Here is a 115343-nt window from a genome sequence, read left to right as displayed (position 1 = left end):
TTGAGCGACAAGATCAACGCCTATCCGCGTCAGCTCTCCGGCGGACAGCAGCAGCGCGTCGCGATTGCCCGTGCGCTGGCGCTACGCCCGAAGGTGCTGCTCTTCGATGAGCCGACGTCGGCTCTCGATCCGGAGCTCGTCGGCGAAGTGCTCGACGTCATCAAGGAATTGGCCCGCACCGGCACGACGCTTGTCATCGTCACCCACGAAGTCGGCTTTGCCCGCGAGGTCGCCGACACCGTGATCTTCATGGAGGCGGGGCGCGTGCTCGAGGCCGGACCGCCGGCGCAGATCTTCGCCGAAGCAAGCCATCCGCGCACCCGCGAATTCCTCGCGCGCGTTCTCTGAAAAAGCTGTCCGCCTTTCCCGATGGGGAAGCTTTGCCATCATCAACAATCAATGATTGAAAAGGAGAGCACTATGACAATATTCGACACTGCAAAGTTGCTTCTCGCCGGTGCCGTCACAGCCGTGACCCTCGGCTTGGGTCCCGTCCAGGCCGAGGAGAAATTCGATCTCAGCCCCGACACCTCCAACCGCATCCGCGCGGAAAAGAACGAAGCGGCGATCAAGGCGATCGCTGCTGACTTCAAGTTCGTCAATCCGGGCAAGTTTACCGTTGCCGTCAACCCGTGGGACCCGCCGATTGCCACTTACGCATCGGACTCCAAGACCGTTGTCGGCGCCGATCCGGATATCGCTTCGCTGCTCGCCGACAGCTTCGGCCTTGAGCTTGAACTCGTGCCCGTCGCCTGGGCGGATTGGCCGCTCGGCGTCAGCTCCGGCAAGTACGACGCCGTGATCAGCAACGTGACGGTGACCGAGGAGCGTAAGGAGAAGTTCGATTTCTCCACCTATCGCAAGGATGTGCTCGGCTTCTTCGTCAAGTCCGACAGCAAGATCAATGAGATCAAGGAACCGAAGGACGTCGCCGGATTGAAGGTGATCACCGGTGCCGGCACCAACCAGGAGAAGATCATTCTGGAATGGGACCGGCAGAACGTCGCCGCCGGGCTAAAGCCAATCGAGGTGCAATATTACGACGACCGCGCCGCCGGCGATCTCGCGCTGCAGTCGGGCCGCGCCGACGTCGAGTTCAACCCGAATGCCACCAGAGCCTATGCCGCGTCGATCAAGAATGACACCAAGGTGGTCGGCATCGCCAGCGGCGGCTGGCCGCTGACGGCCGAGATCGCCGTCACGACGCGCAAGGGCGGCGGTCTCGCCGATGCCGTCACTGTCGCGCTCAACGATCTGATCAAGAGCGGCAAATATGGCGAGGTGCTGAAGCGCTGGAGCCTGGGTGCCGAGGCGGTCGACAAGGCCCAGACCAACCCGCCCGGCCTGCCTAAGAGTGGTTCCTGATCTGGCCTCGCTGGATCGGCGGCGGCGCCGCCGGTTCAGCTCCTGCATTTCACCCGGAGACTAACAGCATGAACGGCACGACCCGATTTCGCACTCTTCTTGCCGCCGCGGCGGCCCTTCTTCATGTCGGCTCGGCGCAGGCCGACACTGCCTTTGATCTCAGCCCCGAACAGCCCGGCCGCGTCCAAGCCGTTCGCAACGAAACCGCAATTGCGGCCATCCCAGCGGACTTCAAATTCGTCACGCCAGGCAAGTTCACGGTCGCCGTCAGTCCGGGCGGGCCGCCGCTTGCCACCTACGCTACCGACGCGCGTACGGTCATTGGGGCCGATCCGGAATATGCCGGTGCGATCGCCAACAGCTTGGGGCTCGAGCTTGAGCTCGTGCCCACTGCTTGGATCGACTGGCCACTGGGGCTGACGTCCGGCAAGTACGATGCCGTGATCTCCAATGTCGGGGTCACCGAGCAGCGCAAGGAGAAGTTCGACTTCTCGACCTATCGGCAGGGGCTGCACGGCTTCTTCGTCAAATCCGATAGCGGCATAACTTCGATCAAGGAACCGAAGGATGCGGCGGGCTTGAGGATCATCGTCGGCGCCGGCACCAACCAGGAGCGCATCCTCCTGAAATGGAGCGACGAGGATGTCGCCGCCGGCCTGAAGCCGCTGGAGCTGCAATATTACGACGACGAGGCGACGAGCCTCGTGGCGCTCGCTTCCGGGCGGGCCGACGTCATCGTACAGCCGCATGCGCAGCTCGTCTTCATTGCCGCCCGAGACAACAACATCACGCGTGTCGGTACGCTGAGCGCCGGCTGGCCGGAGCGTTCGGACGTGGCGATCACAACGCGCAAGGGCAGTGGGCTCGCCAACGCTCTGACGATCGCCACCAACGGTCTGATTGCGGATGGCACCTATGGCAAGGTTCTGGAACGCTGGCACCTCCGGGAGGAGGCGTTACCGAAGTCCGAGACCAACCCACCCGGTCTTCCGAAATTCTAAGGAGCCTTGGCGTGACGCGGAACAAGATATCGATCAGCCATATCGGCTTCCTGAGCCCAGGCAACTACCCGGCGGACGACCCGTTGGATGGGCTGGAGAAGACCTTGGCGTTGCTGCAATATGGCGAGGCGCTCGGTTTTGCCAGCGCCTGGGTTCGCCAGCGACACCTCGAACCCGGGATATCGTCGGCCGCCGCCTTTCTTGCGGCGGCGACCCAAAGGACAAGCCGCATCGAACTCGGCACTGCGGTTATTCCAATTGGCTACGAAAGCCCGTACCGGCTAGCAGAGGATCTCTCGACCGTCGATGTACTCTCGCGGGGTCGTCTGAACATCGGCCTCAGCGCCGGACGTCCACTGCATGCCGATCTGATCGGCCGGCTTGTCTTCGACGATGGCTGGGAAGGTTTCGACTTCACGCACGCACGTGTGCTGCGCTTTGTCGAAAATCTACGCAGTCGCCCGATCGGCGATGAAAACACCTTCATCAAGACGCCGTTTGGCCCGCAGCGCCCCCGGCTCCAGCCCCATGCCAAGGGACTGACAGACCGGATCTGGTACGGCGGCGGCTCGTTGAAATCTGCCGGATGGGCAGGGCGCAGTGATCTCAATCTCCTGATCGGCAATGTTACGACCGGGGAAGGCACCGACGATTTCTTCCTCGCGCAGCAGCGCCAGCTCGAGACCTATCGCGCGGCGGGCGGTACGGAGAGGAGGGTCGCGCTTGGCCGGGTCATTGTTCCGCTGGATGGTGCGGACGCAAGAACGCGCAAGCGCTATCTCGACTACGCGGCCGGACGCACCGAGCGAACGCTGGCGCCGCAGGGCGATCGGCGCACGCTTTACGCCCGCGACCTCGTCGGTAGTTCGGATGAAATCCTTGAACGGTTGTTTGCAGACCCGATCCTGCCGCATGTCCGCGAACTCAGGCTCGAGCTCCCTTACGAATTCGAGGACGAGGACTACCGCCAGATCGTCCATGACTTTGTTGCTCGCATTGCTCCGCAGCTCGGGTGGCAGCCCGCCGACCAGAAAGCGGCCTAGAAACGAGGGTCCTCCGAGATGAGGCCTCGCAAACAGGAACATATGAGTGCCAAAGACGATCGACTACTTCTTCTCCAATGGCTCGTTGTGGTCGTATATCGGATTCGACACCTCGTCGGCCACGCAAGGACTATAGCCGCGAAATCGTAATGGCGCGAAATACAAAGGCCTCAGTCACGATAACCTCCGGGCGCTTGCCGCGCTCTTCGACGTTCCTGCGGTCGTTATTCTCGTTGCGGAGGATAAGGCGGCTTTCTTCGAGAGCGTTGGGGACATTTCGCTGTAAGAGGCAGAGTTCGACGCGGCGCTGTCGTCAGCGGCTCCGGGAACCGTTCAACTTGCCGAGGTCCATCCGGAGTCGCGTTTTGACTTTTGGCCTGTTGCAACGGCGTCCGGGCAGCGCGCCGTGATTGGGCTCGCGTTCGATCCCGACCGGCGCCCGACATACCGGAGACATTGATCGATCAGTAGCATCTTGGCGTTGGCACTCGATCGCCAACAGACTTCCTAAAGCCAGCCAGACCTTTTGAAACGCCAGTACAGGATGGCGCAAAGCGTGACGATAACGCCGAGGACGGCAAAGTAGCCGTAGCGCGTCGCAAGCTCGGGCATGTTTTCGAAGTTCATCCCGTAGATGCCGGCGATGGCTGTCGGCACGGCGAGGATTGCCGCCCAGGCCGCAAGCTGCCGAGTAATGGTGCCCTGGCGCTGCTGCTCCAAGAGATTGGAGGCCTCGAACACGGACGTCATCACCTCGCGAAGGCCGCCGACCGACCCCTCAACGCGCCTCACATGGTCATACACATCTTTGAAGAAGGGTTTCGCATTGTCGTCGATGCAGGGGAGTTCGAGGTGGCTGAGCTTTCCCGCCACTTCCCCCATGGGTCCGAGAACTCGCTGAAAGCGGATCACTTGGCGACGCATGCGGAAGATGCGCCGGATTTGCTCGGGCTGCAGCAGCGACACGAGCACGTGTTTCTCGAGCTCCAAAACTTTGTCCTCGAGTGTCTCGACCACCGGCAAGTAGCCGTCGACAACGAAGTCAATGATGCCGTGAAGGACGTAGTCGGGACCGTGTTCAAGTAGCCGTGGGGACTGCTCGAGTTGCAGGCGCAGTTCCTTGTGGGAGCGGGCTGAACCATGGCGAACGGAAATCAGGTGGTGCTTCCCGACAAAGATGCAGGTTTCGCCGTAGGCAATCTTGTCACCCTCCAGATGCGCCGTCTTGGCGACGACGAACAACTGGTCTCCGTAGACGTCCACCTTCGGCACTTGATTGCCATTGAGGGCGTCCTCAACCGCCAAAGGATGAAGGCCGAACATTGCCTGAAGGCTCGCCATTTCGTCTATGGAGGGATCCGTCAGCCCAATCCACGCAAATTCGCCGTCTGGCGCTTCGAATGGCTGGGCAGCAAGGGGCACTTCTTCGGCGCGCTTGCCCAAACGATACAGATAGGAGGCGACGACTGTCATTTAAGCTTTCCGAAATTGCGTTGGTCGCGCGTTCAGCGTCTGAGCGGAGACGACTAAATCGTGACCTGCTCGCCGATCTCGACGACGCGATTGGCGGGCAGCTTGAAGTATGACGACGGATCAATGCCGAGCCCCGCGAGCGCGATGTAGAGCTTGTCCTGCCAGCCCGGCAGACCGGAGTTTGGATCACTGATAAGGGTCCTGCGCCCCAGATAGAACGACGTCTGCATGATCTCGAACTTGAACCCTGCCTTCTTGCAGAGCGAGAGCGATTTCGAGACGTTCGGCTCGTCCATGAAGCCAAAGCAAAGTTCGAGCCTTGCAAACCGGTCCGAAAGTTCCGTCAACGTAACGCGCTCTTTCTCCGCGACATACGGGTGCTCGGACGTCCGAACGGTCAGAATGACGTTTTGCTCATGAAGGACGTGATTGTGCTTGATGTTGTGAAGGAGGACGGCGGGAGTCTTGTCGCCCACGCTTGTCAGAAAGACGGCGGTTCCTCGAACCGTCTGGGGCGCATGGGTCGATTTCTCGATGGAACGGATAAATGTCTCCAGTGGGATGTCGTTTCGCGCGGTCTTCTCGCGCAGCATTTGTGACCCGCGCGTCCAGGTCCACATCACGATCATGATGGACAATGCCAGCGCCACCGGTACCCAGCCACCATCATGGATCTTCAGCAAGTTGGCAAGCAGGAAGACGGTCTCGATGACAAGCAAGGGCGCAAGCAGCAATGCTGCGACAACCGTGGAGTAGCCCCAGACGGAGCGAAGGAACTGGAATGCCATCAGCGTGGTGACGACCATCGCGCCGGTGACCGAGATCCCGTAGGCGGTGGCAAGGGACTCCGAGTCGCCGAACGAGAAGATGAGCACGATGACGCCAACAAATAGGAGCACGTTTACGGCAGGCACATAAATCTGCCCGGTGTTGGTCTCGGAGGTGAACTTGATCAGCAGCCGAGGGAGGAAGCCCAAATGAACCGCCTGCCGTGCGAGCGAGAACGCCCCCGTGATGACCGCCTGGCTGGCAATGATTGTGGCCATGGTGGCGAGGATGACCATCGGCAGCAGAGCCCAGTCCGGATAGAGAAGGTAAAAAGGATTGTGCACCGCCTCGGGGTGACTGAGCACGAGCGCGCCCTGTCCGAGGTAGTTCACCGCCAATGCGGGGAACACAAGCGCAAACCATGCGGTGCTGATCGGCTTGCGCCCGAAGTGACCGAGATCCGCGTATAGGGCTTCTGCTCCCGTGACCGTCAGGAAGACGGCGCCGAGCACGATCAGGCCTGCCCAGCCCGCGTGGGTGATGAACCAAAAGGCATTGATCGGGTTGAGAGCCTGCAGGATCGTCCAGTCATCGCCGATGTGGATGAGACCGCCCCAGGCCATCGCGAGGAACCATACCACCGTGATCGGCCCGAAGAACTTTGCGACCGCTTGAGTACCCTTTGACTGGACCGCGAAGAGCGCGACCATGACGGCCGCGGCCAGAGGGAGTACGTAGTCGTCAAAGGTGGGCGTGACGAGCTTCATACCCTCAAGCGCCGACATGACCGAAAGGGCAGGGGTAATCATGGCGTCGCCGATGAACAGTGCGGCCCCGATCAAGCCGGCGAAGAACAAAACCGGCATGAAGCTGCCCGTCTTCTTCATCAGAAGCGCGAGAAGCGACAAGGTTCCGCCTTCCCCGTCGTTGTCGGCGCGAAGCAGGAAGAGCACGTATTTGAATGTGACGATAATTGTCAGCGTCCAGACCATCAGTGAAATGAGGCCGATAACCTTGTCTGCTTGCACGCCTTCATTCAAAAAGGGACGAAGTGCCTCCCGAAAGGCGTAGAGCGGGCTCGTACCGATGTCGCCATAGACCACGCCAACGCAGCCAATAAGGAGAACAAGAAAGCTTCGCATCTCCGTTTGAGGTTCGAAAGCTTCGCTATGCGAGGTGGGCATGAGGTCTCCTGGATCGAACCGCTAAAAAACGGCCCCAGTATATGGTGCATTGCGAAAGGTGAGGCAAATACGGATTTGCGGGTTTCCCGCCTGATACGCCTCAGGTCGTCACCCAGATCCGTCTCATGCGCGGGAATTTGCGTCTCGGGAAGACGAGCGCCGCTACTCGCGGTGTGGAACGAGTGGAGTGGTCCGATGCTTCCGGGTGCCATAGCGACATGCCGAGAGCGGCGATCGCAAGATCCCGGACCCCGTTCGGCAAACGCAACAGCACGGCCAATCCGGCGACTATCGCTTCCTCCGGCCGCAGGGATTTCAGCAAGGCTTCGCGTTGGCCGGCGTAGACCCGCTTCGTCCGCCTGGTAATTGCCGATCTTGCTGGAAACCGGATGGCTCATGCCAAGGGCGTAGGACTTGTTTTGGTCATAAGGCGTTCGCGTCTGAAACGCTGGACGTGGTCGACCAGGGCGCGCAACTTGGGCGCCATATTGTGCCGGCTGGGGAAATAGAGAAAGAAGCCGGGGAAGGGCGGCAGATAGTCTTCCAGGAATGAAACCAACTCGCCTCGTTCGAGATAGGGGCGAAAGGTCTCCTCTAGCGCGAATGTAATGCCGCCGCCGGCCAGCGCCGTCCGTATCATAAGGCGCAGGTCATTCGTGGTGATCTGGGGTTCGACTGAAACGTCGAAGGCTTCCCCTTCCTGGGCGAATTCCCACCGGTAGGGTGCCGTGTCCGGTGACGGACGCCATCCGATGCAGCGGTGATGGATCAGGTCCCTCGGATGTGTCGGAAACCCGTGGGCTTCGAAATAGGCGGGGCTCGCCACGACGACTTCCTTTTGTTCGCCCGACAGCGGAACGGCCACCATATCCTGCTCGATGACATCCCCCAGCCGCACCCCTGCATCGAAGCCTCCGGCGACGATATCGAACGTATCGTCCGTCACCGTCACGTCGACGATGATATTGGGGTAGGCCTCGGCAAAGGAGGCGACAAGCGGCCCGGAGAGAAAATCTTCGGCAATCGAGGTCACCGCGATGCGAAGCACACCGTGGGGGTTGGCGTTGCCGCCGACATCTTCGAGCGCAGACAGTACGTCGGCCATTGGACGCGAAAGCGTGTCGCGCAGGCGCTCACCCGCTTCGGTGAGTCGGACGCTGCGCGTGGTGCGGGTGACGAGCGCTATCCCGCAGCCGTCTTCCAGCCGCCGGATGCCCTGGCTGACGGCCGAGCGCGTGACGCCGAGGCGGGCGGCGGCGGCCGCGAAATTCGCCTCCTCGGCCACCGCGAGGAAAAGCGGCAGCAGGTTCAGATCCAGATTCATTGTCGCACCATGCTAACCAATCTGATTAGTTATAGCGGAGTACCGACGACAATCAACCGCATCTATTCTTCCTTCATCCCACGGCTCAGACGGCGAATGGGGATCGAAACGGCACCCGCGATGAAAGGAAGTACGATGACCTCTTTGAAGATCATGTTTGCCACCGGGGCAATCGTCGGCGCACTTGCCGGCCAGGTTGCCGCTCAGGATGCCGCTTGCCCGCAGGATGGCCACAAAGCGTCCCTTGGGGCTTCCCGGAAAGAAATCGTCGAAACGCTTTTCAACGTCATTCGCCATGCCGGTTATCCGCTGGAGGAAAAGCTCTGCTGGTCGCGCAGGAGCGCATGTCGCTGTTCGTTGCCAGACAGGCGCCTGCGGCATAGCCAGAGAATCGCCTTGCGCAAGATCCCGACGGCTCGCGCAAGCCGGCAAGAGAGTTCTGCCGGTGACGGGCCTAGGTTCAGTCGACCCATCCGGATTGGATGAGGCCGGAGCAAACAGGGCCACCCATGTCAGCCTACCTCGTTGTCGATCTCCACATTCAAGACCATGACGCGATTGCCGATTACCGTTCCAAGGCCCTGCCGCTCGTCGCCGAAGCCGGCGGCCGGCTCATTGCCCTTGATGATGCCCCGCTCCAGCTCGAAGGCTGGGAGGCGAGCAACATGCTGATCATCGAATTCCCCGACATGCAGGCGATCCGCGATCTTTTCGCGTCGCCGGCCTATGCGCCTCTCGCAAGACAAAGACAGTCTGCGGCGGGCTCGCGGATCATCGCCCTGCGCGGCTTCGAGCCGGCGTGACGATCGTTGGTGCGAAGCCGCAACATGACCATCACACCTCAAGAAAGGACATTCCTATGAGCAACATCACAAACAAGATCGTTCTCGTCACCGGTGCCAGCAGCGGCATCGGCGAGGCGACGGCGCGTGCCCTTGCCAAGGCCGGCGCCGTGGTCGTGCTTGGGGCACGACGCATCGATCGCCTCGAAACCCTGGCCGCCGAGATCACTGCCACAGGCGGCAAGGCACTCTACCGGAGCCTCGATGTCACATCCCGCGCGGATGTCCAGGCCTTCGCCGATACCGCGCTCGATGCCTTTGGGCGCATCGACGTGATCGTCAACAATGCCGGCGTCATGCCGCTTTCGCCGATGGCTTCGCTGAAAGTGGATGAATGGGACCGGATGGTCGACGTCAACATCAAGGGCGTGCTTTACGGCATCGCCTCCGTGCTGCCCGCCATGAACCGGCAGGGCGCCGGGCAGGTGATCAACGTCTCGTCCGTCGGAGGCCTTTCGGTATCGCCGACGGCCGCCGTCTACTGCGCCACCAAATATGCCGTGCGGGCCATTTCCGACGGGTTGCGGCAGGAGAACGATCGGATCCGCGTGACCTGCGTCTATCCGGGCGTCGTGGAATCGGAACTCGCCGATAGCATCACTGATCCGACTGCCGCCGAAGCGATGGTCGCCTATCGCCAGATAGCCCTGAAGCCGGAGGCCATCGCTGACGCGATCGTGCATGTGATCGGCCAACCCGCGGACGTCGATACCAGCGACATCGTCATTCGGCCCACTGCAAGCATGTGATCGGAGGACGGGATGTCGAACCGATCTGGACTTGCAACGGCGGGCCTTGCCGCGATGCTGTTCTGCATGGCCTCCGCCCAGGAAGGATATTCCCAGATGAAAATGATCCGGAACCCAACTCCACCAGACCAGACGCATCCCTATGTCGGTATGTGGATCACCGCGGATGGCCGTATTCGTCACAACCTGATGCCGAGTGGCCGCTACGACGAGGCGCGCGGCCGTCGGGAGAGCGCCTATCAGGGACGATACGAAGTCCGCGGCAATCACATCGACTACTGGGACGATACCGGATTTACCGCCGATGGCGACTTCATCGACGGAATGCTGCACCATGCCGGCATGATCCTCTATCGCGACGGAAAGAAACCGGACTAAGCGGCGAAGTCTTCGTTCTTCCCTTTTCCCTGGCGCCGGATATCCTTGATCCCGGCGCCACATTTGCTTGAGCGATCCATGGGGAGGGAGACGATCATGGCTTTGGACGAACCATCCGCGTGTCTGCCCATCCCTGAGCGAACCTCCCCGGTCGGTCTTGAAAGTTACATCAGCGGAAACACGCTGGTCAGCGGCGACGGTCCGGCGTGGAGAGATGTCTTCGTGCAGGTGCTTTCGCGCCATCGCGCTCAACATCCCTTCCTGGTGCCCGCCGTCGCCGAGCCTCTTATCGTCTGGATCATGTCTGGGAGTGCCGTTGTCGAGGAGCGGGATCTCGGCGGAAAATGGATGGCAAACCGCGTCGAGGTCGGCGATTTTTTCCTGACCTGTTCGCCGGTGCCCTATGAAATGCGCTGGCAGGCCGAGGGCAACCAGCCCTTCCGCGTCATGCACCTTTACGTTTCCGTGCCCCTGTTCGAGCGGGTGGTCGAGGCGATGTTCGGCAAGGACGGCGGAAACGTGACGCTGAAGGACGTCTCCGGCGGCCGCGACGCGACGCTCTCGCATATCCTCACTCTCCTTAACGAGGAACTGGCAGCGGATGGCGGTGGCAGCCCGCTTTATGTCGAAGGGTTGGCGCAAAGCCTTGCCGTCCATCTCGTGCGCCGCTATGCGGTCGCCAATGCCGAGATGCGTGCGCAGAACGCCTTGCCCGGCGCAAAGCTCAGGAGAGCGATCGCCTTCATGGAGAAACATCTCGAGGAACCGTTCGATCTCGGCCGCCTGGCACAGGAGGTCGGCATCAGCGAATTCCATTTCAGCCGGCTGTTCAAGAAGGCGACGGGTCTTCCTCCCTCGCATTATTTCATCCGGCAGCGGGTGGCCAAGGCCCAGCAGCTGCTGCAGGAAACCGACACCAGCATCATCGAGATCGGCCTCATGGTCGGCTATTCCAGTCCCAGCCACTTCGCCCAGATTTTCCGCCGTGAAACGGGGCTTACGCCGAGCGACTATCGCAGGGGCTAGGCTCATTCGGCACACAGTATGGAGCAAAATCCCAATAGCCTAGGCAAGCCACCGGGAGAGGAAAAATCCCGGATTTCATAGGGTTCTCCTTGCCGAAAGCAAACACCTCTCCGCTTCCGGAGCGGGTTTGCAAGCAACAAGGAGATATCATCATGACGAATATCAACGGCAAAGTCGCACTGGTCACCGGTGCTTCTAGCGGCATTGGTGCAGCAACGGCGCTTGCGCTTGCCGGAGCCGGCGTAAAGGTTGGCATCGCGGCACGGCGCACCGATCGTCTGGAAGAGCTGAAGGCCGAAATCACTGAGAAGGGTGGTGAAGCCCTGGTCATCGAGATGGACGTGGTCGATCCGGCTTCCGTCGAAGCCGGTGTGAAGAAGCTGATCGATGCCTATGGTGCGATCGACATTCTCTTCAACAATGCCGGCCTGATGCCGCTTTCCGACATCGACCAGTTCAAGACGGCCGAATGGCTTCGCATGGTCGACGTCAACGTGAAGGGCCTCTTGAACACGACGGCGACCGTGCTGCCGCAGATGATCAAGCAGCATTCCGGCCATATCTTCAACACCTCCTCGATCGCCGGCCGCAAGGTCTTCAAGGGACTGTCGGTCTATTGCGCCACGAAGCATGCCGTGACCGCCTTCTCCGACGGTCTGCGCATGGAGGTCGGCCAGAAGCACAACATCCGCGTCACCTGTATTCAGCCCGGCGCGGTCGCGACCGAACTTTATGACCAGATCACGGATCCGGGCTACCGCCAGCAGATGGACGATCTCGCCAAGCAGATGACCTTCCTGCAAAGCGCCGACGTGGCCGACACGATCGTGTTTGCGGCCCAGGCACCCGCGCACGTCAATGTGGCCGAGCTCTTCGTCCTGCCGGTTGAACAGGGCTGGTAGTCGTGAACCATCAGCCTTCCCGTCCGGGATGGGGAGGCCGACGATCAAGGAGTTTTCCTATGAAGGAAGTACCGGCCTCTGGGGCCTTTCGTCAGCTCGAACCGGGTCCGATCGTGCTGGTGACGACCAGCTATGAAGGAACGCCCAACGTCATGACGATGGGTTTCCACATGATGATCCAGCATGCGCCGCCGCTGATCGGCTGTGTCATCGGTCCCTGGGATCATAGCTACCGCGCTCTGAGGGGGACCGGCGAATGCGTCATCGCCATCCCGACCATCGATCTTACAAGGGCGGTCGTCGATATCGGCAATTGCTCGGGCGACACCGTCGACAAGTTCAAGCGTTTCGGCCTGACGCCGCAGCCGGCACGCAGTGTCGCGGCGCCACTGATCGGCGAGTGCCTTGCCAACATCGAATGCAGGGTGGTCGATACCGTCGAGGCCTATAGCCTCTTCATCCTGCAGGCCGAACGGCTGTGGATCGACTCGGACCGCAAGGAGCGGCGGACCCTGCATCATCGCGGCGACGGTCATTTTGCCGCCGATGGCGATGTGCTCGATCTCAGCGAGCATATGGTGAAATGGCGTCACCTTCCAAGGTGACGCCATCGCCGTCTTAGCAGTCGCCGGGCTGGAAAGCCCCTCGGCAAGGGTCGAGTTCCGGCCCGGTCTCGTCGAAAGCGGCTAGCGCCGAGGGCGCTAGTGCATTGGCATTGCCCGTCCACCGATCGAAGTTGACCGCAAACACGAGCAGCAGGACGACCGCTGCGGCGCGAGCCCGGACATGACGGTTTCCTTCCAAGCCGATCAGGGGACGAGCACCATGGGGCCGTCGCCGCGGCGTTCGAGAATGTCGGCATGCGCGCGCTGCGCTTCCGGCAGAGGATATTTCCGGGCGCTGACCGTGCCGAACACTCCGCTCCGCCAGGCATCGAACACTTCGTCTGCGGCGGCCTGAACGTTGTCCTTCGTCACATGCTGGCCGGTGCTGCCACGCACCAGGCGGATGCCGCGGCGGCTGAGTCCCGTCTCATCGATGGCGGCGCCACCCGATGCCGCGCCGATCACAGCAATCGTTCCGCCATCGCGGATCACGCCGAGCGTCGTGGCGAAGGTCGTTGCGCCGACCAGTTCATAGACGATATCGACGCCATTGGGGGCGAGGGTGCGGATGTGCTCGTCGAGCGCGACGGTCTCATATGCAAATGCGTGGTCGACCGCCTGTTCCAGCTCGGCGAGCTTACGTTGCGACCCGGTTCCGATCACCGTGATCCCGCGCGCCCGCAGCCAGCGGGCAAGCAGGTTTCCGACGCCGCCGGTCGCACCCTGAACGAGCGCGTGGTCGCCTTCGCCGGGTTTCGCCATGGCGTTGATCGCCATCCAGGCGGTCAGGCCCTTGGTGAGGATGGTCGCTGCCGTTTCGACCGAGACGTCGTCGGGCAGTTTCACGAGTAGGTCCTGGCTGACAACGCGCTCTGCGGCGTAGCTGCCGGGTGCGAAGAAATAGGCGACCCGGTCGCCGGCGGCAAAGCGGGTGACGCCCGGACCGACAGTTTCGACTATGCCGGCGCCTTCCACTCCCGCCACCGCAGGCAGGCCGGCCTTGAACGTGCCGTCGCGAAACATGGTGTCAACGAAGTTCACGCCGATTGCTTCCTGCCTGATCAGCACTTCGCCGGCGCCGGGTGCGCGGGCATTTTCCTGTTCGACGCGCAGGACGGATGGACCGCCCCACTGGCTGTATTTGACGACGTAGGTCATGGCTTTCTCCATGGGCAGGCGGGGCCTGCCGACCTGTTGATCGGACTTCGGGGTGAGTGCGGTCGCAAAAATGCGTTTGCTGGTATTTCGGCTTACAGCGTCAGCGCTTGAACGCACCGAGCTGGGTGAGACCGGACATCCAATCCTCGGTGTGCCAGGTCTTTTGGATCCTGCCGTCTTCGACAAGGTGAATATCGACGGCCTGGATGAGCAGTTTCCGCCCGGATGCCGGGAGCCCGGCAAATGATCCCTTGTGGGTACCCGAGATTGTCGATCGGACGACGACCTTGTTTCCGTCGGAGATGATGTCCTCGACCGTGATCTGAAAGTCCGGGAAGGCGGTGTGAAGCATTTTCAGGACAGCCTTCGCGGCTTGCGCTCCCCGAGGGGCGTCGGGTGCATCGGGAATGTCACGCCAACCGTCGGCGAGAATGGCTTCAAGGATCTCCGGCTTGCTCTTGTCGAAGGCTTCGTACCATTTGACGGCGATTGCCGTTTCATCGTTCTGCGGTGCCGCCATTGCCCAGCCGCCGGCAAGCAGCGAAGCGACCAACGGAAGGATCTTCAGGACGCGCATGGGATCTGCCTTTCTTGCTTGGAGTGGAAGCTGCCAAAGGAGCGCCGGCTCGAAAGCCGGCGCGGTCCTTCCGCCTAGCGGCGCCAGCCATCGATGCTGAACTTGCCGCCGCCGAAAGCGACGACATGCAGGAGCCCGCCGGCCATGGCGACGTTCTTGAAGAAGTGAACGAACTGGTTCAGGTCTGCGAGATCGTTGTGGAAGCTGACTGCTGTGGCGACGGAGAACACGGCAAGACCCGCTGCGACGAGGCGCGTCTGGTAGCCAAGGACAAGGGCGGCGCCGCCGATGAGTTCCACGGCGAGTGCTGCGCCATAGGCCAGCGTCGGGAACGGCAGGCCGACAGATTCGATATAGCCGATCGTCATCGCCGGGGCGGTGAGCTTGCTGAAGCCTGACAGCAGAAAGATCAGGCTGATGAGGACGCGGCCGACGGCCGGCAGAACGGCCTGAACGGCGGCGGAGGACGTCAGGTCTTCGTTCTGACGAGCGGTTGCGATATGCGACATACTGGTTTCCTTTGAAATCGGCAGCCACCATGGCCGCTCTGTGGAAACAACTATGCCGCGATCGAACTCATCGTAAAAGCCGAATAAAATAGACGATAACGCTCTACAATTTCGAACGTTTTGGGCTGCGTTCCAGCCACGGATTCCCATGCGAAAACCCCCATCGCTGGCGCGATGAGGGCGTTGACGCTGAGTATGGGCGGGCCGTGAAAGGGCTCCGTCAGCCCTTCTTGATCAGATTGACCGCCACCAGCGGACCGCCGAACTGTTGCATGGGCGCGGCGGCCTTGAGGCCACCGAGATCGAGCGCTGCAAAGCCCAGGTTCTCAATAAGACCTGCGACGCTGGCATTGGCGCCCTCATCGTTGCCGGACAGCAGCACCACCCTGCGCCCCGACGCCTCGGCGGGATTTGCGGCCAGCACGGCGGCCGGAAGCGTATTGAAGGCTTTGACCACTTTTGCGCCTGGAAGCGTCTCCGCGACGATCTCGCTCGATAGCCTGCCGCCGAGGTCGGCGGGGCGGAATTCGGGGAAGGTGATCGCATTGGTGGCGTCGATGACGATCGTCCCCGTCCAGTCCTTGCGAACCTTTGCCAGGTCGGGCACCGCCGTGAACGGCAGGGCGAGGATGACGATATCCTGCGCCACGGCTTCGTCGATCTCGACGGGGATTGTCGTGTCGCCGGACTTCCTGGCGGCGGCAAGCGATGCGGGTCCTCGGCTGTTGGCCACTTTGACAGGTATGCCCTTTGACGCGAAATGTGCGATGAGCGCCGAGCCGATGGCACCGGATCCGATGATTGCGTAGGTCATTTCGATTTCCTTCAGTTTCCTTGTTTGGGATGGGGCTAGGTGATGTTTCTGGGCCCATCGGGCAGCGGCGTAAACTCCGTTTCTCCCGGCACACCTGGGAACACCCGGTCTTGCCAGTCGAGGGCCGCCTGCTCGATGCGGTCGCGGCGGCTCGACACGAAGTTCCAGAAAATGTGCCGTTTCTCGGCGAGCGGTTCGCCGCCGAGCACCATGAGCCGCGCTGGGCCAATCGCCTTGAGGACGATTTCGGAGCCGGGTTTGAAGACAACCAGTTGATCCTGCATGAACCGCTCTTGCTGTCCGGTGACTTCGATCGTTCCACTGATGACGAAGACGGCCCGCTCGATGTGCTCGCCGTCGAGACGGAAGCGCGCCCCGGCCGCAAGGGCCACGTCGGCATTGAACATGTCGGAGAACATTCTTGCCGGCGCGCGCCCGCCATGAAGCGAGCCTGCGATCAGGCGCATGTCGACGCCTTCCCCCTCGATGCGCGGAAGCGCATCCGCCGCAATATGCTGGAAGCCAGGGTCCGTTTCCTCGTGCGTGGTCGGCAGCGCCACCCAGCTTTGGAAGCCGAACAGACGTCCTCCTGTCTGGCGTAGCGTGTCGCTGCTGCGCTCGGAATGGACAATCCCCCTACCTGCGGTCATCACATTGACTTCACCCGGCCTTATCTTCTGGACATAGTTCTCGCTGTCGCGATGGATGATTTCTCCGTTGATCAGATAGCTGATCGTCGACAGTCCGATATGCGGGTGCGGTCGCGAGTCGATCCCGGCGCCGGGACCGAACGTCACGGGTCCGAAGCTGTCCAGAAATATGAAGGGACCAACCGTGCGTCGCAGCGGTGACGGAAGCGCACGCTTGACCGAGAACCCGCCAAGGTCGCGCGTCGCCGGGAGGATGATCTGTTCTATTCGTGTATTCGAGGCATAAGTCATTTTCGCTCCTTCAACGATCCAGTCTCAGCCGGGAGGCGAGGGGGACGTTGCTGTCGAGTTCGAAATTACCGCTGGTCGCTTGTGGAAAAAACTGACATAAAATCAAGGCAAACGTTCGAGGAAATAGATATGCAGAATCCGGGCATGCCGACCCTTGATCAACTCAAGGTGTTTCTCACCGTGGTGGATGTCGGCAGTTTCGCGGGGGCCGCGCGCAAGCTGGGCAGGGCCACATCGGTCATCAGCTACTCGATCGCGAACCTTGAGGCACAGCTCGGAATTTCCCTGTTCGATCGCGACACGACGAAGAAGCCGCAGCTGACGACCGAAGGACGCACGGTGCTCGCCGAGGCGAGGATCGTGTCGAACGGCGTCAGCGGTCTGCGGGCGAAGGTAAGGGCAATGCTCGAGGGCGTTGAGCCCGAGATTCATGTGGCGCTGGACGTCATGCTGCCCGCTGCACGCGTTACCGATGCATTGAAGGCGTTCAGCGAAGAGTTTCCGTCTGTCACGCTCCATCTCTATGTGGAAGCGTTGGGCGCGGTCGCGCAGATGGTGCTGGATCGCAAGGCGGTGATCGGCGTCAGCGGGCCGCTCGATATCGAGATTGATGGCATTGAGCGGATCGGCGCCGGCTTCGTCCAGCTTATTCCCGTGGCAGCACCATCCCATCCGTTGGCAAAGGCGGGCAGGAACCTTCCGGGCGCCGGGCGCGAGCACGTCCAGCTCGTTCTCACCGATCGTTCGAAATTGACAGAAGGGTTTGAGCTGGGCGTTGTCGGCGCCAGAACATGGCGTCTGGCCGATCTCGGCTCCAAGCATATGCTCTTGAAAGAGGGGATGGGTTGGGGAAACATGCCCGAGCCGATGGTCAGAGAAGACATTCGAACCGGCCGCCTGGTTCATCTCGACCTACCGGACTGCAAGGGCGGTCCCTATCGGCTCCAGGCGGTCCACCGCACGGATGTCCCTCCCGGTCCCGCCGGCCGCTTCCTGATATCTCATTTCGAAGGCCAAGCCGAAGGCGACGACATGGTCTATTCCAACCGTTGGTAGCCGTCGCACTTCGAGCGTTCTTCACGCAGAGCTGAGCCTGGCAGTCAACCGGGCGGGTCAGGGCATCGGTCGACGAGAAGTGAACCGACTACCGCTGAGCGCACCGGCCACCACGGTCAATTCATGATGAGGACATTCTTGGCTGCGGCTTCACCCGAAGCGGTGCTGCGATAGGCATCGACCGCCTGGTCGAATGCCCATTGCCGCAAGGCTGGTTTCTTGAAGGAACCATCGTCGAACGCGGCCCTTAGCCGGTCGAGGATGCCTGCGATCTCTTCACCCGACAGCTTTGCGGTGTCGACCCCCAAGAGCGCCGAACGGTTGTGGTAGAAATCGGCGAGATCGAACTCGACGCGCTTCTGGCCGACGCTGGTGATGGCAAGATGGCGGCCGCCCACAGCCAGTGATTTGAGCGACGGCTCGAACATGGCGCCGCCCACCGCATCCAGAACCAGATCGGTTCCCTTGCCCCAGGTCGCTTTGCGGACGGCGTCTGGCAGGTTCGCTTTCGATAGGTCGATGAGATCATCGGCGTCGTTTGCAGCTTCGCTTCTGGCGGCCACGATGACGCGGGCGCCAAGATGACGAGCGACCTGTGTGGCGGCCCGACCGACGGCTCCGAGACCTCCGGTAATCAGAAGCGTCTCGCGCTTCTTCAGCGAGCCGACATCGACGAGTGCATGCCAGGCCGTGACGAAGGGGGCTCCGACCGCGGCCGCCTCGGCCATCGACAGGCTCGCGGGCTTCTCCGACAACCAGCTTGCCGGCAGGACGACATAGTCGGCATGCGCACCGTCCCGCCGAAACCCGAAGCCGGCGCCGCTGCCCCAGACATGTTTGCCGACAAGTGCGTTGCCTTCGACGACCACGCCGGCGAAATCCCGCCCAGGTGTGCGCGGAACCGCGCCGCCAAACAATCCGCTGACGATCTTGACGTCGCTCGGATTGATCGCCGCAGCGTGGATCTTGACGAGAACCTCGCCGGCATTGAGGGCGGGGGTGGGGATATCCCGGTGAACAAGCACATCCGGCGTGCCGCATTGTTCGAAACGAAGGGCTTTCATTGTCGAGTTCCTTTAGGGGTCAGAGGACTGCCAGCAGGCCGCCGTCCACGAGAAGCGCGATGCCCGAGACGTAGCTGGAGAGATCCGAGCCGAGATAGGCGACCGCGTCGCCCACCTCGGAGGGCTGGCCGAGGCGGCGTAACGGCGTGCGCTTGCGAAACCCTTCCGATGCCTCGGCAATGCCGGGGCTGGTGCGCAAAAGCTCAGTGTCGATGGTGCCCGGTGCGACCGCGTTGACGCGGATGCCGTCGGGGCCGAGCGCGTCGGCAAGCGATTTCGCCATGAGAACGACGCCGCCCTTGCTGGTGGAATAGGCAACCGTGATGCCGGCACCCGATATCCCGCCCATGCTGGCCATCAGCACGATGCTGCCGCCCTTGCCGTTCGCCTTCATCTGGCGGGCGGCGGCCTGCGCGCCGAACAGCGGGCCATCGAGATTGATCGACAGCAACCGGTGGTAATCTTCCTCCGGTACGTCCGCGCCGTCGGTGCGCAGCGTGATGCCGGCATTGGCGACCATGACATCGACGCCGCCGAATTCGGCCGACGCTTCGATGAGGGCGTCATTGTCGGCGCGTTTGCTGACGTCGGTTTTGACGAAGCGGGCGGCCGATCCGATCGCCTCGATTTCCGCGACCGTCGGTCGGCCGCCTTCGCGCGGCGCCTCGGTGATATCGGCGACGATCACGGCTTTCGCCCCATGTTCGGCGGCGCGGATGGCGATGGCGCGGCCGATGCCGCTCGAAGCGCCGGTCACGACGACCACCTTGTTCTTCAGAATGTCACTCATGGCACGTTTCCTTCGGCAAGATGGGATGGCTCAGCTCTTCGGCTGAAGCTGGAGGCCGAGTTGGCCGACGAGCGAATAGAGGTTGGCGACGCCCCAGTGTTCGGTGATCTTGCCGTCGACGACGCGCATGGCATCGACCGTCTCGAACTGGATCGTCTTGCCGGTGGGCTCGATGCCGAGGAAGGCTCCCTTGTGCGTGCCGTAATAGGTCTTGAAGGTCGTCACGAGGTTGCCGTCGGCCGTCTGCCAGTGGATGACCGCATGGAAATCCGGGAAAGCCTTGCGCAGGCCGGCATAAAGGCCGCGCACACCCTCCTTGTCTGGCACCATGTTCGGTTGCGGCGTGTGGTCGAGAAAATCTTCGGAAAACACTTCGTCGAAGACGGCGAAATTGCCCTTTCCCTGTACTTCCTCGGTGTTCCGGCGAACCACTGCGATCGCGGCTTCGCTTTCTGCACTTCTGGTCATGATCGTATCCTTCGATGTCAGGGGTTAAAGTTCGAAACCGCCGATGGTCATGCCGCCATCGACGACGATCATCTGGCCGAAGACGTAGCTTGCGGCCGGAGAACTGAGCCACACGGCCACTTCGGCGAGTTCGCGCGGCTGGCCGCCCCGCTTGGCGGGGATGGCTTTTCGGGCAAGGTCGGCAAAAGCCGGGTTCTGGGCGCTGTTGGCCACCACCATCGGTGTTTCGGTCCAGCCGGGGGCAAGCGCGTTGACGCGGATGTTGCGGCTGGCGTTCTCCATCGCCGCGACGCGGGTCAGGCCATGGATGCCGTGTTTGGAGGCGGCATAGGCGCTCATGCCGCCCGGCCCGGTCAGCGCCGCGACGGAAGCCGTGTTGGTGATCGCGCCCGCACCTGTTTTTGCGATCAGCGGGATCTCGTATTTCATGCCGAGGAACACGCTGCGCAGGTTGACGGTCAGCACCCGGTCGAAATCGTCGGTCGGGTAGTCCTCGATCCGGTGGGTGCCGCCGGTGATGCCGGCATTGTTGAACGCCGCATCCAGCCGACCGGCATCCTTTTCGATGCGCACGAGGAGGGCTTTCACCTGCTCTTCGCTCGAAACGTCAACACGGGTGGCCTCGATCTTTCCTGCCGGCGCGAGGTCCTTCGTTTCCTCAAGGCCGCTCTGATTGAGGTCGGCCGCGAAAACACGGGCACCGCGCTCGGCAAACAGCCTTGCCGCCTCCCGGCCGATCCCCGAGCCTGCACCGGTGACCAGGACCACTTTGCCGTCGAAATCCGCTGACATGGCTTCGCTCCTCGCCCGCGCGCGGGACGATGTTTCCTTGGAATTGTCGGGGTTGATCCGAAGTCGAAGGCACCAGCCTCCGACGGATCGGCCTAGCCGAAGACCTTGACGGCAGCAACGGCTACCAGTTCGCCCTGGTGGCGGGCACCGGCGAGGTCGATTTCGGTCGGCCGGCGCGATCCGTCGCCGCCGGCCACCGTGGTTGCGCCGTACGGAGCGCCGCCGACGATTTCGTCGACGCTCATCTGGCCCTGGTGGCTGTAAGGAAGCCCGACGATCATCATGCCGAAATGTAGGAGGTTGGTGATGATGGAGAACAGGGTGGTTTCCTGTCCGCCATGCTGGGTTGCACTGGAAGAAAAGGCCGCACCAATCTTTCCATGCAAGGCCCCCTTGACCCACAGGCCGCCCGCCTGATCGAGAAACGCAGCCATCTGCGAGGACATACGGCCAAAGCGCGTGCCGGTCCCAACCACGATTGCATCATAGCCCGCAAGCTCGGCAATGGTGGCGACCGGAGCTACCTGATCGAGCTTGAAATGATTGTTGCGCGCGATCTCTTCCGGAACGGTCTCCGGAACGCGCTTGACGTCGACTTGGGCTCCCGACTTTCGGGCTCCCTCCGCAACGGCATAGGCCATCGTCTCGATGTGTCCGTAGGCTGAATAATACAGGACCAGTACTTTCGCCATTGTTGTTCTCCGTTGGTTTGAAGCAGTCGCCCTTGCGGCTTGGGAAAAGGCTCGCATCAAATAGCTTGAGGGAATAGTCGAATAAAATGATTGGTTACGGTCGAGAAAATCGAACGATATAGCGCAAGATGCGTTGGCCAGACCGTTCGATTTCTTCGACCGTAATCCTCGAATCTTTGCCGCTTTTGCCGAAATTTCAGACGTGTAGCGTTCTGCGGGAAGCAAGCGAGTGTGCTTGGGAAGGGAAGGCGGACATGGATTTGCGCAGACTTCGCTATTTCGTTGCCGTGGCCGAGGAGCTTCATTTCGGCCGGGCCGCCGAGCGGGTGCATGTCGTGCAATCGGCCGTCAGCCAGCAACTGAAACTTCTGGAAGACGAACTCGGCTTCACCCTGATCCGGCGCTCGCGCCAGGATGTCAGCCTCACTTTGCTCGGCGAGGTCTTTCTTCCCGAGGCGCGCGAGATCCTGCAGCGCACGGAAGAGGCCGTGCGCCGGCTGAAGGCATCGGCCAGCGGCATTGTCGGGCGCCTGTCCATCGGCTTCGTCGACAACGTGCTGTGGACGCTGCTGTCGCCGATCATCCGCGACTTTCGCGAGCGTTGGCCGCATGTCGATCTCAAGCTGATCCCAATGGACCGGGACGTTCAGGTGGAGGCCATCGCCGCCGGCACGGTCGATATCGGCATTATCCCGGCGCCCTCCCATCTTGCCGCGGCCGTCAGGACCGAGGTTCTAATCTCCGCGCCGCTGATGGTCGCCCTTCCATCCGCGAACGTGCTGGCGTTGAAGGCGAAAGTCGAGATGGCCGAGCTCGCCGCCGAGCCCTTCGTGACCTTTCCCCTGCAGATGAACAGCCGCATTCTCGACCTGCTCAAGACGGCTTGCGCGGGGGCGGGTTTTGCTCCGCGCATCGCTCAAGAAGGGGGACAGTTGCACACGCTGCTCTCCCTCGTCAGCGCCGGGCTCGGCGTGACGCTGGTGCCAAAATGGGTGGCGCAGCTTCCCCAGCCCGGAGTCGTCTTCCGCGACCTCGCCGATTTTTCCACGCCCTACGAACTGCTGCTTGCCTGGAAGGACGACGAATCGAACCCGTCCGCCGTCACTTTCCGTGAGGTGGCGCGTGATGTCGTGCAGATGATCCTCAGCGGTACGTCGCGAACTGGCAGGCCCTGATCTCAAATCCTGATCACGAGGTCATTAATCCTCGTTGGACGGCGATCGCAATACCAAGAAGACTTCAAGCAACGCAAAATTGAGATGGGAGGATTCCAATGATAGACGGTCTGAACGTGATAGACGCGGTCATCCATGCCTACAATATGGATGAGAAAAATTTTGCCAATCGCTTCGCAAAACCTTTGTGCGATCTTGTCTATGACTCGGTCATAGCATCCGCGCTTCCCGGTTATGCGCCGACGAAGAAGCAATTCTACCGGGACTGGAGTATCGAGGAGACGGTCGACCAGGTTTTCGTCGAAAGCGACACCGATCTGGCAGTTTACCACGCCCTGCCGATCTACTCCTTCCACGATGGCCTCTGTAGTTTCGAAAAGGCCGTCGAGGCGAAGGAGCGGTGGCCGAACCGGATGATTACCTACTGTGGCGTTGATCCGCTGATGGGTGCCGCCGCGCTCGACGAACTCGAACGCCAGGTTGAGATCCTGAAGCCCGTCGGCCTGAAGCTCTACCCAAATAGCTGGGTCGGACAGGAAATCCAGGGCTGGAAGATGGACGATCCGGAGGTGGCATTCCCGCTGTTCGAGCGTGCCCAGGAACTCGGCATCAAGGTGGTGGCGATCCACAAGGCGCTGCCGCTCGGCCCGGTCGCCATCGACCATTATCGTGTCAGTGACATCGACCGCGCCTGCATGGCCTTCCCGGACCTCAATTTCGAGATCATCCACGGCGGCATGGCTTTTGCGGAAGAAACCGCCTGGCAGCTCGCGCGCTTCCCCAATGTCTACGTAAATCTTGAAATCACCTGCGCGCTCGCCGCGACCCGGCCCGCCGCCTTCCAGCACATCATGGCGTCGCTCGTCGGCCCCGGCGGACCAAATGCGATCGACCGAATTTTATGGGGAACGGGCGCGATGGCCTTCCATCCGCAGCCTCTTCTGGAAGCCTTCGTGCACAAGTTCGCCTTCCCGGACGAACTCGTCTCCGGCGCGGGCCTGCCGCAGATCGACCGGGCGGCGAAGAAAAAGATCCTCTTCGACAACTACGCCCGCATGACCGGCCTCGACCTGGAATCGCGCATTGCCGCGACGAAGGACGACGAATTCGCCAAGCGCCGGCGTGCCGGCGTCGCAGCACCCTTCTCGACCATGAAGGAGCCGACCCATGCTTGACGAGGCAGCAATCTATGGCGCCCTCGAAAGGGTCGTCGACCCGTGCTCGATCGCGACCGGCGCGCCGATCACCCTTCGGGAAATGGGCATGATCGAGGCAATCGACATCGATGGCGGCGCGGTGCGGGTGACGCTCCGGCTGACAAGCCCCGTCTGCTGGCAGGCGGCCAACATCATCGCCATCGTCGAGAAGGCGGTCGGTGCGCTGCCGGAGGTCGACAGCGTGGTCTGCGCGCTGAACGGCCGGGCGCAGTGGATGCCCGACATGATGCACCCGGACGCGACGGCCCGCCTGCGCCGCCTGCGCCCCTTGCCGGAGGCTCGGCCGTGAACGCCGCCGAAAAAGTTCCGCCAGTCGAAAAGGCCTATCGAAGCCGTTTCGTCGATGTCGACGGGATCCGCACACATTACCTGGAGGCCGGCGAGGGACCCATCGTCGTCCTACTGCACAGCGGCGAATTCGGCGGCTGCGCGGAGCTGAGCTGGGAGTATCTGATCCCGAGGCTTGCGGAACGCTACCGGGTGATCGCCCCGGATTGGATGGGTTTCGGAAAGACGGCGAAGCTCCATGATTTCGAGGGCAAGCGGGCGCGCATGATCGCGCATATAGCGCGCTTCCTGGCGGTGCTGGCGATCGGCCGGGCCTCATTCGTCGGCAATTCCATGGGCGCGACCTTCCTGTTGCAGATCGCGGCGGAACGGCATCCCGGCTTTGCCATCGACCGGCTTGTTGCAATCAGCGGCGGCGGCTGGATGCCGGAGAATGCGGCACGCAAACGTCTCACGGATTACGACGGCAGCCTGGACGGTATGGTCGGCATCCTACAGTCTCTGTTCGAGGGCAGTGTCTGGCACGCCGACGAGGATTATGTGCGCCGCCGCCATGCCCTGAGCATCGCGCCGGGTGCCTGGGAGGCGGTGGCCGCCGCCCGATTCCGGTCGCCAAATGCGCCGGAGCGCAAGGAGTTTGGCCAGGCGGACGCGACCAACTACGAAGCGATCGGCGTCCCGACGCTGCTGATCGCCGGCGCCGAAGATAAGCTGCGTCTGCCCGGGTACGCCACTGACGTTGCAAAGCGCATTGCCGACAGCAAGGTTGCCGTCATTCCGGGTTGCGGCCATTGCGCTAACATCGAACGGCCGGACATCGTGGGCGATCTTCTCCTCGATTTCCTGACGGATAAGGCCGGACAGCCCGTCGCGGCCTGACCGCCACAGGCGAATACCGAACGATCTTCAAGACATCGATCCCGCCGCGAAAGCGGCGGCGGCGAATGCCTGCGCCCGAAAACGGGGGCAGGGACCCCATCACCAACCATTCAGGGAGCAGGACATGCCCAATCGTCTCAAGGGAAAAGTCGCAATTGTCACGGGTGCCGCCAGCGGCATCGGCCAGGGAACCGCGCTGCTGTTCGCCAGGGAAGGCGCGACCGTCATCGGCGTCGATGTCAATCAGGAGGCGCTGGCCGGCACCGTCGCCACCGCTAAGGCCGACGGTTTCGAGATCGACGACGTCTCCTATGACCTCACCAGCGAAGAGGGCGCGGCGGCCCTCATGGACTATGTCGCGCAAAAATACGGCGGCATCGACACGCTGGTGACGGCGGCGGGGTTCGTCGAGTTCGCATCCGTGCCCGAGATGACGCTGGCGCAGTGGCACAAGACGCTGAAGGGCGAACTCGACATCGTGTTTCTGCCCGTGCGTGCTGCCTGGCCGCACATGATCAAGCGCGGCGGCGGCAGCATCGTCAACTTCGCTTCGATCTCCGCCTGGGGCGCGACCCGCAACATGGGCGCCATTGCCCATTCCACCGGCAAGGGCGGCGTGCTCTCGATGACGCGCCAGATGGCCTATGAGGGCGCGCCGCACGGCATCCGCGCCAACTCTGTCTCGCCCGGCATCATCCACACGCCCGCCGCCCAGTTCGCCTTCGACAACCTTCCGGGCTTCGAGGACTCGATGAAAGCCAACACGATGATCGGCCGCCACGGCAAGCCCGAGGATGTTGCCTGGGCCATCGTCTACCTCGTCTCCGACGAAGCGAGCTGGGTCACCGGCACGGACATCAAGGTGGATGGCGGCCTCACGGCCTGGTGAGACCCCGATCTCGACGGAGCGCGTCATGACAAACAGCCATGTCTTCCAGCCCCCGGCCGTTCCGGCAGTCCCGATCGTCGGCGGGGGCACCTTTCCGGTCCGGCGCATCTATTGCGTCGGCCGGAACTACGAGGCCCATGCGCGGGAAATGGGTTTTGCGGTCGACCGCGAGGAGCCGTTCTTCTTCCTGAAGCCTGCCGACACGGTGGAGCTCGACGGTGCGCGCATTCCCTATCCGCGCATGACCGGCAACTATCACTACGAGGTCGAGCTTGTCGTCGCCATCGGCAAGGCAGGCGCTGACATTCCGATCGAGGACGCCGCGTCGCATATCTTCGGCTATGCCGTCGGCCTCGACATGACGCGCCGCGACGTGCAGATCGCCGCCCGTGAAAAAGGCCGGCCCTGGGACATGGGCAAGGCGTTCGACCGCTCCGCACCGATCGGCGAAATCGTTCCCGTCGCAAGATGGGATGCGGTTGCGGAGGCGATGGTGACGCTCGACGTCAACGGCGAGCGCCGGCAGGAAAGCCGGCTCTCCAAGCTGATCTGGTCGGTCGACGAGATCATCCACTGGCTGTCGCGCTACATGGACCTCGCCCCCGGCGACCTCATCTATTCCGGCACGCCCGAGGGCGTCGGTGCCGTGGTGAGCGGCGACAGGCTCGAGGCCCGCATCAACGGCCTGCCTCCGCTTCGGGTGTCGATCACATGAGCGCGCCCGTCACCCTCCACGGCTATTACCGCTCTTCGGCTTCGTTCCGGGTCCGCATCGCTTTCAATCTCAAGGGGGTGGCCTACCGGACCGTGCCCCATCACCTGAGGCGCGGTGAACAGAATCTACCGGACTACCGCCACATCAATCCGCAAGGGCTGGTTCCGGCAGCGGAGATCGACGGCCAGATCTTCACGCAGTCGCTGGCGATCATCGAGTATCTGGACGAGACGCGGCGCGATCCGCCGCTGCTGCCCGAAGATGCCGCTGGCCGTGCTCGCGTGCGCGCGCTCTCGCAGATCATCGCCAGTGATGTGCATCCGATCGACAATCTGCGGGTGCTTAACTACTTGCGCGGGCCACTCGGTCAGCCGGACGAGGCCGTCGCCCGTTGGTACAACCATTGGATCGGCGAAGGATTTCAAGCGCTCGAGGCCCTGCTTTCGAAGAGCCGCCATACCGGACGGTTCTGCCATGGCGACACAGTCTCGATCGCCGATGTCTGCCTCGTGCCGCAGATCATCAACGCGAAGACCTACGCCTTGGACCTCTCTCCCTTTCCCACAGTCAAACGCATCGCGGATGCGGCGCTCTTGCTGCCCGCTTTCGAACGCGCTTTGCCAGCCAACCAGGAGGACGTAGAATGATACCCGTCGTAACGAATGCAACCGATACGGTCGACCGATCCGGGCGGCCGAAGGGCTACGAGTGGAAGGCGGTGACGCTGTTGTCGCTCGGCCTCGGTCTCGTCGGTGTCGACCGTTTCATCATCGTGCCGATGATGCCGGTTCTCGCCCGCGATCTCGGCCTCGATTACCAGGACCTCGGCATTATCACCGGGGCGCTCGCGGTGGCCTGGGGTCTGTCCTCGCTCTTCACCGGTAACCTCTCCGATCGCTTCGGTTTCAAGAAGATCATCGTGCCGGCCCTCTTCATCTTCTCGCTGATCGCAGGCTTCAGCGGCCTTGCGACGGGCCTCGCATCGCTGGTGCTTGCCCGCGTCTTGATGGGTCTGGCAGAAGGCGCGTTCACGCCGGCCAGCATCATCGCGACGATGGATGCCTCGCCTCCCAAGCGGCACGGACTGAACGTGGGCATTCAGCAGACCATGCCGGCACTGCTCGGCCTCGGCCTCGCGCCGCTCGCGGTGACGCAGTTGCTCAAGGTCGTCGATTGGCCGTGGATCTTCCTGATGGTCGCTATTCCGGGGCTGGTCGTCGCCTACCTCCTGCACCGGACCCTGGAGCAGCCGGCGCCTTCGGAAATCGCAACCCATAGTACGACGCATGATGCCGGAACGCACCGCTGGTACGAGGTGTTCTCCTACCGCAACGTGCCGCTCGCGATTCTCTGCCAGCTGTTCTGGCTGACCTGCATCATCGTCGTCGCCGCCCTGTTCCCGAGCTACCTTGTCGACCATCTGCACCTCAACATGGACCAGATGGGCTTCATCCTCTCCTCCATGGGTTTTGGCGGGGCAATCGGCGCGTTGCTGCTGCCAGCGCTGTCCGACCGGGTCGGTCGCAAGCCCGTCATGCTCCTGTCGGCCGTGCTGGCCTTCGGCGCCTTCTGGATTTTCGGCGGAGCAGGCGCGAACGTCACCGTGCTCTTCCTCTGCATGATGGTGACGATGGGCAGCCTCTATGCGCTCCTCACGCTGACGGTCGGTCCGATCACGGCCGAATCCGTGCCCGCTCGACTGATGGCCACGGGCTCCGGGATGGTCATCGGCATCGGTGAAATCTTCGGCGGCGGTTTTGCGCCCGCCATCGCCGGCACCATCGCAAAACACTACGGCATCGAGCATGCCGCGGCGGTCCCACTCTATGCCCTCGGCCTTGGCATCGTCGTCATCCTGCTTCTCAAGGAAACCGCTCCCGTCCGTCTTCGCGCCAAGGCTGTGGTCGAATCCATCGCGACAGGAGGCGTCAATGTCAGCTGATCATCGAGCGACCGCCTCGACGGAGGCCTTGCGCCAGGACTTCTACGACCGGATTGGCCGGAGCAACATGACGCCGCTGTGGACATCACTGGCCGATCTCGTCACACCAACGCCACGCAGCCATTGCCGTCCGGCGCACTGGAGCTTTCCGACGATCCGCGAGGCGATCCTCGAAGCCGGCGGCCTGATCACCGCCAAGGAAGCCGAGCGGCGCGTCCTCGTGCTCGAAAATCCCGGCCTGCGCGGGCAATCGAAAATCACCACCGATCTTTACGCCGGGGTGCAGCTCGTACTGCCCGGCGAGGTGGCGCCGGCCCACCGCCATACGCAAAGCGCGCTCCGCTTCGTGCTGGAAGGCAGCGGTGCCCATACGACGGTCAACGGCGAAAAGACTATCATGCACGAGGGCGATTTCATCATCACCCCGCCGATGGCCTGGCACGATCACGGCAACCAGAGTTCCGAGCCGATCTTCTGGCTCGACGGGCTCGACATCCCCATCGTGCAGTTCCTCGACGCCTCGTTCGCGGAACATCTAGACCAGGACGAGCAGCCGCTGGACCGCCCGATCGGCGACAGCGACGCCCGCTACGGCGCAAACCTCCTGCCAGTCGACCATGGTGTTGGCGGAGGCACGTCCCCCGTCTTCAACTACCCTTACGAGCGCACACGCGGCGCACTGGAACGCATGCGCCGCCACGATGCCTGGGATCCGTGTCACGGACTGAAGATGCGCTACACCAATCCGATCACCGGAAACCACGCCATGGCGACCATCGGCACCTTCATCCAGCTCTTGCCAAAGGGGTTTACAACCGCCCGTTACCGCTCGACCGATGCCACCGTTTTCGTACCGATCGAAGGGCGCGGGCGATCACATATCGGCGATACCGTGGTCGAATGGGGCAAGCGCGACATCTTCGTCGTGCCCTCGTGGCACGACGTACGCCATGAGAGCGACGAGGACAGTGTGCTCTTCTCCTTCTCGGATCGGCCCGTTCAACAGGCGCTGTATCTGTTTCGGGAGGACCGCTATGCCTGAGGATGTATCAGGCATAGCGGTCCATCATTTCGGGATTACGGTCTCGTCCCTAAAAACGTCGCTGAATTTCTGGATCAACGTTCTCGGCTTCGAGCTCATTGGAAGGGATGTTTTGGAGGACCGTGATTTCGTTCGCGACGTGACGGGAGTTCGTGACGGGTCCATTGAGCTTGCCATGCTAGCAAAGGGGCCGCATATCGTCGAACTTCTGGAGTACAAGACGGCTTTAGGGCGAAAGGCGCTTGCCTTCCAGGCATGCGACAGCGGGGCATCGCACATCGGACTCATGGTGCGGGACGTTGATGCTACTCTGCGCATGGCAGCGCCCTACGGGTGGAGCGCCTTCGGCGCGCCGCAGGTCGTGGCAAACGGGCACTGGGCGGGGCGGCGGGTTGTCTATCTAAAGGGCCCGGACAACGTGCTGATCGAACTCGTCGAACCAGGTCCGGAGGGCGAGCGGCGTGATATCATGCTTCGAGCGACAGAACGGCGGGACTAAGGGGCGGCCACCTTGAGCACCGCTTAGGCCAACTAGCTTGCGCACGCGAAGGTTTTGAGAGGTGCGAGCTGGCGATCGGGGAACAGCCCATCCGGTAGTCAGACTTGTTTGGGCGGCGCCGCGCATGACCCGGCTATGCGGCCCTCTCGATTTCCGGATCCGTTACAACTCATCCGTGAACAGCGGATGAACCGGGCGATGGAACTTCTGCGCAAAGAGGGACATTGCATAACGGAGACTGCTTTCGAAGCCGGTTTCTCTTCGAGCTCCGCATTTTCAAGTGCGTTCTTTGGTTATGTCGGAAAGACACCCTCAGTTTACGCAAAGGCCTTTAGCCGGCGTCAGAGATCGAGTGCTGAATGAAGGCCAGGGAGTCGCGGCCGCCTCTCGGGGAGGCTTGAGCGGGCGCAGCCCACCCGGGTTTTCCAACTTCGATCGTCAACGGGTGGAGAGGGGCGGGGGAGGCGGTGGCGTCGTCGCGCCGGTGCCGAGCGAGCGTTGGACCATGACGCTGTCCGCCCAGCGCCCGTAGCGATAGGCTACCCCCTGCAGGAGGCCAACGCGAACGAAGTTGAACCGTTCGTGCAGCGACAGCGAGGCAACATTCTCGGCATCGATATAGCCGATCATCTGCCGGAAGCCGGCTGCAGCACAAGCGTCGATCAGGCCGCGCATGAGCAGACCTCCGATGCCCTGGCCGAGATGTTCATGATGAACATAGATCGAGTGCTTGACGGTATAGCGGTAGGCAGGTCGCTTGCGAAACAGTACGACATAGGCGTAGCCGACCACTGCGCCCTCCTTGATCGCGACAAGGTGCGGGAAGCGGCGGCTCTTCAAGTTCTTCCGCCGCTCGCGCAGATCGTCCGGCTGCGGCGTGTCGCCCTCGTCCACACCCTCCTCGATGCCGCGGCGAATGTGGCGGCGATAGATCGCCAGCATCGCGTCCACGTCGCCGTCCCGCGACGGGCGAATGACGATTGACTTGTCCTGCTGCATGAGGGATCCGAAATTCCTAAATCCTATTCGGCGACGACGTAGGTATGAAGTCGTACGCGGCCCGATGCGTCCGTTTCACGGTAGAGACCTTGGATCTCGACGTCAAAGCCGGGAAACGCGTTGAAACAGGCTTCGAACATCTTGAGATAGTCGATCATCGGCTGCGCTCGCTCGGTCAACCGCTCGCCCGGCACGATGGTGGCGATCCCCGGCGGATAGACGACGAAAGGCGTCGTTGCGATCCGCCCGGCGATGGCGTCGATCGGAAGATAGTCCACATCGTTGCGCACGAGGCAGCGCGCCGCGTCGTGGGGCGAAAGGGCGATATCAGGCAGGTGCGCTTCGGAAAATTGCTTCGCCTGCAGCGCGCTGACATTGGCGTCGCGGAAGAAGCGATGCATATCGCCGCACAGGTCGCGCAACCGCACGCCAGCGTAACGACCGGGTCGGCGGCGATAAAATTCCGGGATTGCCTCTTCCAGAGGCGCATTGTCATCATGAAGCCGCTTGAATGCTACGAGACCACTGATCAACGTGCCCGCTTTGCTTGCCTCGACGCCGGGTGTGAGCAGGAACAGCAGGGAATTCAGGTCGTTCTTTTCCGCGACGATCCGGTTCTCACGCAGATATTGCGCGACAATCGGCGCCGGAATGCCGTGCTCGGCATATGCGCCGGTCGCCCTGTCGAATCCGGGCGTGAGCAGCGTGAGTTTGTTGGGATCGGTCATTGCGAAGCCCGGCGCCATATCGGAAAAGCCGTGCCACGCAGCACCTGGGGCTAGGTGCCAGAAGGCCGGGTTGGTGGCGAGTTGATCGGTGGCAACACTCTCCCAGGGCACGTCGTGCACCGCTCCAGGGCTTGCCACATCCGGCATCGCCACACGGTCCGGCACGAAGGGCTCGAAAAACCAGCGGCGCTCGGGCCGACGCTCCTTCTCCTCGAACTCCCGGCGCACAGCCCGTATCTTCTTGCGCAGTTCGATGCCGAGGCGGATCGTATCGTCCCACAGCACTTCGCCAGAGCGGCCCTTCATCATCTGCGCGCCGACGTCCAGGGAGGCGAAGAGGGGATAGAAGGGTGAGGTCGAAGCGTGCTGCATGAAACTCTCGTTGAAGCGCCGGTGCTCGACCCGGCGCTTCTGGCCGGTGATGTGCCGATCCCTCATGTGGATCTGCGAAGCCTGTGAAAAGCTCGCAAGCTGCTTGTGAGTGGATTGCGTGGCGATGATGCCCGGCGCATCGGGTCCGAGTTCGGCAAGGCCCATGGCAAAACGTCCGGCATAGAGCGGATGAAACTTCATGAAGCCCGCCCAGGCCTCGTCGAACAGGATGTAGTCGCACAGATGCCCGATGGCCTTCAGGATCATCTCCGCATTGTGGATCGTGCCGTCATAGGTGCACTGTTCCACCACCGCCACCCGAAACGGGCGCGGTTTCTGCCAGGCGTTAGGGTCTTTGACCAATGGGTGGGTGCGGATGCGTTCCCGCAGCGCCTCCTCGTTCAGGGAGCCAAAATCCATGGGGCCTATCAGACCATGGGCGTTTCGCGCGGTCGGCACATAGACCGGGATACCGCCGGAGATCATCAGCGCGCCGTGATGCGCCGCTTTGTGATTGTTGCGGTCGAACAGAACCAGGTCGCCATCGGTGACGAGGGCGGAGAGCGCGACCTTGTTGGAGGTCGAGGTGCCGTTGAGGACGAAATAGGTCTTCTCCGCGCCAAAAATCTTGGCGGCTTCCTTCTGCGCCGCGAGCGCCGGGCCCTCATGGGTCAGGAGATCGCCAAGGTCGAGCACCGAATTGTCGAGATCGTCGCGGAACACCGCTTCGCCCAGATGCTCCATAAACACGCGGCCGACCGGGCTGCGGCTATAGAACACGCCGCCATTATGGCCGGGACATGTCCAGAGCTGGTTGCCTTCCTCGGCGTAATCCACCAGCGCGCCGAAGAAAGGTGTCTTCATCGTCTCGGCATACTGCTTGAGGCGGCTGATGAGGTTCTTTGCGATGAAGGCGGGGGTCTCCTCGGACAGGAAGACATAACCGTCGATGAAGTCGAGCACTTCTACCGGCACATCCTCGAAGCGCTTGCGGCGGATCAAGAGAATGATGGGGAATTCGAGGCCGCGACGGCGCATCAGATTGATAAGGGAGGCTGTCTTGCCCTCCATGCCCTTCTTGCCCCAATCGACCATCATGCAACCGATGGCCGCGTCCGTCTGGACGGCGATTTCGGCGTCTTCAAGATTGCGCGCGCGCACCACCTCGAAACCGGATCGTTCGATCTCCTCGACGATTTGGTTATAGCGGGCCCCCTCCAGGTCCTCGCTGTTGAAGGCGGGTGTCGCGAATAAAAAGGTGAAGCGCCTGAAGTAGTCCATCTGAGCCTCCGCCATCAATACGCAGCGAGTTGTTCGTGTGTTTCGTGACGATGTTGTGACAGCGGCCCGGATTATCTGTGATGTTCGAGACCAACTCGTGCCGGCCATTCGTCCAAGAGTCCTCGTGGAGCAGCGGGAGAGGGGGCGGTGGTTCTCTCTATTCAAAGTTTGTCTGCCCCCATCAAACGGGATGCTGTGTAAGATTTCCCCAACTGCACCGGACGGATCAAGGCTCTCAGGGCCGCACCCCGGTGATCTTCGTTCCGTGGGGAAAACAATGGATCTGCAAAAGATCAAGACGCTTCTCGACTTTGTCGGGCGTTCGCGTGTCTCGGAGCTGACAGTCAGCGATGCGGACACGACTGTCGTCATTCGCAATCCGGCTCGTGTAGCCAACCTGGAAATCCCAACCACAGTGCAGGCAACGCCATCGACGGTCGAGCCGCCAAGGTTGGACGACCAGCCGCAAACGCAGCTTGTTCGTGCTTCGACCTCAGGCATCGTACATCAGTCAAACAGCCCGGGATCCGCTCCAATCGTGGCGGAAGGCGATCCGGTAGAGGTGGGTCAGGCTCTCTGCATCGTGGAGGCGATGAAGGTCTTCACGACTATATCGGCTCCGTTCGGCGGCATCGTCAAGCGCATCTTCTTTGCGGACGGCCAGGAGGTCGCCTTCGGCGACCTGCTCGTGGAGATCGGGTGATGGATGCGTCTTTCGAGCCCGGCCGGAAAACCGGTCATCCATTTCACTCCGTCCTCATCGCCAATCGAGGAGAAATCGCCGTCCGGATCGAACGGGCCTGCAAGGAACTCGGCCTTCGCGCGATCCGTGTTGCATCCGAGGCGGATAGGGCCGGCGCGGCAGCACCGGGCGAAGGTGGTCCACTCTCGATCGGGCCGTCGACACCAACAAGGAGTTACCTCAACCAGGCGGCGATCCTGCTTGCAGCGCGTGTGACCGGCGCGGAGGCGATCCATCCGGGTTATGGGTTTCTCTCGGAGAATGCGGAATTCGCCGAAGCGGTCGAAAGGGCCGGACTGGTTTTCGTTGGCCCGCCGGCCTCGGCAATCCGCATCATGGGCGACAAGATCGCTGCCAAGCGCGCGATGATGGCGGCCGGCGTCCCTTGCGTGCCGGGACCGGGCGAGCCGCTACCTGATAACATAGATGCCGTGCGCGCCACCGCTGAGGCCATTGGTTACCCGGTCATCGTCAAGGCGGCCGGCGGCGGCGGCGGGCGGGGCATGCGCGTTGTGCGCGATGGCGCCGATATAGCCGATGCGGTCGTGATCACGCGCGAGGAGGCGCGCCGCGCTTTCGGCAAGCCTGAGCTCTACGTGGAAAAGTTTCTGGAGCACCCCCGCCATGTCGAATTCCAGGTGCTCTGCGACAATCACGGCAATGCAGTCTGGGTTGGTCATCGCGATTGCTCCGTTCAGCGACGGCACCAGAAGGTCGTCGAGGAGGCGCCGGCACCCGGTATCGCACCGGAACTCGCAGAGAGGATCGGCGCGCGCTGCGCAGAGGCCTGCCGGCAGATCGGCTATCGTGGGGTTGGGACCTTCGAGTTCCTTTACGAGCACGGCGAGTTCTACTTCATCGAAATGAACACCCGGCTGCAGGTCGAACATCCCGTGACGGAGGCGACAGCGGGCGTCGATCTCGTGCACGAGCAGCTGCGTTCGGCCCAGGGCGACGTGCTCGACACGCGCCGTTTCCACGGAGAGGCGCAAGGACACGCCTTCGAATGCCGTATCAATGCAGAGGACCCGACCACTTTCGTGGCCGCTCCCGGCCGCATTTCAGCGGTTCGTTTTCCAAGCGGACCGGGCATTCGCGTCGATACCCACATCTCGGCCGGATACCGGGTTTCCCCATACTATGATTCCCTGATTGCCAAGCTGATCGTCCACGCCCCGACCCGCGACGAGGCGATCCGGCGCATGCAGGTCGCGCTTTCGGAAACCAGGATCGAAGGCATCTCCACCAACCTCCCGCTGCACGAAAGGATCTTTGCAGATCCGGATTTCATGCAGGGCTGCGTCGATATCCATCATCTTGAAAAAAGTTTGAGGGAGGAAGCCGGTGTCAAGGCGTGACCGCTCGTCAGGCAGATCCGGGATCGGTGACTTCTCCGATCCGGCCCTCATCTCCACTCTAACCACCTGGCTTGGCGCTTCCGGCGCGAGCGAGTTGGAGATCAGCACGAAGGACGGTCACGCCTTGAAGATCGTGCTGGCCCCCGACGCCAGCCCGGTCGAGCGTCGTCAAGAGGCTCAGGATGTGACCTCGTTGGTGCCCGAAGGCCGGGCCGTCAAGGCGCCGCTTGCCGGGGTTTTTCGCGACCGGCATCCCGCTGGATCGGACGCTTCACCGCTTGCCGGTGAGGGCCGAGCGCTCGAAGCCGGCGATATCGCCGGTTTTGTCGAGGTCGGGCCCATCCTCGTCCCGGTGGTCGCGCCGGCAACCGCGATCGTCGCAGGCGTTCATGCCCGTGCCGGAGAGTTGATCGGCTACGGAGATCCCGTTTTGACCATGGAACACGCCCAATGAGCCTCCTGCAACAGGCCCCGTTCCCGTCGCCTGCCTCAATCGTCCCGAATACCGAGGCGCTGGCGAAGATTTCCTTCATCGGCACGCGTGCCTTTCTGCTCGAAGCACCCGGGGCCTTCGACCTGCCGAACCAGAGGCGCATCTGGGCGCTCTCCCGCGCGCTCGAGACGCACGAAGACGTCGCCGAAATCGTTCCTGGCATGACCAACCTGTTGGTCCTCTTGAAGGAGACCCCGGACGATCCGCAAGCTGTCGTCCGGCACCTGCAGGACGAATGGCAGCGTTCGCAGGGCATCGAACTTGCCGGTCGGCAAATTGAAATCTCCGTCACCTATGGCGGCGAACATGCCACCGACCTGCCGGCGCTCTGTGACCTCAGCGGTCTCTGCGACCGGGAAGTCGTGCGCATTCACCACGAAGGCATCTATCGCGTCTTCGCCCTCGGCAGTGCGCCGGGCTTCGGGTACCTGCACGGGCTTGATCCACGCATCCACATGCCGCGAAAGACCGTGCCCTCGCTCAAGATGGCGCGGGGCTGCGTCACGATCGGCGGCATGCAAACCGGTGTTGCCGTGCTGACCGGCCCGAACGGATGGAATTCGATCGGCTTTGCCGAACTTCAGATGTTCGATCCGCTGGCTGCAGTGCCCGCCTTGATGGCGCCTGGCGATACCGTGCGCTTCCGCCCTGAAAGGATCGACTTGTGATCGAAATCCTCGAAACCGGCCCGCTGAACACTGTCCAGGATCGGGGGCGTCCGGGCTATCGAAATATCGGGGTCACGGCCTCAGGAGCAATGGATCCCGTGGCACTGGAGATCGGCAACATTCTCCTTGGCAATCCGCAGGGTGCCGCCGTCATCGAGGTCCAGACTTTCCCCTTCCGGCTATGTTTTGCCAAGGGTGGCGCATACGCGCTCACGGGTGCCGATTGCAGGGCGAAGCTCGATGGTGTCGCCCTGCCGCCCTGGTGGGCTGCGGAAGCTGAGGCCGGTCAGGTGCTGGAGCTCTTCCCGCCGCTTCGCGATGCGCGGGCCTATGTAAGCCTGGCTGGCGGGGTCGACGTGGCGCAGGTGATGGGATCGCGCAGCACGTCGTTGCGTGGAAGCTTCGGCGGGCTTGCGGGCAGGACCCTCGCCGCCGGCGACGGCATCGCGACCGGTCTGGTTGAACCCGCTGTCCTGCCGAAAGGTGGTTTCGGCGTTGTGCCGCCAGCGGTTGCTTTGAAGGATGTGTTTCCTGTCGACGAACATGGTGCGCTTCTCATTCGCGCACTCCCGGCCGGCGAACACGACCTCTTCGGAGCCGACGCGGACCGGTTCTGGCGCCAGCCGTGGAAGATCTCGTCGCGCAGCGACCGCACCGGCTACCGTCTCAGCGGAGATCCGATCCATCCGGTAGAGGTGGTGGAGATGCGTTCGCACGGCGTCGTGCCCGGTGTCATCCAGGTGCCGCCTGCAGGCGAACCGATCGTCCAGATGAGCGATGCCAACACGGCCGGAGGCTATCCGAAGATCGCCGGCGTCATCGAGGCGGATCTCTGGCGGATGGGGCAGGCTCGCATCGGTTCGACGCTGCGTTTCGTGCCGGCCACGCACGCTGAGGCTCGGGCCATTGAGAAGGCGCTCGCCGCCTATGTCGAAGACATCAGAAATACCGCGCGCCTCGTCCGCAAGGCGCTCGCCGCCATGGCTTAGGAGACATTCATGAAGGTGGATCTCAATTCCGATATGGGCGAGGGCTTCGGACCCTATTCGCTTTGCGACGATGAGGCGATGATGGATGTCGTGACCTCCGCCAACGTCGCCTGCGGTTTTCATGCCGGCGACCCCGAGACGATGGCCCGGATGGTGCGTCTCGCACGGGCGAGGGGAGTTGATGTCGGTGCGCATCCGGGCTTGCCGGACCGGCAAGGTTTCGGTCGCCGCGAACTGCCCTTCGGACCTGATGAGCTGCGCCAGCAGATGCTCTACCAGCTGGGCGCACTGATTGCGATCGCCCGCGCGGAAGATGTGCGCGTCTCCCATGTCAGTTTTCATGCTGCAATGGGCAACATGGTCAATCGCGACCCGACCCTGGCGGCTGCGGTGATGGCGGCGATCCGTGCGGTCGATCCCGAATTGATTGTCTTTGGCACGTCCGGCAGCACCATTGAACGCGCGGCGCTCGATGCCGGGCTCAAGACGCTGACCCTCTTCCTTGCGGACCGCGCCTATGACGCCGAAGGCAAACTCGTGCCGCGTGGCAAGCCCGGTGCCCTCGTCAAGGAGGAGGCCCTGGTGCGCGCAAGGGTGCGGAAGTTTCTGATCGAGGGGACCGTGACCGCCATCGACGGGACCGTGATCCCCATGCTGGCTCGTTCCATCCTCGTGCACAGCGATACGCCGGGTTCGCTCGAACTTGCCCGTACCGTCCGCAGCGAAATCGAGGCGGCTGGCGGCGTGGTCACGCCCGTCTCCAAGCTTCTGGGTTGAGCCCTCGCACACTGCAAAACCTTATCCGTCCCTATCGAAAGCAACGATCATGCCCGCTATTGCCGACCGCTTGAAGAACGTTTCCGTTTCCGCTTCTGCCGCCATGAGCCAGCGCGCCCGCGACCTTGCAGCAAACGGCATCAAGGTTATCAGCCTCTCCTCAGGCGAGCCGGATTTTCCGACGCCCGCCAACGCCGTCGAGGCGGCCCATGCAGCAGCTCTTGCAGGCGACACGAAGTATCCACCACTCGACGGAACGCCGCCACTTCGGCAGGCCATCGCCCGCAAGTTCAAGCGGGACAACAACCTCGACTACGATCCCTCCGAGATCGTTGTGGCCGGCGGCGGCAAGCAGATCATCTTCAACGCCGTCCTTGCCACCTGCAATCCCGGCGACGAGGTCGTCATCCCTTCGCCCTCATGGATCAGCTATGCGGATATCGTGAAATTCGCCGGCGCGGTACCGGTTCCGGTCGATTGCCCGCAACAGAACGGCTTCAAACTCAGGGCCGAAGACCTCGAAGCCGCGATCACGCCGCGCACTAAGTGGCTGTTTCTGAACTTCCCAAACAACCCGACCGGTGCTGCCTGCTCACGCGCCGAGATGAAAGCGATTACCGAGGTGATGCTCAGGCACCCGGATGTCTGGATCATGACCGACGACATGTACGAGCACCTGATCTACGACGACTTCGAATTCTGCACGATTGCCGAGGTCGAACCGCGCCTTAAGGATCGCGTGCTGACGGTCAACGGTGCATCGAAGGCCTATGCGATGACCGGCTGGCGCCTCGGCTTCTGCGGCGGCCCGAAGGACCTGATCAAGGCGATCAGCAACGTCAACGGCCAGAACAGCGGCGGCACGTCGACGATCACGCAGGCCGCTGTTGCCGCAGTGCTCGACGGTCCGCAGGACATCCTTAGGGAGCGGGCGGCCATCTACCGGAAGCGGCGCGACTTCGTGGTTGAGCGACTGAGTGCAATCGAAGGGATCCGCTGCCATAAGCCGGAAGGTGCATTCTACGTTTTCCCGAACATTTCCGAGCTCATCGGCCGGACCAGCAAGAAGGGTCGCAGGATCGAGAACGACACGGATTTCGTATTGGCGCTGCTCGACGAACAACACGTGACGACCGTGCAGGGGGCTGCCTACGGCATGAGCCCGTTCCTCCGCATTTCCTATGCCACCAGCATGGAACAGCTGAGCGAGGCCTGCGACCGCATCGCTGATTTCTGCGCCGGTTTGAAGTAAACGCTCAGCAGTTAAACCTTGAGGCGGGCGGTGAGCTCCATGAGGATAGATCTCACCGCCAGTGCCGGCTCCGACAGTTCGCTCTGATCGGAAACACAGAGCGAAAGGGTCTCTTCGATCTTCGGCGTGACCATGCGCGAGACGAGAGGTTCTGGCGACTCTGCAATGATCCGTTCAGCTATGGCGCGTGGCATGATGGTCGCCCCGACCCCGCCGCTGACGGCGCGCGCGAGTGTGCGGACGATCTCGACCTCGGCCACGACATTCAGCGAGAAGCGGGCGCGCGTGAAGGCAAGGTCGATCGCCCGGCGCACGAAATTGTAGGGCGGCGGCAGGAGCAGCGGAACGTCGTTGAGAGCACTCAACGGCAGCGGCGCGTCACCCGGTTCGATGCCGAAATCGCGGTGCGCCACAAGGTGAAATTCTTCCACGAACACAGGCTCGAACCGAACACCCTTGATGGGTCCGGTACCATGGATCAGTGCCATTTCCAGCCGGCCATTCATGATCATCTGGCTGTAGGTCTGACCCACACTTTCGGTCAGATGCAGTAAGATGCCGGGATGGCGCTTACGCGTTTCTGTCAACAGCTCGACGGAGAGCGTGGCCGCACTCGAAAAGGGCACGAGACCAACCGAGACGCGCCCGACAAGCGTATCGCCGGCTGCCTTTACGTCCGCCTGTGCCTGGTCCATTTGCCGCAGGATGATTTGGGCGTGACGGTAAACGGCCTTGCCGGCCTCGGTCATCGAGACCCCCTGCTGGCTGCGGATCAGAAGCTTCTGGCGGAAATGGTCTTCCAGCGCGGCAAGCTGCTGGCTGAGGGCCGGTTGGGCGATGTGGAGAACGTCGGCTGCCCGCGTGATGCTACCGGTGTCGACGATGACGATGAAGGATTTGAGACGCCTGATATCCATATGCCCTGCCTGCCTGTTCGCCCCAGATGTTACAGAGCAACGGGCTCGCCGCAAGTCCATAAGCCATCCTTATCCATCCAGATTCAAACGGTCTTATTCAGAGCCGGAAAGCTTCGCTACTCTCTCTTTCAACAACAGGGGAACCAAAATGTCCTTTTCCGATTACAGAACCGCACTCGTGACGGGCGCATCCTCCGGGATCGGTGCTGCGGTCGTCGAGCGGCTCCGCCGCGAGGGCCTCGAAGTGCATGCGGTTGCCCGTAGCGCCGATGCGCTGAAGGCACTTGCCGAGCGCACCGGCTGCATTTCTCACGCAATCGACGTAACCGACCGTGCCGCACTGGCGAAGCTTGCCGGTGAAGTTGAGTTCGACATTCTGGTGAACAATGCCGGCGTCGACCGGCCGAAGAAATTTCTCGAAGCAGAGGATGGCGACATCGATCTCCTCGTCGATGTCAACCTGCGCGCCGTCCTCCATCTCTGCCGGCTGATCGTGCCTGGCATGGCTGAACGCGACCGCGGCCATGTCATCAACATTTCTTCGATTGCCGGCAACTACAACTTCAATGGCAACTCCACCTATCACGCAACCAAGGCCGGCGTCAGCATGCTGTCCAACCAGCTGCGCATCGACACCTTCGGCAAGCGCGTGCGCGTAACCGAGATCTGCCCGGGTCGGGTCGCAACCGACATCTTCAACCATGTTCACGGCAACGATCCTTCCATCCGCGAGCGCTTCATCGACGGTTTCGAACTGCCGCAGGCGAGCGACATCGCCGATGCGATCGCCTTTGCGATCGCCGCACCCGTCGCTGTCAACATCGGGCACATGGAAATCACCCCGACGCTTCAGGTGATGGGTGGACTGCAGACGGCCAAACCGCAGCGGAAGGAACCACGGTCGTGAAGGGCTTCGAACTCGCCGCGATCCTCGGGAACCCGGAATACGTGGCCATGCTGCTGCATGGCATCGAGATGACCTTCATCATCGCCGTGTGCTCGTGGACCCTGGCGATGACACTTGCGGTCATCCTGCTCGCCGTCCGTTTTTCTCCCGGCCGCATCGGCAATGCGGTGGTCGCAGCTTACGTCTCCTATCACCGAAATGTGCCGACGCTCGTGCAGCTCATGCTCTGGTACTTCGGCATCTACACCATCCTGCCCTCCGGGCTGGCTGACTGGCTCTCTGCGCATTCGGCCGAAATGATCTTCGCCGTCGTCGGCCTTGGCCTCTGCCAGGCGGCTTACTTCAGCGAGGATCTGCGCTCCGGCCTGCGCTCCGTCAATCCCGGCCAGATGGAGGCGGCACGTGCCCTGGGTCATGGCTATCTCTCTGCGATGCGCTTCGTGCTGATCCCGCAGGGTGTTCGCAATGCCTTGCCGGCGCTTGTCAATCACAGCGTTTCGCTCTTCAAGAACAGCAGCCTTGCCATCGTGATCGGCGCGCCGGAGCTCACCCATGCCGTCAAGGAGATCGAGAACCTCTCCTTCCGAACCTTCGAAATCTACCTGGTCGGTACGGTCCTCTATCTCTTCTTCACCCTGATAATCATGGCCGCTGGTGCCTACCTCACCTGGCGAGCTGATCCGGCGAATGGAGCGAGACGATGATCCATGACCTGATCGCCATCGTCGACCAATACTGGTTGCTGCTCCTTATCGGGCAGTACCCGAACGGACCGCTCGGCGGCCTTGCCAATACGCTGATCCTTTCGGCGCTTAGCATCGCGATTGCCTTTCCGTTCGCGATCCTTCTCGCTTTCGCCAGGCTCTCTAAATACCGGGTCCTGCGCTGGCCGGTGACCGTACTCGTCTACGTGACGCGCGGCGTGCCGCTCCTGATGCTCGTGCTCTGGAGCTACTTCCTCGTGCCGCTGCTCACGGGCGCCGATGTGCCGAGCTTCCTCACCATGCTGACGACCCTGGTTGTCTACCAGGGCGCGTTCCTGAGCGAGATCATCCGGGCAGGCATCGTTGCCTTGGGGCAGGGCCAGATGGATGCAGCTCGTGCGCTCGGTCACAGCTATTTCAGCGCGATGCGCTACGTCATCCTGCCGCAGGCGCTCTACAACATGATCCCGAGCATGCTGTCGACCTTCGTCGCAACCATCAAGGACACGACGCTCGGCTACGTCATCAACGTGCCGGATCTCACCTTCGCTGCCAGCCAGGTCAACAACCAGCTCCTCACGCAACCCTTCCAGGTCTTCCTCATCCTGGCGCTGACCTACTACGTGATCTGCTGGTCGCTCACCTGGCTCACCAATGTCGTCGAGCGGCGCATTACACGCCGTCGCGCTGGCCTTATCGCCCCGAAACGCCGTGGGCAGTTGCCGATTTCCCTGACACCGAACGCCACGGAGCAGCCATGACCGCGTCAACCTCCACTATTGCAAAGGATCAGGCAATCCGGCTCGCCGATGTCCGCAAGAGCTATGGCGACTATGACGTCTTGAAAGGCATCGACGCGACAGTCGCGCGGGGCGAAGTGGTCGTCATCTGCGGTCCCTCCGGCTCGGGGAAGTCGACCTTGATCCGCACGGTGAACCGGCTCGAGGAGATCAACAGTGGTTCGATCTTCTTCGAAGGGCAGGACGTTCATGCACAGATGAGCGGGCGAGACCTCAACCGCCTGCGCAGCCGCATCGGCTTCGTCTTCCAGAGCTTCAATCTTTTCCCGCACCTCTCCGCGGTCGACAATGTCGCAATGTCCCCGATCCGGGTGAAGGGCGTGGCCCCGGCAGAGGCACACGAGAAGGCGTTAAAGCTGCTCGACCGTGTCGGCCTTCGCGAAAAGGCAAACTCCTATCCGGGCCAATTGTCCGGCGGGCAGCAGCAGCGCGTGGCGATAGCTCGCGCGCTCGCAATGGAGCCACCCGTGATGCTGTTCGATGAGCCGACCAGCGCGCTCGACCCGGAAATGGTCGGAGAAGTGCTGAACGTCATGAAGTCGCTCGCCGCCGAAGGCATGACCATGATGTGCGTCACGCACGAAATGGGCTTCGCCCGCGATGTCGCTGACCGCATCTGGTTCATCGACGCAGGCCAGATCATCGAGACCGCGACGCCTGAGGAATTCTTCAAGAACCCCAGGCATCCGCGTGCGCAGCGGTTTCTCGCCGACCTGCGCCACTAGAACAAGCAAGACCAACAACGAAGGAGAACAGCAATGAAGTGCAGCCATCTATTTCTTGGAATGACCGCCGCGGCGGCAGCGCTCGCAGGTCCGGCGAAGGCCGATCAACTCGAAGACATCCTCGCCAACAAGACACTGCGGTGCGCGACTTTCGCAGACGTGCCGCCCTTCGCCGCTCCGGACGCAAAGACGCGTGAAATGGTCGGCTTCGACGTCGATCTCTGCGGCGCAATCGCCCGTGAACTCGGCGTGAAGGCCGAGGTCAAACCGGTTTCCGTTGAAGCACGCGTACCGGAGGTGAAACTCGGCCGGGTCGATATCACCGTCGCCAATCTTGCCTATACGCAGAGCCGTGCCGAACAGATCCAGTTCAGCGATCCCTATTACCTCGCCAAGGAAATGCTGATCGTGCCGGCGGACGATGCAGGCAAGGCAAAGACCGATTATGCCGGCCAGCGCCTTGCCTCCACCAAGGGTTCGACCTCCGAAATGTCGATCAAGCTCAACAAGTCCGAGCCGCTCACCTTCCAGGACACGGCGTCGGCTTATCTCGCCGTGCAGCAGGGCAAGGCCCGCGGCATGGTCGCCAACACGATGACGACCACCAAGCTGGTCAACGAATCGAAGACCCGCGGCAAGGAAATGCGTATGATCCCTGAGCCCATGCTGTTCCAGCCGATCGGCGTCGGCATGGCAAAGGATCAACCGGCACTGACGGCCAAGATCAACGAAGTGCTGCACAAGCTCGATGATAGCGGCGAGATCAACCAGATTTGGGACAAGTGGCTCGGCCCGAACACCGAATACAAGATGGCTCGCACCGACAAGGTTGCACCGCTCTCCGAACTGAAATTCGACCCGATCCCCTGATGGGGCCGGGTCGCGCGTAAGCGACCCCCGTTTTTCCAAATGTCTTGAACAACGCAAACGGCGGGCGTCGCGCCCGCCGCGACCACCCATGGGAAAAATCATGACGCATATCAAGAAAATGCCCGTTCGTCCGAGTGCCGCCGAAGTGGAAGCGGTGGCCAAATTCTCGCCGGCAACGATCCATGAGGCGCAGGGACGCCGGGGGGCATTGTCCTCCCGCATCAAGCCCGTCGACTACCGCATGAAGCTCTGCGGTCCGGCCTTCACGGTCCGTTGCGCACCGCGCGACAACATCATGCTGCAGCTTGCAATCAACTACGCTCAGCCAGGCGACATCATCGTCGTTTCGGCGGGCGAATACGAAGAGGCCGGATCGTTTGGCGACGTGCTAGCCAACGCCTGCCTCGCCAAGGGAATTGGCGGTCTTGTGACCGACAGCGGCGTGCGCGACACGCTGCAACTGCGCGAACTCGGTTTCCCGGTGTTTTCGCTCAGCGTCTGCATCAAGGGCACGGTCAAGGAAACCCTGACCTCGACCAACGACCCGATCATCATCGGTGGAGAGGTTGTCCATCCCGGCGACATCATCGTCGGCGACGCTGATGGCCTGGTGGTGGTGCAGCGGGAAGAAGCATTTGAGGTCGCGAAGCTGTCTCAGGCGCGCGAGGATGCCGAAGCCGAGTACATTGCCGCATACAAGGCAGGAAAATCGGTCATCGAAGTCAGCAAGCTCGAGCCGGTGCTGAAGGCAAAAGGGCTCGTGGTTGAAGGCTGACCAAGGGCCGGGACGTCTCGTGCGAGCGCCCGGCGGTAAAGGAGAGTAGGTTTGTCATTTCCACTTTTTGACCTCAAAGGGCGGCGCGCCTTGGTGACGGGCTCGTCGCAAGGGATAGGCTTGGCGTTGGCGCGTGGTCTTGCCGAACACGGCGCAGCACTTGTCCTCAACGGTCGCGACCGTTCAAAGCTGGAGGCGGCCGCTGCCGCATTGAAGGATGCCGGCTACACTGTCGATGTCGCGGATTTCGACGTCACGGACGCGGACGCGGTAAAGCGCGGCGTCGATCAGATCGAGCAGGATATCGGCGCCATCGACATCCTCGTCAACAATGCCGGCATGCAGTTTCGCGCGCCGCTTGAAGACTTTCCCGCCGAGCGCTGGGAGCAATTGCTGAAGACGAATGTCTCCAGCGTCTTCTATGTCGGCCAGGCGGTCGCACGACACATGATCGGTCGCGGCGCCGGCAAGATCATCAACATCGCTTCGGTACAGAGCGAACTCGCGCGCCCATCGATCGCGCCCTACACGGCGACCAAGGGTGCAGTCAGGAACCTGACGCGCGGCATGTGCACCGACTGGGCAAAGTATGGATTGCAGGTGAATGCTATCGCGCCCGGCTACTTCAAGACGCCCTTGAACCAGGCGCTGGTCGACAGCGCCGAGTTTTCTTCCTGGCTGGAAAAGCGCACGCCGGCGGCCCGCTGGGGCGATGTCGAAGAACTGGTGGGTGCAGCGATCTTCCTGGCGAGCAACGCCTCCTCCTTTGTCAACGGACACACGCTCTATGTCGATGGCGGCATCACGACCAGTCTCTGAACTCCGTCGCGGCCTTGGTCCGGTCGTCGTCATGGGCGTATCCGGCTGCGGCAAGTCCGCGGTCGGCGAACGGCTCGCCAGCTATCTCGGCGCGCGCTTCATTGAGGGCGACAGCCTGCATTCGGCCGCCAATGTCGAGAAGATGCGCAGCGGCACCCCGCTGACCGATGCTGACCGCTGGCCCTGGCTCGACGAGATCGGCGGCCGGCTGGCCAGTCCGGCCGCAACCGTCGTGTCGTGCTCGGCGTTGAAGCGAGCCTATCGCGAACGGCTGAGGGAAGTCGCCTGGCAGCCGATCACCTTCGTCTTTCTGCAGGGCACCCGGGCACTGCTCGCGGCGCGGCTCGGAGAGCGAAAGGGCCATTACATGCCGCTGTCGCTGCTCGATAGCCAGCTTGCCACCCTCGAACTGCCCTCGGGGGAGGCGGACGTCGTTACCATCGAAATCGATCAGTCGCTGGAGCGCATCGTTGCGTTGGCGATGAACACGCTGGCGATCCGCGCCGATCGCGCGGCCAGTGAACAAACCACGGGAGGAAACTGATGACGAAACCGGACATCCTGCTGATGGGTCCCTATCCGGATTGGGACCTGGTGGAACTCGAAGCGCGCTACGCGGTCCACAAGATCTACGAGGCCGAGGATCGGGACGCCTTCCTTGCAACGCATGGGCCGAAGATCCAGGCGATCGCCACCCGAGGCGAACTCGGTGCATCGGCGGATTTGATCGGCAAGCTGCCGCAGGTCGAAATCGTCTCCGTCTATGGTGTCGGCTATGATGCCGTTGATCTCGCGGCCTGCCGGGAGCGCGGGATCCACGTCACCAACACCCCTGACGTGCTGACCAACGACGTTGCCGATCTCGGCGTCGCCATGATGCTTTGCCAGTCGCGGGGCATGATCGGCGCGGAAAGCTGGGTGAAGGACGGCAGCTGGGCAGCCAAGGGTCTCTATCCGCTGAAGCGGCGGGTCTGGGGGCAGCGCGCCGGTGTGCTCGGCCTTGGCCGTATAGGCTTTGAGGTGGCCAAGCGCCTCAAGGGCTTCGATATGGACATCGCCTATAGCGACGTCTCCGAAAAACCCTATGCGGATGGCATGACCTTCGTCGCCGATCCGGTTGCTCTTGCCGCCCGATCCGATGTCCTGTTCGTGACGCTCGCGGCCTCTGCCGCGACCCGCCACATCGTCTCGAGGCAGGTGATCGAGGCGCTCGGCCCCGAGGGCATGCTGATCAACATCTCGCGGGCCTCCAACATCGATGAGGATGCGCTGCTTGATGCGCTCGAGAGCGGTGCGCTGGGCTCGGCGGCTCTCGATGTCTTTGAGGGTGAACCGATGCTCAATCCCCGCTTCCTGAAGCTCGACAATGTCCTACTGCAGCCCCACCACGCCTCCGGCACAATCGAGACCCGCAAGGCGATGGGCAAGCTGGTACGCGACAATCTCGCCGCGCATTTTGCCGGCGAGCCACTGCCCACCCCTGTCGCTTGAGGTCCTGAAATGAAAGCCGTTGTCATTCACGCCGCCAAGGATTTGCGGATCGAGGATCGGGAGACGCAGGCGCCTGGAAAGGGCCAGGTCGAGGTTCAGATCGAGGCCGGCGGCATCTGCGGGTCGGATCTCCACTACTACAACCATGGCGGCTTCGGCACGGTGCGGCTGCGCGAACCGATGATCCTCGGCCACGAGGTCGCCGGCACCGTCAAGGCGCTCGGCGACGGTGTCTCGACGTTGGCCGTCGGCGACCGGGTGGCGGTGTCACCGAGCCGCCCCTGCGGGTCCTGCGACTATTGCCAGCGCGGTCAGCAGAACCATTGCCTGAACATGCGCTTCTACGGCAGCGCCATGCCGATGCCGCACATCCAGGGGGCGTTCCGGCAGCGGCTGGTTGCCGAGGCGTGGCAGTGCTACAAGATTTCTAACGGTGTCTCGAGCAACGAAGCGGCAATGGCCGAGCCCTTTGCCGTGACGCTTCACGCCGTGGCGCGTGCAGGCTCGCTACTCGGCAAGCGGGTCCTGGTCACCGGCTGCGGGCCGATCGGAGCGCTGGCGATCATCGCCGCCCGAGCGCACGGCGCGCGTGAGATCGTCGCGACCGACGTCATGGACGGTGTGCTCGACAAGGCGCTATCGATCGGCGCGGACCGAGTGATCAACGTTGCCAGCAATCCCAATCAGCTTGCCGCCTACGGCGCCAACAAGGGTACCTTTGACGTTCAGTTCGAGGCCTCGGGCAATGCGCAGGCGGTGCGCTCCGGTCTCGACGTCCTCAAACCCCGATCGGTGCTCGTCCAGCTCGGGCTTGGCGGCGACGTCGCCATCCCGCAAAACCTCGTGGTGGCAAAGGAGATCGAGATGCGCGGCACGTTCCGGTTCCACGAGGAGTTCGGGCTGGCCGTCGATCTCATCAACGCCGGCCGGGTGGACCTAACCCCACTGTTGACCGGGATCTTCCCCCTGGAAGACGCGGTGCGCGCCTTCGAGACTGCTGGCGACCGCAGTCGTTCGATGAAGGTGCAACTCGCCTTCTAGTCGCCATTGCTTCATCGGTCGACCGGTCCCCCGATCGATGGAGCCTCCACGTCGAGCGCGCGAAAACGTCAGCTCGCGTTCAATCTCCTGAGGAGCAATCACGTGTCACAGGCGGAAATCGGCCTAATCGGTCTCGGCGTCATGGGCTCGAACCTGGCGCTCAACATCGCTGAAAAGGGCAACAAGATCGCGGTGTTCAACCGCACCGTCGAGGCGACGCACAAATTCTACGCGGAAGCCGGTGAACTGAAGGGCCAGATCGTGCCCTGCGACACCATTGAAGCGTTCGTCGCCGCCATCCGTCCGCCGCGCCCGATCATCATCATGATCAAGGCCGGCGAGCCGGTCGATCAGCAGATGAAGATCCTCGAGCCCTACCTTTCCAAGGGCGACATCATGATCGATGCCGGCAACGCCAACTTCCGCGACACCATGCGCCGCTTCGAGGCGCTGAAGGACAGTGGCCTCACCTTCATCGGCATGGGCGTTTCCGGCGGTGAGGAAGGCGCGCGCCACGGCCCGTCGATCATGGTCGGCGGCAAGGAAGAATCCTGGAAGCGCGTCGAGAGCGTTTTGACCTCGATCGCCGCGAAATACGACAACGACCCTTGCGTTGCCTGGCTCGGCGAAAACGGTGCCGGCCATTTCGTCAAGACCATCCACAACGGCATCGAATATGCCGACATGCAGATGATTGCCGAAATCTACGGCATCCTGCGTGACGGCCTGAAGATGTCGGCGACCGAAATCGGCGACGTCTTCGGCACCTGGAACAAGGGTCGCCTCAACTCCTACCTGATCGAGATCACCGAGAAGGTGCTGAAGGCCGCTGATCCTTTGACCGGCAAACCGATCGTCGATTTGATCCTCGACAAGGCCGGCCAGAAGGGCACCGGCAAGTGGTCGGTGATCGAGGCGCAGAACATGGGCGTGCCGGCAACCGGCATCGAGGCGGCGGTGGCCGCACGCAGCATCTCCTCGATGAAGGACGAGCGCGAGGCGGCCGAAAAGATCCTCGGGCTGCCTGAGGTCGGCGAGTTCAAGGTGGCCGACAGGGGCGCCTTCATCAAGGATCTCGAAAGCGCGCTGCTGGCCGCCAAGATCGGCGCCTACGCGCAAGGCTTCGCCGTGATGTCGGCCGCATCGAAGGAGTTCAACTGGAACCTGCCGATGCCGACGATCGCCAAGATCTGGCGTGCCGGCTGCATCATCCGCTCGCAGTTCCTCGACGAGATCACCACCGCGTTTACCAAGGCGCCGGATGCCGCCAATCTGATCGTCACCCCGGCCTTTGCCGCCATGGTCAAGGAAACCGACGCAGCCCTGCGTCGCGTCGTCTCGGCAGCGGCTCTCGGCGGCCTGCCGGTGCCGGCACTTGCCTCAGCGCTCGGCTATTTCGACAGCTACCGCCGCGGTCGCGGCACGGCCAACGTCATCCAGGCGCAGCGCGACTTCTTCGGCGCCCACGGCTTCGACCGCATCGATGGCGCCGACAGCCATCACGGACCTTGGGGCAGTGGCTTTTAGCCGGCACCCAGAAATTGCGACCGTTCGATCCCTTCAGGAGCCAAGAGGCGAGCAATCAATTGACAAAGCGAGGACTAACATTGGTAAGCAAACTCACGACTTTGTCTTCGATCGCCTGACAGTCGTTCTCGTATCGGGCGGTCAGAGGTTCGCCTGAGATCGCGTGTTCTCGGAGTTCATCCCGGGTGATCACCGCGATGCCATAAGCCTCTAACAGGGTACTCAGGGAAAGGAACCTTAGCTCCGCAAGCTGTTGCCGATGCCTCGGCAACCGCATCATCAGGCGTGCCCGTCCGATCTTCTCAAAATCCATCGTTTCCGCCTTCAGGTAACGCCTGAAGGCCAGTGTCCTCCACAATCCGAGGGGTAGCAACATGAATATGACCGTGCAGGCTCTGTAGCGGCAATTGAGCGCGGCAGGACCGCGAGATGGAAATCCTCAATCCGACCAGTGAGATCAGTAGCGTCAAGAGTGATGTTGCCGAGGTCACTCGCTCGACAGCCGCGTCTCGGCCCTCCAATGACCAAACGCGTTTGTGCCGGAACGAGGAGTGGGGGGATCCCAGAGCGCTTAGTCGAATGGGACTGGGGCGAGCGCTCTGGGATCACTAGCGCCAATGACGGAGGGCAGTCCTTGGCTCTTTGGCGCTTAAACAGCATGGCGAGCGGATTCGGAATGAGCAACGCCGCTAGGACCTTTGCCAGAGCGTACCAGACCTAGGTCTGATAAGATCTCAAAGAAATGCCCCCCCGAAAATCTGCCACTGCGCCAATCAAGTGCACCCGTTGGGCTCCCCATCGGAATAAGGGACAGACCTCTGAGCTCGGTCGGTCGAACACGAACGTTTCGTAGGGCTATGCGGGAGAATTGAGGTCGGAACGACTATCGGGCAACGACGCGCGTGGCGTGGGCTTTCTTGGCAGATGGTGGACCGTGATGTCGGGCGTCGCATTGCATTTGAGGAGCAAATCTATCCGCGCATCATCCGCTCGGTTGAAACGACCAGAGGCTCATCACGTCCCTTCTTGCTCGCCCAAAGCCAAACGAACCCGTTCGTCGCTCTTCTACCGCAACCGGGCTGGCTCCCTATTTTTCCCGTAGCGCCCGGCGGAAGTTCTGCGTGATTGGTTCTGCAAGGTAGGCAAGCACGGTACGGACACCCGTCCGGATCATTGCCTCGCTCGACATGCCGGGCAACAGTTTGCGACCCTCGAGCTTGGCGAGTTCGTGTCTGTCAATCAACACGGTTGCGGTGAAGTATGGCACCCCGCTGCGTTCCTCTACCATGCGGTCAGCCGATACGATCTCCACGACGCCGTCGAGTGGCGGCAGGTTGTAGCGTGCGAAGGCTGGAAAGCTGACACGCGCCGCCTGTCCGGGGGCGATCGTCTCGACATCCTCCGGCCTGACCATAGCCTCGACCACGAGTTGCTGTCCGAGAGGCACCATGGTCATTAACGTTTCGCCGGGCTTCACGACACCGCCGTCCGTGTGGACCTTCAGGTCCATGATGATACCGTCAACCGGTGCGACGATGTCGGTGCGGGCAAGCACGTCGTTGGCGGAACGCTCCTGCTGTTTGAGGTCGAACAAATCCGCCTCGACCTTGCTCAATTCCTCGACAGCATCTTTCAGCCGCACGGTGTTAAGGTTCAAAATCTGCGCGTCAATTTCGGCCATGGCGCTTCTGGCACGAGCGATCGCCGCGATATTGGTAGCGCGCTCCCCCTCGATCTCGCGCTGTTGTTGTCTGAGCAGCAGGTTCCGTGCGCGGGTGGTGAGTGCTTTCTTGAGCAGAGTTTCAAGATCCTTGGTCTCCCCTTCGAGAGCCTCGATCTGCTTGTCCTCGGTCGCAACGAGTCTCTCCAGTCCGGTTATCTCCTCCTCGGCCTGGTGGCGGCGTTGTCCGAGAATGGTCCGCTCGTCGTTCAAGTTGTGGCGCTTTGCCGCGAACACGTCGCGCTGCGTGGCCACCGCGTCCTTGGCAGCGGTCGCACGGTTTGCGAGCAGCGCCGGATCAAAGTCGATCTCGGCCTTGTCGTCACGCTCCGCCCTGAGCCGCGCGGCCAGCGCCTCGCGCGTTGTGATCCGGTTCTGAACCAGGTCCAGTTGTGCTTTGGCTTGCGTGTCGTCGAGCCGGATCAGAACCTTGCCAGCCTTGACGATGTCACCGTTGGCGGCGCTCAACTCCGCGATGATGCCGCCCTCAAGGTGCTGGATGAGCTTGCGGTCGCCGGCGACCTTGACAACGCCCGGTGCCACTGCGGCGCTGTCCAACGGCGCCAGTGCCGCCCAACCTCCGGCCATGCCGAAGAACAGGAACATGATGGCAAATCCGGCCCACGTCACGCCCGCGATACGCAAGGGTATCGGCTTCGGCATCGGGGACGGTGGCGCGGGTAGCGGCACAACGGTCATATCTTTTTCCATTCGGGTGCTTGTGCCGCGTCTGCATCTCCTCCTGAAATGCTTCCGGCAACAATTTCTGAAATAGGTGACGAATTTCGGACTGTGAATCGACTGGCCGGACCAGCGCCGACGCCTTGGTTCGCGGCTATGGCTGTGATCCGGGTTACCGCGCCGTTGCGCTTGGCAAGTTCGTTGAAGACATGGTCACGCGGACCGAAGAGATCTTGTTGGCCTCGGTTGAGGACCAGTATCTTGTCAACTTTCTGCATGATGCTCGGTCGGTGCGCGATCAGAATAATCGTCGTGCCTGCGGCCTTGATCGCGCTGATGGCTGCGATCAACGCGTCCTCACCTTCGCGGTCGAGATTGGAATTTGGTTCGTCCAGGATAAGGAGTGCCGGATCGCCGTAGAGTGCCCTCGCTAACCCGATGCGTTGACGCTGCCCGCCCGACAGTGTCGCGCCCGACTCGCCGATCTCGGTAGCGTAACCCTTCGGCAGTCCCTTGATCAGTTCGTGAACTCCTGCCAGTTGCGCGGCCTTGACGACGTTGTTGAAGACCGGCGTGTCGAGCTTCGCGAAGCGGCAGATGTTCTCGGAGACAGTGCCGGCGAAGAGCTCGATGTCCTGCGGCAAGTAACCGACATAGCGGCCACGGTCCTCTGCCGCCCATTGGGCGACATCCATGCCGTCAAGCAACGCGCGTCCTCCGGATGGGCGCCAGGCACCGGCCAGTATCCGCGCCAGACTCGTCTTGCCGGCCGCGCTTGGGCCAATCAGCGCCATGACCTCGCCCGGTTTGAGCTGGAAGTTGATCCCTTTCAGGATATGTTCGCCGCCCGGCCGGGCAAGCACAAGATTGTCGGCCTCAAACCTACCCTTCGGCCGCGGTAGTGGCAGAACCGGTGTGGCCTCCAGGTGTTTGCCGGCGACTGCGGCAAGACGACGGTAGGCGGCCCGCGCTCCAACAGTCGCCTTCCAGGTGCCGATCGCTTGCTCGACCGGGGACAATGCGCGACCCATGAGGATCGAGGCGGAGATCATGATGCCGGGCGAAGCCTCGTTGCGAAGTACGAGATAGGCCCCGAGGCCCAGTATGGCCATTTGCAAGGCCAGTCGGTGACACCGCGCGATGGCCGCGATGAAGCCGCCACGGTTGGCGGCGAGAACCTGTCCATGGTTTGCCTCGTCCTGCTGCGCCTTCCATCCCTCCAGCAGTGGCTTCAGCATGCCCATCGCCTGCACGACCTCTGCATTGCGGATAGCCGCCTCGGCCTGCACGTATGCGCGCGATTGGGCGCTTTGGGCCTCGGTCAACGGCTTGCGTGTGAGGTATTCGTTGAGCAATGCCAACGAGAACAGGACGATCCCGCCACCCAGCGCCAGCCAACCGAGCCAAGGGTGCATGAGGAATATGGCCCCGAAAAACAGCGGTGCCCAAGGTGCGTCAAGGATCGGGAAGATGCTCGGGCTTGTGAAGAAATTCCGGACTTGATCCAGGTCGCGCAATGGGCGGGCATTGACCTGACCGGGCGCTGAAGCGGCATATTCCACCGCTGCTGTCAGGAGCACCGGCGCCAACCGCGCATTCATCCAGGATCCGACTGTTGCGAGCAGACGCCCGCGCACGATTTCCAGCCCCGCCATTGTGGCGAGCGCGCCCACCGCCATCAGCGACAGCATCCCCAACGTTTCCAGGCTGTGGCTGGACAACACGCGATGGTAGACCTGGAGCATATAGATCGCGCCGGTCAGCATCAGCACGTTGATGCCGGCACTGAACCAGATTAGCGGCCGGATGGCGCGTCTGGCTTCTGTCATCACAACCTGCAGGGCGGGGCGTTGTTGGCTGGTTTTCATCTTCTATAACTCTAGGACGCGGAACAAGACGAACGCTTAGCGGGACGACGCCCCGGCAAACCACGGGGGCAGGCTTGGCTGCCCCCGTGGAGAAGTGTCAGCTGACGTCAACAAGTATGTGCTGCGTCGCTGTCTGGTCGGCGTCCGCGTCCGCGACCTGGAAGGCGAAGTCGAGGTCGGCCGGGATCGTCCCCGACGTGTTTTGGACAAACCCGATGTCCACGATCTTCAGCACATCGTTATCGGTCGGGTCGAAAGCCGTCAGGCTGCTAGTGGCATTGCTGCCGCCATTGGCCCCGGTCGCCCCGTTCAGGTTGATGGCGTTGCCCGTCAACCCATTGGCGCTCTGCATGATCTGGACGCCCTGTATCTGGTAGGTCTCGCCAGCGACCGTGTAGTCGTTCTGTTCGATGATGAGCAGGGCATCGTTGTTATCGAGCGTGAACTCGGTGTTGTACGGGGCTGGGACATTTGCGTTCCCTTTGATCAGGTCCGCGTTCTGCACGTTGACCGCCCTCGTCACCTCGTTCCCGTTGGCATCCTTCAGGTCGAGGATCACGATCAGGTCTTCACTGTTGCCGATGCCATCGAACTTGATGACAATGCCGCCAGCTTTCGTGGTTGGATCCAGCCGCTCAGTGCCACCATCGGGGGCGCCCGGGTTTACATCCCCCAGAATGTTCTCTTGGAAGAACCGCAAGGTCAGAAGTTCACCCTTCTGGATCGTGTCGCCGGCGACCCCGTTTGTCGCTTGGGTTGCACTAACCCAGTCTTCGTTGACGTTGGTGACCATGTCATGGGCACCCTGCGTGAATGCGACATCGGTCGGCGGCCCAGTCGGCGCTCCATCGCCGGTTGAGTTGAACCCGAACCCGATCTTCTGGGTGATCGTGTTCGCGGTGAACTGTACAAAGAACGGATCCGGATCGCCGTTGGGCGTGAGCTGCTCCGCCACGATCAGCGGATGGCCGGTGTTGCCGGTGGGGGCCTTGGCCACCAACTCACTGGTGTGCAGCACGTCGAAGCTGAACCCGTCGATCACGTCCGCCAAGGTGAAGGTGTAGGTGTCGGCCACCTTGTCGAAGACAAGAGTGCCGCCCGCCGTTGCGTCCTGCACGCCAGCGGTGATCGGATCCTTGTCGTAGTGGAACGAGAAGTTGAACGTGGCAGATGTTTCGGTCTCAGCCGTGAGGGTTGCGACCGCTTGGGTGATGTTCGGGTTCTGCACGTTCTCGACCGTACCGGTGAGCCCGATCTGGGTGCCTGCCAAAGCACCGTTGGCATCGACAAAGTCACTGATACCCGCCACATACTCCGCGGCCGTGTGCCTGTCGGTCATGTCGTAGCCAAAGGTTCCGCTGGCCGTTGCTGCCGCGGTGTTGGCAAGGTGCTCCGGGGTTTGGATGCCAGGAGTGCCGGGATCAGCGTCGAACGCTGCCGTGATCGTCGGATCGGTGTCGTTGAAGGTCAGCGACAGCCCGGCAATCGTGCTTTGCTGCGACACGACGTCTTCGTCGCCGTCCGTCACCGTCACCGTCGCAACGACGTTGATCAGGCCGTTGAGATCGAGGGTGTTGTCCTCGCCAGCACCTTGCGGCGCGTTCGAGTGCTCAAGGGCAACCAACGAGGTCAGCGTCACCGTCGTGCCAGACAGCGTCACCGTGAACGCCGTCGCATCGAGCGAGGCGTTACCGTCGCTGTCGTATTTGCCCGAGATCTGGCTGGCCGAGTCGGCCACCAGCGTGATCGCATGGTTGCCGTCCGTCGTCGTGAGCCCGGTCGCCGCTCCGCCCGCCAGGGCGAGTGCGTAGCTCACATTCGTCGTCTTGCCGTCAACCGCGCTGGAATCGAAGGTCGGGGGCGTGATCGTTACCTGATTCTGCCCGCTAGCCCCGCTCGCCTCACCCACCACGGCGGCGCCAACCACCGGTGCGGCCGTGATCAACAGCGTCGGATCGGTGTCGTTGAAGGTCAGCGACAGCCCGGCACTCGTGCTTTGCTGCGACACGACGTCTTCGTCGCCGTCCGTCACCGTCACCGTCGCAACGACGTTGATCAGGCCGTTGAGATCGAGGGTGTTGTCCTCGCCAGCACCTTGCGGCGCGTTCGAGTGCTCAAGGGCAACCAACGAGGTCAGCGTCACCGTCGTGCCAGACAGCGTCACCGTGAACGCCGTCGCATCGAGCGAGGCGTTACCGTCGCTGTCGTATTTGCCCGAGATCTGGCTGGCCGAGTCGGCCACCAGCGTGATCGCATGGTTGCCGTCCGTCGTCGTGAGCCCGGTCGCGGCTCCGCCCGCCAGGGCGAGTGCGTAGCTCACATTGGTCGTCTTGCCGTCAACCGCGCTGGAATCAAAGGTCGGGGGCGTGATCGTTACCTGATTCTGCCCGGCAACTCCGCTTGCCTCGACAACCTCGGCGGCGCCAACCACCGGTGCGGCCGTGATCAACAGCGTCGGTCCAGAGTCATCAAAGTTGATGAACGAGCCGACCTCTTCGGTGTGGGCGTTGGTGTTCGTCGCTGAGAAATGGACCTCGGTGATGTCGATCCCTTCATTCGAATCGACCGACTCGACATGCAGTCGATCCATAAAGCCGCTGGTAGTGATATCGACGGTTGTGGTGTTATCCAGCCCGGTGATGGTGACAGCATTCCCGGTCCCGCTGAGCCCGGTGATGGTGACGTTGCCGCTCGCGGTGGCATAGGTTCCGTCCGCGGTGATGGTGGAAGCAAACCCCGATGCACCGGTCAGCTTGATGCTGGTGATGTCCACGGCGGTGGTCGGGCTGCCGTTGAAGAAGTCCGAGCCTTGCTCGTTGCCCTGAACGTTGAAGGCGCGGATCGCGATGTCCGCCCGCCCAGCCGATTGAGACGGCGTGAGCTGGTTGATTATGAAGCCAGCCTGCGTGATGTTTTCGAGATGGCTGCCGTACGCGATGTCCGCGCCATCACCTGCATCGGGGGTGCCGCCGGTCACAAAATCAATCTGCAGCACTTCGCGTCCGAGTGGTTGATTTTGCCCGTCCGTGTCCGGTTGGATGCTCTGGTTATCGACGCCAAAACCCTGCTGACTCACGTTGCACTCGCTGTTGACCAGCGCGCTGTTCGGGTCGGCCTGGGAGGACCGCACGAGCCCCGTCACCAGCAACTGCTTGGATGCGTCACTGGGTGAACTGAGCAGGTTGAATTCATTGCTGCCGGGATGGGCATTCTCACCGGTAAAACTGACCACCGAGGTCCCCGCGACCGAGGCGAACACGTGATCAGTCAGATCGATCCGGTCGTCCGGGTCGGTCTCATCCGGATGGAGCAGCGGCACGTACTGAACCAGGTAAAGGTCCGCTTTAGTGGCGCTTGTGGGGTCCAGCCCAAACGCAAAGGCGAGCGACCCGTCAGCAGCGGGCGGGACGTCCGGGTCGGAGGTTCCGATGACGCCGATCACGACGTTGGGATTCGTTGGGTCCTGGAACAGCCAGACATAGTTGCCATCGACCGTTTGGATGCCGCTGTTCACGCCGACGGTTTTGGAAAAGGGTGTGCCGGAGGCATCCTGCGCAAGAACGATCCCGGAGATGGTTTCCCCTGCGCTCGCCGAGGCCTGCACGAAATTGGCTTGGTAAGCGACCTCTGGTGAGGTCAGCCCGCCCGTATCGTCGAGAGTTAGGAGATACAACAGGGTGGGGTTGGTATCGTGAGGCGGATCCGACGGGTTAATATCGTCGTCCTGAAGTAGAGTACTCTCGTCGATGATGATGTCTTGAGTCTGGATGTCCAGCGCCATCGAGGTTATCCTCCACGAAAATGAATTGGCCAAAGAAAAGGGATAGGGGCCCTCGAGCGTTATGGCCTCTATCCACTTAGGAAAAGCAGATTTGTTCTGGGAAATCCCCCCCTATGCGTGTTCTCATCACGCCTTGTCAGGTGCTCTACGTTGAGGCACCTGGTTTAGACTGGGACGCTACGCCTCTCGTATGGGCCCTTCAAGTCATCCTTAAGGACTATCTAATATATCGGAAGTTGTGCCGCTTCGCGAAGCCGGATCAGCGTAAGGGCATCGATAGCGTTGCGGCTGAACGGCCGAGCCGTCTGGCATAAATGTCCCAGAGAAAAGCAGAGATGAGATGCGGCAGGTTCGGATTCTTAATTATTATTAATGAACCTGCGAGCAAGTTGGCGCTGTGATCCAGAGTCGCCCGGAAAGGCGTCACAAGCGACTCTGGAACCACTTTTGCGGCCGTGGCGGTGGATGACGCCATGGTTGTAGTTAGGATATTCTGGGATTGAATTGCGTCACAAGCAGAGTAGGACCTTTGCCGGCGCAAATAGGACTTAGGTCTTATGTGGGACAGGACCCCAGCAGCGAGGCCGACAAGCAATCTAATCCTCAACCGGGCGTCCGCCCGTCTTGGTATACGACGACAGGCCTTTTGGTCGACTGTTGCAACGCCACTGTTCCGATTGAGACGTTGGTTCTTGCGCAGGACGCTGCCTTTGAAATCGCTCATGAGGAATAGATTGTAAGGTGTGCGGCTGCCACGCTCTTAAACCGCTGCCCGACATTTTGTTGTGCAGGCCCCCGGTTATATCTTCGGCTAATCAGGGCTAGTCCCTTTAGGGAAGTTGTCTTTGGGCGGGGCCTCAGTCACCCTTTTCTCATTGCGATTGCCACCCTCGATGCAGTCCCCGCTGCAGAGGCCAATCGCAAGCACCGACTGAGCCTCTTCCTTAGCGGGTAGAGGCTCTTTTTTTCGCGATGACCGCCTGAGCCTCAACGGAAGGGGAGCTGCCCGATAGGCTTTTGTCCTCTGGGATTCCTACCAGGCGAGAGTTTTGCCGTTTCAGAACGAGAATTCCCGGACACCTATCTCACGCCGCGATGAGAGGTTTCGAAAGTACTTCTGACGACCCTCCGGAAGGATCGGGCAGCGGCACCAGAGCCGTCGGGCGGGGACGATAGGACCGCTCCGAAGCCGCTACCCTCCCATGGCGGTACGGGCCGAAGTGCCATGGGCTGAACAGGAAGACTAGGGTGAACGGAACGCGCGACAACGGAACTAAGACCTTTGCCGCGAGGAGTGAGACTGAAGTCCCATGGCGGAACCTTTGGCACCACTCTACCTTTTGGAGAAGTACCATACGCCGGCGCGGCAATCGACGAATATCTAGCCCCGCCCGAACAGCATGCCCTTCAAATGGGGTCAACCAGGAGCCTTCATAGATCGGTGATCCTGACATTTGGCCCCTTCGCTTACCTCATCGGCTCCTCCGGGAGCCGTCTTTTTAACCAGACGGCGGCATCAGGCTAAACCCGGCAACCCTCCAGTCAGAGACCGGCTCAAGCGCGTTTGCCTGGCTGATCCGCCGGATCGCACCAGCGGACCCCCGCCCGGTCTTCCGACCATAGTCTGGCTTGGATGGGACGAAGGTCCAGCCGGGGTAAGGGAAAGGTCCTGTGCAGCCAGGATCTTTGCTGGAGCGAGTTGACTGTGCGTCTCGGTCAAGGGCAAAGTCGGTTGGTTACCCGCCGCGCTGAGTGCGCTTGCGCACGAAATGACCTTGGAGACATTATGATCACGCGTCGGATGATCCTGACAGCATTCTTGCCGGCAGTCTGCACCCTCGCCATCTCCTTACCCTACAGCCTCGAAACGTCGAGCGCTGGGCTTACGATCGTCAAGACGGTCGCCTTCGCCAACAGTGGCAATGGTAATGGAGGCGGGGGCGGAAATGGCGGGAACGGTGGCGGCAACGGCGGCGGGAATGGTGGTGGGAGTTCAAATGGCAGTGACCGCTCCAATTCCAACAGCGAGCGTTCCAAGAACTCCAATCGTGGGAACGCAAAGGCCAATGGACAGGATGTCGGCGTTCGCCACGAAGGCGGCATTACCGAAGAGATCGCGAATGGCCGCTACATCATGAAGGATGCCCGCGGACGCACCATCATCAACCGCCGCGCGACGGCAAACGACAGAAAACGGATAGATTCATTCTTGCATTAGGTGAGGGTAGGCGCACGAAGCCGGTTGCGCCATCCTTGTTCGACGTGGATCAGACTTCGCGCGCGTCGCGTAGTACCATGGCCGCTTCAGTGCGGTTGCCGACACCCAGCTTTGTCATGATCTGCGTCATATGATGCTTTACGGTCTTTTCCTGCAGGTCCAGTTGGATTGCGACATGCTTGTTGCTCATACCTGCTGCCACCAATTCCAGAACTTCCCTTTCACGAGGCGTTAGACCGGCGATCAGGCCGGACTTGCCGCCTGCCGCTGGTGTCCGGCTGGACAGAAGCTTGGCAGACAAGGTCGGCGCCACATAGCGCTCTCCCGAAGCCACGGTGCGAATGACCTCGGCAAGCGCTCTTGCACCGACGCCCTTCAGCACATAGCCGGTGGCACCTCGATCCAGCGCAGTTGTCACGTCGTCGCCGTCTTCGGAAACGGTGAGCATGATAATCTTCTGTGATGGGGCGATTTTCAGGATCGCCGGTATGGCCTCCAAACCACCACCGGGCATGGAGATATCCATGAGCATGATATCCGGTCCAAGGCGCTCCGCGATCTGGGTGGCATCGTCCTTCGAGCTGCCCTCGGCGACAATTTCAAAGCCCTCGATCTCCGACAGGCTCCGCGTCACACCTTCCCGAAATAAGGGGTGATCGTCCACGATAGCAACGCGAATGGGAAACACCATGATTGTCATATCTCCTTGACGCTGGTCGTCATGCGAACGGTTGTACCGGTCGCTGCCACAACGAGCTCGAACGTTCCTCCGAGACTTTCGATCCGTTCTCGCAAGCCGGCAAGACCAAGACTTGTGGGCAGAACTGTGTCCGGGTCAAAACCGGGTCCACTATCGGTAACCTCGATCGTGACACGGTCGCCATCCGTCCGCTGCGTAACCCGCTGTCCGACACCGCCGGCGTGGTGAAAGCCGTTGTTGAGGGTCTCTTGCACGAACCGGTAGATGCATATTTTCGCCGCCTGCGAGAGGCGTTCGGGAGGCTTCGTCAAGTGCAGCTCGACGGGTGAACCAGTCCGCTGCTGATGCGCCTTTACGCACCGCTGCAGGATTTCGGTCAGACCCGCCGTTTCTATCTGCGGAAGGACCAGGCCGCCGCAGATCGTGCGAATCTCCTGCATCGCTTCGTCCAAGCTCGCCTTTATCGCACCAATTTCGCGGTCGCGCGTGCCGGCCGGCGTTTTGCTGCGCTTCAAGGCTTCACTATCCAACCTGAGCGAGGCGTAGGCGACGAGTTGGGCCGGGCCATCATGCAGGTCCGCTCCGATACGTCTCAGATAACTTTCGTTCAACGCGGTGGCGCGCTGCGAAGCGCGTTGGAGGCGACCCCGCAACTTTTCGTTCTGCGCGAGCGATTCCGAGAGTTCCTCGACCCGTTGCTTGAGGGCATGGCGCTGGCTCTCGATCGTCTTGCTACCGCGAAGCACGATTGCCGACAGCACGACAAAGAAGGCAAGTGTGAAGGCCGCGACCGCCAACCAAGTATGCATGCGCGCCTCATTGAGACTTTGCTGAAACTCATTGGCGACCTCGTGGAATTCCGACACGGCAACCACCTGCCCGGACCAGGGCTGCAGTACGGGATTGTAGATCACAAGCGCCGGTACCCTTGAACCTTTATCAGTCGCTATGTTCCTTTCCCGATCGAAGCGCGCGGCCATCTTGCCGGAAAATGCGGTTTGCAATTCACCGCTGAGCTCAACCTTCGTGCCGACAGCGGCCCGATCACTCGAATAGAGGAGCGTGCCGTCCGCGCGCCAAAGGCGGAAAGAGAGAAGCCGGTCACCCAGTGCGCCTTGGCCGAGGGTCTCATCCAGCGCGCGTGCCACGGTCCCGTCTAGGACTTCGTTCCTCTGCATGTCGGGCAGCAGCGGCGCAATCACACTATCGACATAGAGTGCAGTCGTCGCGGCCGAGTTCCGGGTGACCGCATCTTCGATCCGGTTCGAAACAAAGGCTCCGATCAACACCATGGCGCATGCGGAGACTGCTCCCCCAATCAGCAGAAACTGCCTGGCGAGCGATTGAGAATTCCAGCGGGTGATAAGTTGATTGAAGCGCACCAGGTCTCTCGGATCGGGCCGCCGGCTCGTGCGGCGCGACGATTGTAGCAAGCCCAGCTCAACCTAACCACTCTCGAAACGCGGTCAATGGCAGGACGATCGACGCGAGCTTGATCGGACCTTTGATGCTTTGGGCCCGGACCTAAGTCCCAAGCGCGAAGGCAATGGTCTGGGGTCAATGGCGCCGTGTCCGGGGCGCAGATATCGTCCGTGCATCAATGATCGTTCGCCTGAGTCCGCGAAAGGACAGTGAACAGCAAGTTGGAATAAGGAGATTATCATGGCCATGACGAGACTGATCGCGCGAAGCATCATGACACTGACACTGGCAATCGCGCCGGTGGCTGGCGGCAATTTGGGGCTGAACGGTTTCGCCTATGCCAAGGGCGGCAACGGCGGCGACCATGGTGGCGGAAACGGTGGTGACCATGGTGGCGGCCACGGCAGTGATCGTGGTGGCAGTTCCGGCCACGGCAAGTCCGATAATGCGCGCGGAAGCAAGGAGACGAAGGGAAACAAGTCCGGCGAGAAATCGCATAAGAAGACCCACACATCAAGCGGCAAGGAAAAAGCGTCCAAGCCGGCGAAGGCCGAGAAGGTCGTCAAATCGGCGCCGGTGGAGTTGGATCCGGTTGTTGAACCGGTAACGCCGGGGAACGCGCCGGGCTTTGGTTCGCTCAACCGGAATTACCACGCTTACCTCAATTCGAACGATCCCAAGATGGCCGGGGTTCGGGCCTATGCGATCGCCTATGCCGAGTTTGAGGCTGAAAACGGTGAGGATGCCATCCCCACGGACCCGGCGCTGAGTGACGAAGCGCTGCGTGATGCGCTTGCCAGCTTCACCAAGGACGGTGTGGTGACTGACGACATGGTCGATGAAGCCAAGGAGATACTCGGCGTTGGCCCTGCGGTCGGCAAGATCGACGAAATCCGCGAGACGCTGCCGCCATCGACGGTGGATGAGACGGATCCGGAAGTAGAAACGGATCCGGAAGTAGAAAGCGTCCAGTAAAACAAAGACAGGCAGCCGGCTCCGGTGATTGTTGTCGGGCCGGTTGCCAAACAAGGCGGAATTCGAATGTTTGATCGTGTTGCGGAAGCCTTCGACCACGCAATGAAACAGGGACGTGTCGGCTTTTCTCTTCAACACATCAACTCAGTCGCCGACGTCGGCCGCGTCCTTTACTCGGAATGCCTGGGAAGGCTCGTCAAACCCGATGGCGAGATCATGGCAGCCAGCGAGTTCATAGGCTATCTGGAGGCGGCAGGTCGTGTTGCCGCGCTTGACAGGCATATGCTCGCCCTCGCTTTTGACTGGCTCGCGTGCCAGCCATCCGGTGTCCTCGGGTGCAACATTTCAGTCGAAAGTATTTCCGACGAACGCAACAGAGCGCTTCTCTTCGACCTGCTGTCTGCAAATGCGAGATTTGCATCGCGGCTTGTGCTCGAGTTGACGGAAAGTCTGCCCGTATCGGGACTTCCGATAGCCGGCCGGTTTCTGCAAAGTGTGCAGGCGCTTGGTTACAGGATTGCCGTCGACGACTTTGGCACTGGGTTCTCGACACCTGAGGCGCTTTTGTCGCTGCCCGTCGACATCGTGAAGATCGACGGATTCTTCTTGCGCCTGGGTCGTGACGACGCGGAGCGCTTTCTCTCGCACATGGTCGGTCTCGCATCCTGCGTCGCCCCGGTCGTGGTCATTGAAGGCGTCGAAACCTATGCGCAGTTTGAAGCCGCGCAGGCCGCGGGAGCAACACATGTTCAAGGGTTTCTGCTCTCCGAACCTACTCTCGCTCCGCTATTTGGCGGAGAAGTGCACGATCACTCAAGTGCGATGGTTTGCTGAGAGAAGAGGAGGCCTGCGGACGCCCGCCTCTGTCTGAAAATCGACCGCACACACGGCGTTAGTCCGTCCGAATCTTCCGAAAATGAGACAATCTTCAGCTGCAAAACATACAATTTTGAGGGTTGTTCATCTCGTCATCTCACCGGAAGTTAACCCGGCGGTGGGAGCATGTCGCTAGCCCCGTCGTCGTTGTCAACGGTAGTGAGTGGGATTGCGCATGCAGCTCCTGAACCATCGCGTCACACGCATTGTCGTTGGGATCCTGCTTCTGGCACTTGCCATTGTCGTGCTCTTGCCGGGGCTCACGGGCTTTACCAGCCTTGATGGCACGGTCAACGCTCGCTTTGCAGTGATCAACGCGCCGATCGATGGCGAGATTGAGCAGGCACCACCCCGGATCGGCACCCCGGTAGCCGCCAGCGAGACGCTTCTGACGATCCGCAATGATCGGGTCAATCGGGCGATCCTTGCTTCGCTTCAGGCGGAAGGAAAGACCGCGGTAGATCGCGTTGCCGCGCTCGAGCGGGAACGGGACGAACTTGTCGCGTTGCGCACCCAACTCGCCGATCGGCTCGAGAATTTCAAGAACGCCACCATTGCAAGTCTGGAACGCGAGCTTCGCATCCTGCAGAAGCGGGTCGAGGTATCGCGCGCCCAGGACTTCGTCGCCAAGGTAGACCTCGACCGACGGCAGGAGTTGGAGTCGAAAGGGATTTTTACGCGCAAAATGGTGGAGTCGGCCGCTGCCGCGGGCGCCGCCACGGGCGGTGAGGTCGAGATCAGCAATCTGTCGCTCGAGCTGCTCGAACAACGACTGACGGCGCTTCGTCAGGGGATATTCATAGTGGGCGATGGTCAAAACGATGTACCCTATTCCCGCCAGCGCCAGGACGAGGTGATCGTTCGCATAAACGATATCAACACCCGCATAGTCGAAAACAGCACGCGCGCCGACCAGATAGACCATCAATTGGTCGAGGAGGAGAAGCGCGTTCGCAGTCTCGAATTGGCGGCGGTCTCTTCGCCATTCAGCGGCGTGGTGTGGACCCGGAACGTCGTCAACGGTTCCAATGTCATCTTGAACAACGAGCTGCTGCGTATCCTCGATTGCCGCGAGCTTTTCGTCGATATCCTCGTTCCCGAAGTCGATTACGACGAGATCTATCCGGGTCGCGAAGCGGAGGTTCGGCTCCTCGGTCGGAGCGAAGTCTTCAAGGCGAAAGTGCAGGCAGTCAAAGGCTCTTCTGCCGTTGTCGAGAAGGACAATCTAGCTGCCAAGGAGCCGGAGGCCGAGGAGCGCGATGCCAGGATCCGCGTTCAACTCATACCCTCAGCGCTCAACACCGATTTCGGCAATTTTTGCCAGGTGGGGCGGACCGCCCAGGTACGCATCTCCAGGCACAATCTGCAACTGACGCAGTGGATCAAAGGCTTGTGGTTCAACCTCTTTTAGCGCTCGCGCCCACATTGCTGGTTATCGCCTTCTTCCTGCTTGGGCCATCCAACTGGTCACGGCATCAAAGCTGGGCGCGCACGATCACCTGCGCCGTCGTTGGCGCTGTCGCACTGCGCTATATGGTCTGGCGTCTTTTCGAGACCGTTCTTCCCTATCCAGCCGATGGCGCGAACGCATGGTGGGTTTGGGTTGTTTTCATCATCGAGCTCCTTGCCTTCACCGAGGTTGTCCTTTTCCTCATTTTGATGAGCCGATACGTTGACCGGAGTTCCGAAGCGGACCGCTTGGGAAAGACGTTCTTCGCTCGCGAACAACAGGATCTGCCTACAGTCGACGTTTTTATTCCGACCTACAATGAACCGCTCGATGTCTTGGAGCGGACGATCGTCGGGGCGTTGGCACTCGACTATCCGAAAGACAAGTTCAAGGTCTATGTCCTCGATGACGGCAGGCGTGATTGGCTGAAGAGCTTCTGCGCAGAGCGAGGCGCGGTCCACTTGACGCGAACGGACAATGCGCACGCGAAAGCCGGAAACATGAACAACGGGCTCCGCGCGAGTTCGGGCGACTTCATTGCCATTTTCGATGCCGACTTTGTTCCTTATCGCCATTTTCTCAAGCGTACTTTGCCGTTCTTCTCGGACGAGGAGATCGGCATCGTCCAGACGCCGCAGCATTTCTTCAATGTCGATCCGGTCCAGTCAAACCTGGGTCTGGAGAACATCTGGCCGGACGAACAGCGCCTCTTTTTCGACGAGATCGCTCCGAGCCGCGACGTCTGGGACGTCAGCTTCTGCTGTGGGTCGTGCTCGATCGCCCGCCGCAAGGCAGTCGACGCGATTGGCGGCTTCCCGACGGAGTCGATCACCGAAGATTTGTTGACGACACTGTCGATGCTGAACAAAGGCTACAAGACCCGTTACTTGAACGAGCGCCTGTCGATGGGGTTGGCAGCCGAGAACCTGACGGGCTATTTCGTCCAGCGAGAGCGCTGGTGCCAGGGCGGCATCCAGACGCTCTATCTCCACAACGGCCCCTTGCGCGGACCGGGCTTGTCGTTGTTCCAGCGGATCATGTTTCTTCCCATGTCCTGGCTCGTGCAGTACGTCGTGCGCCTGATCGTCCTGATGGTGCCAATCGCCTATCTCTGGTTCGGCGCCTTGCCGCTGCACTTCACCGGCGTTGCCGACTATGTCTCTAACCAGCTTCCCGTTCTGGCGGCCTATTTCCTGTTGATGCTGTGGATCACCCCGACGCGCTACCTCCCTGTAGTTTCCAGCGCCGTCGGGACGTTCGCAACCTTTCGCATGCTGCCGACGGTCGTTTCCAGCCTCGTACGGCCCTTCGGCAAGCCGTTCAAGGTGACCCCGAAAGGCACCGGTAACGAGGCCAACGCCTTCGATGCCTACACGTTCTCTTGGATCGCGGGCTTCATCACTGCCACAGCACTGGGGCTCCTGATCAACATCGTTCCGGAAACGGCGCGGATACACGGCTCGTTTTCGGCGATTGGGGCCGTATGGTCGGGGATCAACATCGTCGTCCTTGTCATCGCTTCTCTCATCTGCTTTGAGAAACCGTGTCGCCTTTTCCAGGCTTTTAGGCTCGATGAGCCCGCCAATGTCGACGGCACGCCGGGGCGCGTGGTCAGCCTCTCACTCGACAAGGCGGTGGTCGCCGTTCCGACTGAAGTGCGTTTCCAGTCCACACAGGTGACGCTCAGACTTGATGGCTTCGAGCCGCTACATGCAGATCTCAGGCAAGTGACGCAGCGGCGCGGCGACATCTCGCGCGCCGGAGACAAGAGGCGCTTCTACCTTCACCTTCACTACGAACTCAGCGGCAAAGAGCGCGACCAGATGATCGTCAAGCTCTATACCGGGCGCTACTCCCGAGACGTCCCCGACATCGACAAGATCGCTGTTTCGGTGAACCTGCTACTGCGCGCCTTCGGACGCACGCGCACCGTCTCCCAATAGCAAACTCCAGCCGCCGATTTCGACCGAGTGATCTCCATTAACCTGCGCGGCAGCTTCTTCGTTGGAAGAATGGCGATTGGGCTGATGGAGGGGACAGTGGAGGTGCCGGCCCGTCTGATCATGACCGCGTCCGACATGGCCTATTACCGCCGCGAGACCTTCTCGCCCTATGTCGCCTCCAAGCATGGGGTGCTCGGGCTGGTGCGGCTCCTGGGCGAAGGAATTTGCACCGCGGGTTGGAATGCGATGCCGGCCGCCTGGTGGAGCTGCCCTCGCATTGGGGTCTCGACGACTGGGCGCAATATGTCCAGTCTATGGATCTCCACTACATGATGCCGATCCGCGCGCCGGAGCAGGGCTTTGCCGCCTTCGCGCAGGAGTTCGAGGCCGCCTACCGGCACGGCGCGCTCTGGGTGCCGGTCGTGCATCCATTCGCCACCGGACGCCTTGCGCGCTGGGAAGTAGTGCACCGCTTCCTTGAGCAGGTTCTTCAGCGCGGGGACGTCTGGTTCGCGCCGATGGAGGAGATCGCGGCGCATGTGCGCACGGTCGTCGACAAGGGACTGTGGTCGCCGCGGATCGACCGGCTGCCCTACTACGCCGAGCCCGTTCGGGTTCGGTAGGGCAGGGAGCGGAAAATGCTGCGCGGCATCGGCTACGTGGTTGCAGAGCGGGGCGGTGAGGACGTGAGCAGTGAAACTGCGGTCTGCCTTGCGTTTTCCGGCTGGGCAGGGCGCATGCTGCGCCGCTTTGCACCATGTCTGCCCTCAGCGATGCGGCGGTTGCTACACCTGGACCGGCCCCAGATCATTTCATCGTTTCATCGAAACAGTGAAATGATCCAACTCGTCGAAGCAACGCAATTCCGGGCGGAAAACCGTTTCACACATTTCCTGGAATTGTCCTAGGACTGAGCCGTCTGGCCCTGGTTTCCGGGGCCAGCGGAAAACATCAGTGCGGCTTTCGCACGCTCTCGGTAATCGCCTCTGCCAGGGTTTCGGCCGCGCGTGACGGCTTGTTGCGGGGATAGGCGATGTGGAACATATCCTCGAAGGTCATGCGCTCGGGGGCAAGGACCCTGAGGCGGCCGGTGCGCACCCATTCCTCTGCATAGTGATCGGGCAAGAAGCCGATGTAAGCACCGGAAAGCAGAAGCAGCAGTGTGCCCTCCATATGCGGCGTTGCGGCGGCCCAGGTGAAGTTCACGCCGCAGATCGTCTCGTTGAGCATATAGGTGCGGCCGGCAAAGGACTGGGATGCCAGCACCGCGTCGGTGAGCTCTTCGTCGGGGTGGGCAAAGAGCTGGTGGCGCTCGGCGCAGTAGAGTTTCTGGACTTCGGAAAACACCGGCTGGCTACGGACATGCGGCGTGACGCTGCCGACCGATGGCATGAGCACGACCTGGTAGGAGCCGTTCAGTAGCCCCTGGTGCAGCACCTGCGGTGCTGCGACATCAATTTCCAGATGCACGCGCGGCGCTTTCGCATGGAAGCTGGCGAGCGCGCCCTGAAGGTCGAGTTCGCGATTGGTGATCATCGCATCGACGGTGCCGAAGCTGAGATTGCCGGAAAGCTCACCCTGCGCCTCGCCGATGCGGCTCTGGAATTTCTCCAGCGAGCCGAAGAGTTCGAGCGCCGCGTCATAGACGAGCCGCCCTTCCTCCGTTAGCTGGAAGCCGCTGCGGCCGCGGGTGCACAGGCGCAAGGCCAGCCGCTGTTCCAGATTGCGCATATGGGTGGAGATTGTCGCCTGCGTCATGCCGAGCGCTGACTGCGCGGCGGAAAAGCCGCCGTGCTGCACGACTGAAGCAAAGACGCGCAGCAGCCGGAGTTCAGCATCGCCCAGCGATAGGTTGAGAACGCGGTGGCGAACCTTGTTGATCATGCATTGATTAAGTCACAACTAAACATCCAATCATAGATATTTTTAAGTGTATCGGCCTTCCGCACACTCCTTCATCTGTGGAGGAGACACATGACCAGCAATTCCTATGAAACCGGGCGTCTGAACTTGCCGTTCGTCGGCATCTGCACCTTCGGCAAATATCCCTACCAGCCGGACTGGGACGCGATCGACGCCGACGTGGCGATCCTCGGCGCTCCGTTCGACTGCGGCACCCAGTGGCGTGCCGGCACCCGCTTCGGACCGCGCTCGATCCGCGAGGCCTCGACCCTCTTTTCCTTCGGCCACGGCGGCGCCTACGATCACGAGGACGACGTCACCTATCTGCCGAGCGGCGCGGTCTCGATCGTCGATATCGGCGATGCCGACATCGTCCACACCGACACGATGAAGAGCCACGCGAACATCGAGTTCGGCGTCCGCAAGATTTTGGCCGCCGGCGCACTGCCGGTGGTGCTCGGCGGTGACCATTCCATCAACATCCCGTGCGTCAATGCCTTTGCCGAGGATTGCGAGAAGAACGGTCCGATCCACATCGTGCAGATCGACGCCCATCTCGATTTCGTCGACGAGCGCCATGGTGTGCGCTACGGCCACGGCAACCCGATGCGGCGTGCGGCGGAAAAGCCCTATGTCAGCGGCCTGTCGCAGCTCGGCATCCGCAACGTCTCCTCCACCGCCAAGGAAGGTTATGAGGATGCCCGCAAGATGGGCTCCGATATTCTCTCCGTTCGCCAGATCCGGGCGCTGGGCACGGATGCGGTGGTCGAGCGCGTGCCGGCCGGCGCACGCTACTATGTCACCATCGACATCGACGGCTTCGACCCGTCGATCGCGCCGGGAACGGGAACCCCGTCGCATGGCGGCTTCATCTATTACGAGGTGCTGGAGATCCTGGCGGCGCTCGCCAAGCGCGGGAACATCGTCGGCATCGATCTGGTCGAGGTCGCCCCCGACTACGACCACACCGGAGGCACCTCCATTCTGGCCGCGCAGGTTCTTATGAACCTCATCGGCCGCGTCATGCATGCAAGAGCCGAAAAACGCTGAGCGAAGACCCGGGAAGGGCCGGCACGCCTGCGGCGGCCGACGAGGAGGAAGAGACATGGACGAAAGCGTCCGCAATTATCTCGATCAATACGGCGTCAGCGATGCGACGCGGCGGTTTCTGGCCAAGCCCCAGAAGATGTTCATCGGCGGCGCCTGGGTCGACAGCGGCAATGGCGCGACCTTCGATATTTTTGAGCCCTCCACCGACGGCCTGATCACCCGCGCGCCCTCGGGCACTACGGACGATCTCGACCGGGCCGTCCGCGCTGCCCGCACCCAGTTCGATGGCGGCGCCTGGCGTCTCCTCAAGCCGCTCGAGCGCGAACGGCTGCTGCATCGCCTTGCCGACCTCATCGAGACCCATGCCGACGAGCTGGCGGAAATCGAAGCCATCGACATGGGCAAGTCGGTGACCTTCGCCCGCGAGATCGACATCCAGGGCACGGTCGATACGTTCCGCTATTTCGCCGGCTGGCCGACAAAGCTGCACGGCCGCACCGTCGAACCTTCCATTCCCGGAAATTATCTCGCCTATACCCGCAAGGAACCGCTCGGCGTCGTCGCCGCCATCGTGCCGTGGAACTTTCCGCTGCAGACCATGGCGTGGAAGCTCGCAGCTGCCCTTGCTGTCGGCTGCACCGTCATCGTCAAGCCGGCGGAACTCACCTCGCTATCCACCCTGCGCTTTGCCGAACTGGTGCAGGAGGCCGGCATTCCCGATGGCGTGGTCAATATCGTCACGGGCAAGGGCAGCGTCATCGGCGCGGCCATGTCGACCCATCCGGGCATCGACAAGGTGACCTTCACCGGATCGACGCCCGTTGGGCAGGAGGTCGGCCGCACGGCGGTCGGCAATCTGAAGCACGTCACGCTGGAACTCGGCGGCAAATCACCGGTGCTGGTGCTCGACGATGCCGATCTGGCAAGTGCTGCCCGGGCGGTGGCAAACGGCGTGTTCTTCAATTCCGGCCAGGTCTGCGATGCCGGCACCCGCGTCTATGTCCAGCGGTCGGTCCATGACGCCTTCCTCGAAGAACTGGTCGCTGTCACCCGCACGCTGAAGCTCGCGCCAGGCCTCGACCGTGATTGCTACATCGGCCCCATGGTCTCGGCGCAGCAGAAGAAGGTGGTTTCCAGCTATATCGAGGCCGGCTGCCGCGAAGGCGCGGAGCTGATCCATGGCGGCGGCAGCGCCGACCGACCGGGCCATTTCATCGAACCCGCCATCTTTGCCTATTGCAAGCCGGAGATGAGCATCGTGCGCGAGGAGATTTTTGGGCCTGTGCTGGTCACCAGCCCTTTCGACACGCTGGAGGACGCAGTTTCGCTGGCGAACGACACGCCGTTCGGCCTCGCCGCCGCGATCTACTCGAACGATCTCGCGCGCGTGCACACGCTCATCCCGCGCCTGCATGCGGGCTCTGTCTACGTCAATGCCCACAGCACCATCGATCCTTCCATGCCCTTCGGCGGCTTCAAAGCCTCGGGCTTCGGCAAGGACCTGGGGCCGGAGCAACTCGACTACCTTATGGAGACCAAGGCGGTGTGGATCACGTTGCCGTAAACCTTGCGGCCGCCGCCCATGGGCGGCCGCTTCGCACCACCGGCGGCTGATGGAGCCGCCTTTCATCGCAGAAAGACGCCGAAGGCGCGACGCGATAGGGGAACCAAAAATGGAAAACGATATCGCCTGGCAGAACGAACTGGGACGCCGCGCCCGCATCTATGAAGACATCGAGGCGGGTCACCGCTTCGAAGGCACGATGACCGCCCTCGATTATGCCGGCATGACCGTACTGACGCTCGTGCTGGTCCTCGGCTCCTGGTTCTGGGGGGCATGAGATGACCGAACACGTCGCCAATGGCGGGCTTGCCGCCGCTGAAATCCAACGGGAGGAAGCCTCCGCCAACCGAGCCGCGGCCGAACGCGGCGATGCACCGCTCCTGCCCGCTGAACGGCTCTGGGGTTTCTGGGAATTCACCTACGCCAATTCGGCGCTCGCCATCGCCACCTGGGCCTTCCTGATCGGCGGCTCCGTAGGCCTCTTCGTCGGACCGAAGGAGGGCATCGCCGCCATCATCATCGGCAACATCGTCGGTGTCATGTTGACGGCACTTGCCACCACGCCGCTTTCCGGCCGCTACGGCATCGAGCAGTTCGTCGCGCTGCGCAGCCAGTTCGGTTATAACGGCAGCCGCGTCGTCTATGTGCTGGCCGTCGTGGTGCTCACGATGGGCTGGCTTGCGGTGCTGGCCATGATGTTCGGCCGCTCGATCGACGGGTTGACAGCGCTGAGCTCCGGCGAGGCCACCAACCCGACCGGCATCAAGATGATCGTCGCCGCCGTCGGCGCCATCCTCGTTACCTGGTTCATCGTCGCCAAAGGGCCGACCTCGATCAAGTTCTTCAACATGGTCGTCTCGCCCGCGCTGGTGATCCTGATGATCGTGATGCTCTACCTCATTCTCCAGCACCGCTCCTTCTCCGAGCTGCTGGCGATGCCGGCGCTTTCCCCGCCGTTTGAGGATAATACGCTCAACTTCATTATCGCTATCGAAGTGAACCTTGCCGCCGGCTTCTCCTGGTGGCCCTATATCGGCAATCTCGCCCGCCTCACCCAGAACGAACGCACCGCCTTCTGGCCGAACATCCTCGGCATTTTCGGTGCCGCCGCACTCGGCGAAATTGTCGGCCTGCTCGCCGCCGTCGCACTCGGCGACAGCGACCCGACGATCTGGATGACCAAGATCGCCGGCCCCGTCATCGGCATCATCGCGCTGCTCTTCGTCGCCTTCGCCAACATGACCTCGATGGCCAACATCCTTTACACCTCCATCGTCGGTCTGCGGCAGGTGGGCACGGCCTCGGTGCGGGCCATCTCCTGGGGGGCGATCCTCTTCCTGTTCTGCGTCATCCCGCTCGGCCTCGTGGTCTTCTATCCGCAGATGTATGACGGCTTCTTCATCTTCCTCGTCTGGACCTCGGCGCTCAATTCCGCGCTCGCCGGCATCGGCATTGCCGATTACTTCTTCCTGCGCGGGCAGAAGCTCGACATGCGCAGCCTGCACGGTCCGCAGGAAAACGGTCCCTACCGTTTCTGGGGTGGCTTCAATCCCATCGGCCTCTTTGCGCTTGCCGTCGGTTTCGCGGTCTACGTGCTCGTCTTCAATCCGCAGACACTCGCGAGCCTGCCGGCGTTCAAGTACCTCACCGCCTCCGTGCCTTCCTGCCTTGCAGCCGGCGCGGTCCACTATGTCCTGACCCGACTTTTCGCCCGCGGGCGTGGCTGGGGCCTCTATCCGTAAGATCGGGATGACCGCCATGAGCGATACCTACGACTACATCATCATCGGTGCCGGATCGGCCGGCTGCGTGCTCGCCAACCGCCTTTCGGAAGACCCGGCCGTAAAAGTCCTGGTCCTCGAATACGGCGGCAGCGACAAGTCGATCTTCATTCAGATGCCGACGGCGCTGTCCATCCCGATGAACGGCACGAAATACAACTGGAAATACATGACCCTGCCGGAGCCCGGCCTCGACGGCCGCCGGGTCCACTGCCCGCGTGGAAAGGTCATCGGCGGTTCCTCCTCGATCAACGGGCTTGTCTACATGCGCGGCCATGCCCGCGACTTCGACGAGTGGGAGGAGCTTGGGGCGCGCGGCTGGCGCTATGCCAATTGCCTGCCCTATTTCCAGCGCGCCGAAAGCTGGCAGGACGGGGGCGACGCCTATCGCGGCGCCGCCGGCCCGCTCGCCACCAATGCCGGCAACAGGATGCGGAACCCGCTCTACCGGGCCTTCGTCGATGCTGGCCGCGAGGCGGGCTATATCACGACGAAAGACCCGAACGGCCATATGCAGGAGGGCTTCGGGCCGATGCACATGACCGTCAAGGACGGCGTGCGCTGGTCGACGGCCAATGCCTATCTCAAGCCGGCGATGAGCCGGCCGAACCTCACGGTCGTCACCCATGCCATGACGCGGCGTGTACTGCTCGAGGGAAAACGTGCCGTCGGCGTTGAATACGAGCTGGGTGGGGAGCGCGTCGTGGCGAAGGCAAGCCGCGAAGTGCTGATTTCCTCCGGCCCGATCGGCTCGCCGCACCTCCTGCAACGCTCCGGCATCGGCCCGGCTGCCGTGCTGCAAAAGGCGGGCGTCGAGGTGCTGCACGATCTGCCGGGCGTCGGCGAGAATCTGCAGGACCACTCCGAGGTCTACATCCAGTATGCCTGCAAGGAGCCGATCACGCTCAACGGCAAGATGGGGCTTTTGAGCAAAGCCCTGATCGGTGCGGAGTGGCTGCTCTTCAAGAAGGGGCTTTCGGTCTCCAACCATTTCGAGAGCGGCGGCTTCATTCGTTCCGACGCCTCCCTCCAGTGGCCGGATATCCAGTTTCACTTCCTGCCCGCCGCCATGCGCTATGACGGCAAGAAGCCGCTCGACGGTCACGGTTTCATGGTGCTGACGGGGCCGAACAAGCCGAAGAGCCGCGGTTATGTGCGGCTGCGCTCGCCGGAGGCGCACGAGCAGCCGGATATCCTCTTCAACTATCTCGACCGCGAGGAGGACCGCGAAGGTTTTCGGCGCTGCCTGCGGCTCACCCGCGAAATCATCGCCCAACCCGCCTTCGACCGCTTCCGCGGCGAGGAGATCGCGCCCGGCAAGGATGTGCGCAGCAACGACGAGATCGACGCCTGGGTGCGTGAGACCATGGAAAGCACCTACCACCCCTGCGGCTCCTGCCGCATGGGCGAGGACGAGATGGCCGTCGTCGACAGCGAACTCCGGGCGCGCGGCATCGGCGGCCTCCGGGTCATCGACAGCTCCGTCTTCCCGGCAGAGCCGAACGCCAACCTCAACGCGCCGACGATCATGCTCGCCGAGCGTGGCTCAGACATGGTGCGCGGCAAGCCGCTGCTTGCTGCCTCCAATGCGGAGGTCGGCGCGGCTCCCGGCGTCGGCGTCACCCAGCGCAGCGGCAAACCGCTGCGTGCCTTTCGGCACTGAGGCGGCCGCGATGTTGCGGGGGATCGGCTATGTGGTTGCCCGGCGGGATCTGGACAATCCCGAGGAGCCGCGCGATTGGGCGCGCTTCATAGAGGCGCATTTTCGCGGGCTCCTGGTCCGCTTTGCCGGCTGGTCCCTTGGGGCTCGACGGCAGCAGCCTCAAGGCCAGGAAAGCGCCTCGGCGAAGCGGCCGAGATAGGACCGCATGCGCTCTGCGGGTACGCCGGCATAGCTCAGGCGGCCCCGGCGGTGCACCGCCATCCGCCCGTGCGAAACAAGGCCCGTGCCGGCCGAGTAGAATCCGCATCAGGTGAACGCCACCGCGTTAGGCATTATCGCGTCTCGTGAAAGTTGTTGGAATCAACCGTCCTTGCCATTTTTTGCCAAGGACGGTATTCTTTTTCACATGAGCACAATGAACATTTCTCTGCCGGACTATTTGAAGAGCTTCGTCGATGAGCAAGTCGCCGGGCGGGGCTATGGGACGAGCAGTGAGTATATCCGGGAGTTGATTCGTCGAGATCAGGACCGGCTCACATTGCGCAGGCTGTTGCTTGACGGTGCTTCCTCTGATCAGACTGAACCGGCCGACGCTGATTATTTCACCAGGTTGCGCGAACGAGTTCGGCAGGCCAAGTGAGTTACAAACGGATTATTCCACGTGAATTGGCTCGCAATGATGCCGAAGCGGCCGTCGACTATTACGCAAGCGAGGCGGGACCTGAAGTTGCCCACGGATTTATCGACGCTCTTCAAACGGCATACGATTTGATCGCGAACCATCCGGAATCTGGATCATTGAGATATTCGTACGAATTGGGATTACCTGATTTGCGGAACGTCTATTTGAAGAGATACCCATATCTCGTCTTCTATCGCGAGCAGGCTGATTATATCGACGTTTGGCGTGTGCTTCATGCCAAACGGGATATCCCGCAGTGGATGCAGGGCCCGGAAAGTCACTGATCTCTCGGAGATATCCACTGTTGGTCTACGAGCCCATCGTCGGGTCGGCTTCGAGCCATCGTGGTGCGCGTAAAGACCAGAACGAGGACGGCCCCTGCGGCCGGAAGTTCGGTCCGCTCTATAATCGAATGGCATCGAGAATGGCCTGTATCAGTCGGGCTGATGGCACGTTGCGAGGTCTGAGCAAGCCGATCTCGCGGCACGGTGCGTTGCGCAGCGGAAGCCGGGCAACGCGCAGGTTGTCGAAGAGGGACGAACGCCAGTCGGGCATGAGCGATACGCCTAGTCCAGCTTCAACCATGACCGATATGGCTTCGAGCGAGTCGAGTTCCAGCCACTCGCGAGGAAGAATCCGCTGGGATTGAAGATAGGCATCTGCCAAGCGGCCGCCCCAATTGCTTCTGTCGTATCGGATGAATGGTTGCTCGCGAAGCAAGCGGTCGGCGGTGAAGTTCGCGAGGTCGGGCGGCGCCAGAAGGACGAACGGCTCCGACCGGATCAGTTCCCAATGTAAGGTCTTGGGTATCGGGAAGGGCGGTTTGACGAGGATCGCCGCGTCGATCTTTTCCTCCAGCACGCTGTTATAGAGCTCTGCCGACGTTCCCGGCAGCAGGAAGATGTCGACGCCCGGCGTCGTGTCGAACACTTTTCGTAGCGCATTCGGAAGCAGGCCCGTCAGTGCCGTCGAGATGGCACCAAGCCGCAGTTCTCCGAATGCCTGGTCGTCGTGTGCCAGTCCTTTCAACTGTCTGACTTCCGATAGAACGCGTCGGCTCTTTTCAAGGATCGCGACGCCCGCTTCGGTTGGCTTCACCCGCCGGCCTGATCGCGCCAGAAGGGGCAGCCCGATCTCGTCTTCCAACGCCTGGATACGTTGCGCGACCGCGGCCGGCGTCACACCCAGGCGGCGCGACGCCTCAGCCAGAGAGCCGTGTTGAACGACGGCCAGGAAGGTTTCGAGAAAGCGGGTTTCCATCGATACTTTTACTATCGTCTGAAGGAATAAAAAGGAAGGTTTTTCTCTTGTTTGCGCGTTGCCATAGTGCCCCGGAAACAAAGGAGGAAGAGGTGGATCTACATTTGAACGGCAAGACGGCGCTTGTCTTCGGCGCCGGCGGTGGACTTGGCGGCGCAATCGCAAGGTCGCTTGCGGCCGAAGATGTTTCCGTCGTCGTCGCCGACATCCACGAGGAAAGCGCCAAGGCGACCGCGGATGCAATCAAGGCCGAGGGTGGCAAGGCCATTCCGCTCACCTGGGATATTGGCGACCTGTCCCTGGTTGGTCGGAAGCTCGACGCCATAAACAATGCGTTTGGCCCGGTCGACATCCTGGTCAACAACACCGGCGGCCCGCCGCCGACGCCGGCCGCAGGCCAGTCGCCCGACGATTGGTCGAAGTACTTCGACCTCATGGTTCGCTCGGTGATCGCGGTCACCGATGCCGTTCTGCCGACGATGCGCGAGCGTAAATGGGGGCGCATCATCACCTCCACGTCTTCCGGCGTCGTCGCGCCGATTGCAAATCTCGGAATTTCGAACAGCCTGCGCCTGGCGCTGGTGGGCTGGTCAAAAACCTTGGCGCGCGAGGTCGGGCGCGATGGCATCACTGCAAACATCGTGTTGCCCGGACGCATCGCCACCGGGCGGATCGTGTTTCTGGACGAACAGAAGGCGAAACGCGAGAACCGGCCGGTCGCCGACGTCACCGCCGAAAGTACCGGGTCCATTCCAGTCGGGCGCTACGGCGACCCGAAGGAATACGGTGACACCGTCACCTTCCTTGCCAGCCCCCGCGCATCCTACATCACCGGCTCCGTCATCCGCGTCGATGGCGGTCTGATCAACAGCATCTGATTTGGGCGAGATCGATCATGACACTTGAGCCTCACGTCGTTGAAACCCTGAAGGGCGTATCCACTGCGACGCTAACGACGGTTCTGCTCAAAAGAGGGCTTCGCAATGTCTGGATGCGTGGCACCAAGCCGCTGAAGCCTGGCCAGGGGCGGGTTGTCGGCAAGGCATTTACCCTGCGCTTCATCCCTGCCCGGGAGGACCTCGCCACGCCTGCGAGCTGGGCATCGCCGATCTCCACCCGGGCGGCGATCGAGGCGATGCCCGAGGGCTGTGTCGCGGTCGTCGACGCGATGGGCATCGGCGATGCCGGCATCTTCGGCGACATCCTGTGTGCCCGGATGGCGAAACGCAACGTTGTCGGCCTCGTCACCGACGGCGTGATGCGCGACGCCGAGGGAGTGTTGGCGAGCGGCATGAAGGTGTGGTGCAATGGCATCGCAGCACCGCCGTCGGTCGCAGGGCTGACCTTTGTCGGATGGCAGGAGCCGATCAATTGCGGCGGCGTTGCCGTGCTTCCGGACGACATTGTCGTGGTCGATGACGACGGTGCAGTCCTCATCCCGGCAGCGCTTCTCGACGAGGTGCTCGCCGAAGCGCCTGAACAGGAGCGCATGGAGGCCTGGATCATGAGTGAAGTCGATCGGGGCGTGCCGCTTCCCGGTCTTTACCCAATGAATGCAGAAACGAAGGCCCGGTATGAGGCCTGGAAGGACAGCCAGAAATGACGTTCAGCACGCAATCCAAGGGCGTCTACGCCATCGCAACCACCCCGTTCTTCGAGGACGGCTCGATTGATTTCAATTCGATCGACAAGCTGACGGACTTTTATGAGGAGAGCGGCTGCACCGGCGTCACGATCCTCGGCATCATGGGCGAGGCCCCGAAGCTCGAACCGGAGGAAAGCCGTGCCATCGTCAAGCGCGTGGTCTCCCGGTCCAAAATTCCGGTGATCGTCGGCGTCTCCGCTCCAGGTTTTGCCAGCATGCGCTCGTTGGCGCGTGACTCGATGGAAATGGGTGCCGCTGGCGTGATGATCGCTCCGCCTCCCGCCCTGCGCACCGATGACCAGATCGTCAACTACTTCGCCGGCGCGGTGGAAGCTGTCGGCGAGGATGTACCGTGGGTTCTCCAGGACTATCCGCTGACCCTCACGGTCGTCATGACATCAGGCGTCATCGCGAAGATCATGTCCAACCACACGTCCTGCCTGATGCTGAAGCACGAGGACTGGCCCGGCCTTGAAAAGATATCGAAGCTGCGCGCCATGCAGAAGGCGAAAGAACTTCGCGACTTTTCGGTGCTCTGCGGCAATGGCGGCATGTTCCTAGACTTCGAGCCGGAACGAGGCGCGGACGGAGCGATGACCGGCTATGGCTTCCCGGACATGCTCACCGAACTCATGGGATTGTTTGCGGCCGGAAAAAGGGATGAAGCGCACGATCTCTTCGATGCGCACCTGCCTTTGATCCGTTACGAGCAACAGCTTGGCATCGGCCTTGCCGTTCGCAAGCATGTTCTGAAACGCCGTGGCGTCATCGCCTCCGACGCCCAACGCAAGCCGGCCCAGATGCTGACCCCGACAGCGCGAACAGAAGTCGACTACCTGCTTGCTCGCGTCGCAAGGCATGACAAGCGCGCTGCCCTCTAGTCAGTTCGATCTCTCTGAGCCCGTTCGTAGCTGATCAAGAGCCGCGGACGGGCCTACAAAGTCATCCGTCGTATCTGCGCCTCTTCATCGCGATCTGTGCTGAGGCTCGCGAGGATGATACTTTGGCTTTGGCGATTGTCGAATACACCTGTTGAAGAACGAGGTTTGACGATGCAGGGCCAGGAAACCTTCCTTGATAGGATTTTGCGTATCGGCGTGATCGTTGCGGTCGCGCTCCTGCTTGCGGCGATCCAGTATGTGGTGTCGTCGCGCTCCCTCTATGCCGTCCTCTGAGAGCGGATTTAATCCCCAGAGTTGATGAGCCGCGTGTTAGCGGTTGCTGCGTCAGTCGGATCATTGGAATTGCCCCGCCGTTCAACACGTTAATCGCCAGTCGAACGGCGGGGTGAATGCTCACATCTACGCCGACGTGTAGGCCGTCTTGACGGTTGTGTAGAACTCGGCGGCGTAGCGGCCCTGCTCGCGCGAGCCATGGGACGAGCCCTTGCGGCCGCCGAAGGGCACGTGGAAATCGACGCCGGCCGTCGGCAGGTTGACCATGACCATGCCGGCCTCGGCATTGCGCTTGAAATGGGTCGCATGCTTGAGGCTGGTGGTGGCGATGCCCGAGGACAGGCCGAAGGGGGTGTCGTTGGCCACAGTGAGCGCCTCGTCGTAATCGCGGACGCGGATGACGGACGCGACCGGCCCGAAGATTTCTTCCCGCGAAATCCGCATCTGATTGGTCGCCTCGGTGAACAGCGCTGGCTGCAGGTAGAAGCCGGGCGTGTCGCGCTTCAGGAGCTCGCCGCCAAAGGCGAGCTTGGCGCCCTCCTGCTTGCCGATGGCGATGTAGTCGGTGTCCTGGTTGAGCTGGCTCTCATCGACCACCGGGCCGATATGGGTGCCGGATTTCAAGGCATCGTCGATCGTCAGCCCCTTCATCCGTTCGCCCATGGCGGCCACGAAGCGATCGTGGATGCCCTCGGTGACGATGATGCGCGAGGAGGCGGTGCAGCGCTGGCCGGTGGAGAAGAAGGCGGAGTTGACCGCGGCCTCGACCGCCACCGACAGATCGGCATCGTCGAGCACGACGAAGGGGTTCTTGCCGCCCATCTCCAGCTGGTATTTGCGATTGTGCTCGACCGAGGCCAGCGCCACGCGTTTTCCCGTGCCGGTCGAGCCGGTGAAGGTGATGGCGTGGATATCGGGGCTGTCGAGCATCGCCTGGCCGACGACCGAGCCCTTGCCCATGACGAGGTTCAACACGCCCTTCGGCAGGCCGGCGCGATGGAGGATGTCGACGATGGCCCAGGAACTGCCGGGCACCAGTTCGGCCGGCTTGAAGACGACGGTGTTGCCGTAACAAAGCGCCGGCGCGATCTTCCAGGCGGGGATGGCGATCGGGAAGTTCCAGGGCGTGATGATGCCGACGACGCCGACCGGCTCGCGGGTGATCTCGACGCCGATATTGGGTCGCGCCGACGGCAGAACTTCGCCCGCCAGTCGCAGGCATTCGCCGGCGAAGAAGTCGAAGATCTGGCCGGCACGCACCGTCTCGCCGATGCCTTCGACCAGCGTCTTGCCTTCCTCGCGCGACAACAGCCTTCCGAGCTCGTCCTTGCGCGCGAAGATCTCGTCGGCGGTCTTCCTCAGGATCGCGTGGCGCTCGAGGATGCCGGAGTGCGACCAGGCCGGAAACGCTTCCTTTGCAGCGGCGATCGCGGCGCGGGCATCGTCGGCAGACGCACGGGCATATTCGCCCACCACATCGTTGGTGTTCGATGGATTGATGTTGCGGGACACTTCGCTACTGGCGATCCATTCCCCGTCGATCAGGTTCTTCTGCACCATATCTATACCTCCGCGGCGTTCAGACTTTGATCCTGTCTTCGCTTATCGGACGGGATCGAACTCGCACAAAGCAGAATCTTTCGAGCCCGCCATTGCCGAAACGGCAAACCTGAATGGCCCTTGAGCGTTGCCATATCGGCAATACCAACCGCTAAAAATTGTGCTTTATGAGATGCCAAATTCCATCATCATCGACCCCATAACAAGCAAGGGGAACGATATGTCTCGTTTTATGATGAACCGCCGAGGTTTCCTTTCGAATGCGGCCGCAATGGGCGCGATTGCTGCGACCCATAGCCTTATCAATGTTTCGCCCGGTCTAGCCGCCGATTCCACGACGATTCGGATGCAGCTCGGCTGGCTGCCTTCCAACGGGCTTCTTGGAGAACTCGTTGCCCGCAGGAAGGGTTACTACGCCGAGAAGAGCATCGAGCTCGAAATCGTGCCTGGCGGACCGAATGTCGACGGCGTTGCTGGCGTCGCCGTCGGCCAGTCGACGATCGGCCAGATCTCCTCCAGCCCATCGGTGATGCTGGCACGTTCGGCCGGCGCGCCGATCAAGGCATTCGCAGCCGGCTACCAGAAACATCCCTTCGCGTACTTCTCCCGCAAGGCAAACCCGATTGCCAAGCCTCAGGACATGATCGGCAAGACGATCGCAGCGATCCCGACTTCGGTCATTCTGCTTCGTGCGCTCCTCGCCAAGAACGGGATATCGGAAGACCAGGTCAAGATCGTCAACATGGGTTCGGACATGAACCAGCTCGTGACCGGCCAGGCTGATGCGGTCTGTGGCTGGCTGACGAATGTCAACGCCTTGAAGGTTCTGGGTGATGACCGGGTCGACCTGACGCTATGGGACGGCGGTATCCGCCTCTATGCCAACGTCTACTATACCACCGACGACCAGCTGCAAAATCACGCGGACCACCTTGCTGCATTCGTGTCGGGTTCGGCACGCGGATGGGGCTATGCGCGCGATCACCAGGAAGAGGCCGTCGACATCCTGCTCGAATCCTACCCGAACCTGGACAAGGCGAGCGAGATCGAGGCCATCGGGCCGCTGATGAAGTTCGTGTTCAACGAAACCACCGCTACCGAGGGATGGGGTGGCATGGACCAGGCAAACTGGGAAGAGCAGATCAAGACCTATGCGGATCTCGGACAGTTCACGGGCCCCGTCCCGAATGCAGACGACGTCTACACGATGGCAATCCTGGATGCGACAGCCGATGTCCGCAAGAGCGTAGGTTAAGGCGATGCTGGAAACGCGTAGCAGACCCAACCAGGCAGCAGTCGGTAGCTCCGCCGTGTCGGTGAAGAATCTTCATATCCGCTTCGGCGCAGATGACTCCGGCTTCACCGCACTCTCCGACGTCTCGGTCGAGATACCTGCCGGCTCGCTCGTGACCATGCTCGGCCCGTCCGGCTGCGGCAAGTCCACCCTGTTGCGCACGGTCGCGGATCTCGTGCACATCACCGATGGCTCCGTGTCCGTGCATGGCCAGACGCCGCGCAAGGCGCGCGAGGGCCGCGATTTCGCCTTCGTCTTCCAGGAGGCGACGTTGCTGCCATGGCGCAATGTGATCGACAATGTGCGTCTCCCGCTGCTGGTGGGAAAACGCGAAGCGGGTGCGACCTACGCGGATCCGGAAGAACTTCTGGCTCTCGTCGGGCTGAAGGGGCGCGAAAAGGCGATGCCGCACGAACTGTCGGGCGGCCAACGCCAACGCGTGGCGATCGCCCGCGCGCTGGTGACCCGGCCCCGCATCCTGTTGATGGATGAGCCCTTCGGCGCGCTCGACGAGATCACGCGCGACAAGTTGAACGAAGAGTTGCTGCGCCTCTGGCAGGAAACCGGGACCACCATCCTCTTCGTTACCCATTCGATCCCCGAGGCGGTCTTTCTCGGTCAACATCTGCTGATGCTCGCGGCCCATCCGGGCCGAGTGAAGGAGTTCATGAAGGTCGACTTACCCTATCCGCGGTCTCTCGCGATGCGCGACACGGTCGAGTTCATTAAGGTTACCGCCTATCTGCGCAAACTTTTGGGAGAATGCTGATGGCAAATGCCCTACCATCACAAGCGGATGGCCGCGACTTGACTGACGGCAACAGGTTCAGGGCGCTCGACGCTGCCGTCAGCGCTGCCCTGCGACATCTGCCGGCGACGCTTGCGATCCTTGGTTGCATCCTGCTTTGGCAGCTCGTCGTCTGGGGCTTTTCGGTGCCAACGTTCATGGCGCCCGGGCCAGTCGACGTCATCAAGGCCTTCGGCGAAAACGCCGGCATCCTGTGGACGAACTTCTGGCCGACGCTCATGGAAGCGGTTCTCGGCTTCATATTCGGCAATGTCATTGCCGTTCTTCTGGCGGTCTGGTTCGTCCACAGCCCGCTCGCCGAGCGCGCCTTCTATCCGATCGCCGTGATCATCAAGTCGATCCCGATCATCGCGCTGGCGCCGATCCTGGTGCTGCTCGTCGGCAACGGCATCGCACCGAAGATCATCATTGCAGGCCTGATCTGTTTCTTCCCGACCCTCGTCAACATGGTCCAGGGACTGAAGTCGGCGAGCCCCGCAATGCTCGATCTGATGCGCATCCTGTCTGCCAGCAACTCCGAAATCTTCTGGAGGGTTCGCCTGCCAGGCTCGCTGCCTTTCCTTTTCGCTGCGCTGAAGATTGCGGCAACCAGCAGCGTGATGGGCGCGATTGTCGCCGAGTGGATCGGCTCCAGCTACGGCCTCGGCGCCCTGATCATCGAGGCGACCTACAATTTCCGTTCGCCTCTGCTCTATGCGACAGTGGTGATTGCGGCTTCGCTTGCCGTGGTTCTCTTCTTCGCTGTTTCGTTCGCGGAATCGAAGATCGTCCGCTGGAAACCGACGACGGACCACTGACCCCCAAACCCCTTGCTGCCGGACCTGGATATCCGGGTCCGGTCAACCGACGAAGTCACTGGCTGTGAGCTCCTCACATTTCGCCGGACAGGTCCCCTATGGAGGAACGATTATGGAAACAATCAAAGAACCCTCGCGCAATGCCAGGATCGTCGACCGCTCCGACGTGGTCGTCGTCGGCGGCGGACCGGCTGGCATCTCCGCCGCGGTTTCGGCGGCGCGCACGGGAGCGAGCGTCACGCTGCTGGAACGCTACCCCTATGTCGGCGGCCTTGCCGCTGGCGGCATGGTTCTGGTCCTCGACGACATGGTCAACGGGCTTGAAATCACCGTGCGCGGCATCTGCATGGAGATGATCGAACGGATGAAGACGCTCGGTCTCTGCGTCACCCCAACGGACGGCGACCGCCAGCTCGACTTTCGCGACACGCCGGAAGCCTGGCAAAAGTGGGCGCGCTGGGGCTTGTTCGACTTCCACACGCCATCCGCGCCACATCCGATCTGCTATGCGGCCGCCTTTGATCCGGACGCGTTCAAACGGGTCTCCTATGACATCCTTCGCGAATCCGGCGTGAAGCTGAGGACGCACAGCTGGTTCTCCTCGGCGATCGTCGAAAACGGCACGATCAAGGGCGTGGTCTGCCAGACGAAATCCGGTCGGGAGGCCATCATGGGCGACGTCGTGATCGACGCCTCGGGCGACCTCGACGTCGCTGCCGACGCCGGCGCCCAGCATACGGACGGCAATTTCATCCTGACGACCGTTTCCCGCTGGGGTGGGATCGACACCGCCGCAGCAGAGCGCTTCGAATTCGAAGAACCGGAAAAGTTCAAGGCGATCGATCATGAGGCCAAGCGTCTGATCGGCGGTTGCTGGTCGTTCTGGTGGTTGAAGACGCCGCTGCCGGGCGTCATCTGGCTGAACTGCCCGCACATGCCGAAGCTCTCCGGCCTCAACGTCGAAGACCTGACCTACGCGGAACTCGAAGGGCGTTCCCGCATTGCTCGCCTGCTCGACTTCGCGCGGGCCAACTTGCCGGGCTTCGAAAATGCCCATGTGATCGATTTTGCACCACAGACGGGCGTGCGCCAGTCGCGACTGCTCCAGGGCGAATATGTCGTTACCAAGGACGACGTGATGAACCGCCAGCACTTCGCCGATACGGTGTGCCGCGGCCGCGACTACTACACGCCCTACCGGGCCATGCTGCCGAAAGAAGTCGACCAGCTGATCGTCGCGGGCAGGCACTATTCGGCGACGATCCAGGCCCAGAAGTCGAGCCGCGAAATCCCGCCGTGCATGGCGATGGGCGAGGCTGCCGGCGTTGCCGCCACCGTTGCGCTCAACGCCGGCGTGAAGGTGCGGGACGCCGATGTCCGGGCAATCCAGAAGCAGCTGCGGGCCCAGGGCGCCGATCCCGGCGACGTACCATCCGATAATGCAACCTATCTGGAGGCCGCAGAATGACATCTCTTCCCCTCGACGGTATCCGCGTCGTCGATTTCACCCAGGTCATGCTGGGCCCGTGCTGCACGCAGATGCTGGCCGACTATGGCGCCGAGGTCATCAAGGTCGAAAAGGCCAAGATCGGCGATCTCTCGCGCTGGTCACTGGGGTCGGATCCGGACGGCCTCAACAATCCGGTCTTCTCGTCGCTCAACCGCAACAAGAAGAGCCTGGCGCTCGACCTCAAGCAGGATGAGGCGCGTGCCGCGGTGCGCGCCCTGATCGACACGGCCGACGTGGTCGTCAACAATTTTCGCCCCGATGTCATGGAGCGCATGGGCTTCGGTTATGAAGAGCTCAGGAAGAGCAATCCGCGGCTGATCTACGCCGTCGGTACGGGCTTTGGCCTGGAGGGGCCTTATCGGCACAAGGGCGGACAGGACATCCTCGCGCAGGCGCTTTCCGGTGTCATGCGCCGCAAGTCGGACGCGAGCCATCCGCTGTCGATCTACGCGACGCCGCTTGCCGACTATTCGGCCGGCATGCACCTCGTCCAGGGCATTCTGCTTGCCTTGCTGCACCGTGAAAAGACCGGCCACGGCCAGCAGGTTGCGGTCAGTCTCTACAGCTCGATGCTCGCCATGCAGATGCAGGAAGGCACCACGCACATGATGCGGGAGAAGGACCTGAACTGGGGCGCTTTCCCTCTGACAGGCGTGTTCGAGACCACCGACGGCGCCATCGTCATGGTCGGCGCGTTCAAGCAGAACCCGCTGCGCGACATTTGCACGGCATTGGAGATCGAGGATCTGTCCCTACGGCCGCAATTTGCCGATTTCGACGCACAGATGCAGCGCCGGCCGGAATTGCAGCAGGTCTTCCGCGAGGCGTTCGCGAAGAACAGCAGCGCCCATTGGCTCGGCCGGCTGGAGCAGGTGGACATTCTCTGCGCGCCGGTACGCTCGCTTCCCGAAGCACTCGACGACGAGCAGACGGTGATCAACGGCATGATCCTTCACGCCGGCGAAACGAAGGCCGGTCCGATCCGGCTGGTCGGTTCGCCGATCGATATGTCGGCGGCGACCGTAACGGTGCGCATCGCCCCGCCGAAGCTCGGCGAGCACAATGACGAGATACTCTCGGGGCTCCCCGTTCGCCAGGGAGATGCGGCATGAGCGTCGAGTTCGTCGTAAAAGACCGCGTTGCGACGGTCACGCTAAACCGTCCGGAACGGATGAATGCGGTGGACGCAGCGACCGAAGGCGAACTGGAGGCTATCTGGCAGGAGATTGAAGCCCGCGACGACGTAAGCTGCGTCGTGCTGACGGGCGCAGGCGAACGGGCATTTTGCGCCGGAGCGGATCTTAAAGGGGCCGAAAAGACCGGCCTCGACTACTGGAGCGAGAGCCGGCCGAACGGTTTCGGCGGGCTCGCCTTTCGCCGCTCGCTGGATGTTCCTGTTATCGGCAGGGTCAACGGCTATGCGCTCGGCGGCGGATTCGAGATGGTTCTCGGCTGCGATATCGTCGTTGCCTCGACGAAGGCGGCGTTCGGTCTGCCCGAGGCCCGCGTCGGACGCCTGCCGCTTGATGGCGGCATGGTGCTTCTCCAGCGCAGGATCCCTCACAATCTCGCGATGGGCGTGTTGTTGACCGGCCGGCGGTTTTCCGCAGCCGAGATGCAAGGCTTCGGCATCGTCAACGAGGTGGCTGAACCAGAGGAGCTCGATGCCGCCGTTGCCCGCTGGGTGGCCGAAATCGTCGCCTGTGCGCCGCTTTCGCTTCGCGCGATCAAGCAGACTGTCAATCGCACCGGGCATCTGTCGCCGGCGGAAGCACAAGGGCTGCGCACGCCTGCACTCGTGAAGGCGCTTAAAAGCGAGGATGCCCTGGAAGGCGTCAGCGCCTTCCAGGAGAAGCGCGCGCCCGTTTGGAGGGGACGATGAGCGTGTTATAGGTCGGAGCCCAGGGGAGGGGAGGTTCCAATCGAATGCACGCCAGCATCCTGAAATATTTCGTCTCGGTCGCGCGGTCCGGGTCCATTCGCAAGGCCTCCGAGGAGCTTCACGTCGCATCCTCGGCGGTCAGCCGGCAGATCAAGAAACTGGAGGACGAGCTCGGGATCGCCCTGTTCGAACGGCTCTCGAACGGCCTGAGGCTGACCGTCGCCGGGGAAAACGTGCTGCGCCACGCCCGGGTCACGCTCGAGAATTTCGAGCTTCTGCGCAGCGACCTCGGCGCCTTGCAGGGAAAAAAGGCCGGTCGCGTGCAGATGTCTTGTCTGGACAGCCTGGCCATCCAGTTCCTGCCGGACATGGTCAACACGTTCCACAGCATCCATCCGGGCGTGAGCTTCCATATCCACACCGCCGGTCACGGCAACATCAGCAGCCTGGTCGCCGAAGGTGACGTCGACATGGGGTTGACCTTTGATCTCGCCCGTCCAGACGACACGGAGATGCTCTTTCGCGTACCGATGCCGCTGATGGCTTTCGTCGGACGGGGACATCCGTTGGCGAAGCAGCGGCAGGTCTCGCTCGCCGAATGCGCTCAGTACGACCTGCTTCTGCAACTCGATACGCAGCCGATCCGCTCGCTCATCGAAATCGAACTCTCGGTCTTCGAACGAACCGGGCGGCCCTTTGTGCTGTCGAACAGCCAGATGATGCTCAAGCCATTCATCATCTCGGGGCAGGGAGTGGCTTTCTTCACGCCGATCGGCTTCCTCGCGGAAATCAAGGCGGGCGATGTCGTTCCGATACCGCTTTCCGGATCGCGCCTTCAGAACCTGCATATGGGAATTCTCGTGCAGCGACGCCGGCAGCGAACCCACGCGGCCGAAGCCGTCATCGAATTCGTTGGTGCGGAACTGCTGAGGTTCAGCGACCAGATCATGGAGGCAATCAATCCTTGAGTGAACACCAGGTCCCCGGGCGACTTCTTTTGCATCCTGGCCACGAGGCCGCAAGGCGTGAGCCAAACCTCTTGCGGCATCTGCCTGACGGTGCCTCCTCGGCTGCGATCCCGGCCAATGCCCTCCTGATGCCGCCGCCCGTCAACGCGCATGACCACGGCTATGGCATCCGCACGCTCGATTTCGGCAATGTCGACGATGCTCTGGAAGTTTGGATCCCCGGGCTTCGGCTCCGACCGCGCACCGATCCCTACCTGGAAGCGCTCGTGGCATTCTCCCGGCTGGCGCAAACGGGCATCAGTGCGACCATGCATTGTCACAATTCGCTGAATGTCGACCGACTGGTGGAGGAGGCTGGTGCGGTGATGCGCGCGGCCCGCGACGTAGGCATCAGACTTGCGCTATCCTGCCCGCTTCTCGACTACGATCCGTGGGCTTATGATGGCGGGCCGCAGCGATTGCGGCCGTATCTCGCTCCGGCAGACTGGGACGAACTCAGTGCCTCGATCCCCCAATATGCCCCGCCTTCAATCCAGATTTCGGCGGCCGACTCGGTCGCCGCAGCCAACACCAACCCGCTGATCGATGTCCAGTACGGCCCGATCGGGCCGCAGTGGTGCTCCAATGCACTGCTCGAAAGCATCGCCGAGGCCTCTCACGCAACGGGTCGTCGCATTCACATGCATCTCCTCGAAAGCCCAAGGCAGAGGCTGTGGCTGGACTGGCGCTTTCCGCAAGGGGTCGTCCGATACCTCGACGATATCGGCTTCCTCTCACCCCGCCTTGCCGTTGCCCATGGCGTTCAACTGCGGCCGGATGAGCTGGGGCTGCTGGCAGCAAGGGGTGTGCAACTTGTTTCGAACCCGTCGGCAAACTTGCGCCTGCGTTCAGGCGTGGCGCCGCTCGCTGCCATTCCGGCAAGCGGGCCCGCCTTCGCTTTCGGCCTCGACGGCACGGGGTTTGACGACGACCAGGACCTTTGGCGCGAACTGCGCCTCGGCCATCTGTTGCACGGTGGCCGCGACCTGGCGCGGACCTTTACGGCACGTCGCGTCTTCGATGCCGCGATCCATGTCGGCGCCAAGGTTGTGAATGCGCCAGCGAACGAAGACCTCGTCCTCGTGGACTACGGTGCGCTGATCGCCGACAGCTTGATAGACGATCTGGACGAGGCCGAGGTTCTACTCACGCGAATGACGGCGGCGCACGCGAAGGGACTTTACGTCGGCGGACAGGAGATCATGTGTGATGGGAAGCTGACCCGGGTCGATTTCGAAGGTGCCCGGGCCGAACTCCTGCAGCAGGCGCGTGCGGACCTTCCGCGGCTGAACTGCGAGCGTGAACTCGTGACCAAGCTCGCCGCGGCGACGCGGGCCTATTATTCCGGCTGGTGAGCCCAAGCGGCGAGGCCGCAAAAACATCTCGGGATACGTGCGGCGAGGGCCGAGATGGGACGGCTTTCTACCGGCCTCAAGTTTCGTTTCTCTGGGCAACCGTCGACCTGCGTCTGTGCAGCTGCCCTGTCTTGCTCCTGTGGATCAGGTCTGCTTATGCGACGGTTACCGCTTTCTCGAAGGCGGCAACGAAGGGATGGTCCTGCACCGTCGAGCACTCCTTGCTCCACCCGCCCGGTGAGCCCATTCCGGTGACGTCGGCTCCGAAGAACTCCTTGTTCACAGCGATGAAATGGCGCTGGTTGTCGGCGATCTCGTGATCCCAGACGATGGCATCGACGGGACAGATCGAAAGACAGAGCCCGCAATTTATGCATTCGTCGGGGTGGATGTAGAAGGCACGGCCACCCTCGTAGATGCAGTCCACAGGGCAGGCGGCGGTGCAGTCGCCATCCTTCACGTCGATGCAGGGTTCGGTAATGACATAGGCCATCTTGCTGGTCTCTGAAGAGTTGCTTGCACAGCCAATTATTCAGAGTTTCCCCTGCCGAAGAAGCACAGATATTCGCAACGTCGATTGCCAAAAAGGCAACGTCCGGTGCTTCTTCGATCTTGTTTGATGTCGCCGCGTGGCGAAGTTTTGCGGTAAGCGCCAACCTGAAACGAGCTTGATCACCCGGCCGTACAGCCCAGGATCCTGCGCAAGCGCCTTTGTTCGCTCGCCGGGCTTAGGGCTGCCGGAGGATACCTCTCAGGATCGTCTCGGTGATCGTGGCCGCCGCCTTTTCGTAGTCATCGGCTTTCAAACGGGGCTTTTTGAGCGCGTCGACGGCGACGGGTTCGAAGTCCGAGTAAAACTGGGTCGACGCCCAGAGCATGATGAAGAGATGACGTGGATCGACCGGCAGCATCTTGCCAGCGGCGATCCAGCCCTCGATGACCGCGACATGAGTATCCGTTACCTGACGGATGTGTTCGCGATCCTTCTTGGTCAGGAAGCGGGCGCCTTGAATGATTTCGCTGGCGAAGAGCCGGGACTCGGCCATATTCTTGCGCGTGTATTCCAGCTTCGCCTTGATGTAGAGCCTGAACGCCTCCGCCGGTTCGCGCTCCGGCGAAATGTATTTCAGTGCATCGTCCCAACTGGCGAGCAGATGCGCGATGATGGCGGTGTAGATCTCCTCCTTGGACGAGAAGTAGTAGTAGACGTTTGCCTTGGGCAGGCCCGAAGCCTCGGCAATCTCGGCGATGCGCGTGCCATCGAAGCCCTTGCGGGCAAATATCTCGATCCCCGCCTTGATGATCAGCCGCACGTTACGTTCGCGGATGCGCTCTTCGGGATCTCGTACTGCCCTTGCCATATGGTTTCGCCTCCATCTCGCCGTCGCTTCCTACCAGGCAATCATGCGTGGTGGCGAGATTGCCTTTGCAATTGCCGCGTTTTCCAGCGAAATGCAAGCGTATCGCCCTTCGCCATAAGTTGACGATGTAGTCAATAAAAGTTGACCGAGTCGTCATTTTTTTGCTTTTGAAAGTTGACACTTTGGTCAGCTTTTGTCTAGTCTCATCCTCAATGAACGGAAGGAGAGCCGTAATGCCGATGCGCTTGAAGGAGGCAATGGCGGAGACGTTTGCAGGCTGGGAGGGCGACCTTCCGAATGCATGGCGCGATGCGCTCGGCCCCGTCGGCGACGATTTCGCCCGTATCGATGCGGACCTCGAACTGGAGCCGTGGGAGCCGATCTTCCCGGCGCGCCGCGGCAAGGTTTTTCCCGGTCAGCCAAGGGGCGCGCATGCCCTGGCGGCGTTCGACGGAATTGCGCCCGATGGCGTTCGCTGCCTGGTTCTTGGGCAGGATCCTTATCCCGAACCGGGTTTTGCGACGGGGCGCGCTTTCGAGGCCGGCAATCTCGCCGCCTGGGGTGAGCTGGACAAGATGTTCTCGAAGAGCATTCGCGCCTACATGCAGCTGATTGCGGCCGCACGCCTTGGTGACGAAAGTCTGGCGCGCGATTTCGACCACTGGCCCGATGTGCGGCATCTGCTGTGCGATCCGGCGGGTTCGTTCGAGCCGCCGAGCCTGATCGCCGACCGTTGGGTCGGGGAGGGTGTTCTCCTGCTCAATGCCTCGCTGACGCTCTCTCGCTTCCGTGTCGATATCGATCCACACCAGTCGCGCGGGCATCTGTCCTTCTGGCGGCCGTTGATGCTGCGCGTGGTCGAAATGCTTGTGGCGCGAGGCAAGCCGGTCGTTTTCCTCGGCTTCGGCGCGGCTGCGGCTGACATTTTTTCGGAAGCCGGCGTTGCCGAGGGGCGCACGGACCATGTCGCCTATGTCCAGCGCGAGCATCCCGCCTTTGCCGACAAGGTGCTCGGCCGAGAAAATCCGTTCCTTCTCTGCAATTCTTATTTGGAGGCGATGGGCGGCCGGCCCATCGCGTGGTGAACCATGGCGCGTAACCCGGAATATGATTTCATCGTCGTTGGCGCGGGCTCGGCCGGTTGTGTCCTTGCGAACCGTCTGTCGAAGAACCCAGCAAACCGCGTGCTTTTGATCGAGGCTGGCGGCAAGGATCGCAACCCGCTGTTCCGGCTGCCGATGCTGATGGGCAAGCTGTTCCATTCGGGCATCTACAACTGGCATTATCACACCGAGCCCGAGCCTTATCTCAATGGCCGCTCGCTCTATTGGCCGCGCGGCAAAGTGCTGGGCGGGACCTCCACCATCAACGGCATGATCTACGTGCGCGGCAATCGCCACGACTACGATCGCTGGTCGCAGCTCGGATTGCCCGGCTGGTCCTATGAGGAAGTGCTGCCGGCATTCCGACGTTCCGAAACGCATGTTCAGCGGAAGGATGCCTTCCACAGTGGCGACGGGGAACTCACCGTCTGCCGAGCCCGTGGCAACAATCCGCTGATGGACGTGTTCTGCGAGGCGGGCATCCAGGCCGGCTATCCGGCCAACGATGACTTCAACGGAGAGACGCAAGAAGGCTTTGGCCGCTACGACTTCACCATCCGCAAGGGAAAGCGCTGGTCCACATCATGGGCGTTCCTGCGTCCGGCACTCGGCCGCAAGAACCTCACCGTGCTGACGGGGGCGGAGATCACGCGCCTGATCATCGAAGGCGACCGGGCGTGCGGCGTCGAGTATTTTAAAGACGGCGTGCTGGGACGCGCCCGTGCGGGGCGGGAGGTGATCCTCTCCTCAGGGGTGGTCAATTCGCCCAAGGCGTTGCTTCTGTCCGGAATCGGACCCGCGGACGAGCTCCGGGCGCTTGGCATCGAGCCGGTGTTGGACCTGCCTGGCGTCGGCAAGAACCTCCAGGACCACGTCGACTGCGTCATGAGCTGGGAATGCCGGGAGCCGATCACGCTCTTCAGCGAGCTGCGGGCGGACAAGCTTATTCCCGCCGTTGCCCAGGGCATGCTGTTCGGTGAGGGCGTCACCACGACGTTCCCCTATGAAGCCGGTGCCTTCATCCGCTCGAACGACGGCCTGGTTGCGCCCGACATACAGCTGCACTTCATGCCGGCGCTGGAAAAGACGGCCAACCTGCACTTCCCCAATCCGTTCCGGAAGAAGCAGGCTGTGGAGGCGAACCACGGGTTCACAATCCGCGTCGGCCCCGTCAATCCGGTGAGCCGCGGCGAGATCACGCTGCGCTCGGCGAACGCGACGGACAAGCCGAAGATCCAGGCCAACTACCTCCGTGACGATTTCGACGTTCGCACGATGATCGATGCCATCCGGCTGACCCGTGACATTGTCGGCCAGAAGGCTTTCGACCGCTATCGCGGCAAGGAGCTGGCACCGGGGCCGGAAGCGCTCGACGATGCCGCTTTGACGAGCTGGTTGCGGGCGACCGCCATGACAACCTTCCACCCGGTTGGAACCGCCAAGATGGGCAACGACCCCATGGCTGTGGTGGATGCGCGGCTCAAGGTGCGCGGTATCGAAGGGCTGCGTGTCGCGGACGCCTCGATCATGCCGGTCATCTCAAGTGGCAACACCAACGCGCCAGCCATCATGATCGGCGAGAAATGCGCCGAATTCGTCCTGAACGCATAGGAAGCAATCTGATGATCCTGGAACACCGCACCTACACCTTCAAGCCCGGCACGGTCGACAAGTGGATGAAGAAGTACGAGGCCGACGGCCTTCCCGTGCAGAAGCGCCATCTCAACAAGTTCGTCGGTCTCTATGCCTCGGAACTGGGAACGCTTCACACGACCGTGCTGATGTGGGCCTACGACAGCCTCGCTGACCGCGAAGCGCGCCGCGCGGCCATGTATGCCGATCCGGACTGGCAGAAGTTCATTTCCGAAGTCTGGGCGCTGGACGCGATCCAGAAGCAGGAGGTGATGATTATGAACCCGGCCTCCTATTCGCCGCCGCTTTGAGGCGGCAACTGGCGCCAGTACCGCCAGCGCCGTGGCAAATGCGAATGAGAAACAACAAGATAAAAGAGGGAACGATCATGACAGACAAGACTGGGAAGATTACACAGCACATGATGCAGCGCCGGACATTCCTGCAGGCGAGCGCGGGTGCCGCGGCGCTCGGCTTTGCAGCCAGCATCGTGCCCGAATTCGCCCGTGCGTCCGGCGGGCTGGTCGCGCTGGTCCACACGCAAGCTGCAGGCGACAATGGTCCGGTGGACCAGATGATCGCCAAGCTCAAGCAGCTTTCGGAAGAAAAGGGCTTCGAATACCGCGCTGTCTACGCGCAGGATCCGGCGACCTACGAGACGGTCTACCGCACGCTGGGAGATGCGGGCGCGGCGATCATCGTCTCGACCTTCAACGAAGTGGCCGAGCCCTTCAAAGCGCTGGCGCCGTCCTATCCCAACACCAAGTGGATCCAGCTTTTCGCCGACCCCTTCGAGCCGGCAATCCCGAACGTGGTGACCGTTTCCTACGACTACTATCTTGGTTGCTATCTGTCGGGAGTTTTCGCGGCCAAGATGTCGTCGACCGGCAAGACCGGCTTCATCGGCGGCGTTTCCATTCCGCCTCTCAACGCAGACTTCAACGCCTTCAAGGCCGGCGTGCATTCCATTCGACCGGATGCCTCCGTCATCGCCGCCTTTGCAGGCTCGTTCCAGGACCCTGCAAAGGGTCAGGAAATCGCTACCCAGATGTACAATGACGGCATCGACTACATCCAGACCGATGCGGCGGCCACCGACGGCGGCATCATTGCCGCGGCCAACGAGAAGGAAGGGCGCATGGTGAGCTGCCTCGCGCCCGGACAGTATGAGCTCGGTCCGAAATCCCTGATATCGATCGTCAGCCTGGACTTCGGCGCCTCGCTCTACAACGAGGCCAGCAAGGCGGTTGGGCCCGAATGGAAGGGCGGAGCGCACGAGCATACGGGGCTTGGCACCGGCGTCATCGACTTCATTCTCTCGCCGGTCTTCACCGAACAGGGGCCGGCGGATCTGAACGCCAAGGCGAAGGAAGCGCTGGTCGAGGTCGCCAAGATTCGCGCCGGCATCCTGGATGGATCGATCAAGGTTCCGTTCAACACCACCCTTTGATCTCCTGACGCTGGCTCGCCGAGCCAGCCCGAAGTTTCGAAGGACGTCGGCACAGACCTTCCCTCTTGGGGAAGGTCACTGGGGTTCGCGGATCGTTTCCAGCCCTGTTGACAGCCGCGAACCTCCCGCTCTCGATGGGAACCATTGCATGTCCAATTCTCCGAAATCGGCACTGGAGTGCCGGAACGTCACCGTCAAATTCGGAGACGTGACGGCGTTGTCGGAGGTTTCAGCTTCGTTCGCTCCTGGCCATATCCATGCGGTCGTCGGTCAGAACGGGGCCGGCAAGACCACCTTCGCACGGGTTGCCGCCGGCCTCGTCCAGCCGACCTCCGGCGCGGTCAACGTGATGGGAGACGACATCCGGACGGGGCGGGTCAGCGAAAGCCGGGCCGCGGGCGTGGAGCTCGTCCACCAGAGTTTTGCGTTGCCACCGTCCTTTACCGTCGCCGAGACCATGGAGTTTGGCGCTACGGGCAAGGGCGGCATCTATAGCCGCAAGGGGCTCGCTAAAAAATGGCGGGCGCATCTCGCGGGGCTCGACGTCCAGGTCGACTTGAACCGGCGTATCCGAGACCTGCCGATCGAGACCCAGCAGGGCATAGAGATTGCCCGCGCGCTGGTCACGGATGCGCGCGTCCTCATTCTTGACGAGCCGACCGCAGTCCTGTCTCCCGCGGGCATCGACATGCTGTTCGCGCGCGTTCGCCGCCTTAGGGAACGTGGGGTGACAGTTATCCTCATCCTGCACAAGATCCGCGAGGTGCTGGGCATCGCCGACACGGTCACGGTGCTGCGGGGCGGCCAGAAGGTCGAAGGACCGCTTCCGGTGGCTGAGGTTTCGGGCGAGCGATTGGCCAACCTCATCGTCGGTGAGGCCGTCGCGAAGACGCTCGATCGGCATGATCGCGATGCATTGGTCGGAACGAAGTCACCGGTCCGTGGGGACTCCGATCAGCCGGCGCATGCGACCGGCCCTGCCATCCTTTCGATGAAGGCCGTCTCCACCCGGCCGGACAGCGGGGGCATTGCCCTCGATGGCGTCGATCTGGAGATCCGCCCGGGTGAGATCGTGGGTATCGCCGGGGTGGAAGGCAACGGGCAGAAGACGCTGGTGCGGGCTATCTCCGCTCTCGCCGACCTGACAAGTGGATCGATCCAGCTTGCAGGCCATGACGTGACTGGCGAACCTCTCGCCGCCCGTCGCGCGATCGGTCTTAGGATCATTCCCTTCGAGCGCAACGTCGAAGGTCTCAGCCTCACGAGTTCGCTCTGGCAGAACTGGAGCGCGAGGGAGCTGCTGCAGGGCAGGCTGCTCAAGCTGATCCGTCCCTCGGCAGTGCGCGATGCCTGCGACCGGTCACTCAAGGAATGGAGCGTTCACTACCACAATTCCGCGCAGAAGGCGGGGTCCCTGTCGGGCGGCAATGCGCAGAAGGTGATTCTCGCCCGGGAGATCGATCCCGATGCGAAGCTGATCATCGCAGCCCAGCCGACCCGCGGCCTCGATATCGGGGCCACCGCCTTCGTTTGGCAGGCGCTCCGGCAGGCGCGCGACCGTGGCGCGGCCATACTGCTGATCTCGTCGGATCTCGACGAGCTCTTCGACATATCGGATCGCGTCGTGGTGATGCTGTCGGGACGCCTGAACGGCGAGTTCCGTGCGCCCTTCGACATAGGGTTGGTGGGAGCGGCCATGACCGGTGCCGTTGCAGGGGCAAGCGCATGAAAGACAGTCTCATCACCGTCGTCCGCAGTCTGATCTTTGTGATCTTCGCGCTCATCCTCTGCGCGCTCGTGTTCCAGCTTGCCGGTTACAATGCCCCGGTGACGCTCTGGGCGGTGCTCGATGGGGCATTCCTGCGAAGCGGCGCGATCGAGCAAAGTCTCAGATGGGCGCTGCCGCTGTTCATAACGGCCGTCGGCGTCGGCATTTCCTTTCGGGCGGGTTTCTTCAACATCGGTGCCCAGGGCCAGTTCTATGTCGGTGCCATCTGTGCCGCCTTTGCTGCCGAAGCTCTGAAAGGCGGACCAGCCTTTCTGGTTATCCCGGCCTTGCTTCTTGCCGGCATGCTCGGGGGTGCTCTCTGGGCGCTGTGGCCGGGATTGCTGCGGCTCCGCTCCGGCACCGACGAGGTCATCACAACGCTGATGGGCAACTTTATGGCCGGCCTGCTTCTGGTCTATGTCACCTCAGGGCCGCTGAAGGATCCCTCAGGTTCCGGCCAGCAGGCATCGAGCCGCCCGCTTGATGCGGCCTACCGCATCTCGAATTCTCTCGGTCTCTCCCCGGCGATCATCGCAATCGCGGTGGTCGTTGGCATCTTCATGTGGCTGCTGGTGAACCGAACTTCCTTCGGCGTCCTGGCAAGCCTTGCCGGCCGCAATGGCACGATGGTGGAATGGCAGGGCGCGCGCCTCTGGAAGCTCGGCCTCTCCAGTTTCCTCATTTCGGGGGCGCTTGCGGGCCTTGCCGGCACCATCGAGTTCATGGGGCCGAACGGCCGCATCGCCTCGGGCTTCCTGCCGGCGCACGGGTTCACCGCGATCCTGATCGCGCTTGTCGCCAATCTCTCCGTTCTCGGAACGGCGGTTGCTGCCGTGTTCTTCGGCGGCCTTGCCTCGGCGGCACTCTATCTGCCGATCATGGCGGGGCTGCCGTCGGCGGCGATCGACATCATCAACGCGGCGATCGCGCTGTTCATAACCGCGCGCTCTACCTTCATCGACAAGGTGCTGCGCCTTGGAGGGCGTTCGACATGAATGAGATCTTCATCGCCATCCTGCGCTCCGGTACGCCGCTGATCTACGTCACCCTCGCCGGCGTTATCGCGCAGCGGGCAGGGGTCTGGAACCTCGGTCTCGAGGGCCTGATGATCATCGGCGCCTGCGCGACAATTCTCGGCATCATGCTCACAAAGTCCGTCGGCGCCGCCATCCTCATCGCCATCATCGCCTGCGTGCTGGCCTCGGTGCTTCTCTGGTTCGTCACCGACAGGTTGAAGGCCAATCCTATTATCGCCGGCCTCGGGCTGACTGGTCTCGGCATCGGCGGTACGGCGCTCGCCGTCCAGTCTATCTTCGGCAGCCAGGCAACCGTAACGGCACCTTTCGGCATTCCAAAATTGGGGCCGGCCTTCGGTTCCTATGGCGTGCTGTCGGTCTCGGTTGCGGCCATGCCGCTCGTCGTCTTTGCCATGTGGGTGCTGTTGCGGCGAACGCGCTTCGGCCTGCGGCTGGCCGCCTGCGGGGAGCATCCGTTCGCTGCGCGCGGCGTCGGCGCCAACCCCTCGCGCATGCGGCTCGTGGCGCTTTCGATCGGTGGGGTGCTGTGCGCGATTGGCGGCGCAGAACTTGCCGCTGGCAGCCTGCAGTTCTTTGCCCAGGGCATGACGGCCGGTCGCGGCTTCATGGCGTTTGCTGCCGTCATCTTTGGCGCGGCCCATCCCGTGGGTGCCACCTTCGCCGCCTTGTTCTTTGCCATCGTCGGCGCCATCGGCATCCGGGCGCAGTTGACGTTCGGCGACAGGATTCCGCACGATCTCCTGCAGGCATTGCCCTATCTCGCGACGGTTTTCGGCGTCTGGCTGTCCGGAAAGCTTCGCGGCGGCGCGAAAGCCGCAAGCTCGTTCGCCGAGCTCAGGGATCAGTAATCATGATGCGCGGCGGACGCCATCCTCAGGTCATTCAGTGGTTTCCGGGGCATTTGTCATGAGCGAAATTCTCATCCGCAATGGGACGATAGTTGCGATGGACCGCGCTCACGGCGCAACACCATTTGCCGCTGACATCCTGATCGAAGGCACCGAGATCAGATCGATCGGGTCGGGCCTTGCCGCCAGGCCCGACGCCCAAATTATCGAGGCACGCGGCAAGCTGGTCCTGCCGGGACTGGTCAATGCCCATACGCATTCCAGTGAGACATTCCTGCGGGGGCGCTATGAGCGCATGCCGCTCGAACTCTGGCTGCTCTATGCCTATTCGCTGTTGATGAACGACCCGATCGGCGAGCGCCTGCTGTACCTGCGCAGCCTGCTGCTGGCGATGGAATCGCTGCGCAACGGCGTCACGACGCTCTGCGACGATTTTTTCGACCCGCCCCGGCACGATCTCGACCGGCTTGCCACCGTCTTTCGCGCCTACGACGATGCCGGAATCCGCGCCAATGTTTCCAGCGCGGCGATGAATGTGCATACGCTTGATGCGCTGCCTTTCGTGCGCGACATAATGCCCTCGGCGATGCAGGATCTTCTCGATTTTGGTCCGCCGATGTCGGCAGGAGCGTATGCGGACTATTGCCGCGCTGCCTTTTCCAGCCTGCACGGGATGTCGGGCCGCCTGCAGTTCATGATCGCACCTTCCGCGCCGCAGCGCTGCACGCCCGATCTCATGGCGGCCTGTATGGAGCTGGCAGTTGAAAGGCATGTGCCGTTCCACACGCATGTCCTCGAGACCAAGACGCAGGCGGTGACGGGGCTCGTTCATCACGGCAGGTCCTTGATCGCCTATATGCACGATCTCGGCCTTCTGAAACGCAACACGACCATCGCGCATTCGGTGTGGGTCAGCGACAAGGACATCGAGCTGATGGGGGAGGCGGGCGTCTCCGTTGCCCACAACGCCGTCTCCAACCTGAAGCTTGGGGCCGGGATCGCGCCGATCCGCCGCCTGCTCGATGCCGGTGTGACGATCGGCCTTGGCACGGATGGCGTTTCGTCGAACGACACGTCTCGCATCTTCGACGTCATGCGCGTCGCCGGTCTCGTTCATAGTGCCGCCGGTCCTGACTACGAGAAATGGCTCAGGGCGGACGAGATCCTCACCATGGCGACCATCGGCGGCGCCAAGACGGCGATGCTGGAACAGGTGACCGGTTCCCTGGAAGTCGGCAAGTCGGCCGATCTTCTTGTCCTGGATATGCGAAATTATCCCTTCGTGCCGCTCAACGATGTCGCCAAACACCTTGTCTATTCGGAAAACGGATCGTCGGTGGAAGCAGTGATGGTTGCCGGACGAATCGTCATGCAGGGCGGGCGCCTGACCACGGTGGACGAACAGGCCGTGTTCGACGAGATTTCCGAACTCGTGCCGGCATATCTTGCCGAACACGCCGAGCTTGAGCGCCGCAACGCGATTTTCGAACCCGTGCTGGCAGAGGTCCATCGAATGGCGACCGCGATGGACATTTCTCTCAACCGATACCAAGGCGATGCCGTATGACGCGACCTCGATGGCAGACGATTTTTCCCAGTGACGTAGCCAGCTTTGTTGCAACGCTCCGTAGCAAAAAAATTGGGCAACCGCATCATACGTGTGGCGCGAACCATGACAACAATCTATGGATGATACTGCACGCGTAACTTGCGATTTTCTGGCTCACAAGCTGGGCGAAAGTTCTTCACTGTAGGAAAGCTCTGCTGCACCTGGGCATGGATTGCGGGTGCTTGCGCGATTTGGACGGCCTTCGGGGGAAGGTGGACGGGGAACCGATGACATCAACGATAGTTGTTCTTGTTCTTGTGCTTGCTCTTGCAGGCATGGCGTTCACATGGCTGAAAATGCTCAAGCGTTTTCAGTCGGCTCTCGCCGCCGCCGCTTGGATGCTTCTGGCCATCACCAATGCCGCGCATAGGCGGGGGAACGCCTGGTTCGCCTTCGCTGTTGCCTTCTTGATCAGCCTTATTTCTTTCCAGAGTGCGCACGCGCAATCGGCTGGTTGTAGTGCGATCAACGCAACGTGGGGGAGCGGCGTTTCCTTCTCGAATGGGGACTCTTTGTGGCAGGAGGGACTTAGTGTCCTCGCTGGCGAGAAAGTAACCTACACGGTTACCTCATCCGGTACCGCAACTCCGGGGGAGGCTGGCTTTGCGATGTACAAGAACGATGGTCTTGGTTTTCCTGACGGTACTTCATTTCAAGAACACGCTTCACCCGGCGCGGAATTGAATCTAACCGGTACATTGACAATACCCGCCGACGATAGCCGCTTCGTGGTATACGCTTGGAGCGATCGAGCGGGCGGAACCGTGCAGGCGACGGTCACATGCGCTGGAAAGAGCGACCAGACCATCACCTTCAACAATCCGGGCCCGCAGAGTTTCGGCACGACGCCGACGCTGACGGCGAGCGCCAGTTCCGGGCTCAGCCCGGTCTTCACCTCCGCAACCACCGGCGTTTGCACCATTGACGGCGCAGGAATGCTGACTTTCGTGACGACCGGGACCTGCACGATCAATGCCAACCAGGCCGGAGATACGTCCTATAACGCTGCCCCGCAGGTACAGCAGAGTTTTGCCGTCAACCCCGCCGTTCCGATTGCCGGTGCGCTTTCGGCGACAGTCAGCGCCAACTCGTCGGCAAACCCCATCACCTTGAACCTTTCCGGTGGAACAGCGACGTCGGTGGCAGTCAGTGCGCCGGCTGCGCATGGCACGGCGACGGCTGTGGGAGCCACCATCACCTATACGCCGACGCCAGGCTATGCCGGGCCCGACAGCTTCACCTATACGGCGACAAATGCGGGCGGCACATCGGCTCCAGCGACAGTTACCATCACCGTATCGGCCCCGACCATCGTTTTGCCGAACGTCTCGCTGGCGGCGGGGACCGTTGGGACGGCCTATAGCCAGACGCTGACGGCTTCCGGCGGCACGAGCCCCTATACCTTCTCTGTATCCGGCACATTACCGGCGGGTCTCACTCTCTCGTCCGGCGGTGTACTTTCCGGAACGCCGACCGTGGCGGGGAGCTACAGCTTCCAGATTGTCGCTACCGACAGCTCGACTGGCCCTAGCGCGCCGTTCTCGGGCTCGCGGGGGTACACACTGAACGTCGACGAGATCGTCCCGGCTGCCGGCGCGGTATCGGCGACGGTCAATGCGAACTCGTCGGCGAACCCGATCACGCTGAACCTTTCCGCCGGCACGGCGACGTCGGTGGCGATCGGCACGGCGGCTTCGCACGGCACGGCGTCGGCCTCCGGAACGACCGTTACCTATACGCCAATACCAGGCTACTCCGGCTCTGACAGCTTCACCTACACCGCCACGAATTCAGCCGGCACCTCTTCGCCCGCGACGGTCACCATCACGGTGAACCGACCCACACTGGCCCTGTCGCCAGCGGCGGGGGCGCTGCCCGGCGGCACGACCGACGTTGCCTATAGCCAGTCAATGACCGCATCGCTCGGCACCGCGCCCTATACCTATGGGCTCACCATCACCTCCGGCACGCTCCCAACGGGACTGTCTTTCAATACCGCAACGGGCACTCTTTCCGGCACCCCGACGACGACAGGCACCGTCAACTTCACCGTGTCTGCCGTAGACGCCTACGGTGCGAGCGGCTCGGCCGCCTATTCGCTGACCACCATACTGGCGCTGCAAGCGCCCGTCGCCGGCAATGCGTCCGCGACGGTCGATGCCAACTCGGCGAACAACACAATCACGCTCGCCCTCACAGGCGGCGCCGCAGATAGCGTGGCGGTTGCGTCATTGCCGACCCACGGCACCGCGTCGGCTTCTGGCACGACAATCAACTACACGCCGACATCAGGCTATTCCGGCTCCGACAGCTTCACCTACACGGCCAGCAATACCGCGGGCACGTCCGCGGCCGCGACGGTCACAATCACGGTGAGTGCGCTGCCACAATTGTCGATCAATGACATAAGCCAGTCCGAGGGCAATTCCGGCACTACGAGCTTCACCTTCACAATATCGCTGGACAAACCGGCCGGTGTCGGCGGGGTGACCTTCGACATTGCGACGGCAAACGGCACCGCCAACGCCCCTGGCGACTACACAACCAATTCCACAAGCGGTCAGGTCAGCCAGGGCGCGACCGACGCCACATTCACAGTGCTTGCGCTGGGTGATACGGACTTTGAGTCGAACGAGACATTCTTCGTCAATGTCACAAACGTCGCCGGCGCGACGGTCGTCGACAGCCAGGGTATAGGCACTATCCTCAATGACGACTCAGCGCCTGCTCCGTCGATCGCCAACATCACCCCGAACGCCGGGGGCACGACCGGTGGTACGGTGGTCACCATTACCGGTACGGGTTTCACCGATACGACTGCGGTTACCTTCAGCGGCGTTGCCGGGAGCAACCTCACCGTCGTCGACGACGGTGAGGTCACGGTGACGACGCCCGCTCATGCCGCTGGAGCCGTAGTGGTTGCCCTTACTACTCCGAACGGAACCGATACGTTCAATGGTGGCTTTACCTACCAGACATCGGTTCCGACGATCACGGCATCGGCCTCCGACAGCAATCCGGTGCTCGGCACATCGGTGACCCTCACGGCGACCTTGGCCGGCGGCGCGTCACCGACGGGAACCGTCACCTTCAAGAATGGATCCACGACGCTTGGAACCGGCTCCGTCTCCGGCACCACGGCCGCCTTCAGCACCGCGGCGCTGGCCGTCGGCGCGCAGTCCATCACCGCCGAATATTCCGGTGATGGCAACAATGCCGCTGCGGTCTCGGCCGCCGTCACCGTTACGGTCGGGCAGGTTGCCCCAACGGTCACGGTCTCGGCCTCGAACAGCAATCCGGTGCTCGGCGCATCGGTAACCTTCACGGCGAGCTTGGTCGGCGGGGCGTCACCGACAGGAAGCGTCACCTTCAAGAACGGATCCACGACGCTAGGAACCGGCTCCGTGTCCGACACCACGGCCACGTTCAGCACCGCGGCGCTGAGCGTCGGCGCGCATTTCATCACCGCCGAATACTCCGGTGACAGCAATAATGCCGCTGCGACCTCGGGCGCTGTCACGGTCACAGTGGCTGCCTCGGCCATGACGTTCAGCCCCGCCGGCGGGGCGCTGACCGAGGCCATGGTTGGTGAGGCTTACAGCCAGCAGATCTTCGCAACGGGGGGAGCGGGAGCGCTGAGCTACAGCCTCAAATCCGGCACGTTGCCGGCCGGAATGATCCTCAACATCTCCACTGGCGAGTTGACGGGTCCCCTCGATACGGCGGCCGAGGCGAAGGACTATAGCTTCACCATCGAAGCGCGTGACGGTCACGGCACCACCGGAACGGCAAGCTACACTCTGACGGTCAAGACACGGGCCGTCACCGTCACTGACAAGACAGTCGACGTTCCGGCGGGCAGCATGCCGGTCAATGTCAACCTCGAGGCCGGCGCCACTGGCGGTCCGTTCACTGATGCGAGCCCCACATTCGTGGAACCGGCTAATGCGGGCAAGGCGAGCATCGTGCGGGGTGAATTTGCCGCAGCGGGTCCGACGCCTCTCGGCTGGTATCTGAAGTTTATCCCGAACCCGGCCTACTCGGGTACTGTGCGGGTCGGCTTCAGGCTGATGAACGCGCAAGGCGCCTCCAACACAGGTACGGTGACCTACAAGATCGGCTACAATTCTGCCGAGGTCGCCGATAATATTGATGACCTCGTGCACGGTTTCGTCCAGACCCGGCAGGGCCTGATCGCCTCTTCGATCAGGGTTCCGGGCCTTCTGGAACGCCGGCAGCTGGGCAACGCCACGGATCCAGTCACTGCCCGTATGACGCCTTCGGAAGATGGCATAACGGCCAGCTTCGCGACCAGTCTTGCGCAAATGGAATCGGCTGGCGGCTATGTCCCGCCGTTCAACGTCTGGATCGACGGCACGCTGATGGCGCACAAGCGAGACGAGAACGACGACAAGTGGGGCAGCTTCGCCATGCTCAATCTCGGCGCCGATTATCTGATTTCTGAAAAGGCGCTGGTCGGCCTGTCGCTCCATTTCGACCGGATGACCGATCCGACGAATGAGGACGCCGAATTGACGGGCAACGGCTGGCTCGCCGGCCCCTATGCCTCGCTCGAGATCGGCAAGGGCGTGTTCTGGGATACAAGCCTGCTCTATGGCGGCTCGGCGAACGACATTGACACAGCCTTCTGGGACGGTTCGTTCGACACGAAACGATGGTTGATCGACACGGCGATCATGGGCGAATGGCAAATCGACGAGGCCACGGTGCTGACGCCGGAGCTCCGGGCTGTCTACTTCAACGAGACGGTCAAGGACTATAGCGTGCGCAACGGTGCGGGCGACGAAATCACCATCGAGGGCTTCGACGCCGAACAGTTCCGAATAAGTCTCGGTGCGGAGATCGCGCGTTCCTTCACCCTGGAGAACGGCTCCACTGTGACGCCGAAGCTCGGTGCAACAGCCGGTTATGCCGGTCTCGACGGTTCCGGCGCCTACGGCACACTGACCGCCGGCCTGACGCTGGAGACCGTCGATTTCTGGATGCTCGACGCCAGCCTCCTTCTCGACATCGAAGGTGACGGCCAGAAATCTGTTGGCGGACGGGTGAGGGCTGCAAAGCAATTCTGAGCAGGCACCTGACCCCGACTGAAACAGAAAGCCGCAGTGGGACGCACAGCGGCTTTCGTCCCTCTTGAGCCAAGTTCCAACCTCTATTTCGCGTCATCGGAGGGTTGTTCGCCGTCTTGGCGGCGCGAAGCTCTACGCAGCGATCATCTTCCAAGGCTTATGGTGGCGTTTCGATCGGGTGACCGCTTGACAATGGGGCCGGGTTTGAATTATTGGGTAATCGATAACCCAACAAGGGCACAAACCGTGACAATCTCCCTTTCTGACATCGCGGAGCGTGCGGGCGTCTCAGTGAAGACGGTCTCCGGCGCATTGCACGGCGGGTCCGCTCGAATGTCGGACGAGACCCGTCAGAAGGTCAAGGCAATTGCGGAGGAGCTCGGCTATGTAACGAACCTGGCCGCGCGCGGCGTGCGTCAGGGCTGGCTTCCGCTGGTCGGCGTCGTGTCCGATGGGTTGATCACCTCGCCCTTCGCCACCGAAATCGTCCGAGGACTCGATGGGGCTGCGCGCAGCGCCGGCATGGCCGTCTTTGCTGTCAACCACAGCAGCGGACAGTCGATCGGCTCGGTGCTCGACGAGGTGCAGCAATTCCGGCCGCGTGCCGTCGCCTACGCCGCAATGTACCATAAGGACGTCGATCTGCCGCCAACGCTGGCCGGTTCCGTCGGGGTCATGATCAACTGCCGCGAGGCCTCCGGCCGTGTCACGTCGCTGGTCCCGGACGAAGAGGGCGGGGCACGTGAGATCGTGCGTTACCTGCTGGCCGCGGGCCGGCGCCGTATCGCCTTCATCAACTTGCCGGGCATTCTGGCCGGCTCCTTGCGCGAGAAGGGCTTTCGCGCGGAGCTGGAGGAGGCAGGCAACAATCCGCTCGGCGTGTTTCCGGCCGTGCGCCGCAGCGTTTACAGTGATCGCGCGCCAAGCCTTGTCGCATCCCATGTGGAGGCACTTCTTTCCGGTCAGCGGCCGGACGCCATCCTGTGCGGCAACGACCGGGTGGCGATGGAGGTCTATGCCGCGCTTGCGCGTGCCGGCCTTCGCATCCCGGACGACATTGCGGTGGCAAGTTTCGACAATCAGGTCGAGCTTGCCTCGCGGCTGGATCCGCCCTTGACGACGATGGCCCTGCCGCACCGCGCGATGGGCCGCCTTGCCATGGAGATCCTGCTCGCCGGGCAACCTGAGCCGCCGCATCTGCGGCAGTTGCCCTTCCATCTGGTCGAACGGGCATCGGTCTAAGAAATCAACGTGTTATCGCATTCAATAGGAGGAGAACATCAATGACTACGCAGTTGGGTAATCGTTTACTTAGTGCACTTCTTGCGTCTTCCGCCATTCTTTGGAGCGCCGGGTTAGTCGAAGCAAAGTCCGTCATTCATGTCATGCACCAGGGCGATCCGGGCTGGGTGAAGGCCTATGGCGATGTCGCCAAGCGCTTCGAGGACGCCAATCCGGACATCGACGTCGAAATGATCTACGCGCCGCACGATGCCTATAACGAGAAGTTCAGCGCTGCCGTCATGGCGAAGCAATTGCCGGACGTGATGGAACTCGACGCACCGTTCCTCGCCAACTACGTCTGGTCCGGGTATCTGCAGCCGATCAAGCCGCTCGTCGATAAGGATGTCCTCGACGACATGACCGGCTCGAACATCGCCCAGGGCACCTATCCGATCGATAAGGACCTCTATGCGATCGGCCTCACCGACTCCTCGGTCGTCCTCTACGGCAACAAGAAATATCTTGAAGCCATCGGCGCACGCATTCCGAAATCCGTCGACGACGCTTGGACGCGCGAGGAATTCGAAGGCTATCTCGAAAAGCTCTCCAAGCTCGAAGGCGTGAAGTGGCCGATCGACACGTTCCGCGGCTACGGCATCAAGACCGAGTGGATCACCTATGCCTATGGCCCGCTGCTCGAAAGTGCTGGCTGTGATCTGATCGACCGCAAGGCGTGGAAGGCGAGCGGTACGCTCGACAGCGAAGCCTGCGTCAAGGCGCTGACCATGATGCAGACGTGGGTAAAGAACGGCTGGGTCGTTCCGACGTCGTCGGGTACCAACCAGTTTTATGCCGAAGGCCAGCCGGCAGCACTCGCCATGGGCGGGCACTGGTTCTATGCGGAAGCCGCCGCCGCGATGAAGGACAATATCGTCGTCATGCCGCTGCCAAAGATCGGTAAGAAGGGCGTCAGCCCGAACGGCACCTGGATCTGGGGCATCTCGGCGACCTCCGAAAATCCTGAGGCCGCGGGCAAGTTCCTGAGCTTCCTTCTGAAGGACAAGGACTATCGCGACTACGCCAAGACCCAGTCGGCCTATCCGGGCCTGAAGAGCTTTGCAGCGGAATCCCCGCTCTACGCTGAAGGCGGACCGCTTGCTGTCGCCTTCGAACAGGCCTCGAAGTCCGCGGTCGCCCGTCCGCCGCACCCGGCCTATCCGACGATTACCTCGGCCTTCATGCAGGCGGTCGACAAGATCTTCAACGGCGGCGACGCACAGGAAGCCCTGACGGCCGCCGCCAGGAAGATCGACCAGGACATCGAGGACAACGCCGGCTATCCGCCGTTCGACGAACAGCAATAAGGCGTTATCGCAGGGCCGTCACTCTGACCGGCCCTGCGCCATCTCGGGAGGATGAGCGATGAGGAGGAGACCATGACTTTGCAACAGACGTCTGCGCCGGCCATTCCGCGCGCCGGCAGGCGACGTGACCGGCAGCGATTTTGGCAGGAAGTCGCGATGATCGCGCCCGCCGTGCTGCTGCTCGCCATCTTCCTGATCACGCCGTTCCTTCTGTCCTTCTGGACGGCGATGACCAACCAGCCGCTCGTACCGCGCCCGACGCCGGTGCGCTTCGTCGGCCTCCTGAACTTTCAGCGCGTCTTTACCGATCCGCTGTTCTGGACGTCGCTGTGGAACGTCACGCGCTTCACGGTCTGGGTGCTCCCGGTCCAGTGCGGTCTGGCCTTCCTGACGGCGCTGCTGCTCCACCAGAAGCTGCCGATACGCAATCTTCTGCGCGGCATGTTCTTCCTGCCGGCGATCACCTCCATGGTTGTCGTCTGCGTGATCTGGGGCACGCTGTTTCAGTATCCGAGCGGTCCGCTCAATCAGATCGTCGGCTTCTTGTCCGCTGGAATGATCCAGCCGATCGATTGGCTCGGCGACCCGAACTGGGCGATGTTCTCGATCGTGCTGCTGTCGGCCTGGCAGGCCTATGGCTTCCAGATGATCATCTACCTTGCCGGCCTGCAGGGCATTCCGGAAGAGCTTTACGACGCCGCCCGCATCGATGGGGCAAGCGCGCTACGCCGCTTCTGGCACGTGACCATGCCGGGCCTGCGTCCCACCCATGTCTTCGTGCTGGTCATCACGACGATCCAGGCTTTCAAGCTCTACACCCAAGTTGCAATCCTCACCCAGGGCGGGCCGAAGGAAAGCACGGAGACCGTGGTGCACTACATGGTGCGCGCCGGTTTCGAGGAACAGAAGCTCGGATATGCCTCTGCCGTCTCCGTCATTCTCTTCGTCATCGTTCTTCTGATCGCGCTTCTCCAGCGCAAACTCCTGAGGCGCTTCGATGTCTGATCTCGTGCTCAACCAGCCCGCCCCGCTGGCCATATCCCGGGGCAACAGCAAGACGGGCCTGCGGGCCGTCCAGACCGTCTGCATCTTCATTGTTGCTCTGGTGATGATTTCGCCACTCTTCATGCTGCTCATTGCCAGCCTCAAGGACGACCGCTTCCGCATCCTTGCGGACATGGGCAGCTTCCGCGCCTTCTGGGTGAGCGACCCGACGCTCTCGAACTACAGGGAGATCGCCAATTTCTCCGGCGAGCTTGCCTATGGCCGCTACCTGTTCAATTCCCTGGTGATCCTCGTCGTCACCGTCGTGTCGGGACTGATCATCAACTCTATGGCAGGCTTTGTGCTCGCCTGGGGGTCGCTCCGCGGCAAGGCGGTCCTGCTTGCGCTCGTCGTTGCGCTCTATGTCATCCCGCAGGAAAGCATCATCATGCCGCTCGTCGTCATGATGTCGCGGGCAGGGCTGACGGACACCTTTGCCGTCCAGATCCTGCCCTGGGTAGCAAGCCCGCTCTATGTCTTCCTCTTCTACCAGTTCTTCGCGCAACTGCCGAAGGAACTCTATGAAGCGGCGGAAATGGACGGGGCCTCGGCCTTTCGCATCTACCGTTCGATCTACATGCCGCTCAGCCTGCCGGCGCTCGCAACGGTGTCGATCCTCATGGGGATCGAGAGCTGGAACCAGTATCTCTGGCCGACACTCGTAACGCAGACCGACCATGCAAGGCCGATCTCGGTCGCAATTGCCACCTTCTTTGGACAGGACAGCATCTACTGGGACCGCGCCATGGCCGCGTCCGTCCTGATGATGATCCCCGTCCTCATTCTCTACCTCGCCTTCCAGCGCTGGTTCGTAAGCTCGTTCGTCGGCTCCGCCGTGAAAGGTTGACTATGACTTCCCAAACAAAACTCGCGAGCCCCGCGCTTGAAATCATCGAGGCCGCGTTTGCCGCCGGCACGGTGCTGCATCTCTGGATCAAGGCGCGCGAAACTGGCGGCAAGGCGAAGCTCTTCGTGAGTGTCGAGCGCAATGACATCGCCGATCCGTCCACGCGCCGGGCCGAGGAGTTCGAATTCTTCGCAGTGACGCTCGAGACCGGTGGCCACACCGTGCTTGCCTATGATGGCGAAACGACCGCGCTCTCAGTGGTCTACGCATTCCATCCGCAGACGGTGCTGGAGGAGGGGATCCGCGTGTTGCATCACGACATGCGCACCGCGCCGCCTCAGGTGCCGGCCGGCTACCACTTCCGGCCGCCCTTCGGCTGGATGAACGACCCGAACGGTTTCGGCCGTTTCGCCGGCCGCGGCCATCTCTTCTACCAGCACTATCCGCACGGTCTGCGCTGGAACACCATGCATTGGGGACACGCCGTCTCGACAGATCTGATCCACTGGACGCACCTGCCGATGTTCCTCTTTCCGGCGGATCATCTGTGCGAAAAGGACGACGGCCGCGGCGGCGCCTTTTCCGGCTCGGCCATCCCCATTTCCGGACCTGAGGGGGAGGAGATCCGCGTCTTCTATACCGAACACGTACGCGATCGGCAGCCGGAAGAGCAGATCCAGCTCTCCGCCCTCAGCCGCGACGGCATCGTCGCCGGTGCATCCGATGTGGTTCTGCCGGTCCGTCCGGAAGGCTTGAACCTCACGACCGATTTCCGGGATCCCTATGTCTTCAAGGGCCCGGACGGCCGCTGGAAAATGCTGCTCGGCAGCCGCGACAGGTCGGGCGGCGTCGTTCTGCTCTATGAGACGACAGACCCGAAAGGCGCTGCCGGCTGGACCTTCCTCGGCATCATTCATCGCGAGGACCGTTTCGGTATGACCGCAGCGGAATGCCCCTGCATGGTGCCGCTCGGTGGGAAGGCGGACGATCCGGATACCCGTTGGGCGCTGATCTTCGGCCTGCTGACCAGCCGCGATCCCGCAACCGGCCGGCGTAACCTGACGTCGGTTACCGTCGGCCGCTTTGACGGCCGCAAATTCCTGGCTGAGTTCGAGCAGGAGCTGGATTTCGGCTCCGACGCCTATGCCTTCCAGGCCTTCGTCGACGGCGACGAGCCGGTCGGCATCGCTTGGCTCGCCAACTGGACGGACTTTTCCAAGAAAGACGACTTCCCGACCGCCATGACGCTGCCGCGTCGCGTGCTTCTCGACGGAGATGCCGTTCTGACGCCGCCGAGCGTCGCAGCGGAAAGCCTCCGCCACATGCTGCTCGACGAAGCGGCACTCGTCGCCGGCGAGACGGTTCCGCTCGAAAGCGGCGCGGTGGAGATCGTGCTCTTGCTGCCCGAGCCCGGTGCCGCATTTGACCTCGCCTTCGATCACCCGGACGTCAAGCTCGGCGTGAAGCTTGATGGCGACGGCCTGGCGATCCTCTTTGATGCCGGCACCGGCAAAGAGCCGCCGCGATACCTCGCATCCGGCGCCAAGCCTTCGGAGCTGCGCATCTTTCTCGACGCAGGTTCCATCGAGGTGTTCGCCGACAACGGCCGCTGGACTGGCACCAAGCGCTTTCCGGGATTTTCCGCCGCTCGTTCGGCGACGCTAACCGGTGCCGCCGCCAGTGCAAAAATCTGGCAACTCAAGCTTTAAGGGAGGAAGTAAAATGGCATCGGTAACGATCGATCGCGTTTTGAAGCAATATGGGGCTGCCTCCGTCATCCACGGCGTTTCCGTGAATATCGAGGATGGCGAGTTTGTCACGCTCGTCGGCCCGTCCGGCTGCGGCAAGTCCACGCTTCTGCGCATGCTGGCGGGGCTGGAGGACATCAGCGGCGGCGAGATCCGCATCGACGGGCGCATCGTCAACGAGGTGGCGCCGAAGGAGCGGGACATCGCCATGGTGTTCCAGAGCTACGCACTCTATCCGCACATGACGGTCGCCGAGAACATGGGCTTTGCCCTGAAACTGCAGGGCCGCGACAGGGCGACGATCGACCGGCTTGTCAGGGAAGCCGCCGGCATTCTGGCGCTGGAACCGCTGCTCGATCGCTTGCCGAAGCAGCTCTCCGGTGGCCAGCGCCAGCGCGTGGCCATGGGGCGCGCAATTGTCCGCCATCCGAAGGTGTTCCTGTTCGACGAGCCGCTGTCCAATCTCGATGCCAAGCTGCGCGTGACGATGCGCAGCGAAATCAAGGAATTGCACCAGCGGCTCGGTACCACCATCGTCTACGTCACGCACGACCAGATCGAGGCGATGACGATGGCCGACAAGATCGTCGTCATGCGCGCTGGCCGCATCGAGCAGATCGGCAAACCGCTCGACCTCTACGACCGCCCAGATAACACCTTCGTCGCAACCTTCATCGGCTCGCCTGCGATGAACCTTTTTGAAGGCGACATCGGCGACGGCGGCTTCCGTATCGAGGGCGGGCTTTCCCTGCCACTACCGGGGTTCCTGGGCGGCAAAGAAGCCCGAACCTACGGCATCCGCCCGGAAGACCTCGAGCTTGCCGAAACGGGCATTCCAGCAACGGTCCTGACGGTTGAGCCGACAGGCGCTGAAACCCATCTTTCGGTGCGCGTCGGCACGCAGACGGCCGCTATCGTTCTGCATCGACGCGCGGACCTTCGCCCTGAACAGCAGGTCCACCTCGCGCCAAAAGGAGAGAAGATTCACCTCTTCTCCGCGGGGGGCGCCAGGATTAACTGAAACGGCATGCATGTAGCGAGAGGCCGTTGACCCATTCGGGCAGAGACACGCCATCCGCCAAGCTCCTTTGGAGCGTATAAGGAGGCCGAGATCGATGCGGCGGCGGACGTTGGTTCGGAATCATTGCTCCGCTCCAATGGCCCGTGTGACGTCACCAAAGGACCGACGACGCCTCGACGAACAACCCGTCGAGCACCTGGTTCAGTGTGCCGGTAATGACCTCTAGCTCGACGTAGGTAGCGAGGACTACCGCTGCCAGCATGGACAAGGCCGATCCGATTTCGATCGCTGGCCTTCGTACGCGAGGAAGGGATACCGTAACGCTCTCAGGAGTGGCGACGAACAGGTGATCGCCGTCATGCCGGTTGTCGTTGGCTGCGCGAAGGAGACGAGGCGGGCGAAAACGCTTGTGACCGCTCTTATCGCATATTCTGAGGTATCTTTCGCAGCATGAAGTGGGCATCGGAAACGTCCATGACCGAACCAGAGTTGGATTACATTGTAGGCGACTCAACCGCATCGACCGTTCCCGGGGTAACTGTTGCGCTGTGGTCTGCGTCGCGCCCGCGTTTCGCGGGAGGCCGGGTCAAGCGCGGCGAGGCAAGGATCAGCCGCAATCCATGTTTTCCGGCATATCCGATAGTTCCATAATATAGATTACGCGATTTTTGTGTGTAGCCGCAAAGTTAAAGTGTCCTGATCCTGCAAAGTTGGAATGTCACTCTCCCCGGGTTTTGCTGACCTGGGAGATTGCGGATGGGATTGATTGCGATGAGCGAACGCGATCTGCAGCGGATTGAGGTTTTGTCGAAAGTGATCGCCGGACGCATGACGTTGGCGTCGGCGGCGCGCGTGCTTGAACTCAGCACCCGTCAGGTCCGTCGTCTGCTGGAGCGGATCAACACCGGCGGCGCGGCTTCAATCCGGCATAAGGCGATCGGCCGACCCTCGAACAACCGGATCAGCGACGGTGTTCGGGATTATGCGGTGACGCTCGTTCGCGAACGCTATGTGGACTTCGGACCGACCTTGGCGGCCGAGAAGCTAGCCGAACGCGATGGACTGACGGTATCGCGCGAGACGCTGCGCCAATGGATGGCGGACGACGGCCTCTGGCTGTCGCGCAAGCAGCGGCGGACGTTTCATCAGCCACGCTTGCGACGCGAGGCCTATGGCGAGCTGGTGCAGATCGACGGGTCGGAGCATCGTTGGTTTGAGGATCGCGG

The 115343-nt window shown here is 61.9% G+C and carries 111 protein-coding genes and 1 pseudogene (1 of these 112 running past the window's edge); 83 read left to right on the top strand and 29 right to left on the bottom strand.

The genetic code is table 11. The features are described 5' to 3' along the window. The 4 genes from IB265_RS37495 to IB265_RS29640 form a co-directional block, all read left to right on the top strand. Positions 1-348: the end of an amino acid ABC transporter permease/ATP-binding protein gene (locus IB265_RS37495; protein ID WP_192495579.1), read on the top strand. 1428 nt of this gene lie to the left of the window's left edge; the window shows 348 of its 1776 coding nt (coding positions 1429-1776); its start codon lies off the left edge, out of view; its stop codon occupies positions 346-348. Between the two features lie 72 nt (positions 349-420). Next, positions 421-1365, top strand: a complete 945-nt coding sequence (locus IB265_RS29650) for an ABC transporter substrate-binding protein (RefSeq protein ID WP_057248718.1) — start codon at positions 421-423, stop codon at positions 1363-1365. 68 nt (positions 1366-1433) lie between these two features. Then, positions 1434-2366: an ABC transporter substrate-binding protein gene (locus tag IB265_RS29645; protein WP_192495578.1), complete on the top strand. Its 933-nt coding sequence runs from the start codon at positions 1434-1436 to the stop codon at positions 2364-2366. Positions 2367-2377: 11 nt separating this feature from the next. Beyond that, entirely contained in the window at positions 2378-3409 is a 1032-nt protein-coding gene (locus IB265_RS29640) for an LLM class flavin-dependent oxidoreductase (RefSeq protein ID WP_057248716.1), read from the top strand. Between the two features lie 507 nt (positions 3410-3916). Here the strand turns inward: IB265_RS29640 and IB265_RS29635 are convergent. From IB265_RS29635 to IB265_RS29620, 4 genes are all read right to left on the bottom strand, one after another. After that, the gene (locus IB265_RS29635; RefSeq protein WP_057248715.1) at positions 3917-4882 is read right to left on the bottom strand and encodes a magnesium and cobalt transport protein CorA; all 966 of its coding nucleotides are present in this window, start codon (positions 4880-4882) and stop codon (positions 3917-3919) included. A 53-nt stretch (positions 4883-4935) separates the two neighbouring features. Then, positions 4936-6792 (bottom strand): potassium transporter Kup, encoded by a 1857-nt coding sequence (locus tag IB265_RS29630; RefSeq protein WP_375293095.1) that lies wholly within the window; start codon positions 6790-6792, stop codon positions 4936-4938. A 436-nt stretch (positions 6793-7228) separates the two neighbouring features. Further along, positions 7229-8158 (bottom strand): LysR family transcriptional regulator, encoded by a 930-nt coding sequence (locus tag IB265_RS29625; protein WP_057248713.1) that lies wholly within the window; start codon positions 8156-8158, stop codon positions 7229-7231. Positions 8159-8170: 12 nt separating this feature from the next. After that, positions 8171-8455, bottom strand: coding sequence for a hypothetical protein (locus tag IB265_RS29620; protein ID WP_192495577.1), 285 nt, complete (start codon positions 8453-8455; stop codon positions 8171-8173). A gap of 212 nt (positions 8456-8667) precedes the next feature. Between IB265_RS29620 and IB265_RS29615 the strand changes: the two genes are divergently transcribed. The 6 genes from IB265_RS29615 (at position 8668) to IB265_RS29590 (ending at position 12660) form a co-directional block, all read left to right on the top strand. Further along, the gene (locus IB265_RS29615) at positions 8668-8961 is read left to right on the top strand and encodes a DUF1330 domain-containing protein (protein WP_057248712.1); all 294 of its coding nucleotides are present in this window, start codon (positions 8668-8670) and stop codon (positions 8959-8961) included. A gap of 56 nt (positions 8962-9017) precedes the next feature. After that, complete coding sequence (locus IB265_RS29610) at positions 9018-9749, top strand: SDR family oxidoreductase (RefSeq protein WP_057248711.1); 732 nt, start codon at positions 9018-9020, stop codon at positions 9747-9749. Between the two features lie 12 nt (positions 9750-9761). Then, complete coding sequence (locus IB265_RS29605) at positions 9762-10127, top strand: Atu4866 domain-containing protein (RefSeq protein ID WP_112995821.1); 366 nt, start codon at positions 9762-9764, stop codon at positions 10125-10127. Positions 10128-10223: 96 nt separating this feature from the next. Further along, positions 10224-11153: an AraC family transcriptional regulator gene (locus tag IB265_RS29600; protein WP_309140517.1), complete on the top strand. Its 930-nt coding sequence runs from the start codon at positions 10224-10226 to the stop codon at positions 11151-11153. Between the two features lie 152 nt (positions 11154-11305). After that, a complete protein-coding gene (locus IB265_RS29595; protein WP_057248709.1) occupies positions 11306-12055 on the top strand; it encodes an SDR family oxidoreductase in 750 nt (249 codons plus the stop codon). Between the two features lie 59 nt (positions 12056-12114). After that, positions 12115-12660, top strand: coding sequence for a flavin reductase family protein (locus IB265_RS29590; RefSeq protein WP_057248708.1), 546 nt, complete (start codon positions 12115-12117; stop codon positions 12658-12660). A gap of 204 nt (positions 12661-12864) precedes the next feature. Here the strand turns inward: IB265_RS29590 and IB265_RS29585 are convergent, their stop codons facing one another. The 5 genes from IB265_RS29585 to IB265_RS29565 all read right to left on the bottom strand — a co-directional run bounded on the left by IB265_RS29585 (position 12865) and on the right by IB265_RS29565 (position 16659). After that, on the bottom strand, positions 12865-13818 hold the full coding sequence (locus IB265_RS29585) for a zinc-binding dehydrogenase (protein WP_192495576.1): 954 nt from the start codon (positions 13816-13818) through the stop codon (positions 12865-12867). Positions 13819-13918: 100 nt separating this feature from the next. Beyond that, positions 13919-14395, bottom strand: a complete 477-nt coding sequence (locus IB265_RS29580; protein WP_192495575.1) for an ester cyclase — start codon at positions 14393-14395, stop codon at positions 13919-13921. 74 nt (positions 14396-14469) lie between these two features. After that, positions 14470-14904 carry a DoxX family protein gene (locus tag IB265_RS29575; RefSeq protein WP_112995817.1) on the bottom strand — a complete coding sequence of 145 codons (435 nt, stop codon included), beginning with the start codon at positions 14902-14904 and terminating at the stop codon, positions 14470-14472. 220 nt (positions 14905-15124) lie between these two features. Then, positions 15125-15718, bottom strand: a complete 594-nt coding sequence (locus tag IB265_RS29570) for an NADPH-dependent F420 reductase (RefSeq protein ID WP_112995816.1) — start codon at positions 15716-15718, stop codon at positions 15125-15127. Positions 15719-15753: 35 nt separating this feature from the next. Further along, positions 15754-16659, bottom strand: coding sequence for a pirin family protein (locus IB265_RS29565; RefSeq protein ID WP_192495574.1), 906 nt, complete (start codon positions 16657-16659; stop codon positions 15754-15756). Positions 16660-16788: 129 nt separating this feature from the next. Between IB265_RS29565 and IB265_RS29560 the strand changes: the two genes are divergently transcribed. Continuing rightward, positions 16789-17715: a LysR family transcriptional regulator gene (locus tag IB265_RS29560; RefSeq protein ID WP_112947740.1), complete on the top strand. Its 927-nt coding sequence runs from the start codon at positions 16789-16791 to the stop codon at positions 17713-17715. Positions 17716-17831: 116 nt separating this feature from the next. Here IB265_RS29560 and IB265_RS29555 read toward each other — a convergent pair whose 3' ends face one another. The 5 genes from IB265_RS29555 to wrbA form a co-directional block, all read right to left on the bottom strand. Next, complete coding sequence (locus IB265_RS29555; RefSeq protein ID WP_112995814.1) at positions 17832-18779, bottom strand: zinc-binding alcohol dehydrogenase family protein; 948 nt, start codon at positions 18777-18779, stop codon at positions 17832-17834. A 19-nt stretch (positions 18780-18798) separates the two neighbouring features. Further along, complete coding sequence (locus tag IB265_RS29550; protein ID WP_192495573.1) at positions 18799-19569, bottom strand: SDR family oxidoreductase; 771 nt, start codon at positions 19567-19569, stop codon at positions 18799-18801. 30 nt (positions 19570-19599) lie between these two features. After that, positions 19600-20037: an ester cyclase gene (locus IB265_RS29545; protein WP_112995812.1), complete on the bottom strand. Its 438-nt coding sequence runs from the start codon at positions 20035-20037 to the stop codon at positions 19600-19602. Between the two features lie 24 nt (positions 20038-20061). Then, on the bottom strand, positions 20062-20829 hold the full coding sequence (locus tag IB265_RS29540; protein ID WP_112995811.1) for an SDR family NAD(P)-dependent oxidoreductase: 768 nt from the start codon (positions 20827-20829) through the stop codon (positions 20062-20064). A gap of 92 nt (positions 20830-20921) precedes the next feature. After that, a complete protein-coding gene (gene wrbA, locus IB265_RS29535) occupies positions 20922-21521 on the bottom strand; it encodes an NAD(P)H:quinone oxidoreductase (RefSeq protein WP_192495572.1) in 600 nt (199 codons plus the stop codon). 254 nt (positions 21522-21775) lie between these two features. Between wrbA and IB265_RS29530 the strand changes: the two genes are divergently transcribed. The 11 genes from IB265_RS29530 to IB265_RS37850 all read left to right on the top strand — a co-directional run bounded on the left by IB265_RS29530 (position 21776) and on the right by IB265_RS37850 (position 30530). Continuing rightward, positions 21776-22696 carry a LysR family transcriptional regulator gene (locus IB265_RS29530; protein ID WP_162728092.1) on the top strand — a complete coding sequence of 307 codons (921 nt, stop codon included), beginning with the start codon at positions 21776-21778 and terminating at the stop codon, positions 22694-22696. A gap of 98 nt (positions 22697-22794) precedes the next feature. Then, the gene (locus IB265_RS29525) at positions 22795-23871 is read left to right on the top strand and encodes an amidohydrolase family protein (RefSeq protein ID WP_113131839.1); all 1077 of its coding nucleotides are present in this window, start codon (positions 22795-22797) and stop codon (positions 23869-23871) included. Then, entirely contained in the window at positions 23864-24202 is a 339-nt protein-coding gene (locus IB265_RS29520) for a metal-sulfur cluster assembly factor (protein WP_113131838.1), read from the top strand. The genes IB265_RS29525 and IB265_RS29520 overlap by 8 nt, the downstream gene beginning before the upstream one ends. Beyond that, positions 24199-25080: an alpha/beta fold hydrolase gene (locus IB265_RS29515; RefSeq protein ID WP_192495571.1), complete on the top strand. Its 882-nt coding sequence runs from the start codon at positions 24199-24201 to the stop codon at positions 25078-25080. The genes IB265_RS29520 and IB265_RS29515 overlap by 4 nt, the downstream gene beginning before the upstream one ends. 124 nt (positions 25081-25204) lie before the next feature. Continuing rightward, the gene (locus IB265_RS29510; protein ID WP_113131836.1) at positions 25205-25969 is read left to right on the top strand and encodes an SDR family NAD(P)-dependent oxidoreductase; all 765 of its coding nucleotides are present in this window, start codon (positions 25205-25207) and stop codon (positions 25967-25969) included. A gap of 25 nt (positions 25970-25994) precedes the next feature. After that, complete coding sequence (locus IB265_RS29505) at positions 25995-26684, top strand: fumarylacetoacetate hydrolase family protein (protein ID WP_113131882.1); 690 nt, start codon at positions 25995-25997, stop codon at positions 26682-26684. Continuing rightward, the gene (maiA, locus tag IB265_RS29500) at positions 26681-27331 is read left to right on the top strand and encodes a maleylacetoacetate isomerase (protein ID WP_113131835.1); all 651 of its coding nucleotides are present in this window, start codon (positions 26681-26683) and stop codon (positions 27329-27331) included. Before IB265_RS29505 ends, maiA begins: the two co-directional genes overlap by 4 nt. After that, a complete protein-coding gene (locus IB265_RS29495) occupies positions 27328-28626 on the top strand; it encodes an MFS transporter (RefSeq protein WP_113131834.1) in 1299 nt (432 codons plus the stop codon). Before maiA ends, IB265_RS29495 begins: the two co-directional genes overlap by 4 nt. Next, positions 28616-29668, top strand: a complete 1053-nt coding sequence (gene gtdA / locus IB265_RS29490; protein WP_112995801.1) for a gentisate 1,2-dioxygenase — start codon at positions 28616-28618, stop codon at positions 29666-29668. Before IB265_RS29495 ends, gtdA begins: the two co-directional genes overlap by 11 nt. After that, entirely contained in the window at positions 29661-30167 is a 507-nt protein-coding gene (locus IB265_RS29485) for a VOC family protein (RefSeq protein ID WP_192495570.1), read from the top strand. The genes gtdA and IB265_RS29485 overlap by 8 nt, the downstream gene beginning before the upstream one ends. Positions 30168-30302: 135 nt before the next feature. Beyond that, positions 30303-30530: a helix-turn-helix domain-containing protein gene (locus IB265_RS37850; RefSeq protein WP_373419862.1), complete on the top strand. Its 228-nt coding sequence runs from the start codon at positions 30303-30305 to the stop codon at positions 30528-30530. Positions 30531-30605: 75 nt separating this feature from the next. Here the strand turns inward: IB265_RS37850 and IB265_RS29475 are convergent, their stop codons facing one another. Beyond that, positions 30606-31166, bottom strand: coding sequence for a GNAT family N-acetyltransferase (locus IB265_RS29475; RefSeq protein WP_113131832.1), 561 nt, complete (start codon positions 31164-31166; stop codon positions 30606-30608). Positions 31167-31189: 23 nt separating this feature from the next. After that, a complete protein-coding gene (locus IB265_RS29470; RefSeq protein ID WP_113131831.1) occupies positions 31190-33547 on the bottom strand; it encodes an Orn/Lys/Arg decarboxylase N-terminal domain-containing protein in 2358 nt (785 codons plus the stop codon). A 190-nt stretch (positions 33548-33737) separates the two neighbouring features. Between IB265_RS29470 and IB265_RS29465 the strand changes: the two genes are divergently transcribed. Genes IB265_RS29465 through IB265_RS29435 form a run of 7 tightly spaced genes read left to right on the top strand, consistent with a single transcriptional unit; the run spans position 33738 to position 39826 of the window. Further along, the gene (locus tag IB265_RS29465) at positions 33738-34250 is read left to right on the top strand and encodes an acetyl-CoA carboxylase biotin carboxyl carrier protein subunit (protein WP_309140523.1); all 513 of its coding nucleotides are present in this window, start codon (positions 33738-33740) and stop codon (positions 34248-34250) included. Beyond that, a complete protein-coding gene (locus IB265_RS29460; RefSeq protein WP_113131829.1) occupies positions 34250-35647 on the top strand; it encodes an acetyl/propionyl/methylcrotonyl-CoA carboxylase subunit alpha in 1398 nt (465 codons plus the stop codon). The genes IB265_RS29465 and IB265_RS29460 overlap by 1 nt, the downstream gene beginning before the upstream one ends. Next, complete coding sequence (locus IB265_RS29455; protein ID WP_113131828.1) at positions 35634-36101, top strand: hypothetical protein; 468 nt, start codon at positions 35634-35636, stop codon at positions 36099-36101. Before IB265_RS29460 ends, IB265_RS29455 begins: the two co-directional genes overlap by 14 nt. Then, a complete protein-coding gene (gene pxpB, locus IB265_RS29450; RefSeq protein ID WP_113131827.1) occupies positions 36098-36808 on the top strand; it encodes a 5-oxoprolinase subunit PxpB in 711 nt (236 codons plus the stop codon). The genes IB265_RS29455 and pxpB overlap by 4 nt, the downstream gene beginning before the upstream one ends. Further along, complete coding sequence (locus IB265_RS29445) at positions 36805-37797, top strand: biotin-dependent carboxyltransferase family protein (RefSeq protein ID WP_192495569.1); 993 nt, start codon at positions 36805-36807, stop codon at positions 37795-37797. The genes pxpB and IB265_RS29445 overlap by 4 nt, the downstream gene beginning before the upstream one ends. 9 nt (positions 37798-37806) lie before the next feature. Next, positions 37807-38574, top strand: a complete 768-nt coding sequence (locus tag IB265_RS29440; protein ID WP_113131825.1) for a LamB/YcsF family protein — start codon at positions 37807-37809, stop codon at positions 38572-38574. 49 nt (positions 38575-38623) lie between these two features. Then, positions 38624-39826: a pyridoxal phosphate-dependent aminotransferase gene (locus IB265_RS29435; protein WP_113131824.1), complete on the top strand. Its 1203-nt coding sequence runs from the start codon at positions 38624-38626 to the stop codon at positions 39824-39826. An 11-nt stretch (positions 39827-39837) separates the two neighbouring features. On the opposite strand, the gene nac is transcribed toward IB265_RS29435, so the two are convergent. Further along, the gene (gene nac, locus IB265_RS29430) at positions 39838-40743 is read right to left on the bottom strand and encodes a nitrogen assimilation transcriptional regulator NAC (RefSeq protein ID WP_093233866.1); all 906 of its coding nucleotides are present in this window, start codon (positions 40741-40743) and stop codon (positions 39838-39840) included. A gap of 148 nt (positions 40744-40891) precedes the next feature. On the opposite strand from nac, the gene IB265_RS29425 reads away from it, so the two are divergent. From IB265_RS29425 to gndA, 11 genes are all read left to right on the top strand, one after another. Beyond that, the gene (locus tag IB265_RS29425; RefSeq protein ID WP_113131823.1) at positions 40892-41650 is read left to right on the top strand and encodes an SDR family oxidoreductase; all 759 of its coding nucleotides are present in this window, start codon (positions 40892-40894) and stop codon (positions 41648-41650) included. After that, positions 41647-42354, top strand: a complete 708-nt coding sequence (locus IB265_RS29420; RefSeq protein ID WP_093233868.1) for an amino acid ABC transporter permease — start codon at positions 41647-41649, stop codon at positions 42352-42354. Before IB265_RS29425 ends, IB265_RS29420 begins: the two co-directional genes overlap by 4 nt. Further along, positions 42351-43115, top strand: a complete 765-nt coding sequence (locus tag IB265_RS29415) for an amino acid ABC transporter permease (protein ID WP_065376070.1) — start codon at positions 42351-42353, stop codon at positions 43113-43115. Before IB265_RS29420 ends, IB265_RS29415 begins: the two co-directional genes overlap by 4 nt. Continuing rightward, entirely contained in the window at positions 43112-43879 is a 768-nt protein-coding gene (locus IB265_RS29410) for an amino acid ABC transporter ATP-binding protein (protein WP_058329530.1), read from the top strand. Before IB265_RS29415 ends, IB265_RS29410 begins: the two co-directional genes overlap by 4 nt. Positions 43880-43912: 33 nt before the next feature. Then, positions 43913-44749 carry an ABC transporter substrate-binding protein gene (locus IB265_RS29405; RefSeq protein WP_058322060.1) on the top strand — a complete coding sequence of 279 codons (837 nt, stop codon included), beginning with the start codon at positions 43913-43915 and terminating at the stop codon, positions 44747-44749. 100 nt (positions 44750-44849) lie between these two features. Next, positions 44850-45524, top strand: a complete 675-nt coding sequence (locus tag IB265_RS29400; RefSeq protein ID WP_113131821.1) for a 4-carboxy-4-hydroxy-2-oxoadipate aldolase/oxaloacetate decarboxylase — start codon at positions 44850-44852, stop codon at positions 45522-45524. A gap of 51 nt (positions 45525-45575) precedes the next feature. Then, complete coding sequence (locus IB265_RS29395) at positions 45576-46343, top strand: SDR family oxidoreductase (RefSeq protein WP_113131820.1); 768 nt, start codon at positions 45576-45578, stop codon at positions 46341-46343. Then, positions 46312-46887, top strand: coding sequence for a gluconokinase (locus IB265_RS29390; protein ID WP_375293093.1), 576 nt, complete (start codon positions 46312-46314; stop codon positions 46885-46887). The genes IB265_RS29395 and IB265_RS29390 overlap by 32 nt, the downstream gene beginning before the upstream one ends. Continuing rightward, entirely contained in the window at positions 46887-47834 is a 948-nt protein-coding gene (locus IB265_RS29385) for a 2-hydroxyacid dehydrogenase (protein WP_192495568.1), read from the top strand. Before IB265_RS29390 ends, IB265_RS29385 begins: the two co-directional genes overlap by 1 nt. A gap of 9 nt (positions 47835-47843) precedes the next feature. Next, positions 47844-48875, top strand: a complete 1032-nt coding sequence (locus IB265_RS29380) for an L-idonate 5-dehydrogenase (protein WP_192495567.1) — start codon at positions 47844-47846, stop codon at positions 48873-48875. A gap of 102 nt (positions 48876-48977) precedes the next feature. Further along, the gene (gene gndA, locus IB265_RS29375; RefSeq protein WP_192495566.1) at positions 48978-50402 is read left to right on the top strand and encodes an NADP-dependent phosphogluconate dehydrogenase; all 1425 of its coding nucleotides are present in this window, start codon (positions 48978-48980) and stop codon (positions 50400-50402) included. 55 nt (positions 50403-50457) lie between these two features. On the opposite strand, the gene IB265_RS29370 is transcribed toward gndA, so the two are convergent. From IB265_RS29370 to IB265_RS29355, 4 genes are all read right to left on the bottom strand, one after another. Beyond that, positions 50458-50715, bottom strand: coding sequence for a hypothetical protein (locus tag IB265_RS29370; RefSeq protein ID WP_058324660.1), 258 nt, complete (start codon positions 50713-50715; stop codon positions 50458-50460). Positions 50716-51489: 774 nt separating this feature from the next. Continuing rightward, positions 51490-52821, bottom strand: a complete 1332-nt coding sequence (locus IB265_RS29365) for an HlyD family type I secretion periplasmic adaptor subunit (RefSeq protein WP_192495565.1) — start codon at positions 52819-52821, stop codon at positions 51490-51492. Continuing rightward, on the bottom strand, positions 52818-54671 hold the full coding sequence (locus IB265_RS29360; protein ID WP_246806086.1) for a type I secretion system permease/ATPase: 1854 nt from the start codon (positions 54669-54671) through the stop codon (positions 52818-52820). The genes IB265_RS29365 and IB265_RS29360 overlap by 4 nt, the downstream gene beginning before the upstream one ends. Before the next feature lie 97 nt (positions 54672-54768). Further along, the gene (locus tag IB265_RS29355; RefSeq protein ID WP_192495564.1) at positions 54769-58452 is read right to left on the bottom strand and encodes a DUF5801 repeats-in-toxin domain-containing protein; all 3684 of its coding nucleotides are present in this window, start codon (positions 58450-58452) and stop codon (positions 54769-54771) included. 1786 nt (positions 58453-60238) lie between these two features. On the opposite strand from IB265_RS29355, the gene IB265_RS29350 reads away from it, so the two are divergent. Continuing rightward, positions 60239-60670, top strand: coding sequence for a hypothetical protein (locus IB265_RS29350; RefSeq protein ID WP_192495563.1), 432 nt, complete (start codon positions 60239-60241; stop codon positions 60668-60670). Positions 60671-60719: 49 nt separating this feature from the next. Here IB265_RS29350 and IB265_RS29345 read toward each other — a convergent pair whose 3' ends face one another. Then, positions 60720-61361 (bottom strand): response regulator transcription factor, encoded by a 642-nt coding sequence (locus IB265_RS29345; RefSeq protein WP_057248800.1) that lies wholly within the window; start codon positions 61359-61361, stop codon positions 60720-60722. A 5-nt stretch (positions 61362-61366) separates the two neighbouring features. Beyond that, the gene (locus IB265_RS29340) at positions 61367-62752 is read right to left on the bottom strand and encodes a sensor histidine kinase (RefSeq protein ID WP_309140512.1); all 1386 of its coding nucleotides are present in this window, start codon (positions 62750-62752) and stop codon (positions 61367-61369) included. Positions 62753-63032: 280 nt separating this feature from the next. Here IB265_RS29340 and IB265_RS29335 point away from each other — a divergent pair, with 280 nt between their 5' ends. From IB265_RS29335 to IB265_RS29305, 7 genes and pseudogenes are all read left to right on the top strand, one after another. Continuing rightward, positions 63033-63767: a hypothetical protein gene (locus IB265_RS29335; RefSeq protein WP_057248691.1), complete on the top strand. Its 735-nt coding sequence runs from the start codon at positions 63033-63035 to the stop codon at positions 63765-63767. 66 nt (positions 63768-63833) lie between these two features. After that, entirely contained in the window at positions 63834-64601 is a 768-nt protein-coding gene (locus IB265_RS29330; RefSeq protein WP_192495562.1) for an EAL domain-containing protein, read from the top strand. Positions 64602-64818: 217 nt separating this feature from the next. Beyond that, complete coding sequence (locus tag IB265_RS29325; RefSeq protein ID WP_192495561.1) at positions 64819-66054, top strand: HlyD family efflux transporter periplasmic adaptor subunit; 1236 nt, start codon at positions 64819-64821, stop codon at positions 66052-66054. Then, positions 66036-68036, top strand: a complete 2001-nt coding sequence (locus tag IB265_RS29320; protein ID WP_192495560.1) for a glycosyltransferase — start codon at positions 66036-66038, stop codon at positions 68034-68036. Before IB265_RS29325 ends, IB265_RS29320 begins: the two co-directional genes overlap by 19 nt. Before the next feature lie 15 nt (positions 68037-68051). Then, a pseudogene (locus IB265_RS37845) lies at positions 68052-68369 on the top strand (SDR family NAD(P)-dependent oxidoreductase); the annotation flags it as partial. Next, positions 68261-68659 carry a hypothetical protein gene (locus IB265_RS29310; RefSeq protein WP_192495623.1) on the top strand — a complete coding sequence of 133 codons (399 nt, stop codon included), beginning with the start codon at positions 68261-68263 and terminating at the stop codon, positions 68657-68659. The pseudogene IB265_RS37845 and the gene IB265_RS29310, both read left to right, overlap by 109 nt. A gap of 15 nt (positions 68660-68674) precedes the next feature. Then, a complete protein-coding gene (locus IB265_RS29305; RefSeq protein WP_112994708.1) occupies positions 68675-68944 on the top strand; it encodes a hypothetical protein in 270 nt (89 codons plus the stop codon). Positions 68945-68987: 43 nt separating this feature from the next. Here the strand turns inward: IB265_RS29305 and IB265_RS29300 are convergent, their stop codons facing one another. Continuing rightward, complete coding sequence (locus tag IB265_RS29300; RefSeq protein ID WP_112994709.1) at positions 68988-69920, bottom strand: LysR family transcriptional regulator; 933 nt, start codon at positions 69918-69920, stop codon at positions 68988-68990. A gap of 90 nt (positions 69921-70010) precedes the next feature. Between IB265_RS29300 and speB the strand changes: the two genes are divergently transcribed. The 7 genes from speB to IB265_RS29265 all read left to right on the top strand — a co-directional run bounded on the left by speB (position 70011) and on the right by IB265_RS29265 (position 76962). After that, a complete protein-coding gene (speB, locus tag IB265_RS29295; RefSeq protein WP_192495558.1) occupies positions 70011-70988 on the top strand; it encodes an agmatinase in 978 nt (325 codons plus the stop codon). A gap of 55 nt (positions 70989-71043) precedes the next feature. Then, a complete protein-coding gene (locus IB265_RS29290) occupies positions 71044-72552 on the top strand; it encodes an aldehyde dehydrogenase (protein WP_112994711.1) in 1509 nt (502 codons plus the stop codon). Positions 72553-72661: 109 nt separating this feature from the next. Continuing rightward, entirely contained in the window at positions 72662-72829 is a 168-nt protein-coding gene (locus IB265_RS29285) for a hypothetical protein (protein ID WP_110881590.1), read from the top strand. Position 72830: 1 nt separating this feature from the next. Next, positions 72831-74294 carry a cytosine permease gene (locus IB265_RS29280; RefSeq protein WP_192495557.1) on the top strand — a complete coding sequence of 488 codons (1464 nt, stop codon included), beginning with the start codon at positions 72831-72833 and terminating at the stop codon, positions 74292-74294. Positions 74295-74310: 16 nt separating this feature from the next. Continuing rightward, positions 74311-75996, top strand: a complete 1686-nt coding sequence (betA, locus tag IB265_RS29275) for a choline dehydrogenase (protein ID WP_192495556.1) — start codon at positions 74311-74313, stop codon at positions 75994-75996. Between the two features lie 406 nt (positions 75997-76402). Next, on the top strand, positions 76403-76636 hold the full coding sequence (locus IB265_RS29270; RefSeq protein WP_057248799.1) for a type II toxin-antitoxin system ParD family antitoxin: 234 nt from the start codon (positions 76403-76405) through the stop codon (positions 76634-76636). Beyond that, entirely contained in the window at positions 76633-76962 is a 330-nt protein-coding gene (locus IB265_RS29265; protein ID WP_057248680.1) for a type II toxin-antitoxin system RelE/ParE family toxin, read from the top strand. Before IB265_RS29270 ends, IB265_RS29265 begins: the two co-directional genes overlap by 4 nt. A gap of 118 nt (positions 76963-77080) precedes the next feature. On the opposite strand, the gene IB265_RS29260 is transcribed toward IB265_RS29265, so the two are convergent. Continuing rightward, a complete protein-coding gene (locus tag IB265_RS29260; RefSeq protein WP_057248679.1) occupies positions 77081-77938 on the bottom strand; it encodes a LysR family transcriptional regulator in 858 nt (285 codons plus the stop codon). Positions 77939-78030: 92 nt separating this feature from the next. On the opposite strand from IB265_RS29260, the gene IB265_RS29255 reads away from it, so the two are divergent. The 4 genes from IB265_RS29255 to IB265_RS37395 all read left to right on the top strand — a co-directional run bounded on the left by IB265_RS29255 (position 78031) and on the right by IB265_RS37395 (position 80758). Further along, a complete protein-coding gene (locus tag IB265_RS29255; RefSeq protein ID WP_057248678.1) occupies positions 78031-78816 on the top strand; it encodes an SDR family oxidoreductase in 786 nt (261 codons plus the stop codon). A gap of 17 nt (positions 78817-78833) precedes the next feature. Further along, complete coding sequence (locus IB265_RS29250) at positions 78834-79541, top strand: ribonuclease activity regulator RraA (protein WP_057248677.1); 708 nt, start codon at positions 78834-78836, stop codon at positions 79539-79541. Beyond that, on the top strand, positions 79538-80464 hold the full coding sequence (locus IB265_RS29245; protein ID WP_192495555.1) for a dihydrodipicolinate synthase family protein: 927 nt from the start codon (positions 79538-79540) through the stop codon (positions 80462-80464). Before IB265_RS29250 ends, IB265_RS29245 begins: the two co-directional genes overlap by 4 nt. A 171-nt stretch (positions 80465-80635) precedes the next feature. After that, positions 80636-80758: a hypothetical protein gene (locus tag IB265_RS37395; RefSeq protein WP_256436675.1), complete on the top strand. Its 123-nt coding sequence runs from the start codon at positions 80636-80638 to the stop codon at positions 80756-80758. A gap of 126 nt (positions 80759-80884) precedes the next feature. Here IB265_RS37395 and IB265_RS29240 read toward each other — a convergent pair whose 3' ends face one another. Then, entirely contained in the window at positions 80885-82318 is a 1434-nt protein-coding gene (locus IB265_RS29240) for an aldehyde dehydrogenase family protein (RefSeq protein ID WP_192495554.1), read from the bottom strand. Positions 82319-82538: 220 nt separating this feature from the next. Here IB265_RS29240 and IB265_RS29235 point away from each other — a divergent pair, with 220 nt between their 5' ends. The 8 genes from IB265_RS29235 to IB265_RS29200 all read left to right on the top strand — a co-directional run bounded on the left by IB265_RS29235 (position 82539) and on the right by IB265_RS29200 (position 90971). Next, complete coding sequence (locus IB265_RS29235) at positions 82539-83573, top strand: ABC transporter substrate-binding protein (protein WP_192495553.1); 1035 nt, start codon at positions 82539-82541, stop codon at positions 83571-83573. Positions 83574-83577: 4 nt separating this feature from the next. Then, complete coding sequence (locus IB265_RS29230; protein ID WP_057251116.1) at positions 83578-84381, top strand: ABC transporter ATP-binding protein; 804 nt, start codon at positions 83578-83580, stop codon at positions 84379-84381. After that, on the top strand, positions 84381-85217 hold the full coding sequence (locus tag IB265_RS29225; RefSeq protein ID WP_057251117.1) for an ABC transporter permease: 837 nt from the start codon (positions 84381-84383) through the stop codon (positions 85215-85217). Before IB265_RS29230 ends, IB265_RS29225 begins: the two co-directional genes overlap by 1 nt. A 112-nt stretch (positions 85218-85329) precedes the next feature. Next, positions 85330-86685, top strand: a complete 1356-nt coding sequence (locus IB265_RS29220; RefSeq protein ID WP_192495552.1) for an FAD-dependent oxidoreductase — start codon at positions 85330-85332, stop codon at positions 86683-86685. Further along, a complete protein-coding gene (locus tag IB265_RS29215) occupies positions 86682-87839 on the top strand; it encodes a CaiB/BaiF CoA-transferase family protein (protein WP_192495551.1) in 1158 nt (385 codons plus the stop codon). The genes IB265_RS29220 and IB265_RS29215 overlap by 4 nt, the downstream gene beginning before the upstream one ends. Further along, a complete protein-coding gene (locus IB265_RS29210; protein ID WP_192495550.1) occupies positions 87836-88609 on the top strand; it encodes an enoyl-CoA hydratase-related protein in 774 nt (257 codons plus the stop codon). The genes IB265_RS29215 and IB265_RS29210 overlap by 4 nt, the downstream gene beginning before the upstream one ends. A gap of 44 nt (positions 88610-88653) precedes the next feature. After that, entirely contained in the window at positions 88654-89577 is a 924-nt protein-coding gene (locus IB265_RS29205; protein WP_192495549.1) for a LysR family transcriptional regulator, read from the top strand. A gap of 71 nt (positions 89578-89648) precedes the next feature. Continuing rightward, positions 89649-90971, top strand: coding sequence for an amidohydrolase family protein (locus IB265_RS29200; RefSeq protein WP_309140522.1), 1323 nt, complete (start codon positions 89649-89651; stop codon positions 90969-90971). A gap of 154 nt (positions 90972-91125) precedes the next feature. Here IB265_RS29200 and fdxA read toward each other — a convergent pair whose 3' ends face one another. Continuing rightward, a complete protein-coding gene (fdxA, locus tag IB265_RS29195; RefSeq protein WP_192495548.1) occupies positions 91126-91464 on the bottom strand; it encodes a ferredoxin in 339 nt (112 codons plus the stop codon). 235 nt (positions 91465-91699) lie between these two features. Further along, positions 91700-92332: a TetR family transcriptional regulator C-terminal domain-containing protein gene (locus tag IB265_RS29190; protein ID WP_057251123.1), complete on the bottom strand. Its 633-nt coding sequence runs from the start codon at positions 92330-92332 to the stop codon at positions 91700-91702. Between the two features lie 257 nt (positions 92333-92589). Here IB265_RS29190 and IB265_RS29185 point away from each other — a divergent pair, with 257 nt between their 5' ends. The 8 genes from IB265_RS29185 (at position 92590) to IB265_RS29150 (ending at position 101737) form a co-directional block, all read left to right on the top strand. Beyond that, complete coding sequence (locus IB265_RS29185) at positions 92590-93417, top strand: uracil-DNA glycosylase (RefSeq protein ID WP_057251183.1); 828 nt, start codon at positions 92590-92592, stop codon at positions 93415-93417. Between the two features lie 3 nt (positions 93418-93420). Then, positions 93421-95046 carry a GMC family oxidoreductase gene (locus IB265_RS29180; protein WP_057251124.1) on the top strand — a complete coding sequence of 542 codons (1626 nt, stop codon included), beginning with the start codon at positions 93421-93423 and terminating at the stop codon, positions 95044-95046. An 11-nt stretch (positions 95047-95057) separates the two neighbouring features. Then, a complete protein-coding gene (locus IB265_RS29175) occupies positions 95058-95378 on the top strand; it encodes an NIPSNAP family protein (RefSeq protein ID WP_057251125.1) in 321 nt (106 codons plus the stop codon). A gap of 113 nt (positions 95379-95491) precedes the next feature. Continuing rightward, positions 95492-96517: a BMP family ABC transporter substrate-binding protein gene (locus tag IB265_RS29170; RefSeq protein ID WP_113737770.1), complete on the top strand. Its 1026-nt coding sequence runs from the start codon at positions 95492-95494 to the stop codon at positions 96515-96517. Between the two features lie 148 nt (positions 96518-96665). Then, the gene (locus IB265_RS29165) at positions 96666-98246 is read left to right on the top strand and encodes an ABC transporter ATP-binding protein (RefSeq protein WP_192495547.1); all 1581 of its coding nucleotides are present in this window, start codon (positions 96666-96668) and stop codon (positions 98244-98246) included. Further along, positions 98243-99280 (top strand): ABC transporter permease, encoded by a 1038-nt coding sequence (locus IB265_RS29160; RefSeq protein WP_112994724.1) that lies wholly within the window; start codon positions 98243-98245, stop codon positions 99278-99280. The genes IB265_RS29165 and IB265_RS29160 overlap by 4 nt, the downstream gene beginning before the upstream one ends. Continuing rightward, complete coding sequence (locus IB265_RS29155; protein WP_192495546.1) at positions 99277-100170, top strand: ABC transporter permease; 894 nt, start codon at positions 99277-99279, stop codon at positions 100168-100170. Before IB265_RS29160 ends, IB265_RS29155 begins: the two co-directional genes overlap by 4 nt. A 58-nt stretch (positions 100171-100228) precedes the next feature. Continuing rightward, a complete protein-coding gene (locus IB265_RS29150) occupies positions 100229-101737 on the top strand; it encodes an amidohydrolase family protein (protein ID WP_192495545.1) in 1509 nt (502 codons plus the stop codon). Between the two features lie 275 nt (positions 101738-102012). On the opposite strand, the gene IB265_RS29145 is transcribed toward IB265_RS29150, so the two are convergent. Then, a complete protein-coding gene (locus IB265_RS29145; RefSeq protein ID WP_192495544.1) occupies positions 102013-102219 on the bottom strand; it encodes a hypothetical protein in 207 nt (68 codons plus the stop codon). Positions 102220-102507: 288 nt separating this feature from the next. On the opposite strand from IB265_RS29145, the gene IB265_RS29140 reads away from it, so the two are divergent. From IB265_RS29140 to IB265_RS29105, 8 genes are all read left to right on the top strand, one after another. After that, positions 102508-106869 carry a putative Ig domain-containing protein gene (locus IB265_RS29140; RefSeq protein ID WP_210334625.1) on the top strand — a complete coding sequence of 1454 codons (4362 nt, stop codon included), beginning with the start codon at positions 102508-102510 and terminating at the stop codon, positions 106867-106869. A 192-nt stretch (positions 106870-107061) separates the two neighbouring features. After that, on the top strand, positions 107062-108111 hold the full coding sequence (locus tag IB265_RS29135) for a LacI family DNA-binding transcriptional regulator (RefSeq protein WP_192495615.1): 1050 nt from the start codon (positions 107062-107064) through the stop codon (positions 108109-108111). A 41-nt stretch (positions 108112-108152) separates the two neighbouring features. Continuing rightward, positions 108153-109457 (top strand): sugar ABC transporter substrate-binding protein, encoded by a 1305-nt coding sequence (locus IB265_RS29130; RefSeq protein ID WP_246806083.1) that lies wholly within the window; start codon positions 108153-108155, stop codon positions 109455-109457. A gap of 72 nt (positions 109458-109529) precedes the next feature. Further along, complete coding sequence (locus tag IB265_RS29125) at positions 109530-110462, top strand: carbohydrate ABC transporter permease (RefSeq protein WP_112994729.1); 933 nt, start codon at positions 109530-109532, stop codon at positions 110460-110462. Beyond that, positions 110455-111348 (top strand): carbohydrate ABC transporter permease, encoded by an 894-nt coding sequence (locus IB265_RS29120; protein WP_057251133.1) that lies wholly within the window; start codon positions 110455-110457, stop codon positions 111346-111348. The genes IB265_RS29125 and IB265_RS29120 overlap by 8 nt, the downstream gene beginning before the upstream one ends. A gap of 2 nt (positions 111349-111350) precedes the next feature. Continuing rightward, positions 111351-113057 carry a GH32 C-terminal domain-containing protein gene (locus tag IB265_RS29115; RefSeq protein WP_192495542.1) on the top strand — a complete coding sequence of 569 codons (1707 nt, stop codon included), beginning with the start codon at positions 111351-111353 and terminating at the stop codon, positions 113055-113057. Positions 113058-113070: 13 nt separating this feature from the next. Beyond that, positions 113071-114117 carry an ABC transporter ATP-binding protein gene (locus IB265_RS29110; protein ID WP_057251135.1) on the top strand — a complete coding sequence of 349 codons (1047 nt, stop codon included), beginning with the start codon at positions 113071-113073 and terminating at the stop codon, positions 114115-114117. Between the two features lie 756 nt (positions 114118-114873). Then, a partial coding sequence (locus IB265_RS29105) for a helix-turn-helix domain-containing protein (RefSeq protein ID WP_192495541.1) occupies positions 114874-115343 on the top strand: 470 nt, incomplete at its 3' end.

This window comes from Ensifer sp. ENS10, assembly GCF_014852025.1.
Lineage (GTDB): Bacteria > Pseudomonadota > Alphaproteobacteria > Rhizobiales > Rhizobiaceae > Ensifer.
This window is presented reverse-complemented; position numbering and strand designations above follow the sequence as displayed.

Excerpts from the sequence above, each read along its gene's own strand:
- IB265_RS29650 (WP_057248718.1), top strand. The coding sequence starts at position 421 with ATGACAATATTCGACACTGCAAAGTTGCTTCTCGCCGGTGCCGTCACA.
- IB265_RS29645 (WP_192495578.1), top strand. The coding sequence starts at position 1,434 with ATGAACGGCACGACCCGATTTCGCACTCTTCTTGCCGCCGCGGCGGCC.
- IB265_RS29635 (WP_057248715.1), bottom strand. The coding sequence starts at position 4,882 with ATGACAGTCGTCGCCTCCTATCTGTATCGTTTGGGCAAGCGCGCCGAA.
- IB265_RS29630 (WP_375293095.1), bottom strand. The coding sequence starts at position 6,792 with ATGCGAAGCTTTCTTGTTCTCCTTATTGGCTGCGTTGGCGTGGTCTAT.
- IB265_RS29625 (WP_057248713.1), bottom strand. The coding sequence starts at position 8,158 with ATGAATCTGGATCTGAACCTGCTGCCGCTTTTCCTCGCGGTGGCCGAG.
- IB265_RS29620 (WP_192495577.1), bottom strand. The coding sequence starts at position 8,455 with ATGGCGAATGACGTTGAAAAGCGTTTCGACGATTTCTTTCCGGGAAGC.
- IB265_RS29615 (WP_057248712.1), top strand. The coding sequence starts at position 8,668 with ATGTCAGCCTACCTCGTTGTCGATCTCCACATTCAAGACCATGACGCG.
- IB265_RS29610 (WP_057248711.1), top strand. The coding sequence starts at position 9,018 with ATGAGCAACATCACAAACAAGATCGTTCTCGTCACCGGTGCCAGCAGC.
- IB265_RS29605 (WP_112995821.1), top strand. The coding sequence starts at position 9,762 with ATGTCGAACCGATCTGGACTTGCAACGGCGGGCCTTGCCGCGATGCTG.
- IB265_RS29600 (WP_309140517.1), top strand. The coding sequence starts at position 10,224 with ATGGCTTTGGACGAACCATCCGCGTGTCTGCCCATCCCTGAGCGAACC.
- IB265_RS29595 (WP_057248709.1), top strand. The coding sequence starts at position 11,306 with ATGACGAATATCAACGGCAAAGTCGCACTGGTCACCGGTGCTTCTAGC.
- IB265_RS29590 (WP_057248708.1), top strand. The coding sequence starts at position 12,115 with ATGAAGGAAGTACCGGCCTCTGGGGCCTTTCGTCAGCTCGAACCGGGT.
- IB265_RS29585 (WP_192495576.1), bottom strand. The coding sequence starts at position 13,818 with ATGACCTACGTCGTCAAATACAGCCAGTGGGGCGGTCCATCCGTCCTG.
- IB265_RS29580 (WP_192495575.1), bottom strand. The coding sequence starts at position 14,395 with ATGCGCGTCCTGAAGATCCTTCCGTTGGTCGCTTCGCTGCTTGCCGGC.
- IB265_RS29575 (WP_112995817.1), bottom strand. The coding sequence starts at position 14,904 with ATGTCGCATATCGCAACCGCTCGTCAGAACGAAGACCTGACGTCCTCC.
- IB265_RS29570 (WP_112995816.1), bottom strand. The coding sequence starts at position 15,718 with ATGACCTACGCAATCATCGGATCCGGTGCCATCGGCTCGGCGCTCATC.
- IB265_RS29565 (WP_192495574.1), bottom strand. The coding sequence starts at position 16,659 with ATGACTTATGCCTCGAATACACGAATAGAACAGATCATCCTCCCGGCG.
- IB265_RS29560 (WP_112947740.1), top strand. The coding sequence starts at position 16,789 with ATGCAGAATCCGGGCATGCCGACCCTTGATCAACTCAAGGTGTTTCTC.
- IB265_RS29555 (WP_112995814.1), bottom strand. The coding sequence starts at position 18,779 with ATGAAAGCCCTTCGTTTCGAACAATGCGGCACGCCGGATGTGCTTGTT.
- IB265_RS29550 (WP_192495573.1), bottom strand. The coding sequence starts at position 19,569 with ATGAGTGACATTCTGAAGAACAAGGTGGTCGTCGTGACCGGCGCTTCG.
- IB265_RS29545 (WP_112995812.1), bottom strand. The coding sequence starts at position 20,037 with ATGACCAGAAGTGCAGAAAGCGAAGCCGCGATCGCAGTGGTTCGCCGG.
- IB265_RS29540 (WP_112995811.1), bottom strand. The coding sequence starts at position 20,829 with ATGTCAGCGGATTTCGACGGCAAAGTGGTCCTGGTCACCGGTGCAGGC.
- wrbA (WP_192495572.1), bottom strand. The coding sequence starts at position 21,521 with ATGGCGAAAGTACTGGTCCTGTATTATTCAGCCTACGGACACATCGAG.
- IB265_RS29530 (WP_162728092.1), top strand. The coding sequence starts at position 21,776 with ATGGATTTGCGCAGACTTCGCTATTTCGTTGCCGTGGCCGAGGAGCTT.
- IB265_RS29525 (WP_113131839.1), top strand. The coding sequence starts at position 22,795 with ATGATAGACGGTCTGAACGTGATAGACGCGGTCATCCATGCCTACAAT.
- IB265_RS29520 (WP_113131838.1), top strand. The coding sequence starts at position 23,864 with ATGCTTGACGAGGCAGCAATCTATGGCGCCCTCGAAAGGGTCGTCGAC.
- IB265_RS29510 (WP_113131836.1), top strand. The coding sequence starts at position 25,205 with ATGCCCAATCGTCTCAAGGGAAAAGTCGCAATTGTCACGGGTGCCGCC.
- IB265_RS29505 (WP_113131882.1), top strand. The coding sequence starts at position 25,995 with ATGACAAACAGCCATGTCTTCCAGCCCCCGGCCGTTCCGGCAGTCCCG.
- maiA (WP_113131835.1), top strand. The coding sequence starts at position 26,681 with ATGAGCGCGCCCGTCACCCTCCACGGCTATTACCGCTCTTCGGCTTCG.
- IB265_RS29495 (WP_113131834.1), top strand. The coding sequence starts at position 27,328 with ATGATACCCGTCGTAACGAATGCAACCGATACGGTCGACCGATCCGGG.
- gtdA (WP_112995801.1), top strand. The coding sequence starts at position 28,616 with ATGTCAGCTGATCATCGAGCGACCGCCTCGACGGAGGCCTTGCGCCAG.
- IB265_RS29485 (WP_192495570.1), top strand. The coding sequence starts at position 29,661 with ATGCCTGAGGATGTATCAGGCATAGCGGTCCATCATTTCGGGATTACG.
- IB265_RS37850 (WP_373419862.1), top strand. The coding sequence starts at position 30,303 with ATGCGGCCCTCTCGATTTCCGGATCCGTTACAACTCATCCGTGAACAG.
- IB265_RS29475 (WP_113131832.1), bottom strand. The coding sequence starts at position 31,166 with ATGCAGCAGGACAAGTCAATCGTCATTCGCCCGTCGCGGGACGGCGAC.
- IB265_RS29470 (WP_113131831.1), bottom strand. The coding sequence starts at position 33,547 with ATGGACTACTTCAGGCGCTTCACCTTTTTATTCGCGACACCCGCCTTC.
- IB265_RS29465 (WP_309140523.1), top strand. The coding sequence starts at position 33,738 with ATGCTGTGTAAGATTTCCCCAACTGCACCGGACGGATCAAGGCTCTCA.
- IB265_RS29460 (WP_113131829.1), top strand. The coding sequence starts at position 34,250 with ATGGATGCGTCTTTCGAGCCCGGCCGGAAAACCGGTCATCCATTTCAC.
- pxpB (WP_113131827.1), top strand. The coding sequence starts at position 36,098 with ATGAGCCTCCTGCAACAGGCCCCGTTCCCGTCGCCTGCCTCAATCGTC.
- IB265_RS29440 (WP_113131825.1), top strand. The coding sequence starts at position 37,807 with ATGAAGGTGGATCTCAATTCCGATATGGGCGAGGGCTTCGGACCCTAT.
- IB265_RS29435 (WP_113131824.1), top strand. The coding sequence starts at position 38,624 with ATGCCCGCTATTGCCGACCGCTTGAAGAACGTTTCCGTTTCCGCTTCT.
- nac (WP_093233866.1), bottom strand. The coding sequence starts at position 40,743 with ATGGATATCAGGCGTCTCAAATCCTTCATCGTCATCGTCGACACCGGT.
- IB265_RS29425 (WP_113131823.1), top strand. The coding sequence starts at position 40,892 with ATGTCCTTTTCCGATTACAGAACCGCACTCGTGACGGGCGCATCCTCC.
- IB265_RS29415 (WP_065376070.1), top strand. The coding sequence starts at position 42,351 with ATGATCCATGACCTGATCGCCATCGTCGACCAATACTGGTTGCTGCTC.
- IB265_RS29410 (WP_058329530.1), top strand. The coding sequence starts at position 43,112 with ATGACCGCGTCAACCTCCACTATTGCAAAGGATCAGGCAATCCGGCTC.
- IB265_RS29405 (WP_058322060.1), top strand. The coding sequence starts at position 43,913 with ATGAAGTGCAGCCATCTATTTCTTGGAATGACCGCCGCGGCGGCAGCG.
- IB265_RS29400 (WP_113131821.1), top strand. The coding sequence starts at position 44,850 with ATGACGCATATCAAGAAAATGCCCGTTCGTCCGAGTGCCGCCGAAGTG.
- IB265_RS29390 (WP_375293093.1), top strand. The coding sequence starts at position 46,312 with ATGTCGATGGCGGCATCACGACCAGTCTCTGAACTCCGTCGCGGCCTT.
- IB265_RS29385 (WP_192495568.1), top strand. The coding sequence starts at position 46,887 with ATGACGAAACCGGACATCCTGCTGATGGGTCCCTATCCGGATTGGGAC.
- IB265_RS29380 (WP_192495567.1), top strand. The coding sequence starts at position 47,844 with ATGAAAGCCGTTGTCATTCACGCCGCCAAGGATTTGCGGATCGAGGAT.
- IB265_RS29370 (WP_058324660.1), bottom strand. The coding sequence starts at position 50,715 with ATGGATTTTGAGAAGATCGGACGGGCACGCCTGATGATGCGGTTGCCG.
- IB265_RS29365 (WP_192495565.1), bottom strand. The coding sequence starts at position 52,821 with ATGACCGTTGTGCCGCTACCCGCGCCACCGTCCCCGATGCCGAAGCCG.
- IB265_RS29360 (WP_246806086.1), bottom strand. The coding sequence starts at position 54,671 with ATGAAAACCAGCCAACAACGCCCCGCCCTGCAGGTTGTGATGACAGAA.
- IB265_RS29355 (WP_192495564.1), bottom strand. The coding sequence starts at position 58,452 with ATGGCGCTGGACATCCAGACTCAAGACATCATCATCGACGAGAGTACT.
- IB265_RS29350 (WP_192495563.1), top strand. The coding sequence starts at position 60,239 with ATGATCACGCGTCGGATGATCCTGACAGCATTCTTGCCGGCAGTCTGC.
- IB265_RS29345 (WP_057248800.1), bottom strand. The coding sequence starts at position 61,361 with ATGGTGTTTCCCATTCGCGTTGCTATCGTGGACGATCACCCCTTATTT.
- IB265_RS29335 (WP_057248691.1), top strand. The coding sequence starts at position 63,033 with ATGGCCATGACGAGACTGATCGCGCGAAGCATCATGACACTGACACTG.
- IB265_RS29330 (WP_192495562.1), top strand. The coding sequence starts at position 63,834 with ATGTTTGATCGTGTTGCGGAAGCCTTCGACCACGCAATGAAACAGGGA.
- IB265_RS29325 (WP_192495561.1), top strand. The coding sequence starts at position 64,819 with ATGCAGCTCCTGAACCATCGCGTCACACGCATTGTCGTTGGGATCCTG.
- IB265_RS29305 (WP_112994708.1), top strand. The coding sequence starts at position 68,675 with ATGCTGCGCGGCATCGGCTACGTGGTTGCAGAGCGGGGCGGTGAGGAC.
- IB265_RS29300 (WP_112994709.1), bottom strand. The coding sequence starts at position 69,920 with ATGATCAACAAGGTTCGCCACCGCGTTCTCAACCTATCGCTGGGCGAT.
- speB (WP_192495558.1), top strand. The coding sequence starts at position 70,011 with ATGACCAGCAATTCCTATGAAACCGGGCGTCTGAACTTGCCGTTCGTC.
- IB265_RS29290 (WP_112994711.1), top strand. The coding sequence starts at position 71,044 with ATGGACGAAAGCGTCCGCAATTATCTCGATCAATACGGCGTCAGCGAT.
- IB265_RS29285 (WP_110881590.1), top strand. The coding sequence starts at position 72,662 with ATGGAAAACGATATCGCCTGGCAGAACGAACTGGGACGCCGCGCCCGC.
- IB265_RS29280 (WP_192495557.1), top strand. The coding sequence starts at position 72,831 with ATGACCGAACACGTCGCCAATGGCGGGCTTGCCGCCGCTGAAATCCAA.
- betA (WP_192495556.1), top strand. The coding sequence starts at position 74,311 with ATGAGCGATACCTACGACTACATCATCATCGGTGCCGGATCGGCCGGC.
- IB265_RS29270 (WP_057248799.1), top strand. The coding sequence starts at position 76,403 with ATGAGCACAATGAACATTTCTCTGCCGGACTATTTGAAGAGCTTCGTC.
- IB265_RS29260 (WP_057248679.1), bottom strand. The coding sequence starts at position 77,938 with ATGGAAACCCGCTTTCTCGAAACCTTCCTGGCCGTCGTTCAACACGGC.
- IB265_RS29250 (WP_057248677.1), top strand. The coding sequence starts at position 78,834 with ATGACACTTGAGCCTCACGTCGTTGAAACCCTGAAGGGCGTATCCACT.
- IB265_RS29245 (WP_192495555.1), top strand. The coding sequence starts at position 79,538 with ATGACGTTCAGCACGCAATCCAAGGGCGTCTACGCCATCGCAACCACC.
- IB265_RS37395 (WP_256436675.1), top strand. The coding sequence starts at position 80,636 with ATGCAGGGCCAGGAAACCTTCCTTGATAGGATTTTGCGTATCGGCGTG.
- IB265_RS29240 (WP_192495554.1), bottom strand. The coding sequence starts at position 82,318 with ATGGTGCAGAAGAACCTGATCGACGGGGAATGGATCGCCAGTAGCGAA.
- IB265_RS29235 (WP_192495553.1), top strand. The coding sequence starts at position 82,539 with ATGTCTCGTTTTATGATGAACCGCCGAGGTTTCCTTTCGAATGCGGCC.
- IB265_RS29230 (WP_057251116.1), top strand. The coding sequence starts at position 83,578 with ATGCTGGAAACGCGTAGCAGACCCAACCAGGCAGCAGTCGGTAGCTCC.
- IB265_RS29225 (WP_057251117.1), top strand. The coding sequence starts at position 84,381 with ATGGCAAATGCCCTACCATCACAAGCGGATGGCCGCGACTTGACTGAC.
- IB265_RS29220 (WP_192495552.1), top strand. The coding sequence starts at position 85,330 with ATGGAAACAATCAAAGAACCCTCGCGCAATGCCAGGATCGTCGACCGC.
- IB265_RS29215 (WP_192495551.1), top strand. The coding sequence starts at position 86,682 with ATGACATCTCTTCCCCTCGACGGTATCCGCGTCGTCGATTTCACCCAG.
- IB265_RS29210 (WP_192495550.1), top strand. The coding sequence starts at position 87,836 with ATGAGCGTCGAGTTCGTCGTAAAAGACCGCGTTGCGACGGTCACGCTA.
- IB265_RS29205 (WP_192495549.1), top strand. The coding sequence starts at position 88,654 with ATGCACGCCAGCATCCTGAAATATTTCGTCTCGGTCGCGCGGTCCGGG.
- fdxA (WP_192495548.1), bottom strand. The coding sequence starts at position 91,464 with ATGGCCTATGTCATTACCGAACCCTGCATCGACGTGAAGGATGGCGAC.
- IB265_RS29190 (WP_057251123.1), bottom strand. The coding sequence starts at position 92,332 with ATGGCAAGGGCAGTACGAGATCCCGAAGAGCGCATCCGCGAACGTAAC.
- IB265_RS29185 (WP_057251183.1), top strand. The coding sequence starts at position 92,590 with ATGGCGGAGACGTTTGCAGGCTGGGAGGGCGACCTTCCGAATGCATGG.
- IB265_RS29180 (WP_057251124.1), top strand. The coding sequence starts at position 93,421 with ATGGCGCGTAACCCGGAATATGATTTCATCGTCGTTGGCGCGGGCTCG.
- IB265_RS29175 (WP_057251125.1), top strand. The coding sequence starts at position 95,058 with ATGATCCTGGAACACCGCACCTACACCTTCAAGCCCGGCACGGTCGAC.
- IB265_RS29170 (WP_113737770.1), top strand. The coding sequence starts at position 95,492 with ATGCAGCGCCGGACATTCCTGCAGGCGAGCGCGGGTGCCGCGGCGCTC.
- IB265_RS29165 (WP_192495547.1), top strand. The coding sequence starts at position 96,666 with ATGTCCAATTCTCCGAAATCGGCACTGGAGTGCCGGAACGTCACCGTC.
- IB265_RS29160 (WP_112994724.1), top strand. The coding sequence starts at position 98,243 with ATGAAAGACAGTCTCATCACCGTCGTCCGCAGTCTGATCTTTGTGATC.
- IB265_RS29155 (WP_192495546.1), top strand. The coding sequence starts at position 99,277 with ATGAATGAGATCTTCATCGCCATCCTGCGCTCCGGTACGCCGCTGATC.
- IB265_RS29150 (WP_192495545.1), top strand. The coding sequence starts at position 100,229 with ATGAGCGAAATTCTCATCCGCAATGGGACGATAGTTGCGATGGACCGC.
- IB265_RS29135 (WP_192495615.1), top strand. The coding sequence starts at position 107,062 with ATGGGGCCGGGTTTGAATTATTGGGTAATCGATAACCCAACAAGGGCA.
- IB265_RS29130 (WP_246806083.1), top strand. The coding sequence starts at position 108,153 with ATGACTACGCAGTTGGGTAATCGTTTACTTAGTGCACTTCTTGCGTCT.
- IB265_RS29125 (WP_112994729.1), top strand. The coding sequence starts at position 109,530 with ATGACTTTGCAACAGACGTCTGCGCCGGCCATTCCGCGCGCCGGCAGG.
- IB265_RS29120 (WP_057251133.1), top strand. The coding sequence starts at position 110,455 with ATGTCTGATCTCGTGCTCAACCAGCCCGCCCCGCTGGCCATATCCCGG.
- IB265_RS29115 (WP_192495542.1), top strand. The coding sequence starts at position 111,351 with ATGACTTCCCAAACAAAACTCGCGAGCCCCGCGCTTGAAATCATCGAG.
- IB265_RS29110 (WP_057251135.1), top strand. The coding sequence starts at position 113,071 with ATGGCATCGGTAACGATCGATCGCGTTTTGAAGCAATATGGGGCTGCC.